A 115,343-nucleotide genomic window follows, 5' to 3' on the forward strand; every position below is an offset into this window, starting at 1 on the left:
CAGGATCTTCGTTTTGTAAAACAGTATTAAATTCTAAAGGTGAATCTGAATTAAGATATGTATCTATGAGGTACTTAAAATCGGTATCCACAATACTATAACTGTTAGATGCCGAATACCACAATACTCAAAACCTACCAATCAATTTCTGATAAGTCGGTGATAAGCTATTGTTCAAAATAAAATATGAATATTAATCGAAAGGGTTTCCTCCTGGATCTGCTGGTAAAGATGCTACTTGTGCTTTAAGAGGATTTAATATCACAAAAGTTCCGACTGCAGTTAATGCAGCATACTTTCCCATTTTTGAAATGGCTTCCTTACGTGTAATTTTATCTGTGTCGTTGTTTTTCTTCATGGCTTTTGCCCTAAATTTGAGTTCAAAAATAGTAAATTATTTTATTTATTAAAGTAAAATACGAAAAGGTTTACAAATATTTCTTTTATTCCTTTTAAAATCAAACAATAGTCATTAATTATTTAATAATACCTCGTTTTTTTTTTCATATTATAAATAAAACATTCTAAGCTATTTACGAAATTTTGACGTGTTTGGTTTTTTGAGCGTATTTTTTTTAGTTAACACCGCTTTTCTACCCAATTTTTTTAGGATAAAAAAGCGCATTGTTAACCTCATTTTTAATGCTGAATAAGCACTTTTTGATTAATATTTTGTGCACGATTTCTTAGCGAAATTACATAGATGCCATTTGTCAATGAGCTCACATCAATGTGTTGGCTACGATCTTGTATTTCTAATAGTGCTGTGTGGACTAAACGGCCTTGAATATCATAGATATGTACAGTGGTTTGTTCTAATAACGTACCCTGAATACCTAAAGTTTTATCCGCTTTATTATTGTAAATAGTTACTGTGTTTTGTTGCTCGTTGTCTATAACAGATAAGGCACTGTCCGTGGTGCGTAAATAAAAACGACCAACGCCATTTAAGTTGTCTGTAGGTGTTATTATATAATCGCTTGTATTTAATAAGGTACTTGTACTGGCTTCGGTATCATCTAAATAGACCTCTACAGTGTTAGGTAAGGTGTTGGCTGAAATAGAAAAAGTGATTTGCTCGCCTTGTACAGCGTTTACACCCAAAGGAATGGTAACGTTGGCATAATCGGTTTCGCCTAAGGCTTGTATAGACATAGAAATATTGGTATTATCCATTAATAATTCTGAATAAATTGAAAAGTCTGGTGCGCTTCCACCAAATAAACTACTGTCAAATCCTGGATCTAAACCTTGTGTTGAGTATTCTGTAAAATAGAAATCGGTCACAAAAGAAGACGTTGCATTGCTTAAAGTTAACTCTAAATTGGTAACGGCATTGGTGCTTCGTCCAGAAATAAAATCGTCTGAGTTACCGGTAGTTCTATAAGAAGGATCAAAGGTAACGATTCCACCACCAGATTTTGAAGCCACAAAGAAGCCTTGTCCTGGTGCAATGACAGCACCTGCATTGACAGGGTCTAGGGCATAGGCCAAATTCCAAGTGATCCAACCATCATGTGCAGCACCATCATAGCCATAAACCCCTGAACTCCCAGAGTCAAATTGTCCATTGTTTGCTAATAAAAATTCTTTTAGTTTAAGATAAGATGGATAAGGATTACCAATTAAATTCCAAATGCTTGCAGAAGCACCTGTTGGTGTAACAATATTTTTAGAAATGCTATTAGTTTCAACATTTCCTGTAAAAGTATAGGTGCCTCCACCATCAGATCCTGTACGGTAACCGTTACCAGCGACTAATATTTCAGCATCATCGGCAGCACTATATAGGTCATAGGTATTTGTAGACGGATTAAACGGACCAAATAAATAAAAAGTGGTGGTGGTGCCAACGGTTCCTGATAATATGTTAGTATCCACATCGTTTCGTAATACACCAAACGAACTACCAGATAAAGGCGCGCTAACTAAATCATTAGATCCTGTTGTAGCACTTGTACCTGCAGCCGCATTGACATACCGCTTGTATTTTACAGTGCCAACAATGGTGCCGTCAGAGATTAAACTTGCATATAAATTAGAAATCGATTGTAACATTAACGTATCCGTAACGGTTAATGTGGCGCCGGAATTGACTTGAATATAGCCACCAGCTTCAACGGTAATAGATTTCACAGTTGAGGTGCCATCTAATTCTAGTGTTGCACCAGATTTAACGGTAACATCAGAATTGGATAAGTCGCCACTTAAAATAACTACACCTTCATTTATAGTAGTTGTACCAGAATAGGTGTTACTTCCGGTGATAATTAAGGTGTTTGTACCAACTTTAGTGAGGTTACCAGTACCTACCATAACACCACTTACGGTAATACTACCAGAACCCATGTTCCCAAATTCAACCGTATTGTTATTAATATAAATTGTTTCCGTAAATGTTAATCCACCTGAAGCGTTAGTGTGTAGTTGAACAGTTGTTCCGTCAATTCCAATTGGTGTATTAAAAACATGGGTTGCGGACGTAGCGTTATAAATGCCGCCAGAGGCAGATAAACCGCCACCAGAATTATTAATGGTTCTTGGTGAAGTTGCACTTGCTTGAAAATCTAAACTTGCAACCATATAATATCTTCCATTGGTGTACATTGTTGTATTGTTATTATGGCCAATTTTTACATAGTTTCTTGTACTATTACCACTATCCGGATCGCCTTGACTATTGTTGTCCGTTGCATAATACCATGGCAGTTGACCATCACCAAAATTTCCAGTAGAAACATCACTTCTGCTAAAAACGTCTTGTTGCGAAAATGCAGAAGGCATAAAAAAGAGGCACAAAAGCATTAACGTAAATAAAGCGTACTTTTTTGTCATTTTATAAAATTTAAATTAGTCTGATTATTAGTTGTTTGTGAATATAATTAGATTGATTTAAACTTTATTTACGCAAACGTTATAGTGTTAATAAAAAGTTTGAAGCACAAAAAAAACGCACTAAAAGATTTAGTGCGTTTTTATATAATTTAAGTGCGGGTAATCCTTACTGTAAAATCACCTTTTGTGTTTTGTTTTGTAGACCATTTTGTAATTCTACGATATAAACACCAGTGCTTAAGTTGCTCACATCAATAGTCTGTGATCTGCTTGAGCTTTGCAATAACGTACTGCTTACTTTACGACCTTGTATGTCATAGAGGTTGGCCGTAGTTGTTTCTGTTAATTGACCAGCAATTACAATTGTTTTATCGCTTTGGTTGTTATAAATACTAATTTGATCTAAAGTCGTTTCGGCAGTAGATAACGCGGTAGTTGTAAATCTTAAATAGAAACGACCTGTACCATTTAAATTAGCATTTGGTGTTATAGTATAATCACCGTCGGTTAATAAAGTAAAGGTATTAGTAACATTATCTTCTAAGTACACTTCAACTGAGCTTGGTAATGTAGATTGCGCTATACTAAAGGTAATTTGCTCTAATTGATTCGCATGAACACCTAAAGGAATAATCACATCTGTAAGATCTGTTTCACTTAAGGACTGTATTGTCATTTTAGTGCCAATATTGTTTTCAACTAAATGCGAATACATGTTTAAACTCGGTAACTGGCTGTTAAACATAGCAGCGTCATAACCAGGATCTAAAGATCTTGTTGAGTTAGCGTTAAAGTAAAAATCGGTTGTAAATTGAGCATCGCTATTCGCTACCTGTAAGCTTAAGTAAGCATTAGTTTCTGTTGTTCTACCTGCAATAAAATCATCACCACCTGAAACAGTACGCATGGAAGGCGTGAAATTTAAAGTGGCACTTGCAGCTTCTGCAGCCACCATAAATCCTTGTCCAGGTGTTAGGTTGGTGTTCGTGTTTAAGTTGTTGTAGTTAACGACTGTCCATCCATTAGCCGCATCACCATCGTATCCATAAATACCCACGGCATTTTGATCCAAGTTAGCTGCATTTAACGTTAAGAAATCGCCACTGTTAATATAAGATGGGTACGGGTTACCAATTAAATTCCATTCGGTTTCACTACCTGTTGTAATTGTAACAGGGACGTTGCCTGTTAAGACCTCTCCAGTAAAGGTAAATGTAGAGGTGTCTGTAGAGGCTGTTCTATATCCTATACCAGCAGCAATTGGCATAGCATCATCGGCATCTGAATATAAAATATACGGATTCGTTGCGGCATTATTATCAAATGGGCCAAATAGATAGAACGTTGTAGTACCACCACCCACTGTACCAGACGGTATGTTGGTGTTGGTTGCTCTAAATGCCCCAAAGTTCTGACTAGCATCTGTAACAGGCGCAGAAATTAAATCGTTTTGGCCATTTGTACTGCCTGTAGTACTGTTAAAGGTGTTAACGTGTCTCTTATAAATTACAGTACCCGAAATGGTACCATCAGAGATTAAACTGGCATAACTTGTAGAGTTAGATTCTAATGTTAAGTCTGTAGTAACTGTTAAAGTAACACCAGTATCTATCGTTAAACCAGCACCAGGATTTATAGTGACAGTATTAATGTCTGTGTCTGTAGTCAATGAAGTACTTCCAGACTCAATAACAATAGCTTCTGTCGCTAGAGATACACCATCTGGATCACTTGGTGACCAAGTTGTACCATCGTAAGTGTATGTTGTAGCATCAGGTAAGCCTGTTAAAGAAAAATCTTCTATTGCTATTTCCTCATCACCTGAATTTAAGGCGAAGGTTATTCTTATGTCTAATGTAGTTCCTGTTCCTGCTATTGCTTTAGTAAATTGTGAAAAACTATCGCTTAACGCTGTACCATCACCATCTTCATCAAAATCAGTATCTTCTAAAAAATCGGTATTAAATGTTGATCCATTATTTTCAAAAGCTAATAAGTTTGTCCAACTTCCATTGTCAATACTATATTCTATTAATACGTAGTCTGAATCATCAATTCCTCCACCTACTGATGCAAAAGACCCACTAAAGTTTAACGTATTATAATCCGAAATATCAATATTTGACCATGTTAATTGACTAGGTGAAGCACTATTTGTCCAGCCTCCATCATCAATATCTTGACCAGCAAAGAAATTGCCATTATTACCTGTATAAGTTTTGTTAATGTTTGAGCCGTCAGTAATTTGTAAGTAGTCTGCTATACCATCATTACCTTCACCTCCTAATGTAACAGTATATAAGGAGTTGTCAGTAAATGGTTCTACCCATAATGTTACAGGCCCAACAGGAATACTCTCTACATCAAACAAATCTGAATCATAAGTACCTGTAATGAGTGGTGAATCATCCGTCGCAGATAATTTAATACCTGTAGCTAAGGTGTCAAAAACTAGGTTGTCAAAAACAGCAATACCATCAGTTGCCTCTGCAGTTAGTGTCGCTATACCACTAAAATTACCATCTGTGGTTACAGAAATGTCGTGCCCTAAACCAGAATAATCAATATCTATATTACCATTGGCATCGGTAGCTGCAATTTCTACGTTTGGCGACATAACCGTGTTTATAATAGTAGTACTAGGCTGCACTACGTAAGCTAATTCTGTTGAAACAACATCTATAGTAAAATCATTTCCAATAACATCACCAAATAAGTATGGGTCCACAAAATCAGAACCTGAAGTATCAGCATCAAAACTACCTGATTCGTCTATCTGAAGTTGTATTATACTACCATCAACGATATTAGTTGTATTAAGGTAGATCCCTAATGAAAATTCTAGAGCTGTATTGTCTGTGACAGAAATAGGCGTCCCAAATGCCAACTCAATTTCAGTATCTGTTACCGTTACTGTTGGTGTATGCGTTACTGAATTTCCATCTACTAAGGTGGCACCTTGTATAGCATCTGTCCAATCTGCAGTGTTGTTAGTACCAGGTACAAAACGCATAGTGGTTATGTTGGTCGCTAAGCCATCCGCTGTACCTTGATCGAGTACTTCAAAACCTAAAACTTCAAAAGCCGTACCTACTGTAGTGACATCTGCCGCTATTACCGTTGCACCAGCTATTTGAGGTGAAATTTCGTAAACTTCTGTGTCTGTATCATTGGTGGATGCGGTCCCAGATGCCGTTAATTCTAAGTCTTGCATTCTTACTCCTCTCCCAGAAGTTCCGTTGTTTGATATTCTTAAAACAACTTGATTGGAAACGGAATTTAAGGTAATAGTGCCTATACTCGTATAAGAAGTTGTAGTTGTAATGGTGGTTTCTGTTTGTGTATATGTTGTACCACCATCATAGGATATCTCAATTTTTGCTTGTAGATGAGTTCCACCACCGAATGAGCGGATATTCATAGTAAATTCAGCATCAGTGTAAGCTGATAAATCATAAGTGGCAGTGGTAATAACATCACTCGGATTACCGGCATCAACCAACCAATAGCTAGTGCGATCAATTTCGTTAGTGGTTATATTATTCTCAAAAGTCCAACCTGCTGGAGCTGAGCCTCCACCATTTTCAAAAAAAATAGTAGTTTGAGAAAACCCAAAATGTCCAATTAAAAAAAGTAATAAAAACGCGTAAAAATGTCTCATTGTAATAGTTAGTTATAAATAAAACGCGAGCTTTAAGTTGTCATGAGTATAACCAAAAAAATTATACTACACGGCTTGGCTTAAAACCGTTGCTTGTGATTGTTCATCGTTATTTGGTCCAAAACAGGGTTAAGTCTGCCGGCTTTAGGATCACAAATATAGTAAAACTGAAGTTTTATTGTATGTTTAGATATTAACAAACCGTTAATAACACTATATAAGACACTTAGTGTAGAATATGGTCACATGGCTTATACGTAGTATTAGTGTCTTTAAAGTAAACGAAATTGAGGATTGTGAAATTTTAGAGGTGTCTTATCGTTAATATCACAATATATTCATCGCACGCTATGGTTAATAAGATTAAATAAAAAAAAGCGCATCTGTTAAGATGCGCTTTCGTTTTTAAGGTGTTTTATGTTCCTTATTTTATAATTACTTTTTGCGTTCTGCTTCCTAAGTTGCTTTGTAATTGCACAACATAGATCCCAGCAGAAAGACTAGAAACATCAATTGTGTGTTCTGTGTTTCTTTGGTTTAATTCACTAGCGCTTACCTTACGTCCTTGGATATCGAATAAGTTAAACGTTGTATCCTCGTCTAATTGCCCTTTAATGGTAATCGTTTTAGATACAGCGTAAATTTCTAATCCACTTAAAAGATTATCTGTAGTCCCTAAGGTTGTTGTTCTAGAGAAATGAATATAAAAACGACCTGTTTCTGTTAGTGTAGAGCCAGGTATAAAAGTATAGTCACCAGCTAATAAATCTGTAAATGTATTCGTTACGTTATCTTCTAAAGTAACTTCAACATCTTCAGGGATAACGCTTTCACTAATGCTAACTGTTGCTTGCTCACCTTGTGCAATGTTAATACCTAAAGGTATGGTTACATTATCTAAATCGGTATAGCTAACAGATTGTACAGCAAAATCTTGTCCTACATTGTCTTGCACTAAGTGCGAGTAGATCGAAAATTCTGGTGAAGTCGCTTCAAATACTTCAGAATCGTATCCAGGATCCATGCTTAATGAAGCATTATTATTAAAATATAAATCCGTGCTATAGATGGCATCTTGTTTTTCAACTTGCAATCTTAAATTCGCTAAATTTTGCGTTTCAGAACGTCCTACGATAAAATCATCAGATGTACCAATGGTTCTCATAGCAGGTGTAAAGTTAATCGTTGCACCTCCAGATTTAGAAGCCACAAAGAATCCTTGTCCTGGAGCGATTTTAGCTGTTGGGTTAGCATCAGAATACGCTTGGTTCCATACAATAAATCCGTCTGTTACATCACCTTTATAACCGTAAACACCGTAATTGGTTGGGTGCATCGCTGTACCGTTTTCAGATAAAAAGGTAGATAATAAGATGTAAGATGGGTAAGGGTTACCAATTAAGTTTTGGATACTCCCAGAACCGATGTTAATAGCTACACTTTTGCTTCCTGTTTCAACATCACCTACAAATTCAAAAGTAGAACCTGTTGCTGCTGTAGACGCTGTTCTATAGCCAATTCCAGACGCTATTAATGAAGGTTCATCAGATGCTGTATAGTTAACATAGGCATTCGCATTATTATCAAAAGGACCAAATAAATACGATGGTACACCACCTATAGTTCCTGATGGGATTTGTGGGTTAGCTGTTCTTAATGCTAAAAATGTTTGACTACTGTTGGTAACAGGAGCAGACACTAAATCGTTTTTACCCGTTGTAGAGCCGGTGTCTGCAAACTGGTTCACGTGACGGTAATATGTAACTTCACCTTCAATATTATCCGTAATTAAACTAGAATAAGATGTTGATACAGATAGTAATTCTAAAGTACCATCATTAATAATGGCAGAATTTGTAGTAATGGATTGCCCTGAAGCTACACTTGTCGTTGCTGCATCATTAATATAAAGGTTATTAATTTGAATATGAGATCCGACTGTATAAGTACCGTCTAAAACGTATGCGTTGTCACTTCCAGTAGAAGGCGATGGCGCATTTGGAGTCCAGCCGTTGTCTGTATATAATAAACCATCAAATACGCTAGATAATTTGAAATTATCAAAACCAGAGTAACCGTCTAAACCGTTATTTCTTACTCGGACTTGTAATCCTATAGTTCCTACTGTATTTGGGATGGCAACAGATACAGTACCTTGATCCGTATCAATAAGGTTGCCATCTAAAATGTATTCGTATGCTTGGTTAACACCATCAAGGATTAAACGGTATTGTGCATCATCTGCGTTAGCATCATAGCCGTGAATATCCCAATCAAAACTTAGGGTAACATTGTCATAGGCGCTAATATCAATGGTATCAAATGTAATTGTCGCAAAACCAGTAGTTCCACCAGAAGTATTATTTAAGTCATTTTCTCCAAATATATTATTTGAAAAATAATCGTAATCTAAAGGTGACGCTATGGCGCTATCGATAACACCAAAATAACCATTGCCCCAACCATTATCAAAAGTAGGAATACTTGTTGAGTACGTCCATTCTGGTGTGCTGCCATCAAAATCTTGATAAGCGATTGTAATTAATGGGCCATTAACATCAAATGCGTTACTTGTTGCAAAACCAACACCACCTATTAACGCTGCAATAGTGGTTACTGTTTCTTTTTCAGTAAAGGTTATTGTGTTTAATGTTGCTATTCCGTTAGTTACAGGGTAGTTAATAGAAGAAGGGCTCATAGAACCTGCAGCTAAAATCGTTACGGTACCATTATAGTCTTCATCTAAATTACCATTACTATCAACAGTTAATACTGTTGGGTATGGTGTCATTATTACAAATTGATTGGTGTCTGTAGGTTGTTGATCAAATACAACAAAGTTAGCCGTAACTTCAATTCTGTTATCGTCACCAGCAATTGGTGTCTGTGCACCACCTGCATTAAAATCGGCAAATGAAGAACCTGTAGCAACATTAGCTGAAGCCGAATTTATAGTCAGCTGAAATTGCGTGTTATCTTCAACAACAGTCTTAAAAGTTGCATACACATCAAAAGTTTTTGAGCTATTGTCTAAAGCAGAAATACTCGCTAATCCAGAAAAATTAACCACATCAGAGCTTACAGACGTTTCCGCAACATTTAAAGTGCCATCAAAAATGGCCAATGTCTCTATAATTTGACTGTTTGTTAAACCAAATTCTAAGTCGGATAATACCGTAGGTAAAAGATCGGCATCCGCTAAAGTAGCACCACCATCACGAATTGAAAATTCTCCAACTTTAATAGCGTTAGAAATGGTTAATCCTGACGACGCGGTGTAAGAGTTATAGTCTATATTATCTGTTGGGTTATAACCTGTTGTTACAATATCAGAATCGGTACTGTTTATAGTTGTACTATTTATAGATCCAATAAGTCTTACGCCAGGGTTAGCAATACCAAAGGCAGACCACGAGTTTCTATTAGCGATTCTAAACCAGCCACCACCAGTTAATGAATTCCATGCGTATAATCTAAAAGTGACTTTTCCTGCAGCGCCAGAGCTTATAGAAAACCCACTAAAAAAGTAATCTGTGGCCGTCGATGCAGAAGTTTGTACTGTTGTTAAAGCAATACCTGCCGTTGCAAAGTCATCTAAGCTATAAAATATTTGCCAATTAGATGGGCCGTTTGCGTTTTTACGATTTCTAATATCTAAACCTGTGATGATAACTTCGTTATCTGCACTTGCGTTAACAGACCATTCAATATATTCGTTGTCAATTTCTGCTTGCGCCTGTGTTGGTGCGTTCCATTGGCTTGCCGTGAAGTTTTGACCGGTGCTCGCTAAGATTACGCCAGCCCCTCTTGCTAATCCCGTTGAGGAAATTGAAGGGTCATTACCTGTTGCAGTTGGTCCAACGATATTTGGACGATCAACAGTTACGATTGTTTGGCTAAATCCAAGTGAAAAGATAGAGAATGCCAACAAAAAAAAGTAAGTTTTTTTCATAATTTATTTAATTAAATCTAGAAAAACACATAGCTATCCTCTTGATAGGTAAATGTTTTTGGTCGATTTTGGTTGCCGCAAAGATAGTAAAAATTGTTAATTAAAAAATTTAGACCATATGAATCTTAGACGAACGGTATGTTTTATGTGATAAAATACTTACAGTCGAAGCGACTTGATTTAGAAATTTAAAGTTCACATAATTGTATATGAATAATGTTTGTGTATTTTTAAAGAATTAATAATGTAACATTGTTATAATTTCATATTAGATATTAATTACAATAAATGTACAGAACTATGGTAATGTCAATGACATATTATTTATATTTGCGCTCAATTTTATTATCCTACAAGATAAGTAGACTAATTAAGTGATAGATCTGTAGAGGTATATTTAATAAATTCGAAACTTTAAAAATAATGGTTCTCTAAGTCGTCTAATGGACATAAATTATAAATATATAACTACCATGTTTTGTCAGCTTTTGTTATTAAATACAGAAAGAAATTGAAATTCAGCAAGAGACATTTAGCAAAAACAATTACGTGGCGTTTAATAGGTACTTTAGATACCCTACTTTTGTCGTGGTTTATTTCGAGTGACTTAAATGTAGGTATGTTAATGGGCGTTTGTGAGCTCTTTACAAAAATGATCTTATACTATATACATGAAAGGGTTTGGTTTAAATCTACTATTAGGTCTTCAAATAAACGTCATATCTTAAAGACGTTTTCGTGGCGCGGCGTTGGTACAATAGATACGATACTTTTAGGATGGATAATTACAGGTAATCCAATGACAGGTGTAAAAATCGGAGGCGCAGAAGTGATTACTAAAATGTTATTGTATTTTGGGCATGAAAAATTATGGTACCGTATAAATTTTGGGTTAGATAAAAGGCATAAGCGAAAGCAATTAGAAAAATTAAATCAACAGAATTAATAAATGAGTAGTAATACGGTAAAGCATAGTTACAATGTTGTAAAAGCAGATCGCGAAAAACGAAACGGCCATCGCGCCATGTTATTGTGGTTTACGGGCTTGTCTGGTTCTGGGAAATCAACTTTAGCAAATTTAGTAGAACAACAATTGCATAAAATTGGGATGTCTACCTTTAGTTTAGATGGTGATAATATTAGACAAGGTATAAATAAAGATCTTAGTTTTGCACCAGAAGATAGAACAGAAAACATACGACGCATTGCAGAAATAGGAAATCTTATGGTAGAAGCAGGTGTCGTAACCTTAGCGGCTTTTGTATCACCATATATTAAAGACAGAGAAAATATTAAAACCATTGTAGGTGCCGAAAATTTTATAGAAATTTACATCAATACATCATTAGAAGAATGTGAGCGAAGAGATGTTAAAGGATTATATAAGAAGGCAAGAGCTGGAGAAATAAAAAACATGACAGGTATTTCTGCGCCTTATGAAGCGCCAGAAAATCCGGATATTGAAATTATCACAGATAACCAATCTATTGAAACATCTGTACAATATATAGTAGACTTTATTATTCAAAAATTAAAATAAGTAACATGAGTAATTATGTAATTAATCATTTAAAAGAATTAGAATCAGAAGCCATTTTTGTGATACGAGAAATTGCGGCGCAGTTTGAAAACCCTGTTTTATTGTTTTCTGGAGGGAAAGATTCAATTCTACTTACCCATTTAGCAAAGAAAGCATTTTATCCTGCGAAAATTCCGTTTCCATTAATTCATATCGATACAGGACATAATTTTCCGGAAACCATTGCTTTTAGAGATGCATTAGTTGAGAAATTAGGAGTGAAACTTATTGTTGGATCTGTACAAGAGGCCATAGATACCGGAAGAGCAAAGGAAGAAACAGGTGCAGATGCTTCTCGTAATTCGTTGCAAATTGTATCTCTTTTAGATACGTTAGAAGCCCATAAGGTCGATGCAGCCATGGGAGGTGCTAGACGTGATGAAGAAAAGGCAAGAGCAAAAGAGCGCTTTTTTTCACATAGAGATGAGTTTGGACAATGGGATCCTAAAAATCAAAGACCAGAATTATGGAACCTTTTTAATGGGCGTAAAAATTATGGTGAGCATTTTAGAGTATTTCCTATTTCTAACTGGACAGAAATGGATGTTTGGGAATATATAAAGCAAGAAAATATAGATTTACCATCACTTTATTTTTCACATCAGCGTGACTGCGTGGTACGCGATGGTGTGATTTTGGCTAATTCAGAATTTATAAAATTAAAAGAAGGCGAAACGGTTGAAAATATGACGATTCGCTATAGAACCTGTGGCGATATGCCAATAACAGGAGCCGTAGAATCTGAAGCGGATACATTAGAAAAGATCATTGAAGAGATTGCGACCACACGTACAACAGAGCGTGGTGGGCGAGCAGATGATAAACGTGCTGAGACCGCAATGGAAGATCGTAAAAAACAAGGTTATTTTTAAAATTTAAAACGTATAGGAAGTGGAGTCTTTAGCGAAGTGATGTGAACTAAAGCTGTGCAACTAACAACAAACAACAATAAAAAATGGATTATCAAGATATAGAATTATTGCGTTTTACTACAGCAGGAAGTGTAGATGATGGAAAAAGTACGTTAATAGGACGCTTATTATATGATAGTAAATCAATTTTTCAAGATCAATTAGAGGCTGTTGAAGAATCGAGTAAGTCAAAAGGATTTGACTATGTTGATTTATCACTACTGACTGATGGTTTAAAATCGGAGCGTGAACAAGGGATTACCATTGATGTGGCGTACAGGTATTTTGCAACGCCTAAGCGTAAATTTATAATTGCAGATACACCTGGTCATATTCAGTATACCCGTAACATGGTGACTGGAGCGTCTACTGCTAATTTAGCTATTATACTTATAGATGCTAGAAAAGGAATGCTAGAGCAAACACATCGTCATGCGTTTATTGCGTCGCTTTTAAGAATACCTCATGCTATTGTTTGTGTTAATAAAATGGACTTGGTAGATTATAGTGAAGATGTTTATAACGGCATTGTTTCAGATTTTAAAGCATTTTCATCAAAATTAGGTATCAAGGATATTCAGTTTATTCCTATTTCAGCATTAAATGGTGACAATGTGGTAAACCGTTCTGAAAACATGGATTGGTATCAAGGCAGTACATTAATGTATCATCTAGAAACCGTACATATTTCTAGCGACCATAATTTAGTAGACTGTCGTTTTCCTATTCAATCTGTAATTCGCCCACATACATTAGATAATCAAGATTTTAGAGGCTTTGCTGGTCGTATAGATGGTGGTGTTTTCAAACCTGGTGATAAAGTGAAATCGTTACCTTCAGGATTTGTATCTACCATTAAAACTATAGAACTTAATGGTGAGCAAATTGAGGAAGCATTTGCACCAATGTCTGTAACCATGACCTTAGAAGACGAGATAGATAACAGTCGAGGTGACATGATTGTTAGAGAAAATAATGTACCAGAAATTGGCCAAGATATAGAAGTATTGGTAACATGGATGAGTACTAAGCCAATCCAAGCCCGAACAAAAGTTGTGGTTAAACATACCACAAATGAGTCTATTGGTATGGTGAAAGAATTGAAATATAAAATAGATATCAATACCCTACATCGTATGGAGGATGTAACTAGTATTGAAATGAATGATATAGCACGTATCTCTATTAGAACGGCAAAACCTATGTTTTATGATGCCTACAAAAAAAATAGACAGACCGGAAGTATTATTTTAATAGATGAGCAAACCAATGAAACCATTGGAGCTGGAATGATTATTTAATTTTTTGGGATACATGGATCAGAATTTAAAGTTAGCCATTGAGGCAGCAATAGAGGCAGGTAAAGAAATTCTAAATATTTATCACACAGAGGATTTTGCTGTAGAATTTAAAGGTGACAATTCGCCTTTGACCAAGGCCGATTTAGCGTCGCATAATGTTATTATGTCGCACTTAAAAGCATCTCAAATTCCTGTACTTTCTGAAGAAGGGAAGTCTATGTCGTATGAAGAAAGACAACAATGGCATCAATTATGGATCGTAGATCCTATTGATGGGACCAAAGAGTTTATAAAACGCAATGGTGAGTTTACTGTAAACATAGCTTTAATTGAAAATCAAAAAACGGTTATTGGTGTGATTTATGTACCTGTATTGGGAGAGCTTTATTTCTCCACTTCAGACATTGGAGCTTATAAAGTAGCGGTAAATCTAGAGGACTATAGTATCGATAGTTTAGTTAAAGCCGGTGTAAAATTACCATTAGAACGTGCAGATAAAACTTATACTATTGTTGCCAGTCGATCTCATATGTCTCCAGAAACCGAAGCCTATGTTAGTGATATGCGTGCGACACATGGTGCGGTGAATTTAATATCAAAAGGGAGTTCGTTAAAGTTATGTATGGTTGCCGAAGGTACTGCAGATTGTTACCCAAGATTTGCACCAACCATGGAGTGGGATACGGCTGCAGGCCAAGCTATATGTGAGCATGCAGGATTCTCGGTAATGGATTGGAATACAAAGCAACCGATGTTGTATAACCGAAAAGAATTATTAAACGCTTGGTTTTTAGTAAAGTAAATCTTACAAATAAAAAACGTTTCTCTATCCATAATTTGATTTGACTGATTTTAAAATCAAAATGATTTATATAGTCTTACTATTTTAGTAAATTTGTGCTAAACGAATTGGTTTTATCAAATCACTTAAATTGAAATAAATATTGATGAGTAAAGTTGCATTTATTACAGGCGTAACAGGACAAGATGGTGCTTATTTAAGCGAATTTTTGTTAAAAAAAGGATATGAAGTACATGGATTAAAACGACGTTCTTCGTTGTTTAATACAGATAGGATTGATCACTTATATCAAGATCCACATGTAGATCATCAAAATTTTTACTTACATTATGGTGATATGACGGATAGTACTAATCTTATTCGTTTAATCAAAGAAATTCAGCCAGATGAGATTTACAATTTGGCAGCAATGAGCCATGTTGCAGTCTCTTTTGAAATCCCAGAATATACAGGTAACGCAGATGGTTTAGGTACATTGCGCATTTTAGATGCGGTTCGTTTATTAGGTTTAGAAAGTAAAACGAGAATATATCAGGCATCGACTTCAGAATTGTACGGTAAAGTACAAGAGGTACCACAATCTGAAACAACACCATTTTACCCAAGATCTCCATATGCTGTAGCAAAAATGTATGCTTACTGGATTACGGTAAATTATAGAGAAGCCTATAATATGTATGCTTGTAATGGTATTTTGTTTAATCACGAATCTCCGATAAGAGGGGAAACTTTTGTAACACGTAAAATTACCAGAGCAGTATCTCGTATTGCATTAGGATTACAAGATAAATTTCATTTAGGAAATTTAGATGCGCAACGTGATTGGGGACATGCAAAAGACTATGTTCGTATGATGTGGATGATTCTACAGGCTGAAGAACCAGAAGATTGGGTGATTGCCACAGGAAAAACAACAAGAATTAGGGATTTTGTACATATGAGTTTTGCTGAGGTTGGTATAGAACTTGAGTTTAAAGGTACAGGAGAGGATGAAAAAGCCTATGTAACCAAGTGTAACGATCCAAAATATCAAGTTGAAATAGGTAAGGAAGTCTTAGCGGTAGATCCACGTTACTTTAGACCAACAGAAGTGGAGTTGTTAATAGGCGATGCGTCAAAGGCGAAAGAAAAACTAGGCTGGGAATGTCAGTATGATTTAGCTGATTTGGTAAAGGATATGATGGAAGGTGATATTAAGGTAATGCAAGAGCAACAGTACTTAGAAGCAGGCGGTTTTAAAACGATGAATTATTTTGAGTAATACAGCTAAAGATTCAAAAATATATATAGCAGGTCATCGCGGAATGGTAGGTTCTGCCGTGTGGCGTGCGCTAGAGGCTAATGGCTATACAAATATCATTGGTGAAACGAGTAAAAATTTAGATCTACGTAACCAACAAGCGGTAATTGATTTTATTAATGCGGAACGTCCGGATATCATTATCGATGCTGCGGCAAAGGTTGGTGGTATTTTAGCAAATAATGAGCATCCTTATCCGTTTTTAATGGAGAATTTGCAGATTCAGAATAATTTAATTGATGCGGCTCATAAAGCAAATATTTCAAAGTTTGTGTTTTTAGGGAGCTCATGTATTTATCCAAAGTTTGCACCGCAACCATTAAAAGAAGAGTATTTACTAACGGATAGTTTAGAGCCAACGAACGAGTGGTATGCCATAGCGAAAATTGCAGGTGTAAAAGCTTGTGAAGCTATTAGAAAACAATACGGTAAAGACTTTGTGAGTTTAATGCCAACCAACTTATATGGTCCACATGATAATTTTGATTTAAAAAGCTCACATGTGTTGCCTGCGATGATGCGAAAGTTCCATGAGGCAAAACCAACTAATGCTCCTGTAGAACTCTGGGGAAGTGGGACGCCAATGCGCGAATTTTTACATGTAGATGATATGGCAAAAGCTGTAGTTTTTGCGGTAGAAAACACATTGCCAGAACACCTTTATAATGTGGGTACAGGTACAGATGTTACTATCAAAACATTGGCAGAAACCATACAAGAAATCGTTGGTCATAAAGGCGATATAGTTTGGGATAGTTCAAAACCAGATGGTACACCACGTAAATTAATGGATAGTTCTAAATTAGAGGCTCTAGGTTGGCAACCAAAGTATACTTTAAGTAAAGGAATTGTTGATACGTATGATTGGTTTAAGGCCAATCAAATCGATTATAAAAAAATTAAAATGTAGGCGTCTATAGTTTTTATAAGGATATCAATACTTACATAATCAAAAAACAATTGCCATGAAGAATATTTTAGTAACTGGAGGTGCTGGTTTTATCGGTTGCCATGTTGTTAAGTTATTTGTAGAAAAGTATTCAGACTACAATATTATAAATTTAGATGCGCTTACCTACGCAGGAAATCTGGAGAACTTAAGTGCTATTGAGCATAAAGCAAATTACAAATTTATTAAGGGTGATATTTGTGATCAAGGCTTAGTGAAGGATATTTTTGAAAAATATGCTATAGATTCAGTACTGCATTTGGCGGCAGAATCGCATGTAGATCGATCTATTTCTAATCCATTTGAGTTTGCGAATACCAATATAATGGGCACCTTAACATTGTTGAATCAGGCGAAAGAAAGTTGGAAGAATGATTATACAGATAAATTGTTTTACCATATTTCAACCGATGAAGTTTTTGGCTCGTTAGGGTCGGAAGGCTTTTTTTTAGAGGACACACCTTATGATCCTAAATCGCCATATTCAGCTTCAAAAGCGAGTTCAGATCATTTTGTAAGAGCCTACCAAAATACGTATGGTTTACCTATAGTTGTGACAAATTGTTCTAATAATTATGGGCCAAATCAATTTCCAGAAAAATTAATTCCATTATTTATAAATAATATTAGAAATCAAAAACCACTTCCGGTTTACGGTGAAGGTCTTAATGTGAGAGATTGGCTGTATGTAAAGGACCATGCTAGAGCTATTGATGTGGTTTTTCATAAGGGGCAAATTGGTGGAACCTATAATATTGGAGGATTTAATGAGTGGAAAAATATAGACCTTATAAAGGTAATTTGTAAGGTAATGGATAGAAAATTAGGGAGAGCAGAACATACATCTGAAAAATTAATTGCCTATGTAAAAGATAGAGCGGGACATGATATGCGTTACGCTATTGATTCTTCTAAATTAAAAGAAGAGCTTGGTTGGGAGCCATCACTTCAATTTGAAGAAGGTATTGAGAAAACTATTGATTGGTATTTAGATAATGAAGCTTGGTTGAATAATATAGTTTCAGGAGATTATAAGGATTATTATAAAAAGCAGTATTCAACAGATTAAAATTTTAGTATTTTTTGTTGGAAGTAAAAGAGAAATCTTAAGTGACAATTAAGGTGTATTATAAATTAAGATAAATGAAAGGAATTGTATTAGCAGGTGGGTCAGGTACAAGGTTACATCCATTAACCATTAGTGTAAGTAAACAATTATTACCTATTTATGATAAACCAATGATATATTATCCAATATCAGTGTTAATGCTAGCTGGTATAAAGGATATTTTAATTATTTCTACACCTGTAGATCTGCCTAATTTTAAAAAACTATTAGGGTCAGGAGAAAAATTTGGTGTTAATTTTGAATATGCAGAGCAACCATCTCCAGATGGTTTGGCCCAAGCCTTTATTATCGGAGAAGAATTTATTGGTAATGATGATGTCTGTTTAGTGCTAGGCGATAATATTTTTTATGGCGCTGGACTTCAAAGTATATTAAAAGAGTCTGTGAGGACTGTAGAAGAGCAAGGAAAAGCGATTGTATTTGGGAACTACGTAAGTGATCCAGAACGTTATGGTGTTGCGGAATTTGATACAGATAAAAACGTAATTAGTATTGAAGAAAAACCCGAAGTGCCAAAATCAAATTATGCTGTTGTAGGTTTATATTTTTATCCTAATTCTGTAATTGAAGTTGCTAAAAATGTAACGCCTTCGAGCCGTGGAGAATTAGAAATTACGTCAGTAAATCAAAGCTATTTAGAGAGTGAGAATTTAAAACTTCAAATACTTAGTCGTGGTTTTGCTTGGTTAGATACTGGTACACATGAAGCTTTAACAGAGGCTACAGAATTTGTGAAAGCAGTAGAAAAACGGACAGGACTTAAAATTGCATGTTTAGAAGAGATTGCTATGAATTATAACTGGGTAACTAAAGCGTCAATTATAGCATCGACCGCAAGTCTAAAAGGTGATTATTATGAGTATTTGAAAAAGATTACGGCAAGACGATAGTAATATAAAGTTTATTATTTTATAAAAGCACTCGAGAGTTTAACATTGAAGAATTGTTTTAAGCTAGTTTACTTGAAATAGTGGTGTTGATTTAAAAATTGTAACAAAGAAAAATAAAGTTGTTATTGAACTTTAATTAAAATCAAGTGGCAGACAATCTTAAAAACAAAGTAGTAAGTGGTATCTCATGGAGTTTATTAGGGCAAGTAACCAATCAATTACTAACCTTTGTAATTTCGATAGTTTTAGCTAGACTTTTAGGGCCTGAAGCGTTTGGTCTTATTGGTCTTGTAATGGGAATAACAACAGTACTTAACGTTATTCAGGATTTTGGATTAGGTAGCGCAATAATTCAAAAAAGTGGTGTTACAAAAAAAGATTTTTCTAGTATATTTTTTTTCAACCTTGGTATAGGCATCATTCTTTTTATTTTTCTGTATTTTACTTCTGGGTTATTTGCCGATTTTTTTAAAGATAATCAACTTGAGTTTTTATTTCAATTATCTGCAATAGGGCTAATCTTTGGCTCAATGAGCAGTAGCCTAGGAAGCTTAATAAAAAAAGACTTAGATTTTAAGAAGTTAACAGTGATTGGCGTCTTTGTCAATGTTGTTTCTGGAGGCTTAGGTTTGTATTTAGCATACGATGGTTTTGGTGTTCTTAGTTTGGTGATAAGGAATTTAGTCAGTGCAGGATTGACGACTATAATTTATTGGGTTGTCTCTCCATTAAGACCTAGTATGTATTTCAGTTTAAGTAAGGTAAAGGGTTACCTAAAGTTTGGAGCGAATATATTAGGTATTAATTTTGTAGCGCGTATTTTTGAGCAAATTGATGTGTTAATAATCGGTAGATTTTACAATCCTGCCAGCGTTGGGTTTTATAATAGAGCGAAATCAATGAAAGTGTTGCCTTTGCTTACAATCACATCAGTGCTCAATAAAGTACTTTTTCCTGTTTATTCAAAAATTAAACATGACGAGATGAGACTCAAAAAGTACTTCTCATTTTCAATAGGCTTGTTAAGTATTGTGTATGTGCCAATAATGCTATTAATAGCTTTTTATTCTAAAGAAATAATATTGTTGCTATTAACAGAAAAATGGGCGGAAACAATTCCTTATCTTCAAATACTTTGTGTTACTGGCTTTTTTATGCCAATTAGTAGTGTGAGTAATAATATTTTAATTTCCAGAGGGAAATCTCAATTTAGTTTAAGGTATATATTGATTAAGCGTACTATTTATACTATAACACTTTTAATAGCTGCTCCGTTTGGGATATTTAGTTTTGTATTGGTAAGTGGTGCTTATGCAGGTATTACTGGTGTTACTGATTTGTTTTTTGCATCAAAAGAAATTAACTTAAAAATGAGTATCCCACTAAAGAAAATATTCTTACAATTAGCATATACTGTCGTAGCATTAGGTTTGGTTTATGTTCTCGTTTATTTTCTAAAAGATTATTATTTATTAAATCTAATATGCGGAAGTTTCGTATTTGGAGTATTATTTATATTTTTTAATTATAAATCTAAAAATGAGGATTGGATTGAAACTATGGTTTTTTTGAATCCGTATATTCGTAGCGTAAAGAAAAAAATTAAAGTTATTTTTGTAAGATAATGAAAAGACCAATTATTATACTTTGTTATGCACGTTCAGGTGGTACAATACTTAATAAGTGTTTGTCTAGTTTAACTGATACCATCGTGATGTCTGAGGTAAATTCATCAGGTGGTGGATCAGGCGTAGATGTGTTAAATCCCTTATATGATATTAAGAGTCAGGCGCATACTTGGTATGATATAGATCTAAAATCTGATTCTTTTTCTGATTTAGCTACAGAATTAAATGCACATTGTATTAATAACAATAAGCAATTAATTATTAGAGATTGGTCTATTGTGGATTTTGAACCGCTCAAAGAGAATAATGATAATCCAACGAATACATTCAGTATACTTGAAGATTTAAAACATCTTAACCCAATAGTAATTGGATTCGTTAGAAACGCTATAGATGTGTGGATTTCTCGAGGTCAACCAGATCATGTCCGTTTTTTTAAATATTATGAAAATTATATTACTGCTTTAAAGCAACTAAATATTCCTATCTTTAAATATGAAGATTTTACAAAATCTCCAGAATTAGTATTTAATAAGATGTGTGACGAAATGGGTATTGAATATGAGAACGTCATAAGTAGTGCTACATCATATAATAAAGTTAATGGAGATATTCAAAAAGGACAGAATAGTAGAGGTCAAAAGATTAGTAAGATCCGTCCAATGAATCGTCAGATTATTCCTTATAAAAGAATTAAGAACTTAAACGCTAATCCGTTAATGAAAAAAGTGAATAGCGAAATGGGATATGGTGTCAATTATTTTGATAATGTTCCGTATTTGACATATATAGGTAAAAGAATCGGACAATTTTATTTTAGACAAAAAAGAAAATTGAAATAAATGGTAGTCATTAATTTAAAAGGTGGTTTAGGAAATCAATTATTTGAATATGCTGCTAGTTTAGCAATCGCAAAACAAAGGAATCAAGAATTAAAAATTGATATAAAGTCTTTTGAGAACGATCCATATGGTAGGACATTTGGGTTAAATTCATTTAACATTGAGAATAAAACTTGTTCTAAAAGAGAAGTAAATAGGTTTTTAAAACTTTCTGTTTTTGAAAGACTAACTAATGCCTTAAAATCTAGAAATTCAAAACGTTATTACAGTTTAGGAGATTTAGAGGTTGATGTATCTATTTTAGAAGCAAATCCAAAGGATCAGTATCTTAATGGTTATTTTGCTAACCCTACTTATTTTAATGAAATTAGGGATGTATTATTGGAGAAAATAGCATTAAAAGACGAATTCAAAACGGACTTATTTAAGAAAAAGATTGAATGGATTCGTCAAAATAATTTTGTTTCGGTACATATAAGACGTGCAGATTATATATCTGATAAAGGAGCAAGTCAATTATTTGAAACTTTAGACCGTAACTATTATAACCGATGTATAGAGCATTTTAAATCTAAAAATGAGACGCCTACTAAATTTCTTTTTTTTTCTGATGATATTCCATGGGTTAGGAATGAATTTAAAGATTTAGAAAATATTTATTTTATTGAAGAAAGGGAATTATATAAGGATTATTATGATCTCATGTTTATGGCAGCATGCGACCATAATATTATTGCTAATTCAACATTCAGTTGGTGGTCCGCATGGTTAAATAAAAACCCAAATAAAACCGTATTAGCACCTAGAGCATGGTATCGAAATCAAGATTATCAGGCTTTCTTTGAAAAAACAAAATTTATACCTGAAACCTGGATATTAATATGATACCTGTAACCAAACCGTTTTTACCTCCAAAGGCTGAATTGTATGCTTTATTAGATGAAGTCTATGATAGAAATTGGCTGACTAATAGTGGACCATTAGTTAATTTGCTGGAATCTGAAATTCCTAAGTTTTTAAATTACAACGGACATTTTAGCTATGTCAACAATGGTACCATTGCTATACAGATTGCGATTAAAGCTTTAGAGCTCACAGGAGATATCATAACAACACCTTTTTCTTATGTTGCGACCACAAGTAGTATAGTGTGGGAAGGTTGTAAACCTGTTTTTGTAGATATAGAAGAAGGCTCTTGTAATATTGACCCTAGAAAAATTGAAGCGGCCATTACACCAACTACTACTGGCATATTAGCGACGCATGTTTATGGTAATCCTTGTGATGTAGAAGCCATTGCAGCCATTGCGAAAAAACACAATTTAAAAGTGATTTACGATGCAGCCCATTGTTTTGGAACCACCTATAAAGGAAAATCTATTTTTGAATACGGCGATATCAGTACAACGAGTTTTCATGCGACCAAATTATTTCATACCGTAGAAGGTGGTGCGTTATTTACGAATACTAAAGCTGTAGCGCACAAAATAAACTATATGCGCAATTTTGGACATAATGGACAAGAAGATTTTTGGGGTATTGGAATAAATGGAAAAAACTCAGAATTTCATGCCGCAATGGGTATCGCTAACTTAAAGCATATGGGCCAAGTGTTAGAAAAACGAAAAGCTCAGTGGTTGTTGTACAGAGCGCAGTTAGGAAAACACTACGACACTTTAGACTTAATTGATGAAACAGGCTTTAATTATTCATATTTTCCAATATTTTTTAAATCTGAGAAAGACCTATTGGCGAAGAAAAAATTACTAGACGATAACCATATTTATTGTAGACGCTATTTTTATCCAAGTTTAAACACATTAAATTATACAAAGACAGATACTATTTTAGAAGTGTCAGAGCAAAGGTCAAAAACAGTATTGACATTACCATTATATGATAAATTGAGTGAAGAGAATCAATTTCTAATTGTTAAAAATATTTTAAGTTGAAAGTAACAAACATTGTAGTATTCTGTGCAGGTCCGCAAACGCGAGTAATTATTGATATTTTACAAGATCAGCCAGAATATCAAATTGTAGGGATTATTGACTCTGTCATAGACATTGGCAATCAATTCTATGGCTACACGGTTATTGGTAGACAAAACGAGGTGAATGCCTTAGCAAAAACCTATAATTTCGAGGCTGGTATAGTAGGCTTAGGAGATAATTATTTGCGAGAAAAAGTAGTTCTTGAAATTTTAGAACAGAACAAGGATTTTACCTTTATTAACGCGCTGTCTAAATTTGCCTATATAAGTCCAACTGCTAAAATAGGTGTTGGTAACGTCATAATGCCAGGCGTAATTATTAATTCTGAAGCAAACATGTTAAATCATTGCGTTATCAATACAAATAGTTCTTTAGAGCATAACTGTAAAATGGAAGACTTTTCTTCTTTATCCGCAGGTGTTACCACAGGAGGCTATTTTAATTTGGGTAAATATTCTGCAATCGCTTTAGGTGTAACCATATTAGATAGAACCACAATAGGAGAAAACGTGGTAGTAGGAAGTGGTTCTTTAGTCGTTAAGGATTTAGAAAGTCATGGCCTTTACTATGGCTCACCAGCAAAACGTATTAGAGACCGAAAACCATTTGAACGATTTTTAAAATAATGGACATCTCAGGGCAAAATATAAAGGTTTCTATTTGTGTACTCACATATAATCAAGAAAATTATATAGAACAAAGCTTAGAAAGTTTACTAGGTCAGAAAACTAATTTTAAATTCGATGTTGTAATTGGTGAAGATTGTTCCACGGATAAAACAGCCACACGTATTAATGCCTTAGCTCAAAAACATAATAATATTACCTTATTAGACAATTCTAAAAATCTAGGTGTTTTACCAAACTTTATAAGAACCTTAAAAGCGTGTAAAGGAAAATATATTGCATTTTGTGAAGGAGATGATTATTGGATCGATGAACATAAACTTCAAAAACAAGTAGATTTTTTAGAGGCTAACCCAGAGTATGGAGGTGTATCTACCAACAACCGATGGTTCTACGAAAAAGAAAACACCTACGAGGATAGTATTTTAGAAGCTGAAACCATTACGTTTGAAAGCTTAGGGCAATCTAATAAAATAAATTCTCAAACGATTCTTTTTAAAAAAGAACTTATATCTAATTTAGATTGGATGACGCCTCTAAAAATTGGAGATTGGCCTTTAAATTTATTAATAACGAGTCAACAACCTTACTATAGACTTTCAGATGTAACAACAGTCTATCGCGTTCATGAAGGTGGTGTTCATTCATTATTAAAACAGGAAGCCAAATTAAGAAATGTATTAGACGTTTTAATGACCGTATTAGAACATGTAGACTTATCTCATGAACGACAAGGATTGATAAAAGAATCTATTGTTAATACGCTAGTAAAGCTTATAGCGTATAGGCCAAATGATATTAAATACTTGAGAAAAAAATACTTCGAATATGGAGGTTCTTTTTTCAATAAAACACTAGTAAAAAGTTATATTAAATGACATATTCTGAAATTTTTATAGGGCAAACAGCAGAAGTCGTACATACAATTACCGCAAAAGATATAGATAAATTTGCAGAATTAACAGGTGATGATAATCGTCTACATGTTGATGCTACCTATGCAAAAAAAACAGCCTTTAAAAAACAAGTAGCTCATGGTATGCTTGGTGCATCATTTATTTCTACCGTAATAGGAACAAAATTACCTGGCGATGGCGCACTTTGGTTTTCTCAAAGTTTAGAGTTTTTATTGCCAGTTAGAATAGGTGATACAATAACAGTTATAGCAGAAGTGCTTAAAAAAAATGATAGAGAAGAGAGTATAGAATTATCTACTGTAATTTTTAATCAAAATAAGCAAAAAGTAACCACAGGTAACGCTAAAGTAAAAATAATTCCATTTGAGAAAGAATTAGAAGACCACAGTGATCTATTAGAAGATGTACAAAAAACAGCCTTAGTAGTTGGTGCATCAGGAGGAATAGGTTTAGAAGTCACAAAACAGTTATTACAAGAAGGGTTTAATGTAATTGGCCATTATAATAGAAATAAAACGGGTCTAAATCATTTAAAGAACTCTTTAAAAAACCCAGAAAATTTAATGCTAATTCAGAGTGACTTAACTTCAGATTCAGGTGTGGATCAGGTTTTAGAATCTGTAAATCGTTATACAGATACATTAGATGCTTTGGTTTATACTTCTAGTCCTTCGATTCCAAATATTGATTTTCAATCATTAGATTGGCAAGATTTTGCCATACAAATAAAATTGCATGTAGAGATTCCATTTTTATTAACGCAACGATTAGAAGATCATTTATCTCATAAACAAGCTGGCGTTGTATTTATAACAACACAATCTATAGAACAGCCTTTTGCTAAACTAGCGCATTATACCACTGCAAAAGGAGCCTTATTAGGTTTAACTAAATCTTTAGCTACGGATTTAGCTAGTAAAAAGATAAGAGTAAATGCCGTGTCGCCAAGTATTGCAGACACCGATTTAAATGCAGATTTACCTAAAAAAATTAAATTATTGACCGCTGCAAAAACACCACTTAAACGCTTAGCAGCTCCAGAGGATATTGCACAAGCCATAGTGTTTTTAGCAGATTCAACAAAGAGCGGATTTATCACAGGAGAGACTATTAGAATTAATGGTGGTCAAGTGATGTGGTAACACATCAAAAAGTACATCTTATAAATATCTATACAATGAACAGTTATTTAGAACTTTTAAAAGCTAAAGCTCATTTAGTACCTAGTAATAACGCCCACACTATTGAACTTTTAGTCCTCAATAATATTACTACAAATCCTCTTAAAGATTATATAGAATACAATTGTGCGCTTAACCAAATCAAAGCAAATATTACATTCGGTGATTACGATAATATTTCTCAAAATGCTTTAGAGTTTGATTTAAACAATAAGGTGATACTCATTTTTTGGGAGCTTGCCAACTGTTTACATGGTTTAGAGTATAAAATAGATGGATTTAGTGTTGAGCATATTACTGCTTTAGAACAAAAAATTCAGTCAGAATTACGACTTACATTTGGCGCTATATCAAAAGCTTCTTTAGTGATAATGAATCGTTTTACGGCATTGCCATTTAGCTATCAACAAACCCAAACAGGAGCTTTAGAACAACTTGCGATGCGTCTTAATGCGTTTTGTGATCAATATGCGCCAAAATCCATAAAATGGATAAATACGGATAAATGTTTAGTGCAATCTGGTATTGAAAATTCTATAGATTTTAAAGGCTATTTAAAAAATAAATTGCTTTATAAGCATGGGTTTTATGTCAGCTATATGCGATTGATTCAGCCGTATTTTAATGCGGTAACTGGGCAAGTAAAAAAACTATTAGCTCTAGATTGTGATAATACTCTTTGGAAAGGAATTTTAGGCGAAGATGGTTTTGACCATATAGCAATGGATGAAAACACGTATAAAGGCCAATCTTTTGCGGCTGCTCAGTATAGAGCATTGGCATTGGGTAAAAAAGGAGTTCTTGTTGCATTAGCGAGTAAAAATAATCCTGAAGATGTCGATAAGGTGTTAGAAACCCACAGCGAATTAACACTTAATAATGACGCCTTAGTGGCAAAAAAAGTAAACTGGGAGCCTAAAAGTGAAAATTTAAAACGTTTAGCTGGTGAGCTTAATATTGGTGTGGATTCATTTGTTTTTGTAGATGATAGTGATTTTGAAGTGCAATTAATGCGAGACCAAGTGCCTTCAGTTCATACGATTCAGGTGCCAAAAAATGCAGTACAATATTATGTACAACAGCAACAATGGGTCAATTATTTTGTGCAACTCAACGAGACCCAAGAAGATGCTAAAAAACTAGATCAATATAAACAGAATGTACAGCGTGCTAATGCAGAAGGACAATCACAAAGTTTTGAAGCATTTTTAGAGTCCTTAGAGTTACAATTAACGATTCATAAAAATGACAAGACCCTTATTGCTCGAATGGCACAAATGAGTCAAAAAACTAACCAATTTAACTTAACAACGCCGCGATATACAGAGTCACAGATAGCAGCATTTGTAGACAGTGATGCATATGATTGTTTTGCGTTTAGTGTAAAAGATAAGTTTGGAGATAGCGGCATAACGGGTTTGTGTATTGTGCACTATATAAATAAGCAAACGGCACATATTGATGCACTTTTAATGAGCTGCAGAATTTTAGGAAGAACCGTAGAATATAGATTCTTAGACGAGGTGTTAACAGATGTTTTTTCTAAAACAGCGCAGTTAAATGCGACTTATAAAGTGACTAATAAAAATGCGCAAGTTGCAGATTTTTATTCAAAAATAGGGTTTGAACAAAGCGAACAAACTGAAACAATGTCATTATATTCAATGAAAAAGGCTACTTTTACAGCGGCTAACGCCTATAATTATATAACATTACATTATGCCTAATATTGAAGAGAAACTAAAAGAAATTATGGCTTTGGTATTTGAAGTACCAAAGGACATCATAAATGAAGATACAAGTCCAGATGATTTAGATAGCTGGGACTCTATTGGTTCTATTAATTTAGTTACAGCCTTAGAAGATGAGTTTGAGATTGAATTTGAAGAGGAAGATATTATTGAAATGCTGAATTTTCAATTGATTAAAATTAAAATTGAAGAAATAATAGAAGGGTAGTTAATCATTGTGATTAAATTACGGAATATCAACCTATCAGTACGGTTAGCTACATAGGTGCCTCACAAAATAATGATTTATAAGCATGACTGTTCGAGAAGCTACTCAGTTAGATTTTGAAGGAATTTATGGGCTTTTAGCACGTCTAAACAGCACGAGTTTTAGTAAATCCGATTGGCAAAAAATTGTGTCGGTAAATTTTAATGCTGAGCATACCCATTACGGGTATGTTTTAGAGGTTGAAAATAAGATTTTAGGATTTATTGGCACCATTTTTACTGAGCGAATCATAAATGGAGAAATGCATCGCTTTTGTAACTTTCACAGTTGGATTGTTGATCCTAGTGTAAAAACTGGTGGTATGGCATTGTTGTTAAAGGTATTGAAGCTTAAAGATCATGTTGTAACAAATTTTACAGCTTCTGAAGTGCCCTATAAAATTTTTAAGAGTTTAAAGTTTAGAGAAATAGAATATAAAAATTATAAGCTATTACCCTTGCAAAGTCATAAGAGTAGATCAAAAATTAAGATCTATAACATCAATGATCAAAATGCAGGACAACTACTTGGACAAGAAGAATTGAAATTATACAACGATCATAAAATATTTGAAAATACCCAGTTTTTATATTTAAAGCAAGATGACTTGTATTCTTTTGTTATTTGTAAAAAAAGAAGCTATGTGCCAAATGTTTTTAATAAAATCTCAATTTTAAAGTCCGCTCTTAAAGACATATTGGCTTTGTCTGAAATTCATTATATAAGTCATCCGGAAGTGTTTTTTAACGGGTTTTCTAATACAGGAAATGCTGTTAATATTTGTAGAAAATTAGGTTGGTCTATGGGTGTTTTAGTAGCAGATAGATATATCCCTAAGAATTGTGTGGTGAAAAAAAAATATTACCCGAGTAAAAGACCGTATGTATATAGATATGCAGATAATGATGAATTAATAGATACATTATATTCGGAATTTTTTATCTTAAATTTTTAAAATGAATACTACAAAAGGAAAGATTTTTATTAAAAATGCACTTTCTCCCTTTTTTCGTGGATTATATCAAGGGTTAGGTCAAATTGTTGTACTCCATCGTGTTATACCTAAATCAAAAGAGAAGCGACTTCGTAACACTGGTATAGAAATCACAGAAGCACACTTAGAGGACTTAATTGTTTATTTTAAAAAAAGAAATTATGATTTTATTTCTTTAGATGAATTGCCAGACTATTTGCAGGGAAACATAAAGAAAAAGTTTGTGATATTCACTCTCGATGATGGTTATGTAGATAATTTAACCCATGCGTATCCTATCTTTAAACGGCATAACGTGCCTTTTACAATTTATGTAACAACAAATTTCCCAGATAAAAAAGCGGTCTTGTGGTGGTACTTATTAGAAGATTTATTACTGAAGGAACAAAAGATCTCTTTTAATTTAAAAGAAGAAACGTATAATTTTAATCTTCAGAGTTATGCTGAGCAAGAAGAAACTTTTAATTTTTTGCGTCACCTCATTAAAAGTTATGAAGGTGAGGAACAATTAAATCTTATAAAGACATTATTTTCAAAATATAACATGCCTCTTTATGAAAAAGTAGAGCATTTGGCATTAAATTGGAATCAAATTATTGAACTAAATTCAGATCCATTAGTTACCATAGCAGCGCATACTGTAAATCACCCTTCATTTAAAGCTATAAGCGATAGTCAACTGTTGTATGAAGTTAATCAATCAGTAAGCATTTTAGAATCAAGATTAAATTCGCCAGTAGAGCACTTTGCATATCCATTTGGTTCGCCTGTAGAGGTTGGTATTAGAGAAGTGGAATTGATGTCTCAAACCAAAATTAAAACTTCTACGACAGGGAGAAAAGGTAATATTATGGCAGAACATCAAAACCATATGCATGCTTTACCGCGCTTATATGTGGGGCCGCAAACGACGGAACGTTATTTAAATGACTTTGTCAATGGTAAAATATCTTTTGTGTCAGGTTCAAAGCAACGCATTGTTACGGTATGAAAACAGGAGAAACTTTAGTGCTTTTTACATTACATTATCCTTATGGTAAGAAGTCTGAAACCTTTATTGAAAATGAAATTCAGCATTTAGCAGATGCCTTTAAACGCGTTATCATAATACCTAGGGAAAAGACACATACAGGTCAGCGTCCGTTACCTCAAAATGTAGAAGTCAATGATCTTTTAGTAGATAATGGTAAAGTGAAAAACCATTTTAAATACATATTAGGTTCATTTAATCGTATTAAGGCCGTTTTTAAAATTTATTTATATACGGTACTGAAGGATAAAAAAAGAGCCTACTATCTTAAAGGTGGATATTTTATCTATTATCTGGCCAATGCTTTAAATGAAGCAAAACTCATTGAATCATATTTAGAAAAATCAAAGTTGAATAATCCTATTTTTTATGATTATTGGTTTGTGAATTCAACATTGAGTTTAGCATATCTTAAATCGCAAAATAGAATTTCTAATCTGTATTGTAGAGCGCATGGGTTTGACGTGTTCAACGAACGCTGGGATTGTGGGTCTGTCCCTTTTAGGCAATATATTCTTAAAAATATTAATTCGGTATTTGCAATAAGTAATTACAACAAACAGTATTTTAATACTCAGCTAACTGAGGATAGTGAAAAAGTGCATGTAGCTTATTTGGGCGTGAGAGCGTATATATCAAATATAAAAATAAAACCAAAAACTGAAGATTCGGCGTCTTTTTTAATGGTAAGTTGCGCCAATCTATTTCCTTTTAAACAAATAGAAAGAATTCCAGAGTTGTTAAGTTTAGTACAATCTGAAGGGCATAAAATTAGATGGATACATTTTGGGGATGGGCCTCAGGAAAATGAAGTTTTGGAAGCCGCTAAAAAATTACCATCAAATGTTAGCTTTGAATATAAAGGTCATGTTGCAAATCGTGAGGTTCTGGAATTTTATGCGCACAATGATGTTGATTTATTTTTATCTTTAAGTCTAAAAGAAGGTTTGCCTGTTTCAATGATGGAAGCTCAAAGTTTTGGTGTACCAATTATGGCATATCGAATTTTTGGAATACCTGAGATTGTAAATGAAAGAACAGGGGTGTTATTAGATTTGGATGCGAGTAATGAAGAAATTTCATTAAAAATTACGGAGATATTAGATCAGAAAATACGTTTTAATATTACAGACATTAAGCAGTTTTTTAAAGACAACTTTAGTGCTGAGAGTAACTATAAAATGTTTACCCAATACCTTTTAGATAAAAATGATTAATAAACTTAAAAATAAACTATTTAATAAGGTTTATCTCTTATTGCGATTTGGTAATTTCGTACCCTTATCTAGTAAAGTAAAAATTCATCAAAAAACAAAGGTTTATGGCTCACGTCTAGATGGTAATATAGTAATAGATGAGGGGTGTTTGGTGGCAAGATGTGAATTGTATGGAGATATTGAAATTGGAAGATTTACAAGTTTAAATGGCCCCAATACAGATATTGTGGCACATGGTGGTAAAGTAACAATTGGTCAATTTTGTTCAATAGCCAGAAATGTTTCAATGCAAGTCAGTAATCATGCAATGTCTAGAGCGACAACTTATCCTATATTTAAGAATATTTTTAATGAGGAAGTAAATAATGACTTTATTTCAAAAGGAGATATTACAATTGGGAATGACGTTTGGGTTGGTGCACATTCTTTAATTTTATCAGGCGTAAAAATAAATGATGGCGCTATAATTGCGGCGAATTCTGTTGTAACCAAAGAGGTTCCTGCCTACGCTATCGTTGCTGGTTCACCAGCTAAGGTAATTAAGTATCGTTTTTCTCCAGAAGTAAGAGCGCAATTATATGCAAAAAAATGGTGGGATTGGCCCATAGAAAAAATAAAAAAAGAAAGCGATTTTTTTAAAAAAAACCTAGAATAGTCGTAGTTTTATAGCTATTAATTTTCTTCTTCTTGTTATTTAATTAGTTATGAGTTTAGTACGGGTTTGTGCCAACAATAACTAGTGTGTTTTTTGTGGTTTACACTAAATATGAGACTTATTAAATGTTGTTTTTAAAAAATATTAGTAACAAGTAGTATGAAAATTAGAAGGTATGATGTAGATGATATATTTGAGACTTTAGACCGCAGCCAAATAATACGTAAAACAGGTTCATCACGAGCTAAGTTTATCTGTATTCCTAGATACAATGTCTGTATCCATTTAAAAGGTTCTTCAATTCGATTTTTCTTTAAATATGTTTATAAGGTAAGAACATATAAGACTTATTTGATTTGGTTTTTTCTAAAAATGATTGCAATTCTACCAAGTGTACATTTTTTATTGAATATTTTGGGTATGCGACATAAAATAAAATCTATGAATGTAGCCAGTCCAATAGATTGGAATAAAATTGACGTCATTTATGTTGAATGGCATTTTTTCGGGGTCTTTTCTCATAGTCATAAAACGGTAACACATGTTTTAGCAAAAGAAGCTTATGCTGAGCGATTTCAAAATGAGCTTATTGCGCGTCAAATGGGCAATCAATTTAAAAACCTGTCTAAAGTATTTCCAAAACTTTTAAAAATATCTGATGATCCAAAATATTATGTTGAAGAGTTGGCGGTTGGCGCAGGTAAACAATTCATAGATGAATCTCAATTGGTCAGAGCTCAAAAAAAAATTAAAAAACTTAATCGTAAAACTTTAAAGAAGACAGTGTTAGATGCATATTACCTAGGTTTAATTAATAAGTTAGGTACGCTTAACAACGCGTCTATATTGAATGCTTTAGAGACCTTAAAGGCTTCAATTGAAAGGGACTATTTAAATAAAAATATTAAAATAGACTTAGCACTGGTTCACGGAGATTTTAATGCAGGGCAAATCTTATCTCAAGATGGAAACATCAAAATAATAGATTGGGGTGATGGAGGCTTATTCAATCGGTTTTTTGATTATATTTCTATTGCAATATACAAATCACCAAATCACACTTTTAGTTCTAAATATTTTCCTAATGAACTTTCTGTATTAAAACCTTTTTTCTCAAATAAATTGATGAAAGAAAAACATATGGAATTATATGTACGACTGACATTGTTAGAGATTTTAGTTATTTCAAAAGGAGAATTTGAAGCCAACGAAGGTGCTTATGAAAGGTGGCTTACTGCGGTAAACTATAATACTTAGTTTATTCATGCCTGGTAAAACAATAGGTCAATAGAGTCGATTTACCACTATATTTTATTGCGATGTAACATAAGCTATTGTTAAAGGTGAAGTGTTTTTTTTTTTAGAAGTTAAAATTTCTTTTTACAAAGTCAAATAAATGTTTTTATCTTACGTGTTCAATGTAATTTATTAAAGGTAAAATTAAAGCAGTTGTTTAATTTTTTGAGATTTAGAAAATAATATTAATATTTAGATTATTAACTATAACAATGTCATTAGTTTCAGTTATAATACCAAATTATAATGGTTTAAAGTATATAAAAGATACTTTAAACTCTATTTACGATCAAACTTATGACTACATTGAAGTTATCATTGTGGACGATGGATCTACCGATGGATCTTTGGAATATTTAATGTCAATTGATAAAGTTAATGTAAAAGTAGTGCGTAACCCTTCTCAAGGTGCGTGTGCGGCTCGAAATTATGGTTTACGTTTGTCAAAAGGAGACTATATTCAATTTTTAGATAATGATGATTTATTAAGCAGAGATAAAATTGCATCTCAAATGCATGCAATATCTAATGATGATAGGGCTATCGCAGTGTGTAATACAAGTCATTTTTATGAAACTATTGATACTGGTGTTATCACGGATTGGGACTTTCTATATACCACGGATAATCCGAAAGAATTTTTATTAAACCTTTATGGTGCAAATGGTGTTCAAAATATGGTTCAAACGAGTGCTTGGTTAGCTCCTAGGAAATTAATAGAGAGTACTGAGCCTTGGGATGAAACCTTAAGTAAAGATCAAGATGGGGAATATTTTTGTAGAGTCGTTTCTCGTGCATCGCAAGTGATTTATGTGCCTGAAATTATCAATCATTACAGAAAGCACGTTAATGGTAAAAATATTGCGAACCAAAAGCAACAAAAACATATTGACAGTCAATTAAGGGCTTTGGCTTCAAAAACGAAACAATTTAAAGGACTAGAGGGATCAATAGCCTTTAAAAACGCTATGGCCTTGCAATATAAAATTATAGCAATTGATGCATATCCAAGGTTTAAAGTACTTTCAAATAAGGCTATGGAGCTTTCAAAACAATTTGGAGGGTCTCAATATTTACCCGTTCTTGGAGGGAGAATTATAGAGATGATAAAAATTATCTTTGGATGGAAAGCAGCAAAATCATTTACGACTTTTGTTCATAAAAATCATTAGAAAAGGTGTCAATAAAAATGTACAAGGCATTTAAGATAAAACAAAATTAAACTAATTTGGTAAATGAAAAACATTCTTATCGTAGTTGGTACAAGACCAAATTATATCAAAGTCACACAGTTTAAAAAAGTAGCAGCGCAACAGTTTGCAAATCAATTTAATATAAAAATTGTACATACTGGCCAGCATTTTGATAAGTCCATGGCAGATGTGTTTTTTCAGCAGTTAGATATTTGGCCAGATTATTTTTTGAATATTTCTCAAGCCACACCTAATACTCAAATGGCCGAAATTATGTTGCGTTTAGAAAAAGTAATTACAGAACAGTTTCAACCTGATATTATTTTGGTGCCTGGCGATGTTAATTCTACGCTAGCTGCGGCATTAACCGCCTATAAGTTGGGTATAACATTAGGTCATATAGAAAGTGGGTTAAGAAGCTTTGATCGGTCAATGCCTGAGGAAATAAATAGAATTTTAGTGGACGAAATTTCAGATTTGTATTTTGTTACAGAACAAAGTGGTATCGATAATTTAATAAAAGAAGGTAAGCCAGAATCTAAAATACACCTTGTTGGTAATACCATGATTGATACGCTTGTGGCCTTTGAAGCTAATATTGTGTCTGCTGAGGTTTTAAAATCGTATAACTTAATCAAGGATGAATTTATATTAATAACCATTCATAGGCCCGCAACGGTTGATAATAAAAAGGGCTTAGAAGCATTATGTGCACTTTTAGAAGACATGCCAAAAGATATTACTATTGTATTCCCAATGCATCCTAGAACTCTTAATAATATTAAAAAATTTAATTTAGAAAACGAGTTCAAAAGTATTGAGAATTTAAAAGTTTTAGCACCACTAGATTATTTTAGTTTTCAAAATCTAATACACAGTTGTAAAATGGTACTTACGGATAGTGGTGGGATACAAGAAGAAACAACATTTAAGCAAAAGCCGTGTTTAACCTTGCGACCAAATACGGAACGACCAAGTACTCTAGAGATCGGTTCTAATACTTTGCTAGATTTTAATAACGTAGATATTCTAAGTCAGATAAAATTAATCATGACCAATACGTATAAAAATGGACAAATACCTAAGTATTGGGATGGATGTACCACTGAACGAATTTTAAAAGTTATTTTAGAGGCCTAGTAATTGCTTTTAGATATTTTATAAAATAATTTATATGACGTTACCCAATTTATTGATTATAGGAGGAATGAAATGCGGTTCTACTAGTCTTCATGCTTATTTAGATAAGCATCCAGAAATACAAATGTCAGATCCCAAAGAGCTAGATTTCTTTAGTTACGATAAGAATTATGAAAAAGGTTTAGATTGGTATAGTACCTTTTTTAAGCCTGGTTATAAATACAATGGAGAGTCTTCCGTGAGTTATTCTAAAAAACATACGCATCCATTTGTACCAAGAAGAATTAATGCAAACTTGGGTGATGATGTGAAAATAATATACATTGTAAGAGATCCTATTGATAGATTTCAATCTAATTATACAGACTCTAAAACTTATGGCGATATTCCTTCATCATATTCTATAAATACATTTGTTGCGTCTAATTTAGAGGAAAACCCTTTTGTTAAAACGAGCATGTATTATTACCAAATTCAAGAATATTTGAAATATTTCGATTTGAAAAACATGTATTTTTTAAAAGCAGAAGATTTAAAATCAGAACCACAAACAGCTATGACTGGGTTATTTGAGTTTTTAGGATTAGAGCCTGTTTCGGTTGAAGAAATAGTTCTAAATAATTCTTCTTCAAAGACCTACTATGCTACAAATTATGTAAAAGTCACACAATCTGGTTTTGTTCAAGGCTTAAAAAAACTCATTCCTAGCACTATGGTTGAAGCCATAAAAGGAAGCAAGGCAATTAAAAACGTGTCAAGAAAGAAAATACACGCTACAAAAGATGTGCTCACTGATGAAAATAGAGAAAGACTAAAGGACTTTTTTTCGGAAGACATTAAGCAATTTGAGGCATTAACAAATTTAAAATTGAACTCTTAATTGGTAAATCTAAAGCGATAAAACCCTTTTTGATGTTTTTTTTTCAGAATTGTTTGTAACGTGATAGTCGTTTTTAATATTCTGATAACATGGAGTTTTCGTGATAACTGGCAATTCCATGTGTTTATATTACTTCAAAAAGGATAAAACTATTGCAATTTGGTTTGTTGAGGTTTAGCATTTAAAATAAGAATATTACAGAAAACAACATATACATAGATATTGCAAAATTATTTCGGTTATTTTTGTGCCAAACGAAAGATATTAAAAGTTGATAAATCAATTGTAATACGTCTTTTTGGGAGTGTATAAAAAATAGCGTTATAGCATAATCAGTCATTTTGAACCCATCGAATTTATTATTTATTACAACATCTAGTTTAGCCGCAAATCCGCGTCTTGTGAAAGAATTTGAGGCACTAAAAAATGACTTTAAGTGTTGTGTGATTAGTTTTAAACACCACGATTGGACTTTGGAACTCTCTGAAGCAATAAAAGCAAGGAATCCAGAAGTCCAATTTATAGAATTAGATAGATCGAATAAGGTATTACAAACCATTGGTTGTAAAATTCTTCATAAATCTGCCATTTTATTGAATGGCCTATTTTCTAAAAGCTTTAAAATAGCAGCATTTGCTAGCAACGATAAGGCACCACAATTATGGTTAGTGTCTAAAAGAAAATTAAAAACCACTACGTTTACGAGAGTCATTGCTCATAATTTAGGTGCTTTTTATGCGGCCGTAAAGACCTCAGATAAAACAGGTATTGCTTTACAACTAGATATTGAAGATTATTATCCTGGTGAAGCCCTCTATTTTAATAAAGCCTATGAGGAACAAAACCGAATGCGAATTATGGCGCATAGCTTTCAAAAAGCAGATAGTATTACATATGCTTCTGAAGGTATAAAAATGGAATGCCAGAAGCATTTTAAAGTAGATGATGAAGCGAATGAAATGACAATTGTAAATGCATTTAATGCCGTTGACTTTAAAAAGCCTCAGCCCAAAGTAGGATCTAAAATTAAATGCGTTTGGTTTTCACAACATATAGGTCCAAATCGAGGACTAGAAAAAGTCTTTGAAGCAGCAAAAACAATGGACACTGTAGAGTTTCACTTCGTTGGAAATCGTAATGAAGCTTATTTAAATGCAATAGAATTAAGCAATAATGTTATACTTCATGATATCATGAATCAAGAAGAATTACACGATTTTTTGAGTCAAATGGATATTGGTTTAGCACTAGAAAATGGAAATGCAGATTATAATAGAGATATTTGCCTAACCAATAAGTTTTTAGCTTACTTGCAATCTGGTTTATATATTTTGGCGACAAATACCTTTGGGCAGTCTCACTTTTTAGAGTCTTTAACCTATAACGCAGGTGTCATAATGAAATCGTCGTTAGCAGATAGTCTTTTAGAAATAAATCTAGATGTTTTATCTATAGATAATAAGCTACAACGTTGGCAGAGTGCTAAACTATTTTCGTGGGAAAATGAACAACTTAAATTAAAAAAATTAATACAATGAAAACGGTTTTAATCATATATCCGCATTGGGTACCTGCAAATTTAGCAGGTGTTCAACGTCCGCGTTTAATTGGAAACTACTTAAAGCAATTTGGTTGGAAACCGCTATTGTTAACCGTAGATTCTCAATATTATGAAGAAACACCAGATCCGCATATCGCTAAAACAGCTTCAGAAGATATTGAAGTGATTTATACAAAAGCTTACAACGTAGGAAAGCCTAGACTAATAGGTGATATAGGTTTGCGTGCATTTCCGTTTCTTAAAAAAGAAGCCTTGCGTCTATGTAAAGAACGCAAAATTGATTGTATTTGGGTGCCAATTCCTTCCTTTTACACCGCAGTGTTAGGTAGAGTTGTTCATAATAAAACAGGCATTCCTTATGGTATTGATTATATAGATCCATGGGTAAGAGATATTACGAATCAAAATGATACAAGAGCAAAACTAAGCCAATCTGTAGCGAGAACATTAGAGCCTTATGCTGTAAAAAAAGCAGCGTTTATTACTGGTGTTTCTACACCGTATTATTGGCCAGTCATAGAACGAAATTTTGATACACCACCTGTACATGCAGGCATGCCATATGGTTTTGATCCTAATGATCATAAAATTAAATTAGAGGGTTTAAAAATGCCATGGGACGGTATAGAAAATTGTAAACCTTGGATTTATGCAGGTGCTTTTTTGCCTAACTCTCATTTATTTATGGATAGTTTTTTCAATGCCATCAAGGTATTAAAAGATGCAGGTAACTGGGATCCCAATATTAAATTGTTTTTTATTGGCACTGGCCCTTATCCGGCTAAACGCATTACAGCTTATGCGGCAGATTATGGCTTAGAGGATATGGTCATTGAGCAAAGAGAACGTCAACCATTTTTAAATATATTAAATTACTTGTCGCATGCAGATCGCGTCATGTTGTTTGGTAGTACAGAAAAGCATTATACGGCATCTAAAACATTTCAATGTTTGTTAAGTGAACGCCCATTGTTTACAGTCTTACATGCAGATAGCTCGGCTGTTCAGGTTATTAAAGACGTAAAAGCCGACGCTTATTTAGTGGCTTATGAAGAAGGTGATACTAAATCAACAATTGTTAAAGCCATAAGTAATGTTCTAGAACCCTTTCAAAAGAATGAAGATTGGACTCCAGAACTACAGTCATTAGACCAATACTCGTCTAAGCAATCTGCAAAAGTATTAGCGGAGGCCATGGATAAAGTTGTTAGTAATTAATTCCTATTGATTTGAAAAAATTAGCTATCGTTACCACACATCCTATACAGTATTATGCACCTTGGTTTAAATTGATTGCTGAACGAGGCCATTTGGATGTTAAAGTATTTTATACGTGGTCTCAAGCCTCTGAAGCGGTAAAAGATAAAACCTTTGGCAAAACTATAAAATGGGATATACCATTATTAGAAGGCTATAATTTTGAGTTTGTAGAGAATGTTTCAACAGATCCAGGTACACATCACAAGAACGGAATAGATTGTCCTACACTGAATGAGCGCATTAGACTATGGCAACCCGATACGGTGTTAATATTTGGTTGGTATTTAAAAAGTCATTTAAAGGCCATGAAATTTTTTAAAGGAAAAATTCCGGTGTGGTTTAGAGGCGATTCTACTTTATTAGATGATGTTCCAGGTATAAAGCAAGTATTGAGAAAGTATTACTTAACTTATATTTATAGGTACATTGATAAAGCCTTTTATGTTGGGATGCAAAATAAAGCGTATTTTAAATCGGTAGGACTCAAAGACGAACAACTTATTTTGGCACCACATGCTATAGACAATGAACGATTTTTTGATGCCGTAGATAAAGACTACGAATCCCAAGCTCTAAATTGGCGTAAAGAGTTAGGGTATAATAATGATGATATAGTCGTTTTATTTGCAGGTAAATTTGAAAGTAAAAAGCAACCCGATTTTTTATTAAAAGCCATTCAAAAGGTCAATGAAGAAAGAACTCAACCTTTAAAATTGTTGTTGGTTGGTCATGGGCCATTAGAAGAAGATTTACAACTGTTGTCTAAAGCCGATGTCAATATAAAAATGATTCCCTTTCAAAATCAAAGTAAAATGCCAATTTTATATCGCTTAGGTAATGTGTTTTGTTTACCTTCTAAAGGACCAGGAGAAACTTGGGGACTTGCTGTTAACGAAGCTATGGCATCGTCTAGAGCTATTATCGTCGCAGATAAGGTAGGAGGTGCATCGGATATGTTAATAGAAGGCTATAATGGGTATTGCTTTCGCCACGATAGTCAAAAAGAATTAATAAATATCTTAAGAGCGTTAACGATAACATCGTTACAACAAATGGGAGTGCATTCTAAGGCGCACGTCAATAAATTTACAATGCTTAACATCGTTGAAGCCATAGAAAATGAAATCTAGTTAAAAATAAAGATTCGCTAAACATGGAGACTTGGTCTTATATAGGAGTTGCTACTGTAATCTACGTTGCTTATAAATTTATAATGCGCTTAGGGAAAGGGTTGCCTATATTAGAGTTAATGCTGCTTATTGCAGGACTCCAATGGATTATTGGTCCGATTATAGAATATGCGTCTCCATCAACACATTGGAAGTACTATATGTACGTTAACGAGGAGTCCTATATGTCTTTTGTGGTTCCTGCTTATATGTTATTTTGTTTGGTCCTTTTTCTTACTGTATTAAAAAAGGGTTCATTAAATTTGAATTTAGAAATGTTAAAAAACTATTCTAAATATGGATTAATCATTTTTTTAATGGGAATAATTTTTGAGTTATTTGGTCGAGCACTTCCTAGATCTCTTGGTTTTTTAGTGTTTATAATATCTAATTTTAAGTTTGTTGGCGCCATAATTCTATTCTATTCAGAAAATAAGAAACTCAAAAGAGTGTTTTATTTAGCTATTATTTATCTGCTCTTGGTAGCTATATCTAAAGCCTTATTCCATGATTTTATATTATGGTCTATGTTTTTTTATATGTTTTGGTCATTGAAACACAAGCCTTCGGTAAGAACCATATTGGTAACTTTTGTGGTGGGTATATTTTTTGCATTAGCATTGCAAACGATAAAAGCAGCGTTTCGATTGCAGGTTTGGAATAATTATTCAGGTAATAAATTAGAACTTTTTGTGAGTCTATTAGTTTCATCTTTAACCACTGAGGACACTAGTGCTATAGAGTCCGATGATGAAATTGGTGTAAATGTAAGATTGAATCAAGGATGGATTATTAGTGCTATAATTGATAATATCCCTATGAATCAAGATTATTTAAATGGTGCTACAATAAAAGATGCTGTATTCGCCTCTATTTTGCCAAGGTTTTTAAATCCAAATAAAGCAAAAGCTGGTGGTCAAGAAAATTTTATGTTATTTACAGGGCTTTCTATTAATGAAGGGGTTTCTATGGGGATTAGTATTGTTGGTGAGGCTTTTGGGAATTTTGGGAGAACTGGTGGAGTCGTCTTTATGGGAATATGGGGATTTTTTATTGGTAGAGTTTGGCTATTTTTGAAAAGAATGACCAAAACCAATATTGTATTTGTCGCTTTTTTACCGCTTATATTTTTACAAGTTATTAAAGCGGAAACGGAATTAGTGGTAGTGCTAAACCATTTAATTAAATCAATTGTTGTGGTTATTCTGTTTTTTTGGTTTGCAAAAAAACAATTAAGATGGCGTATTGATTAATGAAATACACAGTAACGTACATATTTAGAAAACCAGATCCAAGATACAAGAGTATTGAGGGTATTTTTTATCATATTAAAACCCGTGTACAACAGATCGGTATTAACACGTCATTGTTTAATGTAAAACAGTCTGGAGGAGGTCTTAAAACGCTATGGTCTAATATAGCGAAGTTTAAAAAAGATAAGTCGCTTATCTATCATATTACAGGAGATATACATTACATGGCATTAGCGACTGGTAAAAATACGGTGCTTACCATTCATGATGTAAAATCTATTTTAAAAGGGGCATTCATAAAACAATTGTATTTTAAACTATTTTGGTTTTGGATACCAGCACTATGTGTGAAGCGCATAACCGTTATTTCAGATTTTACTAAAAAAGAACTTGAAGCAGTAATACCGTTTGCTAAGCAGAAAATTAGGGTAGTTCATAATCCAGTAAATAGTTTATTTAGATTTAGTGACTATAAATTTAACACGATACAGCCTAAAGTGCTTCTTTTAGGAACAAAGTCTAATAAAAACTTGGAAAATGTATTAACGGCCTTATCTTCAATATCTTGTGAAATAGTGTTAATAGGGAAGCTCACTCAAGATCAAAAAGCTTTTGTAAGCCAACTAGATCTCAATATAGAATACCGCTTTGATTTAAAATTAGAAGAAATAGTTGAAGCGTATAAGGCCTGTGATCTGCTTTGTTTTGCTTCTACCTATGAAGGATTTGGTATGCCAATAATAGAAGCCCAAGCGACAGGTAGACCTGTGATTACGTCCAATTTGGGAGCAATGAAAGAGATTGCTGCTAATACCGCATATTTGGTCAATCCTTATGATGTTGAAGATATTCGATCAGGACTAGTTGAAGTTATTGGAAATGCGCAGTTAAGACACGATTTAATACAAAAAGGCTTGGAGAATGTAGAACGTTTTAAATCTAATCAAATAGCAGAAAAATATAAGGCTATTTACAAAGAAATAAGCGTAAATAAGTAACCTCAATTTCATATTAATAAGCATGAAAATAAAATTATGGATATTCATTGATTGGTATTTGCCAGCCTATAAAGCAGGTGGTCCTATTCAATCCATTGCTAATTTGGTTAGCCGTTTAAAGACCGAGTTTGATATTAGTGTTATTACTTCAAATACCGACTTGGGTGAAATCATAAACATACCTTCAGAACAGTTGAACGTTTGGGTAGAAAAAGAGGGATATAAAGTAATGTATTTAGATGCTAAACATCAAAACAGGCAATTTTATACTGAGCTATTTAAAACGCATTCTTTTGATGTTGTTTACTTTAATTCATTATTTTCTGTTAAATATACGTTGTTGCCATTTTGGCTTTTAAGAAATAAACCCATACGGAGAGTTTTAGCAACAAGAGGTATGTTAGGCGCTGGAGCGTTAGCTATTAAGCCACTAAAGAAAAAAGTGTTTTTATCTTTATTTAAGTGTTTCAGTCTTCATAAAAAAGTATTCTGGCATGCTACAGCACAAAGTGAGATCGATGAAATTAAATTACACTTTGGAGAAGCGCGTAACATATTATTAGCACCCAATCTGTCTGCGATTTCCAAAGACGTCTATTCAAAAAAAATAAAAGAAGACCATAAAATAAATGTCTTTTTTCTATCGCGTATTTCATTTAAAAAGAATTTAATTGGCGCTCTAGAGGCTTTATCAAAAGTATCATCAAAATATACGGTAAGGTTTAATATTATAGGGCCTATAGATGATGAAAATTATTGGAAAAAATGTGAAGCCCAAATAAACGCACTTCCAAAACATATACTCGTAAATTATTTGGGTGCGATACCTAATGATCAATTGTCATTAACCTTAAAAGAAGAACATGTTTTGCTGTTACCTACATTTCATGAAAATTTTGGTCATGTTATAATGGAATCATGGCAAAATGGTTGCCCAGTTATAATATCGGATCAAACACCTTGGCGAAATTTAGAGAATGAAAAATTGGGTTATGATATGTCAAATTCCAACGCAATAGGATTTACTACCGCAATAGAGCATTTTTGTAAAATGGAAGACGATGAATATAATCAATGGTCAAAATCTGCATTCGAATTTGCTAAAGGATTTATTGAGAATCCTAAGGTGTTAGAACAAAATAAAAGCTTATTTTTGAACGCATAAAGATTATAAAATGAAACGAATTTTAGTTACTGGTGGCGCTGGTTTTGTTGGTTCACATCTCTGTGAAAGATTACTCAATGAAGGAAATGAAGTAATTTGTTTAGATAATTACTTCACAGGCTCAAAACGAAATATAGAACATTTAATGGATCACCATTATTTTGAGTTAGTTAGGCATGATATAATAAATCCATTTATGATTGAAGTTGATGAGATTTATAATATGGCGTGTCCTGCCTCACCAGTTCATTATCAATATAACCCTATAAAGACGATTAAAACTTCCGTAATGGGAGCGATTAATATGTTAGGATTAGCAAAGCGTGTTGGAGCCAAAATATTACAAGCATCTACAAGTGAGGTGTATGGAGATCCAGCAGTGCATCCACAACCAGAAAGTTATTGGGGAAATGTTAACCCTATTGGTTTACGATCGTGTTATGATGAAGGAAAACGATGTGCAGAGACGCTATTTATGGATTATCACACGCAAAACGCAGTGGATATAAAAATTATTAGAATATTTAACACGTATGGCCCAAGAATGCATCCACAAGATGGGAGGGTTGTTTCAAATTTTATAATGCAAGCATTAAAAGGGGATGACATTACTGTATTTGGAGAAGGAACACAAACGAGGAGTTTTCAATATGTTGATGATTTGGTAGAGGGTACAATACGTATGATGGGAAGTAGAGATGGATTTGTAGGACCAGTAAATATTGGTAATCCCGTAGAGTTTACAATGTTAGAGTTGGCTGAATTGGTAATAGAATTAACTAACTCTAGTTCTAAAATTATTCATTTACCGTTACCTCAAGATGATCCAATGCAACGTCAACCGGTCATTGATTTAGCCAAAAAGGAATTGAATGGATGGGAGCCTAAAGTCCATCTTAAAGAAGGATTAGGAAAAACTATAAACTATTTTGATGGGCTAATTAAAGCGAATAAAGCTTAATGTAAGTAATACTTTATACTTTGAAAACAGACCTATCTAAATATGATAATAGTTGGTATCAGCCAGGATCAAAACTAAAACGCTTGTTATGGTATTTTGTAAATTGGTTCTTTTTTGAATCTGGTTGGAATATTTCGTCTGGTCTTAAAGTGTTTTTGCTAAGACGATTTGGAGCCAAAATTGGCAAAGGTGTTCTTATTAAACCCAAAGTAACCATAAAGTATCCATGGAAATTGCAAATTGGAGACCATTGTTGGATTGGCGAAAGTGTTTGGATTGATAACCTTGATCAAGTAACACTTGAAAATAATGTTTGTATATCACAAGGTGCGCTTTTAATTTGTGGAAATCATAATTATAAAATATCAACCTTTGATTTGTTTATTGCGCCAATTGTTCTAAAAGAAGGGAGTTGGGTAGGTGCTAAATCGATAGTGTCACCAGGTGTGTCTTTAGAAAGTCATTCTGTTCTTAGCTTAGGATCTGTAGCAACTAAAGATTTAGAAGCATATAGTATATACAGTGGTAATCCGGCCCAAAAAGTGAAAACTCGAAAAATAGAGAGTACTAAATGAAAATTTCTATAATTACTGCTACGTACAATAGTGCTTCAACGATACAGACGTGTATGGAATCGGTACTTAACCAATCTTATGATAATATAGAATATATTATTGTCGATGGTGGTTCTACGGATCAAACACTAAATTTTATCAAAGAGAAAGTCAAAATAAATACTCAAATTAAGTGGAGTTCAGAGCCCGATAAAGGCATCTATGATGCGCTTAATAAAGGCATAGCAAAATCTACTGGAGATGTAGTTGGGTTTGTGCATTCTGATGATTTTTTGGCAGATAATGCCATTATAGAAAATATTGTCAAAGCATTTAAACAAGAAAATGTAGATGGCGTATATGGCAATTTACATTATGTTGCTTTAGATAACACAAATAAAGTAATTAGGAATTGGGTTAGTGAAAAATTTGAACTTAGATTATTAAAAAAAGGGTGGATGCCAGCACATCCAACATTATATCTAAAAAAGAAAATTTATCAAGATAATGGAGCCTTTAACTTAGGTTATAAAATTGCTGCAGATTATGATTTTATTTTGCGTATCTTTAAACAACCACAACTAAAGTTTTTTTATCTTCCCAAAACTATTGTAAAAATGAGAGTTGGAGGTGCAAGTAACAGAAGTCTTAAAAATATAATTCAAAAAACAAAAGAAGACTATAAGGCTGTTAAGGTTAATGAAATAGGGTCATGGATAACCATTTTTTTTAAAAATGCTTCAAAAATGAAACAATTTATATCTTAAATATTAATCTAACTTTAAGGATGCTTCTTTATAGAAGCATTTCATAAATTTTTATGCATCTTTGCATTGCATAACTTTTAAATGTAGCAAGAAAAGTCATGATAAAAGAATTACTCGAAAATTTTAATCCAATAGATTACGTTGGTTGGCTGGTTCTTATAGCGTCTGGCATTTCTTTTGTAGTTGCATTTGCAAGTTATCCGGCAATTATATTAGTAGCTTTAAAGAAAAATTTAATGGATAGGTCCGGTGACCGTAGTAGTCACAAAGGTACCGTTCCAAATTTAGGAGGTATAGGCTTATATTTGAGTATAGTTGTTTCAATCACAATTACAGGAGCAACCTTAGAAACTAAAAGCTTGTTTTTAATCTTAGGGAGTATTACGCTTTTGTTTTTTTTAGGATTAAAAGATGATATTTTAATTTTGTCTCCACGTAAAAAATTTATGGGACAATTGTTAGCGGCTTTGTTGCTGATTATATTTACGGATACACGGATTTATGGGTTTTCAGGTGTATTAGGGATTACCATTATGCCATATTGGATATCTGTTGCTTTCACGCTGTTTGTTTACTTATTAGTTATTAACGCTTTTAATTTAATTGATGGTGTAGATGGATTAGCAGGAAGCTTAGCCTTAATGGCCTGTTGTGCTTTTGGTGTACTGTTTTATTTATATAATGACATTAGTATGGTGGTGTTAGCCGCATCGGTCATTGGAGCACTTATTTCATTTTTATATTTTAATTTTTCTAAACGTAGAAAAATGTTCATGGGTGACTCTGGTTCAATGATATTAGGGTTTATTATTTCCGTTTTTGCGGTACGTTTTATTGATGCTTCAGAAAGTTCTTCATCAAGTCTGTTTCGTTGGTCGTCTCCAGTGTTAACGTTGTCAATCTTATTTTTTCCATTATTAGATACCTTAAGAATTTTTTTTATTAGGATAGTGATCCATAAAAAAAGTCCGTTTTCGGCAGATAATAATCACTTACATCACCGTTTTTTAAGTTGTGGTTTTTCTCATGTTCAAACCACGATAACAATTGTTTTTATTAATATCATTTTAATAATAATTGCTTATTTGAGTAAAGATTTAGATATAAATTGGCAACTAATAATATTACTCGTTTCAGGTACATTTTTATACTCTTTATATTTTGTTTTTGATTGGGTTAAAGGTAAATAGTTTTAATTATAGACAATATTAACTATTCGTTTTTTAAACTTTAATTCCGTTATATTTGTCCCTCATAAATATTTAAAATAATGTTAAAGTACTTTTTTTGTTTGCTAGGCGTTATGCTCTTATTTTCTTGTACGAGTAAAAAAGAGATTCTTTATCTACAAGATGTGGATCAATATTCTAATAAAGAAATTACTTATGTTAGTTCAAAAATACAGCCTAACGATGTGTTAAGAATTAATGTAGGTGCGTTAATACCAGAATCTGCTATACCATATAATAAGTCAACTAATGGTAACGGAAGTGTTGGTAGTCTTGATATCATGCAATTAGATGGGTATTTAGTGTCAGAAAACGCAACGATTAAGTTTCCTGTTTTAGGTTTAATTTCAGTTGAGAATATGACAACTCAGCAATTGTCAGAATATCTAAAACAAGAATTAGAGGAAGGCGATCATTTAATAAACCCTTCAGTTGATGTACGTTTAATAAATGCTAAAGTCACTATTTTAGGCCAAGTTAATCAACCTGGAACGTTTAGCTTTACGGAACAGAATATCACCTTACTGCAAGCATTAGGTTATGCTGGTGATTTAACGATTAATGGAAAGCGAGAAGATATAAAAATTATTAGATACGAAAACGGTATACAACAGATAGCACATATAGATTTAACGTCTGCAGACTGGTTAAACGGCCCATATAGTTTTATAAAACCCAATGATACAATAATTGTAGATCCAAATAACCCAAAGGTAAAAAGTGCCGGGTTTATTGGTAATGTTGGTACTGTTATTTCTGTAGTGTCTATATTATTATCAACAGTAGTTTTAATTTCAAAATAAGATGAGTCAGGTTACAGAAAGTAGTTATAAATCCGATTCAGATAGAGGCGAATTTATTAAGAAAGAAATACAAAAGTATTTGCAGTATTGGCCTTGGTTTATACTGTGTGTTGTTTTAGCCCTTGTAACTGGTTATATGTATTTGAGATATACACCAAAAGTATACACGGCAAATGCTAAAATTAAAATATTAAATAAAACAAAAGGTTTAGAATTACCATCTTCTGCATTTGTATTTAATCGCTCTAATATCAATCTTGAAAATGAAATAGAGATACTTAAGTCATATCGTATTATTGAAAACGTGGTAGATCGTTTAGATTTAACCATGCGATTTTATGAAGAAGGGAATGTTTTAACTACTGAAGTTAATCAATTACCATTTAGCATTACCAAAACAATTAGTAATGATAGTATTTATGTAAGTTCATCTTATGTAATAGAGGTTAAACCAAATGAATTTGAAGTAACACCATCAAGTACAGGACGGACTTTAGTATTTCCGGATTTTAATTCAACTAAAACAACGCACAATCTACCTTTTGAACTAAGTTTATATGACGAGATCAAAGTAGATCAGCTTGTGGGCAAATCTTATATTGTTAAGTTTTCTTCAATTTCATCTGTAACTAAAGGATTAAAAGGAAGTGTTGGCGTAGGCGTTTTAGGAAAAAATAGTGATTTACTTCAATTGAATTTTAGTAGTCAAAGTAAATTAAAAAATGAACGTGTATTAAATACGCTTATAGATGTATTTAATGAAGATGGAATTAGTGATCGACAAGATATCTCAAGACGTACCATTGATTTTATTGATAAAAGATTTAAGTTATTAGCTAGAGAGTTAGACTCTATTGAATTAGGTATTCAAGATTATAAACAAGATAATAATTTAATCACTATTGAATCAGATGCTCAATTGGGAATTACTCAAAGGACAATATCTGAAGAAGAATTGTTTGCATTAGAAAATCAAATGATGCTCACCAAAATGTTACAGGAGTCTATAGAGCATCCAAACTCTAATACGGACTTATTGGCGGCAAATATTGGTCTAAATAATGCTAGTGTAAATGGCTTAGTGGATAACTATAATACGCTGGTATTAGAGCGTGATAAGTTCGTTACAAGCGCCGGAAAGAATAATCCTAATGTCATTATATTAGAATCAAAATTAAAGGAAGTTAAATCTAATATTTACGCTTCCATTGATTCTTATTCTAAACAATTAGAAGCGAGTAAGGCGCAGTTATTGAGAAAAAACCGAAAGTTTTCATCTCAAGTATATAGTTTACCTGCAAAAGAAAAAGCAATTGTAGATATTGAGAGGCAACGTGAAATTAAGCAAAGTTTATATCTCTTTTTACTTCAGAAAAGAGAGGAAGCGGCAATTAATCTCGCTATAACGGAACCATCAATTAAAGTTGTAGAATATGCAATTTCTGCAGGGCCAGCAATTTCTCCAATTCCTAGAAGTGTATATTTATTGGCATTATTGTGTGGGTTGTTAATTCCAATTGCCGTTATTTATGTAAAACACTTATTAGACACAAAAGTAAAAGGAAGAGATGATGTCATAGAAAGAAATGCGAAAACGCCAATTGTAGGTGAGTTACCAAGAGTAAAAGATCAACAGTTAATATTTAGTAACCCTGAAGATAATTCAGTACAAGCTGAGGCTTTTAGAATTTTAAGTTCTAATGTTGATTATATTTTACCTCCTAAAATTAAAGATAAGGGAAGGATTATCTTTAGTACATCAACAATTAAAGGAGAAGGTAAAACTTATGTTAGCATAAATTTATCCCTGTCTTTATCTAGTATTAACCGAAAAGTGTTATTGATAGGTGCAGATTTAAGAAACCCGCAGATACATACACATATCTCAGTAGAGAAACATAAGCCAGGATTATCTAATTATTTACATGACTCAGATTACGATTGGAGAGAAGCATTAATAAAGGGATTTGAGAAACATCCTAATCATGATATTATTTTATCTGGAAGCATTCCTCCAAACCCAGCACATTTATTAACTAACGGTCGTTTTAAAAAATTGTTAGAGGAAGCACAGTTAGAGTATGACTACATCGTTGTAGATACGGCTCCAACGATTTTGGTTACAGACACCATGCTTATTTCTCAATTAGCAGATGCGACCATCTATTTGGTACGTGCAAATTATACAGAGAAAAATCTTTTAAACTACTCTAAAGATTTGTTTGAGTCTGGTAAATTAAAGAATATGGCGTACGTATTAAATAGTGTAGATACCAACAAATCTTACGGATACGGTTATAACTATGGTTATAACTACGGTTATGGAAGCAAAGAATAAAATTTAGGAGCTGTATAGGTATGCCATGAGCTGATAAATGTCATTTTTTTTAAAGCCTATGTGATTTACTTTTATTAGTGAATTATAAAACGTAGAAAACATGACTTATGCTATCCCAATTTCCAAAATAATGACTAAAGATATCATCGCTTTAAACAGAGATGATGATTTAGAAAAAGCAGAATTACTTTTTAAAAGACATAAAATAAGACATATTCCTATTGTAAAAGAAGAGGTTGTTTTAGGTATGTTAAGTTATACTGATTTGCTACGCATTAGTTTTGCGGATGCCGTAGATGAAGGAGAAACAGAAGTAGATTCCTTGGTTTATAATATGTTTACTATAGATCAAGTAATGGTGAAAAATGTGGTAACAGTATCCTCAAATACTTCAATAAAAGCAGTTTCTCAAATTTTAGCAGAAAAGGAATTTCACGCCTTGCCAGTAGTAGATAATGGTATTCTTGTTGGTATCGTCACTTCGACAGACTTAATTAAATATTTAATTAAACAACTATAAGAATCACCTTCATATCGCCTTATTGATTGGCTAGGTCTTTTAGATTTTTTATCGTAGCAGTTGGATTGTCACTTTTAAAAACATGGCTACCAGCAACAAAAGTATCTGCGCCAGCCTCAACTAATTGTTGTATGTTTTTATCGGTAACACCACCATCAATTTCTATGCGTGTTTCCAAGCCTTGGGCATTAATCATCTTTCGAAGATTTTTTACACGCTTATAAGTAATATCTTCAAATTTTTGACCGCCAAACCCAGGATTAATAGACATTAGCAAGATCATATAGCATTCTGGCAAAATGTCTTCTAGTACATTAAGTGGTGTCGTAATATTAAGTACAATTCCTGCTTTACAACCAGCATCTTTTATTTGTCTTAAGGTACGATGCAGATGTACAGTAGATTCATAATGTACGGTAATAATATCGGCACCTACTTTTGCGAATTCTTCAATATAACGTTCAGGCTTTTCAATCATTAGATGCACGTCTAATGGCTTAGTCGCATGTTTTTTTATAGCCGAAATCACAGGCATTCCGTATGATATATTAGGAACAAAATGGCCGTCCATTACATCAATATGAAACCAATCGGCATCACTATTGTTAACCATTTCAGTATCACGTTGAAGATTGCCAAAATCTGCAGCTAGCATGGATGGTGCAATTAATTTAGAAGCCATTATATGAATTTTAAGTTGCGGTAAAGGTAATTAATTTAACACGAAATTTATGAATAATCTGGCTGTAACAACCAATGTTTTTTCGTCTATATTTAAAAAAGAAAAAAGGTTATAAAAAAATGAACCCACGGTAATCAGCCGTGGGTTCTTTCATCAATCAAAAAACGAACAGTTATGTTTGTAACTGTTGTTACCTTCATTAGATTAGTCGTAATAATTTACTCAACCTAACCTAAATATGTTTTTAATATTTTACTTCTAGAGGTATGCTTTAAACGTCTAATAGCTTTTTCTTTTATTTGTCTTACACGCTCTCGTGTTAAGTCAAAAGTCTCTCCAATTTCTTCTAAAGTCATTGGGTGTTGACTTGCTAAGCCAAAATATAAGCGAATGACATCGGCTTCTCGTGGTGTCAATGTTTCTAACGCTCGTTCAATCTCAGTACGTAAGGATTCATGTAATAATTCCCTATCAGGATTTGGCGACTCTCCACTACGTAATACATCATATAAATTGGAGTCTTCTCCTTCAACTAATGGCGCATCCATACTGACGTGACGACCAGAGTTCTTTAAAGACTCCTTAACGTCATTTATGGTCATATCCAATTCTTTTGCAATTTCTTCTGCAGAAGGTGGACGCTCATGACTTTGCTCTAAAAATGCAAATGTCTTATTTATTTTATTAATAGATCCAATTTTATTTAACGGTAAACGAACAATTCGCGACTGTTCTGCCAATGCTTGTAAGATAGATTGTCTTATCCACCAAACCGCATAAGAAATAAATTTAAATCCACGGGTTTCATCAAAACGTTGGGCTGCTTTTATTAGACCTAAATTACCTTCATTAATTAAATCTGGTAATGTTAATCCTTGATTTTGGTATTGCTTAGCTACAGATACTACGAAACGAAGGTTAGCCTTAGTTAACTTTTCTAAAGCAATTTGGTCACCAGCTTTAATACGCTGAGCTAATTCTACTTCTTCATCTGCAGTAATAAGATCTACTTTACCAATTTCTTGTAAATATTTATCTAACGATGCAGTTTCTCTATTGGTTACCTGCTTGGTAATTTTAAGCTGTCTCATTCAATTTTAGATTTGTGCAATTTAAGGCAACGCTGTGTTGCACTAATTATACGTAAAAATGCATAAAAATGTTACAGAATTATAAAAAAATATTAAATTTTTAAAAGTAAACCATCAATACTTACAATTTAATTCCATTTTATGTGTCGTTATTCTCGGCAACATTCTCTATTCATTAGAGTTTCTAACTAGTTTGCTTGGAGCATTGAGCTCTACTATATTGGGTTGTAATCGTCCTGTTTTTAATGGCATACCTGACAATTCAAAATACATTTAATCCGTTAATTCACGTGTTAACCAACCACGCTTATTTGCAGTCGCAATAGCGTAAGGTGTAATCCAAAATAAAGCAAAGGTGTACATTATACTATACGAATAGGCCCAAATCCCTTGTGTGGTTTTATATTGACTTGTGAAAAACAAAACGGAAAACGTTGATGCAATTAAGATACTAACTAGCGTAGAACCTAAGAACAATAACGGATGAACTACTACAAAAAACAGCATTGAAATTAGTAAAGGATAACTCATTAATATTTTTAAAAACTGACTAATAAAAAGGAAACGCGTCCCAGATTTACCGTCATTTCTAAAATTAGTGAAGACATATTTAGCCATTTCTAAATTCTCGCGCACATTACTTCTTCCCCAACGAATAAACATTTTATACAAGCCTAAGTATTGGTCCGGCACATTGGTATAGGCCACAGCATTTTTTTGAAATAATACATGTTTTCCTTGTTTTAAAATCATGTTTGTCATAGCTCTATCCTCACCTATATCAGAAGGTTGTCCCATAAAGGTTTGATTGATCCATTGCGGCAAGCATTTGTGAACAGCCTTACTTCTATATGCAGCTAATGCACCAGGAGTACATAATACAGAGTTGAGGTTACTTTCTGCAGAGCGTACAAATTCAAAACTCATTACAAAACTAACGTCGAGCATTTTTGGGAGGATATCTTTTTTATTATTTAATACCCTAATATTGCCAGCGACAGCTCCACATTGTGGATCAATACTAAATGGACTTACTAAATTTCTTAATGTTTCTTTGGTAACTATAGAGTCGCTATCTATGGTCACATAAATATCTCCAGTGCCTAAATTAAATCCGCGATAAAGTGCATGACGCTTCCCTTGATTATGAGGTTGTTGGTAAATTTCTAATCGGTTTCCTAATTTGTTTTTTGCATCGAGCATCCATTCCCAAGTGTCATCTTTACTCCCATCATCTATGGAAATAATCTGTAACTTATGCTCTGGATAATCACTATTAGTAATACTCATTAATGTGTCCCAAACTTGCTTACCTTCATTATATGCAGGTACAATAACGGTAACTGTAGGTAATTCATCATCTGAGACGGTTTCAATGGGCTTATATTTGAAATAATTATATGCTTTAAAAATAAAAAACGCCACTTTAAAAATAAATAAGCTTGTTGCTAAAGTAATAAAGCTGTACCCCAAAGTCGTACTAGTCTTTTTGGCCCTAAATAATTCAAAGTCGTTATGGAATACATATAAAAAGTAAATACCAATCACAAAAAGTAAAAACGAACTAATAAGTACAATCTTATTGTATGGATTTTCTGTTTTGGATGTACTGTTTAGAAATGAATTGAAATTATGAACTAAGGTTTGTGTTCTGTTTTTTGTGTTGGTAGAAGATTTTTTTTGATTAGATTTTTTTAGTGATGACATAAATCTTAATTGTTGGATTGATTAATTAAAATATATGTACGTTGACAATTACGGTTTAGACTGAATTTGAGATTTATTTAACATATCTTAATTTAGTTGTCCCTTTTCTGCAGTATATAAAAAGACAAAACCCTAAATAGATTAACTCTATTTAGGGTTTTGTGGGTGTAAAAAGAGGATTGATTAATCTTCTTTCTTATCATGTCTAGGTTTACGATCATCACGACGGTTATCGCGTCCACGATTATCTCTACCTCTGTTATCTCGTCCACCACGATTATCTCTAGAGTTGTCTCTTGGTGGTCTTTCAACATAACCTTCTGGTTTTGGTAAAATAGCCTTTCTAGACACTTTCTCTTTACGAGTACGTTTGTCTATACCAAAGTATTTTACATCAAAAACATCGCCCATGTTTACTACATCAGATACATTTTCAGTTCTTTCCCATGCTAATTCAGAAACATGTAATAAAACTTCGTTTCCTGGAGCTTCAACATACTCTACTACAGCACCAAAGTCTAGCATTTTAATAACTTTAACTTCGTAAACGCTACCAACTTCTGGCTTAAATAATAAAGAATCTATTTTTGCCATAACAGCATCAATACCTTTTCTTCCAACCCCTAAAATTTCAACGATACCTTCTTCTGTAACAGGATCTTCATTAATAACAATAGTAGTCTCTGTTTCTTTTTGCATTTCCTGAATCACTTTTCCACCAGGTCCAATTAAGGCACCAATGAATTCATTAGGAATACGTCTAGATACCATTGTAGGTGCATGATCTTTAACATCTGCATTAGGTGTTTCAATAGTTTCGGTAATTTTACCTAAAATATGTAAACGACCATCACGCGCTTGTTTTAAAGCATTTACAAGAATTTCGTATGATAATCCTTTAACTTTAATATCCATTTGACAAGCTGTAATACCATCTGCAGTACCAGTAACTTTAAAATCCATATCGCCTAAGTGATCTTCATCACCTAAGATATCAGAAAGAACAGCGTACTTACCAGAGTCTGCATCAGAAATTAATCCCATGGCAATACCAGAAACAGGTTTCTTTAACTGTACACCAGCATCCATCATCGCCATTGTACCAGCACAAACAGTTGCCATAGAAGAGGAACCGTTAGATTCTAAAATTTCAGAAACTACACGAACTGTATATGGACAATCATCAGGAACCATACCTTTTAATGCACGTTGCGCTAAGTTACCATGTCCTACCTCACGACGTGATGTTCCACGAATTGGTCTTGCTTCACCCGTTGAAAAAGGAGGGAAGTTGTAGTGTAAATAAAAACGCTCTTCACCTTCATAAGAAGGCATGTCAATTTGGTTGGCTTCTCTACTTGTACCTAAAGTAACTGTAGCTAATGCTTGAGTTTCTCCACGAGTAAATATTGAAGAACCGTGTGTTGATGGTAAATAATCTACCTCACACCAAATTGGTCTAATTTCATCAGTTTTACGTCCATCTAAACGTAAACCTTCGTTTAAAGTTAAATCTCTAACAGCTGCTTTTTCGGCTTTGCTGTAATATTTAGAAATTAATCCACCGTAATCGGCTTGCTCTTCCTCAGAGAAAGAAGCAATAATCTCTTCTTTAATTTCGCCAAATGCAGCACTACGCTCATGCTTAGCAGAACCTGCTTGAGCAACAGCATATACTTTATCATAAGCCATGTCGTGAATTTTAGCAGCTAAATCTGCATCTTCACGTTCTGGTTCATATTCTCTAGTTTCTTTTTTACCGAATGCTTCAGCTAATTTTACTTGCGCAGCACATTGTACTTTAATGGCTTCGTGAGCAAATTTAATAGCTTCTGTCATTTCTTCTTCAGAAATTTCATCCATTTCACCTTCAACCATCATCACAGAATCAGCTGAAGCTCCAATCATCATATCAATGTCAGACTCCTCTAATTGTGCACGTGTTGGGTTAATGATAAATTCTCCGTTTACACGACCAACTCTAGCTTCTGAGATTGGGCATTCAAATGGGAAATCTGATAGTTGAATAGCAGCAGAAGCCGCTAAACCTGCCATAGCATCTGGCATAACGTCATCATCATGAGACATTAACTGGATCATTACCTGAGTTTCAGAGTGGTAATCCTTTGGGAATAATGGACGTAAAACACGGTCTACTAAACGCATTGTTAATACTTCGCCATCACTTGGTCTTGCTTCTCTTTTAAAGAAACCACCAGGATAACGACCTGCAGCAGCAAATTTTTCTCTGTAATCTACTGTTAACGGTAAAAAGTCAACATCTGCTTGTTTGTAGTTGGAAACAACAGTACACAAAAGCATACATTTTCCAGATTGAACAACCACAGAACCATGTGCCTGTTTTGCTAATTTTCCGGTTTCGATAGAGATTTCTCTACCATCACCAAGGTCTATGACCTCTTTAAATACCTTTGGAATCATAAATTTTTTAATTCTAATTCTAACCTAAACACCTTGTTGTACGTTAGAAAATTGTTAAACAATGGTCGTTGTGTTGTTGTGTAGTAGTTGTTGTTTGACCAATGAAAAACTGTTAGTCCTGAATTTGTTTCAGTATCTAGCTTCTTCAATTTTGGTTTTTATACTCGTCCAAAACCGAGTTGTTTTATACCAAAAAACCACGCTGTTAGGCGTGGTCTTTTTATTGAGATTATTTTCTTAATCCTAATTCTTTCACTATTGCACGATATCTTAAGATATCCTTCTTAGTTAAATAGTCTAGTAAAGCACGACGCTTACCTACTAATTTTACTAATGAACGCTCTGTATTAAAATCTTTACGATTGTTTTTTAAGTGTTCCGTTAAGTGATTAATTCTTGCTGTAAATAAAGCAATTTGTCCTTCAGCAGATCCAGTATCGTTTTTTCCTTTACCGTGTTTTGCGAAGATTTCTTCTTTTGCGTCTTTTGTTAAATACATTCTAATATTATTGTAAATGATTGTTATGTACACGAAAGATTTTCTTTCGAGCGGCAAATATACTATTTTTTTGTGATTTGGCTTTTTTTTTGTAACTTTTAATAATAATATAATGCAGTTTATGATTTTTCCCAGTTAACCCTTATTAACTAATAACTTTCAATAAAGATTAATCCATTTAAACTTAATAAATGAAAGTCTCAAGTCATCTAAGAAATTTCTCTAATGCCTACGAGGTATTAGAACGCACTTTTAATAATACCTACAATGGTATTGCTATCGTAAACCTTGATGGAAATTGGTTAAAAGTAAACGAAAGTGTCTGCGATATTTTTGGTTATACACGATGGGAATTATTTAACATGGACATCAATAATATTGTGTACGCTCAAGATCTTGGTGTTCATGAAGAAAAATTTGAAGAACTGATAAAAGGAAATATTGATAAATATCGTGTAAAACAACGTTATTTTCATAGAAATGGTTCTATTATTTGGATTTTAATTTATGTGTCTTTAGTCTATTTTAAAGAAGGACGTCCGCACATGATTTGGCAGTTCACTGATATTACTAAAAGACAAAGAAATCAGGATAAATTGAAATTGATGCTCAGTGTTGCCGAAGAGCAAAATGATAGATTAAGGTCTTTTGCCAATATTGTGACGCATAACTTAAGATCGCACTCTGGGAATTTGTCACTGCTCACTGAGTTTTTAGAGGATGATAATGCAAAATTAACGACTAATGAAAATTTTCAATTATTGAAGATGGCCATTTCTAATTTGCAAGAAACTGTAGATCATTTAACACAAGTGGCTAAAATTAGAGAGATTGAAGAGTCTAAAATGGCATCACTTAATCTTTATGATTATGCCGAAAAAGCGACTTATAATATTATTGCATTAGCGCAAAATGCAGAAGCTACTATATATAATGAAATCGATGAAGACATTTGTATAAAAGGTAAGCCAGCCTATGTTGATAGTATAATTCTTAACTTTTTAACTAACGCTATTAAGTATAAGTCAGATAAAAGGTTGCCCATCATTGAGTTGAGTTCTACGATTGAAAATGATTATGTGGTGCTTAAAATAAAAGATAATGGTCTTGGGATTGATTTAGAAAAATATGGTGATACACTTTTTCAAATGTATAAAACCTTCCACAACAATGAAGATGCTATTGGTATTGGACTTTTTATTACCAAAAATCATATAGAATCTTTAGGTGGTCGCGTGGACGTTAGTAGCGAAGTAGACGTAGGAACAGAATTCTCAATATTTTTTAAAAAGGGTAATTAAGAATTAAATAAAATAAAAAAAGAGGTCTTTGGACCTCTTTTTTATTTATGCTCTTATGGGCTGATTTGTAATCAAATCTATATATAAGTTGATTTTATTTTTAAGATCTTTTCTATGCGAAATAAAATCTAAAAACCCATGTTCTAATAAAAATTCTGAAGTTTGAAACCCTTCAGGTAACTCTTTACCTGTGGTATCTCTAACAATTCTTGGTCCAGCAAACCCAATTAAAGCACCAGGTTCTGCAATATTAATATCTCCAAGCATGGCAAACGAAGCTGTTGTGCCTCCCGTTGTTGGGTCTGTACATAGTGAAATGTAAGGAATACCAGCATCTGCTAACTGTGCTAGTTTTACAGAGGTTTTTGCTAATTGCATTAAAGATAACGCAGCTTCCATCATACGTGCTCCACCAGATTTACTGATAATCATAAAAGGCGTTTTCTTTTTTAAAGCGTATTCTGCTGCTCTTGCAATTTTTTCACCAACAACACTACCCATTGAGCCTCCAATAAAACTAAAATCCATACATGCAATTACTAAATCTTTCCCGTTAGATTTACCAACAGCAGTACGTACAGCATCCTTTAGTTTTGTTTTTGCTTGAGCCGCTTTTAGACGGTCTGGATATTTTTTTGTGTCCTCAAATTTAAGAGGATCTTTAGATGTTAAATTTGGGTCTAGTTCTTTAAATTTATTATCATCAAAAAGGATTTGAAAATACTCATTACTTCCAATTCTTACGTGATATCCATCTTCTGGGCTTACGTAAAAATTTTGTTCAAGTTCTTTAGTATCAATAATTTTACCTGTAGGTGATTTGTACCAAAGTCCTTTAGGTGTGTCTTTTTTTTCTTCAGTTGAGGTATGTATACCTTTATCTTTTCTTTTAAACCAAGCCATATTTAGGTTACGATTTTAATCCTTTGCCAATGCTTAGGATAGGTTTATGATAATAAGTTGGTTACTTAAAATCTAGTTGAATTAGTTAGTTGTAATTTGTTATTAAATAGCGTACAAAATTACTATTTTAATAAATATAACTCAAAAAATGGACAAATTATATCGAATTTAGAGAATTATATATAAATAAAGACCCATTAAAACTCTGATTTTAAGTTCTAATGGGTTTATTTTTTATTTTCTAAAATAAGATTATAACGTATTGACGTTATTTAAATCTTCAAATGCTTTTTTAAGTCGTTCTACAAAAGCATCTTCTCCTTTTCGTAACCATACTCTAGGATCATAGTACTTTTTGTTTGGTACGTCATTACCATCTGGATTTCCTATTTGAGATTGTAAATAATCTTTTTTGTCTTGTACATAGTCTCTAACACCACTTAAAAAGGCGTATTGCATATCTGTATCAATGTTCATCTTAATAACGCCGTAGCTTATACCTTCTCTAATTTCTTCGACCGTAGAACCAGATCCACCATGAAAAACAAAATCTATATGATTATGTTCAACACCATATTTCTCTGTGATATAATCTTGTGAGTTTTTTAATATTTTTGGCGTTAATTTTACGTTTCCTGGTCGGTAAACACCATGTACGTTTCCAAATGCAGCTGCAATGGTAAATTGATCACCTACCTTACTTAACTCTTCATACGCATATGCCACTTCTTCTGGTTGTGTGTATAGTTTTGAAGCATCCACATCACTGTTATCTACACCATCTTCTTCACCACCTGTAATACCTAATTCAATTTCTAAGGTCATACCCATTTTGCTCATACGCTCAAGGTATTTTTTACAGATTTCTATGTTTTCTTCTAGTGGTTCTTCAGATAAATCAATCATATGAGAACTATAAAGTGGTTTACCTGTTTCTTCAAAATGCTTTTCACTAGCATCTAGTAAACCGTCAATCCATGGTAACAACTTTTTGGCACAATGATCTGTATGTAAAATTACAGGAACACCATAAGTTTCTGCCATTTGGTGAACGTGCTTAGCACCTGCAATTGCACCAGAAATAGCACCTATTTGATTCTCGTTTCCTAATCCTTTTCCTGCATTAAATTGTGCACCTCCATTAGAAAATTGAATAATCACTGGTGCGTTTAAAGCTTTTGCTGTTTCTAAAACACCATTAATAGAGTTAGAACCTATTACATTGACAGCAGGTAAGGCAAAGCCTTTCTTTTTTGCGTAATTGAAAATATTTTGAACTTCTTTACCTGTAGCAACACCAGGTTTAATATTGTGACTCATAATTATTGAATTGAAAATTTAGTACTCAAAAATACGTAAATTTTAAGAGTTTTTATACTTAGAAGTCGTTTAAAATACCGAAATCGTTGTAGTAATGATTTCAAAAGATCGTAGTGTGTGCTTCAGTATTTTTAACCCAATTGAGCATATTGTTACCGTGCTTTCAAAAAATAAATACCACTTAAAAAGGGTAGTTAATCCCTATGTTGTATACGGCATTTGTGAAATTGTAGTTTCTAAACCAACGCTTGCTATCAGTTTGTGAAGGGTCATAGGTTTTAAATCCTGTGTCAAAACGAAGGACAAAGAAATCAAAATCGTATCGAATTCCGAAGCCAGAACCTACAGCAATATCTTTGAGATCTTTAAGGCTTGTAAAGGTTGCTGCGTCATCTTCAACATTATCTAAAACATTCCAAATATTACCTGCATCGATAAAAACAGCGCCTTGAAATGCACCAAATAAACTAAATCGTTGCTCTGCACTTAGGTGAATTTTAAAATTGGCTTCATTAAATTCGTTGGTAGATTGCGAGCTGCCAGGACCTAAATTGTATGCCGACCAAGCTCTATTATCATTAGGACCACCTGCAAAGAAACTTTCGGCAAAAGGTATACTGTTAGAATTTCCGTAAGGAATGGCTATACCTGCATAACTACGAAAGGCGAGTACATTTTGTCTTCCTAAGTCTAAATATTTTACATAATCCACTTCGGTTTTTATGTATTGCGAAAACGCGACACCAAAAACTTCATAGTTGTTATCTTGATTTTTATTGAGGCCTGAAAGGTCTGAAATAGTAGATAGTAAATTACCTGCTAATTCTACGCGCCATTTAAACACCGAAAAATCATTGTCGAATATATTTTTTCTTTTGTCTTTTTTGTAATCAAAACTCGTTGAAAAAATAAGGTTATCTTCTGTAAGTCGCTCTTTTCGTTCCTCGATATTTTGAACCGTTGAATAATCACTATCGCCTGGCTCTAAACTCGTATTGTTGCTCAATACATTTGCGATAAAAACGTCTGCAGGTTCGTATGGTGCAGATAAAGAACTGTCATATAAATCCTCGTCTTCTGTGATGTAACCAATATCTTCTGCTATAGATGTTAAGCTATTATACGAATTGGTATAAACCCCAAAATAATTACTGGTATTTAGATTTTTTACAAAATTAACATTAAATAAGTCGAGTTTGTTGGTTACGGTTTTAGACGGAAACCAGTTATAACTAAAAATACCAGATAGTGATTGTTTGTCTAAGCCTATATTTTGCTGACTGGTTGCGGACAGATTAATACTTGTACTTGGCGACATGTATTTCGGAATAATTTTATTGGTATTAAACGGACTAAAAATTCTAGGAATTGTTAATCTAATATTACCACCAAACTCATTAATATCAAAAAAAGCGGCTTCAGGATCGTTTCTGCTTTTAGAGGCTCCAATTGCTGCAATACCAGATATATCTAGAGTTTCTGCGCCTCTAAATACATTTCTGATTTTTAATCCTGTGCTAAATGAAAACCCAATGGTTTGGATATTACTCGTATTAATTTCAGGGTCAAAACTTAAGCTGTATTTCTTTTTAGGTTCTAGCCTTATATTGGCTGTAAGCGTAGAGTCGTCTTCATTTTCAATAAATTCTATATCAGGATATCTAAACATTTGTAGGTCGTTTAAGTACCGCTGTGTTCTGCTTCTGGCTAAATCACTATAAATTTCGCCTTTATTGATAAAAATAGCATCTGTTAATGCCTTTGCTCTATACCTTAGTTTTTCTTTACTATATAGATTGTATTTTTTATAATTAACTGTATCTGTTATAGCTTTAAATCTGTTATTAAAATTACTGTCCGTAAAAACATTGACTTCTCTTATTTTATATACTTTAAATGGTGTCACTGTTACAGAATCATTTCCTCTTATTATTCGATTAGCAATTTTAAGATCGGTTTGTACTTTGTGGTTGGTGTCAATGGTGTCTATTTCAAATCGTATATAATCTTGCCCAAAATGATAAAAACCAGAATTTCTAAGTAATGTGTTTATGCGTTCGCGTTCATTTTCATAATTCTGAGAATCGTATTGTTCTCCTGTTTTTAATAAACTGTTTCTAGCTATTCTAGCATAGATAGCTTCAATAGCAGGACTACTAATTATAGCGTTTACAGAGTCTAATATATAAGGTTTGTGTTTAACAACATTATAAGTGACTTGGGCTAACTTATTGCTGTCTTTTACGGTTTCAAACGTTACTTTATTATTAAACCAACCCTTGCTATAGTAATATTTTCTAAGATTATTCGCCGTTTTTAATGTTTTGTCTTCATCATATATTACAGGCGCTTCACCAGTTCGTTTTAACCAAGCATTAAAATTTTTGCGCGAACTCATTAGTTTGTCAAATTGTTTTTTAGACAATAGTCCAATTTTACGCTTTACTTTTAAAGAATCACTTAATACATTAGCTTCTAATATAGAATCAATATTTGGTCTTGCGAGGTTGTAAATATGAAGTTTTAAAGGAAACCCGAAGAATTTACGCATTCCGGAGTTGGTTTTCTGTATAACGATATTATTAATACGTTCAGACATTACAGTGCTACCATCTTCTACTATAGTATTATCAGTAATGAGGTGTTCGCCATCCTGTACACGTTTTACAACATTACACGAAAATAGAATTGACATACATATTATGCCTACAACATAATATGACTTAGTTATTCTATTTAAAATGGTATTCTGTTGACGCAAGTTAAATGGCTTTGAGTTTAATAATAAAGGTATTAACAAAACAAAAATAATACCATTTCTTTTTTAGAAATAGTTTAGTCCCTTTTAATTTGAATAAAATAAAACCAAAAAAAAGGTTTACTTTGTAAATTAGGTGTTTCGTTAAACAAATGTAAAGACATTTTAATGTTATCAAGGAATCAGATTAAGTTAATTAAAAGTTTAAGTTTAAAAAAAAATAGACAACAACACGGTTGGTTTACGGTTGAAGGGATTAAAGGGATTTCAGAATTTTTAAATTCGAATTATAACTTAAAAACGCTATACACTACAAAATCTATGTTTGAAGCCCCCGAGCATTTAGTTCACGACATTACGGCGACTGAATTAAAAAAAGTATCTGCTTTAAAAAATCCTAATGTAGCCTTAGCTGTTTTTGAAATTCCGGAAAAGAAACCCGTTCAAGATACTGGATTAATTGTTGCTTTAGATGATGTACGTGATCCCGGAAATTTAGGCACCATAATTAGACTTTGTGATTGGTATGGTGTGGTAGATTTGGTTTGTAGTGTTAATACCGTTGATTGTTATAACGCTAAAGTGGTACAAGCTACAATGGGTTCGTTAACACGTGTTAATGTGCATTATTTAGACTTAGAGCATTATTTAAATACGTCAGGATTAACCGTTATGGGAACCTTACTAGAAGGCGAAAATATTTATACGGCAAATATAAAACAAGAAGGGATTGTAGTTCTTGGCAATGAGGCCAATGGTATTTCTGAAGCAATAAAAAATTGTATAGATAGACAATTAACTATTCCTAAGTTTGGTACGACTAAGGCTACAGAAAGTTTAAATGTAGCTAACGCAACGGCAATAGTATTAAGCGAATTTAAACGCCGTTCTATTGAAATGTGAGGTTAATAAAAAGGCCTCTAGTTTGCATTTTAGAGATATTACCTGTCCATGGACTATTAGGATCTGCATCTCTAATGTTTTCATCATTAATAGCAAAAATACCACGAATTGATGGTGTAAATTTAAAATATAACAGGTACAAATCAATTCCGAAACCAATTTCATAGAAGTACGAGTTTTTAGTCATTCTAAACTCTCCAGAACTGTTATCATTAGGATTGTCTTGATTGCTCGAAAGGTTTAATGCCGTAGAAATACCTCCTATTACAAAAGGTTTAAAATTGTTAATGCGCTTTGTAGAGATTTTTAACAATAAAGGAATATGGACATAGGTAGACTTTACTTCTCTCAATAAATCGGAGTCATTAAATGCCATGCCATTAAAGTAACTCTCGTCATACTGAAGATTTCTCGTGGTAAAGAAAACACCTGGTTCTAATCGTAAGTTTAGGTAATCATTGATTCTCATATCTCCAATTAGACCTAAATGAAAACCTCCAGTGGTTTCAACCTGTATGTCTTCTAAATTCTGGTTGTAATCAAAATTAAAGTCATATTGATTATAGCCAATAAAATAGCCCCAAGTTAAAAACTTTTTATCAATATTATCTACCGTATTGGTAACACGCTCTTTGGTAAACATTTGTGCCGACAAGTCTTGAAAGACAAACAAAATTATTAAGATGAATACTATACGTTTCATATTATGCTTTAGATGCTGAGTAAATTGTTGCAACGCCCATGGTTTGAGGTTGATGTTTCACATTAGTAAACCCAATTTTTGATAAAATATTGTTCAAAGCTTTACCATAAGGAAATACAGAAGCCGATTCACATAGGTATTTATAGGCTACACGGTCTTTAGAAAACAATTTTCCAATAGTTGGTAAAATTAAGGTTGTGTAGGCTTTGTAACCTGCTTTATAAATAGGGTTTGTAGGAATTGAAGTTTCAAGAATTACAAAAATGCCATTTGGTTTTAGAACTCTTAAAATTTCGGCTAGTCCTTTTTCTAAGTTTTCAAAATTGCGCACTCCAAAAGAAACGGTAATGGCATCAAAGGTGTTGTCTTCAAAAGGTAAATCCTCAGAATCTCCAATAATCATTGAGATAATTTGATCTAATTTTTTGTCTTTAATTTTTTGTCTACCAACCTCTAACATGCCATCACTAATGTCTAAACCAATAATGTCTTTAGCATTTGTAGAGGCTAAACTTATCGCTAAATCTCCTGTGCCAGTGGCAATATCTAAGATGTTGTTAGGTTTGTTTTTGGAAACTAATTTTACAACTTTATTTCTCCACTTAATGTCTATTCCAAACGAAATTACACGGTTTAAACCATCATATTCTTTAGAAATTGTATCGAACATTTTAGTGACCTGAACCTTCTTGGATTGGTCACTATCCTTATATGGATTAATTTTTTCGGCCATAAAAATTTTTGGCAAATATACTAAGAAGTTATAAGTCGCTATAATTGTTAGTATTTAAAGTTAAATAAAAAGTGAATTTAGCCCAGTTTTATAATAATTGAACTCAAAATGGTTTTGGTTAAAAAACTTTAAGTCCTTAATGCACTCATTAACTTATAAGTTATAAGTATATTTGTATGTTTATTTCAACAAGAAACAATGAAAATAATAATCGCAGGTGCAGGTGAAGTAGGATTTCATTTGGCGAAACTTCTTTCTTACGAGTCACAAGAAATCACCTTAATAGACACTAAAAAGGATAGTTTAGGTTATGCTGGTGAGCATTTAGATATTAGAACTATTAAAGGAGATGCAACTTCTATTGAAGTTTTAAGGGATGCACGTATAGAAACAGCAGCTTTATTTATTGCAGTAACATCTTCTGAAACTACCAATATAACAGCATGTGTATTAGCCAAACAACTAGGCGCAAAACGAACTATTGCAAGAATTTCTAATACAGAGTTTATAGAGCACAAAGATACTGTTGGGTTTTCAAATATAGGTATTGATGAATTAATTTCTCCGGAATCATTAGCAGCTTCAGAGATAGAGTTGTTGTTAAATCAATATGGATTTAACGATACCTATGAGTTTGAGGAAGGTGCATTAACGATGCTAGGTTTACGAATATCAAGAACGGCAACATTTGTAGATAAAACCGTAAAGCAAGCGGCAGAACTCTATTCTGAATTGAATTTTATTCCTATAGCAATTCAACGTTTAGGAACACAATATACTATTATACCACGAGGAGATACAATTTTTAAAGAAGGTGATAAAGTCGTTTTTATGACCTGTAAGGGTGGAGACGAAGAATTGTTTGAATTATCAGGTAAGGTAAAGGTTGAGATAAAGGATATTATGATTCTTGGCGGAAGTCAGATTGGTTATAAAACAGCCAAAGATTTATGTGCTAGTAAGTTTAATGTCAAAATTGTTGAGAGTAAAAGAGGTGTGGCAGAGGAGCTTGCTGAAGATTTACCAAACGCTCTTGTGATTTGTGGTGATGGAAGAAATGTTGAAATATTAGATGAAGAAAATGTTTCGGATATGGATGCGTTTATTGCTGTAACAGGTAATTCTGAAACTAATATTATGTCTTGTCTTTTGGCAAAATCTAAAGGTGTTAAAAAGACCATTGCCTTAGTAGAAAATATGGATTACTATCAATTGTCACAATCTATTGGTATTGATACATTAATTAATAAGAAGCTATTAGCAGCAAACAATATTTTTAGATATATAAGAAAAGGTGAGGTTGTGGCAATGACCAAACTTACCAATATGAATGCAGAGCTGTTAGAGTTTGTGGTAAAGCCAAATTCTAAAATCACGAATAAACTAATAAAGGATTTAAAATTTCCGCGATCAGCTATTTTTGGAGGTGTTATAAGAGAAGGGAAAGGATTAATACCTTTAGGGAATTTTAAAATAGAAGCTGGCGATAGAGTTGTGGTTTGTTGTCTTCCGCGTTCAATTTCTGAAGTAGAAACATTTTTCACATAATTGAATATTTGATGTCTCGTATAAAACTCAATTATAAAATAATTTTTCATTTTTTTGGACTACTGCTATTATTCAATGGTGGGTTTATGCTTATTTCAACATTAATAAGTCTTATATATAAGGATGGCGTTACTCTAGAATTGTTTTTGGCAGGTATTGTAACCTTGTTAATAGGCGCTTTAGTGATGTATAGAACTAAAGATCACCGCAAAGAAATGAACAAACGTGAAGGCTATATTGTAGTGGCTTTTGGTTGGATTGTGATGTCTTTGTCTGGCACATTGCCATATCTTGTTACTGAGGCAATTCCGTCCTTTACTGATGCTTTTTTTGAAACCATGTCTGGTTATTCTACAACTGGAGCAAGTATCTTAAATGATATTGAGATTGTGCCCAAAGGTGTGTTATTTTGGAGAAGTATTACACATTGGATTGGTGGTATGGGTATTATTGTCCTCGCTATTGCTATTTTGCCATTGTTAGGTGTTGGTGGTATGCAGTTGTTTGCGGCAGAAGCGCCAGGACCAGGTGGTGATAAACTGCATCCTAGAATTACAGATACAGCGAAGCGATTGTGGTTAATTTATTTTGGCTATACAGCGGCAGAAACTATTCTTTTACAAATTGCAGGCATGTCATTTTTTGATGCCATTAACCATGCTTTGAGCACGTTGTCTACAGGTGGGTTTTCAACAAAAAATGCCAGTGTGGCTTATTGGAATGATAATCCAATTATACAATACATCATTATTTTCTTTATGTTTTTAGCAGGTACCAATTTTGTATTGAGTTATTACTTGTTTAAAGGCAAGGTTGGTAAAATCCTAGAAGATGAAGAGTTTAAACTTTATTTCAAATTTATTGCAGTATTTACCCTTGTTGCTGCAGTATTAATTTACTTTAGAGCTGATGTGTCTTTATCATCAATTGATCATCCTATGGTGTTAGGCGAGGGAGAAAGTGCGTTTAGGCACGCATTGTTTCAGGTTTTAAGTGTCATTACAACCACAGGATTTGTTACTGCCGATTATACCTTATGGACACCGTTTTTAACGGTTTTCTTTTTTGGGTTAATGTTTTTAGGAGGTTCTGCAGGAAGTACTTCTGGTGGTGTAAAGGTAATGCGTCAGTTAATTTTAATAAAAAATAGTTTTTTAGAATTTAAACGAGCTTTACATCCTAATGCTATTGTGCCTGTACGATATAATGGTAAATCTGTGTCAAAAGATATTGTATTCAATGTATTAGGATTCTTTATTTTATATATGTTATCTTTTATTGTAGGTGCTTTGGTGTTTTCGATGTTTCAAATGGATTTTGAATCCGCCATAGGACTGTCTGCATCAAGTTTGGGAAATGTTGGGCCAGCTTTGGGTGATTTTGGACCTGTAAATAATTATGCAGCATTACCGCCTTTAGGAAAATGGTGGGCTTCGTTTCTAATGCTTATTGGTAGATTAGAATTGTTTACTGTTTTAATCTTATTGACGCCATTCTTTTGGAGAAATAGATAAAATTTTCAACTTTTTTTTAATTATTCCTAGCCTATATTATTCCTAATAGTTTCACGTTTTTAGATACTATTATTTGGTTTGGTGTTGGTATACATGTTGTAACATTTTTATGAAATGTACGTCATATTTGTATAATCAATTAAAATCATCAATCATGGAATTAGTATTAAACACATCATTAGAATCAGTACCAGAACCCATTGCGGTATCTAAGGTTACAACAAAAGGCTTATTAAATTCGCGTTACAAATCTATTGTAAAAGAGAATTATAGAAGCTCTACAAAAAAATCAATATTCGGAATAAGACAACGCATTAAGTCGTCTCAATTTAGAATGGTAAACCATACTGGAGCAATTTTAAAATTAACAGTCTTTGCCATGGTATTAATTGCAATCTTTTAGTAGGCATTAGTACACTATATGAACTCTCAACTGGCACATTAATTTGTGCCTTTTAGGTCTTTTGCAACGTGTGTTATACATGTTGTTGCTATAATAATTCTTTTTTAAAACTATTTAAATCCAATACATTATGTCTACAGGAGCAATGCAAGTTAGTATTAAAAATAATCTAAACCTACTGTCTAAACGTGATAAGTTAAGAAATAGACTTGGTGGTTATTCCCCAAATAGTAAAACAGAATATAACTTACCTAAAGCATCGACGAAGCAATTGCAAGATTTAAGGAAACGTTTGCAAGTAGAACATAAAATTAGAATGCTAAAAGTAGTTATGCTTACGACTATTTTATTTATTATGCTACTATGTGTTTTTTTATATGCTATTGACGGCATTGTAGAATTGATTTCCCTTAATCTTTAAAAACATAATTTTTATGAGTTTTGGTGTTGTACAGACCATGATAATTACACTTAAGAACAATGATAATCTGCGTTCTAAGAGCGTAAGGTTTAAGAATGAATACAGACGGAAGGTTAATCCAGAAAAACCAGAATATGATTTTCCTAAAGCGACTCCAGAGTTATTAATAGCTATTGAAAAAAAGTTAAAAAAGGATAACCGAATTTTGCGATTAAAGGTAGTAATAATAACGGTGCTTATTCTAAGTCTTCTGGTAGGAATTATTATAAAATAAAAAGGGCTTTCTAACATTAGAAAGCCCTTTTTATTTTTATGCCTATTGACGTTTAGCTTAATGCTGCTTTAATACGCTTTATAGCTTCAGTAATTTGTTCTTGAGATGCTGCGTAAGATATTCTAATGCAATCCGGATTTCCAAATGCTTCACCAGTAACAGTTGCTACTAAGGCTTCTTCTAACAAAAATAAAGAAAAATCAGAGGCATTATTGATGGTTTTTCCTTTAATCGTCTTTCCAAAATAAGCTGAAATATTAGGGAATACATAAAACGCACCTTCTGGCTCATTAGATTTAAAGCCTTCAATTTCACTTAAAAGATCTAAAATTAATTTTCGTCTTACTTTAAATTCGTCAACCATATATTTTACACAAGATGCAGGTGCTTCTAAAGCGGTAATTACGGCACGTTGTGCAATACAGTTGGCACCACTAGTAACTTGCCCTTGAATTTTGTTACAAGCTCTAGCAATCCAATCTGGTGCGCCAATGTAACCAATTCTCCAACCCGTCATAGCAAAAGCTTTAGAAACGCCATTTATAGTTACGGTTCTATCATACATATCTTCAAATTCAGCCATGCTAAAATGACCACCTTTAAAATTAATATGTTCATAGATTTCATCTGATACGACATAAATATTAGGATGTTTTTGTAATACATCTGCTAATGCTCTAAGTTCCTCTTTACTGTAAACAGAACCACTTGGGTTACAAGGAGAACTGTACCAAATCATTTTTGTTTTTGGCGTAATAGCAGCTTCAAGTTGAGCCGCTGTCATTTTAAAATCGTTTTCTATAGACGTTTTAACTTCAACGGGTACACCATCATTAAGTTTAATGATGTCGCTGTAACTTACCCAGTACGGACAAGGTAAAATCACTTCGTCTCCTTCATTTAACATTACAGAAGCTATATTGTATAAAGCTTGTTTTGCACCTGTAGAAACTACAATTTGTGGTAAGGTATAACTAAGGTTGTTATCACGTTTAAATTTAGTGATAATAGCTTCCTTCAATTCTACATAGCCATCTACTGGTGTATAACTGTTGTAGTTTTGGTTTACGGCTTCAATAGCAGCGTCTTTAATAAAATCTGGTGTATCAAAGTCTGGTTCGCCTAAGCTTAATCCTATTATATCTTTTCCTTCTGCTCTTAATTCTCTGGCTTTTGCCGCCATAGCAAGTGTAGCTGATGTGGCTAGGTTGTTAATTCTATCCGAAAGTTGGTTCATGTGGTTGTATTAATTTTATTCTAAGAAATGAATGTATTAAGCCAAGGTTGGCTTTTTACCTAATTGTTTTAATTGTTGATAGTGTTCTGAAATTGCTTTCCAAATCGTATTATACTCATTGTATGGTAAACTAAACTCATGTGCAGTTTCTCTTACTATTTTTGCAATGTGCTTATAATGTACATGGCTAATGTTTGAAAACAAATGATGCTCAACCTGTCTATTTAATCCGCCTGTATAGAATTCTACAATCCAACTTTTTGGTGAAAAATTAGACGTCGTAAATAGCTGATGAATAGCCCAAGTATTTTTCATTGTTCCATTTTCATCTGGTAGAGGCATTTCAGTATTTGGCATAACGTGTGCTAATTGAAAAATGACACTTAAAATCATTCCGGCTGTGTAATGCATAATTAAAAAGCCTATTAAAACTTCCCACCAGGCATATCCTAGCGCTAATGGTAAAACAACCCAAATGGTATAGTAAAGTATTTTACCAATAATTAACTTAGTCCATTGTGTTGCTGGATTCGGAAAATCCCCATAAGATAATTTTCTCTTTAAATACTGATAGGTTTGTTTAAAATCGGTAGTTATGGCCCAATTTACAGTGAGTAGTCCATACAAAACAAAGGCATAATATTTTTGATACTTATGTATTTTCAACCATTTAGCATGCTTGGAGAATCTAATTATTCTACCTGCATCAATATCTTCATCATGGCCTTGGATATTAGTATATGTATGGTGAAGTACATTGTGTTGTACTTTCCAGTTGTAGTCGTTTCCAGCTAATATATGAATACTACTTCCCATTAATTTATTAACCCATTTTTTACTAGAAAAAGAGCCATGATTGGCATCGTGCATCACGTTCATACCTACTCCAGCCATACCAATACCAATTGTAATCATGAGTGTAATTTGTAACCACACTGGTAAGTCATTAATAGATAATAAAATTACTAAAGGACCTAGTAAAAGCGTAAACATAATTATGGCTTTAGTATAAAGCTTCCAATTACCTGTTTTTTTTATATTATTTTCTTTGAAGTAATTATTAACGCGTTTGTTTAGGGTTCTAAAGAATTTAGCAGAGTCTGTTCTAGAGAATTTTACAGTTTGTTGTGCCATTAGTTTATCTTTTTATGTTATAACGTAAGGGATTTAAAATCATTATAACGCAACAAAGATAGTTAATAAATAAAAAGCAACCTTATCCATTTAACATAAATTATACAGATTAAAATTAAGTATTTTTGTCTAAAATTTTAGCCATGGAATTGATCCTAAAATACTTCCCAAATTTAACGGAAAACCAAATTCAACAATTTTCAGCTCTTAAAGCGTTGTACATGGATTGGAACAGTAAAATCAATGTCATTTCTCGTAAGGATATTGAAGAGCTTTATCTTAGACATGTATTGCATTCTCTTGGTATTGCCAAGGTTATGCAATTTTCCAATGGCTCATCTATCTTAGATGTTGGTACTGGAGGTGGATTTCCTGGTGTTCCTTTAGCTATATTATTTCCAGAATGTCAATTTCATCTGGTAGATAGCATTAATAAAAAACTAAAGGTTATTAATGCTGTTGCAGAAGCGATAGAGCTTACAAACATCAAAACAACACATAGTAGAGTAGAAGCCATTGACGAAAAATTTGATTTTATTGTGAGTAGAGCCGTTACTTCTATGCCTGAGTTTACCACTTGGGTAAAAGGAAAAATTGCTAAAACCCAGCGAAACGAATTAAAAAACGGCATTCTTTACTTAAAAGGAGGCGATTTAACCGAAGAGTTAAAACAGTATAAATCCGTAAAAGCATATTTATTATCGGATTATTTTGAAGAGTCATTTTTTGAAACAAAAAAAGTGATTCACTTACCACTAAAGTTTAAGTCTTAAATATGCTATAAAATGGGTGTTGGTCGTTTTCAGTACTATAAATACCCTGAAAACAGGGTAATTTGTTATTAAGAATTTATAGAATTTTACATCGTAATAAACCGACACAAATATGTCTAATCCATTTAAAAAAATCACAAATAACGCAGCCAAGAGTAAAAATTCAATGTATAATACAGAAGCTCATAGCGAAACTACTGTTAATACGAGAGACTGCGACACTTGTGGTGCACCTAGACCAAAAAAAACGGATTTATCAATATGTAGTTATTGTAAAACCTCTTTTATGGATATAGGAACGGTTATAAAATCTGATAATTAAAATGGACAAAAAGCAAGAGTTAATTAATAAATGGGATGCCTTTCTGTTAAAGATTGAGAATAGGTTTACCGATTCTTTAAACCATGCCAAGGAAGCAAGCGTTGCTCAATTGGAAGAATCAGATTACGACTTTGAAACTACAATGCGTGGCTGGCAAGGTATGAAAGCACAAATTAGGAAGTTAACCGATAAGATAGATGAGGTTTGGGATGAAAAGGTAGAGCCTCAAATGGAATCGGTAGGCGATTTTGCCTCGGATGAATATACAAAAGGGTCTAATTTAAATGATAAACTTGAAGAGGATTTACAACGCTTTGAACGCCAGTTAGAAGGCGAACTGTCACAAATATTTTACGATCATGCTATTAAAGTTGCAGATAAAAAACACAATTGTACACAGTGTGATGCAGAGATACAAATTAGAAACGACCTTTTTAGAGCACAATATATAACCTGTAGTTTTTGTAATACAGTAAATACGATTGCACCAGAAGCTAAGTTTTTAAAAGTAGGTTGGGGAATTGTAGACAATATTGCAAAAGTAAAAACACAGACAGAATTTGATGCTATGGAAGCGGCAGTAGAAGCGATTAGGCTTCATCGTGGGCAAGCTCCAGAATCGTATTGGGAAACCTATAAAAAAGCACATTCAGAATATTGGGATCGTTTTTTTAAAGCCCGAATAACGCTAAATTCAGAACTACAGAATCGTTACGAAGACGATATTAAGCGAAAACAGAAAGAATTTGATAATTATAAAAAAATACAAACAACTTAAAATCATGGAAAAAATAAATGGAGTTTCTTTTGAAGATTGGGGAGCAGCTTGTGGAAATATAGCTCAAGGTATGCAAGAAGATGAGGTGTGTAAAATATTAGGCTTAGAATTACCAGTATGGCAACAAACTAACGAAGCTTGGGGCGCGAAATTAGGCGATATTATGGCCGAAGATATGACCGTAGCGACAACATATGCTGGTTTTTTTACAAACCCTAAAGTTGGTAAGTTTTCGGGAGTATCTGGTGGAAATAGCTTAGATACATTGTTAGAACAAGTACCGGATTACGATGCATTTCAAAAAATATTTTGGCACCAATCAGTGGCTTCAGAACAAGGAATGGATGCTGCAGCAATTTTAGAACAATATAATTTTAATTTACATGATTGGAGCAGTATAAGTATGCATTACAGTACTTGGTTTCATAATTATGTTAATCATGAAAGTGCAGAATACGAAGCCAACTATAGAGAAACATCTGCAATTTCAGATAAGTGGCAGAACTACTGGAAAGAGAATTTTAAGTCGGATGGTGTAGATTTAGCTGAAGATATAGATTTCTAAAAAATAAAAGTTATGGGTATTTTAAATCAAATGCGTTCAGTAATTCAGTGGGAAAGCCCTCAGCAATACCAGCTGTTTTACAAATTTACAGATAGAGGTGATGAGCTAAAAAATGCTTCAAAACTTATCTTACAAGAAGGGCAAGGTTGTGTCTTTACTTACGAAGGTAAAATAGAAGGTGTTTTTGATGAAGCAGGAATTTATGATCTAAAAACAGACAATAAACCTTTTATTACAACTATTAAAAAATTAATGAATGCTTTTGAGAGTGAGCACAAAACAGGTATTTGGTTCTATAGAAAGGTAGATATGCTCAATATTCGTTGGGGAACTCGTATTCCTATTACTTACAATGATCCTGTTTATGCATTTCCTGTTCACTTACGAGGCTATGGAAATTATTCATTAAAGATTACAGAGCCTAAAAACTTTTTTATCAATGTTTTGGCTGGTCAGTCCAACTATTATGTTGATGAATTACAAGAGATTTTCTTAAGTCGTATCACGCAACCCATTTCTAATTATTTGGCGAATGCAAAATTCTCTTATGCAGAAATTGATAGTAACATTGAAAATATAGCTAGAGAAACCCAAGAGCGAACTGTACAAATTTTTGAAGAATTAGGCTTTCAATTATTAGATTTTAGAATAGAAGGTACATCTTTTGATAAAGACACTAACAAGAGGATAGATGAGATAAGTAACATGCAAGCAGAGGTTAAGGCCGCAAATATTGCAGGTGTAGACTATGCAGAACTTCAGAAATTAAAAGCTATGCGAGATATGGCTAAAAATGAAGGAATGGCAGGTACAAGCATGGGTATGTTTGCAGGTATGAACATGGGAAATACTATGCAAGCAAATACTTCAAACGAAAAAAAGGAATCTGCAGCCATTGATATTAGATCTAAGCTAAAGGATTTAAAAGCCTTATTTGAAGATGAATTAATTTCTGAAGAAGAGTTTTTAGCAAAGAAAAAAGATTTATTAGATAGCATGTAATTTGCTATACCACCACAAACCAAATTAAAATGAAGAATACAATAATATTACTATGTATAATTTTGGGTGCAGTGCTAAATATTAGCGCTCAGCAAGACACTATTTATTTCAGTATAGACTGGAAGGAAACCGTAAAGGACAGTGCCGCATTTTTTCGTCCTCCTATAAAAAAAGAAGGTGATTTATATCGCATTGAAGACTTTTATGCCTCTGGTCAGCCTCAAATGAGTGCTTTATCTAAAAGTGAAAATAATACCTTGTTTCATGGTAAAGTAACCTGGTATAATGAGGATGGTACTGTATCTCAAAGTGGTAATTATGTAAACAATAGATTGAATGGAGAATTTATATCTTTTCTCAACAATAAGAAATTGACGGCTATTTATAAAGATGGCTATTTTGTTGAAGGTGAAAGTAATAGAGGTAATGCAGCAAGTCGAAATAGCTTTTATACTGAAATAAAAAATGATACTATATTAGAGATTGTTTATGATGGAGATATAAAGGGTATTCGTTATGAAACGTATAGTTTAAAAAAAGGGGGACGTTTTCTCTCTAAGTATTACGACGATAAAGGTAAGCTTATTTCAGAATTACGAAGTACACGAAACGGTTATCAAAAGGGTAAAGCAGTGTATTACTATTACTACCCTATGCGTGTAAAACAAATAGCGCATTATCCTTTTGGTCAATTTCTCACTGAATCATTTTACTATAGAAATGGACAAGTAAGAACTGAATTTGAGCAAAAACCAGAATTTAAGAAAAGTTTTTATACACCAAATGGAGACCTTTTAGGTCGTATAACATATATTTTAGATAACAATTACTTAAAGCCAAATAACGGAACTGAATTCAAGTTTTTTTATAGTAGTAATAAAGATGCTGAAGGAGTAATAGTATCTAAAAAAGTATACAAAGACACTAAACTACAAAGCGAAGAGTTTTACTATGAAAATGGTCAATTAAAAACGATCAGTACCTATAACGATGGCAAAAAGGAGCAACAAGTTAGTTATAGTGAAAACGGAGAAGAAATTGCGCGTATGAGCTATAAAGACTATTATCCAATTACAGGTACTGAGATCATTGGTGATAAAAAATCAATATATAAAGATGGTGAATTAATAAAAGAAATTAATGTTTATCATAATACCGACATTGTTTTTAGTGAAAAAACGCAAGACAAGGAAACCTACTTTGATAAGGAAGGACGAGTTTTAGGGATCTTAAATATTGAATATCAAAATAAATTTGGAAAACCTTTAAACGGAAAACGATTTTATCCTGGCTATGATATAGATATTTCTAGTATTGAAACTTTTGAAGATGGCCACATTAAAGAAAAAACATCGTTTAAGCCTAAAGTGTTAGAAGATAAAAAAATAGAAATATATAAGCGTACGGAAGTTTATAAAAGTGGTAGTTATGAAAAGGAGAGGGAAATTGTTTACTATAGCAATGGGTCTAAACAAAGTGAAATAACCTATAAGTCATACAATAAAATTATCGGAAATTTTTATAACGATAAAGAAGAGCTTATCGGTACCTATGACTATGCTAAAAAGGATGGTGTTTTATACGAGTTTTTTTACGATTCTGATGAAGTACAGCTCATGAAAGAACAGGACAATGGCAAATTAATTAAGTTAAAGAAATACGACTATGAAAACTATAGAAGTTACGAAAAAGTAAATCCGGTATTAATAGAAGATATCGATGTATCGTGTTGTGCAGCGACTTATTTAAAAAATGGAGACGTATTTTCTAAAGCAACTTTTAAAGATGGAACACCATGGAATGGAACTATATATGATTTTGGTTTGCGTGAAATGATGACTATAAAAAATGGTTTAAGAGAAGGTGCGTATAAAAAGTATAGCTATGGTCAAACTCAAATAATAGAGGAAGGGCAATACGCTAATAATAAAAAAGAGGGTGTTTTTAAATCGTACAATTATCTAGGGAATGTACAAAGTACAGAAACTTATGTAAACGATCAATTAAATGGAAAAGCCGTTTATTTTAATGATAAAGGAGAAGAGGTTTCATCCTTAATTTATAAGGATAATAAGCCATTTGAAGGTAAAAAAACAACAGATGCAGGTAATTATTCAAAGCCAACTGAAGAAACCTATAGTAATGGATTTTTAGTTGAAAGAGTGTCATATGATGATAACGGTAAACGTATTACCAAGTTTGAAAATGGACAGGAAATAGAAACTGTAGCTTATCATGTTGATTCTAACAAAATGCGATTGAAATACACTGTAGAAAATATGTATATCAACGGAGACGTCGTTAGATACGATGAAAGCGGAAAAGTACAAAACAAAGCAGTTTTTAAAAATAATAAATTAGAATCAGGTGTTGTTTTCATTTCTGGATCGATCACCTATGATAATAATGTAAAATACATGGTTTTAAGTAAGCAGTCAGATCAATTAACGATAAAACTAATAGGTCATAATGATGAAACGATATTTTACGCAAAGGAGAATATAAATGCAGGTAGTAGGGCAAACTATATTAATAAACTAGGCATTTATCTAGATAATATATCACCCAAATCATTGTATTAATAGGGGAAATAAAAAAACCGTTTGAAATTAGTCAAACGGTTTTTTTATTCAAGCTAAAGAAATATTTATTCCTTAATTATTTTTTTTGTTATTGTTTGCCCTGCTTCATTAGTAAATCTAATAATGTAAGGTTGAGCAGATAAATTTGCTACATTGATCGAATCTCTGCCAGAAGTAACATTGGTCTTTTTAACACTGCGTCCAAGTAAATCAAATATTTCAACTGATAAATCTTCGTTAGAAGAAACCGTTAATTCGTCTTTAGTACTTGTAGGATAAACTTCTAAATTTGAAAATTCAGATTCTTCAATATTTAAGCTAGAGTCGTAATTATATGTAACACTTAATGGTGTACCTATGGTATTTCCACTAGCATCAAATGCTTGAAATCTAAAGGTCCAACTCATTGCAATTCCAGAAGTGCTTTGGTTCCAAAAGTCATTCCCAGCACTATTTGTAGAACCAGCAGCAATTAATGCAGGTGTGCTTGGGTAACCACTATTTAATGAAATGCTATTTAAACAGATACCATTAAAACATAATTGAAAATCTGACCCGTCTGAGTTAATCATTTCATCTACAAAAATTCGCATGTAAATATCAGATCCAGAAGTGTTTGTTACTTTGAATTTCCAATTGTAATCAGCAGTAGTATCTGTACCTGATTCTGAAAAGGAAAGAACTTGTCCGTCGGTGACAATACTATCATCACTTTTATCTCTCACTTCAAATTGCGCAGACGACAATAATGAAGTTAGGACTAAACTCATAAATAGTAATTTTTTTTTCATAGTATTTTGTTTTAGATGATTGAAAATCAAATATAAGATTTTATTAAATTAATTAAAAAAGGGAAGGCTTAAAAAATGAGCTTCCCTTTTCTGTTATTAGTAATATGTTATGTTATTTAGAAACTATAAATTTTGAACTATAAGAGTTAATACCATTATTAATCGTTAACATATAGTGACCTGCGTTTAATTGTGATACAGGTAATTCAATATTTTGGTTGCCAAAAACACCTTCAAAAGCGGTGTTAATTACACGACGTCCTAGCATATCAGTAACTGTTATGTTATAATTACCGTTGCCTGCTTCAATTCCTATGTTTAGTTTGTCAGTTGCAGGATTAGGATATAGTTTAATAGAATCAATTCCTGAAACTTCTTGTACACTTAACGCTTGTGCAACAGTACTTTGATATGCACCCAATACCGTTCCATCAGTTTGATTGATAAGTACAACGTTAATATGTAAATTATCTTGGTTGCTTGAAGCAGGTATCGTGTAATTAAATGTATAAGAAGCACTGTCTCCATCATTAATAACTGCAGGAACAGAACCTGCTTCACCACTAAAACCACCTAATAATGCAATTCCTACGTGGTCATATACCATTTGTGATGCTGGTACAGGATCAGGTAAGTTTCCGTAATTTCCAGGAGCAGATGGGTCACCAGAATAATAATTAACTTGAGCATAACCAGAAGCTGTACCCGTCACGCCATCTTCAGAAATTATAACCCCAAATCTATATTCAGTATTACTAAAATTTGTATAGAATGATGCATTCGCTGTAATAACTAAATCATTTCCAGTTTGTGTTGCACTTGTACTAACATCAACAGGAGTTATTTCATTAATTCTTGTATTATAATCATTTTGCAAACTTGCCTGACTTGGGTAAACTTCTAGCTTACGGTCTGTTACTCCACTAGGATAACCGCCTATATAAGGGTTTATACCTGCATCATAAGCTGGCAGTGCCATTGGATCCGAATTATGTACAGCAATACCAATTACAGTATTAGGGTAGGTTGAAGTCATGTAGTCCATGCCTACTGCTCCATTAGGACAAAATCCACACCATGTACCTGTAGCTTCTTCAATTAAAATCCTTTTTGTTCCAGGTTGAGATACTGTATTGAATTTAGCATCTGCAACATTATCTGTAGGATTTTCATCGTTAGAGCCATTGACCATACTTATTGTTATGTCTATGTCTTTTTCTTCTACGGTAGCATAATTTACCATCATTGGATGGTTGATTGTAACTGTTTCTCCTGGTGCAATGTTTGTTGAAATTGTAGAAATATGATCTGTTGTGCCATCATTCCAGTTAATATCTAATGAAGAAATGGCAATTGATCCATTATTTTTTATATCAAGAGATAATTGATTGTCGGTAGATAAAACACTAAATCTATTAAGATTAACAGCTTCTATTTTTGCATCTCTATCTACAGGAATACTGATTTTAATATCATCAATCATCATAGAATTCATGTCAAAAGTATCATGATGACGGAATGTTAAATAAACGATTTGTCCAGCAAATGAAGAAATGTCTATTGCATTCGTTTGTCTAGATGACGGCATTGTTAATGTTTCATTGTGAATAGGTGTTGCTGCTTGAATGGTAGCTAAGTCGTTAGCAGTAGTAATATAAATAGAATATTGTTCTGCGTGATATGGTGCACCTTCAATGGTACCATAAGCATATGCTAATTGTAAGCCTGTCGCTGCTGCATTTGTTAAATCAATGGCACTTGAAACGATGTAATTATTAGGAGATAAACCTCCTGTTGCACTAGTCCATGAACGAGAAACTAATGTGGCATCAAAATCTGCGATATATGCAGACCAATCCATTACAGACCATACATAGGTGTCGCCATCCGAATCATAATTTGTCCAATCTGAAATATCATAATCAGAAAAATCATCGGCAAAAAAAGTTTGTGCTGTGGCTAACTGCGTCACAGTAAAACATAGCAAAAATAAGTGTGTAATTTTTTTAATCATAGTTGGAAGGATTAATTAAAGTTTTGTTAAAATTGATGTTTCAAGATAACCAAATGCTTAGTTCAGACAAAGTTATGAGATAAAAAAAACGATATTTGAAAACAAATATCGTTTAAGTGTACTGTTTTATAGATATAATTAAAAAGCAACGGTAAGGTTTGCACTTAGACCTGTGTTTTCTGGTACAAATCTACAAACACCTCCAATACAGATAAGTCCTCCACGTTGTCTTCCGTAATTTAATCCTAATCTTGTATTGCCTTTACTGTAACTGCCACCTACACTATAGTAATGAATTTTATTGAGGCCTCCATAGTTCCAGTTGTCAGCTGCGTATAATGCAAAACGGGTAGAAAAATTGTATTCTACAACGCTAGCAGCCCAGTTTTTACGATCATCTTCGCTCCATAAATGTTGTGCAACTAAACGTAACGCTTTCCCATTATCAAAACGTCGTGTAGTTTCTAGGACGCCAATATTGGCTAAAATAGAACTATTGCCTAAAGGACCGCCTTCTACAACACCTTTGTCTACGATTACATTTTGATAGGTTAATACAGAGCTCCATTTTTTAGACCATTTCTTCTTAATTTCTAAATTAAAATCCCTAAATAATTGATGACCTTTTCCTATAAATTTTGCTTTGTACCAACGGTTTTCAATATTGTACTCTGCATCTAAACCGCCCCAATAAGAGAAATTGGCGGCTAGTTTTGTGCCATATTTTCCACCTAAACTTGTGCCTTTTTTAAAGGAGTAATAGAGGTCAAATTGAGTCCCTACCTCACCAGAACGTTGGTCAAAAGATTCTATAATTAATCGAGGTTGTGCATTGTACACGTATATGTTGGTTAATAGATAGTCTTGTTGTTTTGTAAGACCAGGTACATAATTAAGGACTTGTTGATTGTAAACATTACCTTCTGCCAATCGATCGGAATAAAAACTAAAATTTTCTAATCGTCTAAAAGTGGCATTAATACCTAAACCTTTTTTAGCATAACCAGCGTTTACCTGTAAGGCTGTTCCGTCATAAAGTTTATTAGATGAGAGTACACCTTCGTTGGCAATAGCATCTGGATCTTTAATTATGGCTTCTACACCAGCGTAAAAATTATCAATAATGAAATCTAAGCGTCCGCCATAGGCACCAACTGTAGAAGGTAACGCTTCATTTCCACTGGTATCTTGGTTTCTGGCCACATAACTTGCACCAAACTGAATATCTATGGCTTCAATATTTAAAGCACTACTTAGATTTAAATCTGCATCTAAACCTTGAATTGTACCTGCAGACTCTTCAAATCCATGACGTTGTTTTCCAAAAACACCTTTCAACCTTAAGTCTTTTGTGATATCTAGTTTAATATTAAGCCCCTTTAAGGCATTATTTAAACCAAGTTGTCGGTCTTCCCATGATCTTAAAATTAAGCCACTTCCAAATTGTTCGTAAAAATAGCCACCAGTAATATCAAGACTTTCATCTTTATAATTGAAGTAGTAGGTAGCAACCTCATTTTGGTTATCAAAAATTGGGTCGTAACCTAATAAAGCAGACGGCAAATACGATTCGTATTGTACACCTGCCGTAAAATTGCCTAGGTTATAATTTAGTAGCACATAATTATTTGCTCTAAACTGGTCGTCTGGAGCTAAAAAATTAATGCCTTCGTCTGTTTGTAACCATTGAGAATTAGACTCTAATCCACCATAAAAATTACCAGTTTCTTGAGCATTAATAAAATAAATATTTGAAAATAGCGTAGCTAGAATGCATAATTTTTTCATCATAACTTAGTTGTTAGCAGTAAAAGGTAATAGGATTTAGTTATTTAGAGAGCTCCTTAATTTTTTCATATAATTCTGATTCCGCACCAGGACTATAACCAGAGTGTTCATAAACAATTTTACCGTCTTTTACTAAAATAGTCAACGGAATACTTGATGCATTTAAGGCGCGTTTTAAATCGCTATTGGTATCTAATAAAACTGTATAATCCCAATCTTTACCGTTTACTAAAGATTTTACACGTTTTATAGTTCTGCTATCATCAACAGAAACAGCTAAAAGTTCTACGTTAGTTTCGTCTTGCCATTCTTCGTATACATCATTTATGGCATCTAATTCTTTTAAGCAAGGAACACACCAAGTAGCCCAAAGGGATACAATAGTAATGCCATCAGCGTTTGTAGCATCTTTTAAGTTAATAGCTTTACCTTCTAAAGTCGTTAAGTCTGCATCAGGAAGATCATTTTGTGCTATAGCTGTAAAGCTAAACAATGCAAAGCAAAAAAGTACAAGTAGTTTTTTCATAATTAATTATTCGGAAGTTGATTCACAATATTAGTTAAATTTTTGTCAATTGTATAGTTGTTCTAAAAATTAATTAAATTAGCGAAAAACAATACACAATTACATATGATGTCAAAAAAAGTGCCAAAGCTATTTTTATGCTTGTTTACAATCTTATCCCTTTCTTGTAGCAAAACAGAAGAAAACGTGCCATTAACAACACCAACGGCTCAGATTGATGTAGACAAATTGGTAAGAAAGGCATCTTTAATTAATCAAGACATACCATTTCGTATTATAAATGAGGTAGGAGTTGATGTCACAGATTTAGCCACCTTTTACGTAAATGACGAACCCATTGTAGGATCTTCATTTTCATCGGCTAGTATTGGTGTGTTTGAAGTTTACGGTGTCTACATGGAAGATGGTGTTGAGGTTACAACAAATACAGAAAGCTTTAATGTTATAATTCCGAAAAGGAAAATCGTTGTAGAAGACTATACAGGTACATGGTGTGGCTTTTGTCCTAGAGTTTCTGCAGCATTGACATCATTACATGCAGAAACTGATGATATCACAGTAATTGCTATCCATGAAACCGCAAATAGTTTTGAGGATCCTATGCATTTTGGACCAATACAAATCTTAAAAGATGCATTTGATATTGAAGGTTTTCCGGCAGCTAAAATTAATAGAACTGTAAATTGGCAGAATCCTCATGTTAATTCTGATGTAACAAGTATGGCAGGCTTAGATACAAATTTAGCTCTAGCAATTAATTCTGAATTGGTAGATAACGAATTAACGGTACAAGTTAATGTGGTTTTTGAAGAAGGGTCTGCAGCAGGTGATAAATTAGTTGTTTATTTATTGGAAGATGGAATAATAAACGATCAGGTTAATTATTACAACGAAGATAGTACAAGCCCTTTTTATAATATGGGAGATGTTATTCCTGATTTTGAACATAATGAAGTTTTAAGAAATTCTTTATCTAGTGTATTAGGTGATGCCATTCCGGCTACGGCAGCATTAACAGAATATATAACGTCGTTTACGTTTACAGTGCCAGATGATTATGTTGTGGAGAATTTGAGTATAGCAGCAATGGTTGTGGGTGAAGATAATTCTGCAAAGAACTCTCAGTTTGCGCATATAGATGAAGACAAAGCTTACGAGTAGAAAAGAAGTAATTAGACGTAAAGAGCGTTATGTCGTTTAGAGATAAAAAAAATCCTTAGAATTACTTTCTAAGGATTTTTTTGTTATAGTCATTTATATTTATTCACCTAAAAAAGGATATCTATAATCAACTGGAGAAACAAACGTTTCTTTAATTAACCTTGGCGATACCCAACGTAATAAGTTTTGAGCGCTTCCAGCTTTATCATTTGTCCCTGAGGCTCTTGCGCCACCAAATGGTTGCTGACCTACAACAGCACCTGTTGGTTTGTCATTAATATAGAAGTTACCTGCACAATTTTGTAACGCTTTAGTCGCTTCTTCAATCGCATAACGACATGTAGATAATATAGCACCTGTTAAAGCGTATTCACTAGTTTCATCAACTAATTTTAACGTTTCAGAATATTGGTCTTCATCATAGACGTAAATGGTCATAACAGGACCAAATAATTCTGTAGACATCGTTTCGTACTTTGGGTTAGTAGTCACAATCACTGTAGGCTCAATAAAATAACCTTTAGATTTATCGTATCCTCCACCAACGATAATTTCTGCGTCGTTAGATGCTTTTGCTGCGTCTATGTATTTAGCAAGTTTGTCAAAAGAACCTTCGTGTATAACCGCAGTTATAAAATTACTCATGTCTTCTGGAGACCCTTGTTTAAATGAGTTTACATCTTCAATAACAAAGTTTTTAACTTCTTCCCAAATGTTGCTAGGAATATATGCTCTAGAAGCTGCACTACATTTCTGTCCTTGAAATTCAAAAGCACCACGAGAAATAGCTGTTGCTACTTGTTTAGGTACAGCAGATTTATGAGCAACGATAAAATCTTTTCCTCCTGTTTCTCCAACAATTTTAGGGTATGTTTTATAAGTATGGATATTGTTTCCGATTTGTTTCCATAATTCTTTAAAGATAAAAGTAGAACCAGTGAAGTGTAAACCAGAAAAATCTGGACTAGATAAAACCGTTTCAGTAATCATAACTGGATCTCCAAATACAACATTAATCACACCATCTGGTACACCTGCTTCTTTAAAAATATCCATGATGATTTTAGCAGAATAAACTTGGCTGTCACTTGGTTTCCAAACGACAACATTACCCATTAATGCCATGCAAGCTGGTAAGTTTCCTGCAATTGCTGTAAAGTTAAACGGCGTTACTGCATATGTGAATCCTTCAAGAGGTCTATATTCTACGCGATTCCATGCATCGCTTGTACTTTCTGGTTGTTCCATGTAAATGTCCGTCATAAACTGAACATTAAAACGTAAGAAATCTATAAATTCACAAGCCGCATCAATTTCTGCTTGGTGTATGGTTTTAGATTGTGCAATCATAGTTGCAGCATTAATTTTGGCTCTGTAAGGACCAGCAATTAATTCAGCAGCTTTTAAGAAAATACCTGCACGTTGTTCCCATGGCATTTGAGCCCAAGATTTTCGAGCTTCTAAAGCTGTGGATATAGCATCTTCGACATGATTCTTTTCTGCTACATGGTATTCTCCAACAATATGTTTGTGATCGTGTGGCGGAGACATAGTTCTAGTGTTACCCGTTTTTACGTCTTTACCGTTGATGTACATTGGGACTTCAACTTTACTGTTAAACATGGTTTTATATGTTTCTTTTACAGCTTCACGTTCTGGAGAACCAGGTGCGTAAGACTTCACAGGCTCATTGACTGCTACAGGTACATTAAAGAATCCTTTTCCCATAATATATTTGTTTTTTAAGTTTAAAATTTGAAAGTGCAAAGGTACAATTTTTAAAAGAGAATTGATTCTTGAAATGTTATAGTTGTGTGAATGTTCACACGCTAATCAATTCTAAAATATAGTAATGAAAATGCTGTTGTTGGGAACGACGCTAATAATTTAGTGTATAACCAATAGTTATCACTGTTTAGTGCTGTGACTTATGCTTGTGAATTTTAGTAAAAAATAACGTCGTGTAACACAACATTATAACGCGTAACGATAAAAACCTTATAGGCTTTAGGTTGGTTTTAATTTAATGCAAATGGTGCACTTAATTTAAAAGACGGGATATAAACTTTAAATTTATTAGTCTTAGAAAGATTTATCATGTTGTAATGGCCTTGCATAGCACCAAAAGGTGATGTTAAAAGGCAACCAGAATTATAAGTGTGAGAATCTCCTGGTTTCAATACAGGTTTTTTTCCAATAACACCTTCGCCTTCAATGATTTCTTCGTTGTTAAGGGCATCTAAAATTTTCCAATGTCTGGTGTTTAATTGTACAGAATCCTTACTTTGGTTTTCAATAGTTACTTTATAGCCAAACGCAAAATGCACCTTATAATTTTTATAAAATGTACCTTCAAAATTGGTTTCTACTGAGATTTTAATCCCGCTTGTAACTTGTTGTACCATATGCTCTATAGATTATGCTATGCTAAAATAGTATAATTTTTCAATGAACCACTATAAATCGCTGAAGTGCTTATAATTTTAACAAAAACGAGATTTGGAACGTATTTTATTTTCAAAACAAGATAAAATAACGTGTTTTATTATCAAAACAGGACCTATTATTAATTGGTAATGTTTGTAGATGATGCTTCACCGTAACCCACTAAACGATCAAAGCGCGCTCCAAGATCTCTATAGTAGACTAAGACTTTGTAGTTGTTTTCTGTTTGCCAAAAATTTCCACTAATCGCGCCTTCATCAATAGCGCCAGATTCTTTATCCACTAAAACATATTTGTAATTATAGAATCCTTGTTTTAATAGCATAATGTTTTCATAGCGCTGATATACTCCATTTTAGTTAAAGGATCAATAGCGTATGCATTAAAATTACCATAAATATGAACGTCTTTTGTCTTTATTTCATCGTGCGAAAGTGAAAAATGAATCATAGTATAGTCGGCTTCAACATCCACGTTGTCTGTATCTATCGCAGTAATCAGAAAATTTCCATTGATATCAGGATTGTAAGTGTATGGTAAGTTTTTTCTAGAGATATTAGTGTATAGATAGTTATTGTAGAGATCTTTTAACTGAATAAACTGTACACCAACATTAGCAGATCTCACGTCTTTATTTTCAAAAAACCAATATTCATTTCCGGCCCAGAATGATGATTCCGTATCATAGCGATATATAAGTTCATTTCCTAAGGTATATTGCGGTTTTAATCCAGAAATAGACGTGTTAAGGTTGTTATTTTGAATTATTAATGTTTTAATGTTGTCTAGTGGGTTATTTAGATTAGTGCCATTTGTAGAGATAACGATATCCACAGATTGTTTTTCTGCTATAACTTGTACATCTCTAGAGCGTTTTACGCTAACACCTACGTTTAGGAAATCTTCGTACACCATAAATTTTCTGCTGAACATCAATTCGTCATAGTCATCATAGATAGAAATCATATAATTGCCACTTTTTAATAATGCTAATGTTTGTGTATTAGGGATTTGTAAATTGTAATGCGAATAAATTTGATAGGTGTTAAAGGAGTTTTCGTAAGTTAATATACGTTGATTGTCTAGTCCTTTAAGGTATTCAGACTTTACCAACGCAGAAGGTGTCCAGTCGTAATTAAAATGTTCAATGATGTAATAAAAGTCTTCTTCATTAGCAGTAAGGGCATCAAATTCTAATTCTAAAGTTTCTCCAAGATTTAATATAGGAAGTTGTCCTTCAGTGGTATTGCTTTTAAAAGTGATGGTTTTAATAAAATCAGGCGGATTTACTTCTTCTGTTGCTTGAGCTTGTATTAAAGTTGGGCTAAATATGAATAATAGAAAGTATAAAATGTTTTTTTTCATCATTTAAGGTGTGTGATGCGTAAAGATAATCAAAATTCATACCTTTAAAACACTTGGCTTATTTATAATGATTACAAATAAAAAAAGATGCAATTGTTTCAACTGTTTTTTTAAGCATTAATTCGTAAATTTGCACGGATTTTTAGATAACTAATCTTTAGTATATGTCAAAAGACATCAAAATTAAAAAGGGCTTAGATATAAAGCTAGTCGGTGAAGCCGAGAAAGCAACGGAAAATGCTATTATTAGTAATTTCTATTCTATAAGACCTGAGGACTTCCACAGTATTATTCCAAAATTAGTAGCAAAAGAAGGCACACGCGTAAAAGCAGGTGAAACATTATTTTACAATAAAGATAATGAGGCTATGAAATTTGTTTCACCGGTATCTGGTGAGATTACAGAAGTACAGCGTGGACCAAGACGTCGTATAGACGCAATAAAAATAACTGCAGATAAGGAGCAATCTTATGTAGACTTTGGTAAGTTTGATTTAGCTTCGGATGCTGAGAAAACAAAAGCACACTTATTAGCTTCTGGTTGTTGGTCATTTATTAAACAACGTCCATATGATGTTGTTGCAAAGGCAGATGTAACACCAAAGGATATTTTTATATCTGGTTATGCAAGTGCACCTTTGGCTGCGGACTTAGATTTTACCTTAGCTGGTAAAGAGGCTGAATTACAAGCTGCAGTAACCGCTTTGTCTAAATTGACAACGGGAAGTGTTCATATTTCAGTAGGAAAGAATTCTAATTCGCCATTAGCCAATTTGCAGAATGCAATGACTTATAAGGTTTCTGGGCCGCATCCATCAGGTAATGTTGGGACTTTAATCAATAAAGTAAATCCTGTAAATAAAGGCGAAGTGGTTTGGACAGTCAATGCACAAGATCTTGTGATTATTGGAGAGTTGTTGTTAACAGGGAAGTTTAATGCAGAACGCATCGTGGCTTTAACAGGATCTTCAGTGAAGAAACCAAGATATTTTAGAACAAAATTAGGTTCGGAAATTGCGACCATGGTATATGATAATGGTGTAGAAAGAGATGGAAATCATCGTTTTATATCTGGTAATGTATTAACAGGGAAACAAGTGGCACCTGATGGGTATTTAGATTATTACAGTAATGTGATTTCAGTAATTCCTGAAGGAGATGATTACGAGTTTTTTGGTTGGAATAAGCCGATATTTAATAAAATTTCTACATCGAGAGCGTTAACCTTTTCTTGGTTAAGTCCTAAAAAGAAATACGATTTAAATACAAATACAAACGGTGAGCATCGTGCATTTGTAACGACAGGTACATATGAAGAAGTATTCCCTTTAGATATTTATCCGATGCAAATTTTAAAAGCATGTATGTATCAGGATTTAGATGAAATGGAAGCATTAGGTATGTATGAAGTGGCACCAGAAGATTTTGCATTGACAGAATTTGTTTGTGTGTCTAAACAACCGCATCAAAAAATTATAAGAGAAGGATTAGACTTAATGCTTAAAGAGATAGGATAATGGGTTTAAAACAGAATTTACACAATTTTAGACAAAAGAATAAGGATAAGAAATGGTTGCCTGCGTTTTCAGCAATACATACATTTTTATTCTTACCAAATGAGACCACACATAACGGAACTCATATAAAGGCAGCCGACGATTTAAAAAGAACAATGAACACTGTTATTATGGCAATGGTTCCTTGTTTAATCTTTGGAATGTTTAACGCAGGTTATCAACATCATTTAGCATTTGGTGAAATCACACAAGCAACAGGAGGCTTTTTTAGTGCAGAATTTTGGACACTAGATAATTTTTCTGTTGGATTTTGGAAAGTTATTCCTTTAGTGATAGTATCTTATGTTGTTGGTTTAGCAATAGAAATTTTATTCGCTATTAAGAATAGCCATGAAGTAGAAGAAGGCTATTTGGTAACGGGTATGTTAGTCCCACTAATTATACCAATCGATACACCATTATGGATGTTGGCAGTAGCTGTAGCGTTTGGTGTAGTGATCGGTAAAGAGGTCTTTGGAGGTACAGGAATGAATATTCTTAACCCAGCATTAACAATACGTGCATTCTTGTTTTTTGCTTATCCAACATGGATGTCTGGTGATAAAGTATGGGTACATGGTGCAGTAGAACAAGATCAATTAATTGCAGCTGGTAAAAACGTAGATGCTATTTCTGGAGAAACCATATTAGGTAGCTTAGCTCAGAATAAAGGGGCTAATTATGATATCATGGATATGTTTTTTGGCTTAATACCTGGTTCAGTAGGTGAGACGTCTACACTGTTAATCTTATTAGGCGGTTTATTTTTAATTTTCGCTAAAATAGGAAGTTGGAGAATAATGCTGTCTTCAGTCATTGGTGCATTAGTCATGGGATTAATTTTTAATGGTGTAGTTGCTCAAGAATGGATTACGGAATCAAGCAAATTCTATGGTTTAATGAGTACAACGTTTTGGCAACACTTATTAATTGGTGGATTTGCATTTGGTACTGTGTTTATGGCTACAGATCCTGTAACAGCTGCTCAAACAAATAAAGGAAAATGGATATATGGTTTCTTGGTAGGATTTATTTCTATAATGATACGTGTATTTAACCCAGCATATCCAGAAGGTGTAATGTTAGCTATTCTGTTAATGAATGTGTTTGCACCAACAATAGACCACTATGTGGTTCAAGGAAATGTAAAGAAAAGAATGAAACGTGTAAAAGCTAAAGTTGCGTAATCATGGAACAAAGAACAGATAAAAACTCATATACTATAATTTTTGCCGTAGGTATGGTATTAATTGTAGGCGTAATATTAGCGGGTATTTTTTCATTGACTAAGCCAATAATTACGGTAAATGAAGAGATAGAAAAGCAACAAAATATTTTGTATGCTATGGGAGTTAATGAAAATGAAGGTACAAGTGCTAATTTTGTATCAACGGAAGATGCTCCAAAACTATTTAAGCAATATATTAAGAAGCAATTAGAAGTACAAGGAGGTACTGCTGTTGAGAATGATGATGCTTATTTAATTGACGTTAAAAAACAACAAGCGAATGCAAAGAATGGAGGCGTGAGAAAGCTACCTTTATTTGTAGGCGAGAAAGATGGTAAGACATTTTATATTGCACCAATACGAGGTAAAGGACTTTGGGATGCTATTTGGGGTTATGTAGCCTTAGATAAAGATATGGTTGTTCAAGGCGCTTATTTTGATCATAAAGGAGAAACGCCAGGACTTGGTGCAAACATTAAGCAACGTTTTTTTATGGACGATTTTAATGGAGAACATTTATTATCAGACGCTGGTGTTTTTAAAGGAATCACTGTAGCAAAAGGTAATGCAGATCCTAAAAATAACGACAAAACAGATAATGAAGTAGATGCCATTGCAGGTGCTACAATTACTGGTGATGGTGTTACAGCAATGATCAAAAAAGATTTAAAGTTGTATTTACCTTATTTTGAAACTTTAAAAGGAAACTAAAACATGGGAAAAGACAGTAGATTAATATTAGACCCATTAGCAGATAACAACCCAATTACAATACAAGTCCTTGGAATCTGTTCTGCTCTAGCAATTACAGCCGAATTAGAAGCATCTATTGTGATGTCTATTTCAGTGCTATTTGTATTAGGTATTGGTAACGTCGTTATTTCTTTAATGCGTAACATCATTCCTTCAAAAATTAGAATTATTGTGCAGCTTATCGTTGTTGCAACCTTAGTAATTATTGTAGATTTAGTACTAAAAGCTTTTGCTTATGAGTTAAGTAAAACACTTTCTGTATTCGTAGGTTTAATTATTACTAACTGTATCATTATGGGACGTTTTGAGGCCTTTGCTTTAGGAAACGGTCCTTGGAGATCCTTTTTAGATGGTATTGGTAACGCTTTAGGATATGGTGTAATACTTATAATTGTAGGATTCTTTAGAGAATTATTAGGATCTGGAACCTTATTAGGTTTTCCTGTATTAGGAGATCCAATTGAAAAAACAGGGTTATATGCTATAGGCTATGAAAATAACGGATTTATGTTATTATCACCAATGGCCCTTATTGTTGTTGGAATTATTATTTGGATTCAACGTACAAGAAATAAAGCATTAATAGAAGACTAAATTTGGTTGCTAGTTGCTAGTTGTTAGAGAAGAAATTAACAACAAACAACAAACAACAAACAAAGAAAATATATGGAACATTTAGAATTATTTTTCAAATCGATATTTATAGATAATATGGTATTTGCTACATTCTTAGGGATGTGTTCTTACCTTGCAGTATCTAAAAAAGTGTCTACAGCCGTTGGTCTTGGCGCTGCAGTAATATTTGTATTAGCTATTACAGTACCGCTAAACTGGTTATTAGATCAATATATTTTACAACCAGGCGCATTATCGTGGTTAGGTGAAGAGTACGCAGCATATGATTTAAGCTTTTTATCTTTTATTATGTTTATTGCGACTATTGCAACCATGGTACAATTGGTAGAAATAGTGGTAGAGAAGTTCTCGCCTTCATTATATAATTCATTAGGTATATTTTTACCTTTAATTGCAGTTAATTGTGCTATACTAGGTGGTTCTTTATTTATGCAATCTAGAGAAATTGAATCTTTAGGCTTAGCCTTAAATTATGGTGTAGGATCTGGTATTGGATGGTTTTTAGCCATTTTAGCAATTGCGGCTATTAGAGAAAAAATTAGATATAGTAATGTACCTCCTGCATTAAGAGGTTTGGGAATTACATTTATTATTACTGGATTAATGGCCATTGGTTTTATGAGTTTTGGAGGAATGCTTACAGGTGGAGATGAGGAAGCTAAGCCTAGTTCTGAACCAACAACTACGACCATAGAAGTCATAAAAGAAGAGATTAAAAAAGAAGAAGCTATTCTTAAGTCTGATTTAGAAATAGCTGAAAATACAAACAAGTAATTGATTAGTATGATGATATTAGCTGCAAGCACAGTCGGAACCATAATTGCAACAGTAACAGCCTTTCTTGTTGTTACATTAATCTTGGTTGCCTTATTATTATTTGTAAAACAAAAATTGTCGCCTTCTGGTCCTGTAACCATTAAAATTAATGGTGAGCGTGAAATAGAAGTGGGTTCTGGTGGTACGTTATTAAGTACACTAGGTAGCCAAAAGATATTTTTACCATCTGCATGTGGTGGTGGAGGAACGTGTATACAATGTGAGTGTCACGTATTATCGGGTGGAGGAGAAGCGCTACCAACAGAGATCCCGCATTTTACAAGAAAAGAATTAGCGCATGGAGCGCGTTTATCTTGTCAGGTTAAAGTAAAGCAAGATATGGAAATTACGATTCCAGAAGAGGTTTTTGGAATTAAGAAATGGGAAGCTACAGTAGTTTCAAATTATAATGTGGCTACATTTATTAAGGAATTTGTAGTAGAAATTCCTGAAGATATGGATTACAAAGCTGGAGGATATATTCAGATTGAAATTCCAAATTGTGAGATCAAATATGCTGATATGGATATTTCAGCACATCCAGAAGACCATCCAGGTGAGCCAGATAAGTTTGAAGCAGATTGGGATAAGTTTGGCTTACGTCCATTAGTAATGAAAAATGAAGAGCTTGTAGAAAGAGCATATTCAATGGCTTCGTATCCTGCAGAAGGAAGAAAAATTATGCTTAATGTACGTGTGGCGACACCGCCTTTCGATAGAGAAAAAGGAGGTTGGATGAATGTTAATCCAGGTGTTGCTTCATCATATATATTTAATCAAAAGATTGGAGATAAAGTAACGATTTCTGGACCTTATGGTGAGTTCTTCATTAACGAATCAGATTCAGAAATGTTATACGTTGGTGGTGGTGCTGGTATGGCTCCAATGCGTTCACATTTATACCAATTATTTAGAACGATTAAAACAGGTCGTAAAGTAACATATTGGTACGGTGGACGTTCTAAAGCAGAATTATTTTACATCCATTATTTTAGAGCATTAGAAAAAGATTTTCCAAACTTTAAATTCTTTATTGCGTTATCTGATCCTACGGAAGCTGATAATTGGCAACTTAAAAAGGATATAAATGATGAGTCTGGGGATGGATTTACAGGATTTATTCACCAAGTTGTTATCGATCAATATTTATCTAAGCATGAAGCTCCAGAAGATATCGAATTGTATTTTTGTGGACCGCCTTTAATGAACCAAGCGGTTCAGAAAATGGGTGAAGATTTCGGAATTCCGGATGAGCATATTAGATTTGATGACTTTGGTGGTTAGAATTATATAGCGATATAATTTTATAATCAAAAATCAAGACTTATAAAAAGCCAGTACAATGTAGTAGTACTGGTTTTTTTATTTTTATTCTGTAATTAAAAACACTGCAGTGGTATTACCAATATTAAGTACCTCATGGGTTGTTACACTGTCTTTACTAAATGTATAACCTGTTGGCACATTAATTTCTCTTGTACCAGAATTATCAGTAATTCTAAATTTTCCGCCAACTAAAGTATAGCCAAAATGAGGATTGTGGTAATGTTTTTCATGTCCAACGCCTGGTTCAAACGTACATTTTAATACTCTTAATTCTTCATTCTCTTCGAGGACTTGGCAAACGGCTTGACCATTCCAGCCTGCTTCAAGAGGATCTGGTAGACTCTTTTTTTCTTCACAACTTAAAACGAATAACATAAGTGAACAGAAAATTGAAATGGTAGTATTGGATTTCATAGTGGCTAAAGTTACATAAATTCAAAATGTATATAACAAATGCTATCACTATTCCGTTGTATAAATTATGAAGAAAGGTTTACTCATTTTAGTAGCATTGATAACTATAGCTGCAGTAGCGTTGCAATTAAAACCAGCAAAAAAAGCTGTTGATATGGTTGCTGCAGTGGTAGAAACGCCAGGTTTAGTTAATAAGGATAGTTTAACCATTGCTACACGCGTCAATGCGCCTAAGGACTATAAACGCGTCAATTATCCTAAAGGAAGCTTTGAAGATTACCTAAGAAATTACACATTAAAACCTTTTGAAAGTAAAATAATCAATTATGACAATACCGAATACTTTTGACAAGGAGGACATATTGGGATATTAGAAGTCCCAGTGCCAAAAAACGGATTACAACAATGCGCGGATGCCTTAATGAGAATGAGAAGTGAATACCTCAATGCTTCACTGTAAAATGTCCAGTTTTAATTTCCCCGTTATTATATTCAACTTTGAACCAATAATCATTAGTTGGTAATTTAATACCTTTTACATTTCCATCCCATCTAAAGCCATTTTGTTCATTTAACGATGCTAGTAATTTTCCATATCTATCGAAAATTTCTGCTGTTTTAATGTTATAATTTTGAATCCCCTTTATATACCAAAAATCGTTAATTCCATCATTGTTGGGAGTAATAAATTTAGGGTAGCCAATAAGGAATATATTTTGATCAATTGGTTCTTCACAACCATAAATATCTCTTACATATATAGTGTGTTCACCCGATGGGACGTGATAAAAGGTATGTTCATTATTATTAATGAAATAATTAATATTGTCAATAGAATATTCATATTGTTCATCGCTGTTGGCATCTAGTTGTACCGTTACAGTGTTATTATCGTAATTCAATATTGTAGTAATGTCTATAATATTAGGTGGTACTATTTGGTTCAAAGTAAAAGTTTTTGTTGTTGAGCACTCAATACCATTTACCATTTGATAGGCAATATGTGTGTATATTCCTTCTGAATTAGGCGTGAATTGTTGTAAAGTAGACAACAGTTGTCCATTACTATTTCTCCATTCAAATCTAGTATTTGAATCTAAACCTGAAAGCGTAATTGGATTATGTGGACAGAAAGCGTATTCGTCAGACAAAGATACTTGTGGAATAGGGTTAACAATAACGTTAATAGGGGCAATTCCCATGCAAGTATTATCACTGTCATATGCTCTCATCCAAATGGTTGTAGTAGTAGAATTTAATGTTGCTCTAATTACATTCTGTGTAGTTTGAGCATCTAATAAGCTAGGATACATTTCTAAAATTATAGAATTAGAATACCCTAAAAATTCTCTGATTTCACTTCTTATATGAAGCATATCAAACATGCCAATATTATTATCAATTATGCTATCCGAATCTTCACATGTATAAAAATCTGGTAAATCAATTAAATCTACATAAGGAGCTCTAATAATAAATGAAGTAATTGAGTAGCAACTATTATTGTTTAAACTCTTGACATAAATAGTTTGGTCTGGTGTTAAATTAGTATAGTTATCTGGATTTGAGATTGCATTTTGATCATTTTCTGCATCTTGGTATGATTCAAAAAAAATGAGTTCTTCTTCCAATTCAGGGTCAGTGATTTTTTCTCGAATGTTAAAAAGATTAAAAACAGATATCCCATCAGTATTATTATCACATTGCACTAATTCTTGATTACTTGTTAAATTTGGTCTAGGATGTACAGTGATCTTTTTCGAAGTTGTTATTTCTCTGTCATTTACAGTTATTGTTGCAGTAATTGTATAGCTTCCAGGGTTAGTATATATATGATTAGGAGAGATTTCTGTAGACGTATTTCCATCTCCAAAATTCCAAACTGCACTCAAAATATTCGAATAAGTATCTACTTCATAATTTACTGAAAAATCTTCACATATATTTTTTTCAATAATTCTAGTTCTAAAATAGGATTGAATAAAATTAGGTAATCCCAATCGAGATTTATTCACGGAGAGATCAACACCATTATTATTATAAGACGCTTCAGCACCTAATTTATTTGGGTTTTCTATTACACCAATGTTATTCATTCCAATACTTTCTTCCTCAAGCAATGCCCTGTAAATTTTACCATTTTTAGCCAGCTGTAAACTGCCAGGAATTTTAGTGCCACTTTCATAATCTAAAATAAATACGCCGTCTAATGCTGAATAATCAGTAAGATTGTATTGTCCAAGTAAATTAGTTTTCAATGGTACTGTTGGATCACTTCCAACCCCGTTTTGATGTCTTAAAGTAACGTATAACTTTTCTGAGTCATTTGAAAATTCTATTCCATATGCTGATACTATTGCAAATAAAGCTTGGGTTGTGAAAATATTTATAGGGATACTAACAACACCAGTTTCATTATTAAAGTTTGATAAAAAGAGATGGTTGACAACACTATCTTCAATAAAATTGGTAATTCCAACTTTTTTACCGTCAGGAGAAAATTTCATAATTCCTTCTACCTGTCCATTAAAATTAAAGTTATTGGAAATAATTGGATTGCTAATGGAGCCATCAATATTGACTTTATATGCGTAAAATGAAGTGTAGACGTCATCATCATTTTTTTTAGTGGTTAAAATCCAAATAGATTGACCATCACTATGATGAACTCCAGTTATTTTTCCTACGCCTAAGCCGGTTAACAAAGGAATATTCATTAGTGTTACTTCCCCTAATCCATTATTTAGTGACATATCGACAATTGAATAATGTAAGCCATCAACACCGATTGTAAATACGTAATATTGATCAGGAATATTATTAATTGGGACTATTATGGAATTTTGATCTGCATTTTTATTACCTAATAGACCAGTTCCATTGTTCATTAAAACATTATTTCTGTTCCAAATATTTTCACTATCCGTATAAAAGAGTAGGTCTCCGTTCTTATTTGAAATACTAGCACAACCTGCTGGTGATAACATTGCGCTATAATTTAATGTTTGCGGTAAAAGTGGCTGCGAGAAATTTACATCAGAATATTCCCCAAATAGCCAATTGTTAGTTTCATTATTTTGAGCATAAATTGATATGCTACAAATAATTGCAATACAGTAGAGTAGGTTTTGTTTTAGAAATTTTGAATTCAAAACACTATTAAAAATTAATGTTGGCATATGAGGTTATATTTGAGGAAAGATTTTAGTAAACCTTAAATATAATTAATATAAATATAAGAAAATGTTAATTGTTTATATACACGATGAAGTGATGAAAACTTTAGTCATATCCTATTTATACTCCATAATCAGATATACAGAAGTGGTTTCTCCTATATTTAAGACTTCGTGAGAGGAAATAGAATCTTTACTAAATGTATAACCTGTTGGGACATTAACTTCTCTAGTACCAGAATTATCAGTAATTCTAAATTTTCCGCCAACTAAGGTATAGCCAAAATGAGGATTGTGGTAATGTTTTTCATGTCCAACGCCTGGCTCAAACGTACATTTTAATACTCTTAATTCGGCATTCTCTTCGAGGACTTGGCAAACGGCTTGACCATTCCAGCCGGCTTCAAGAGGATCTGGTAGACTCTTTTTTTCTTCACAACTTAAAACGAATAACATAAGTGAACAGAAAATTGAAATGGTAGTATTGGATTTCATAGTGGCTAAAGTTACATAAATTCAAAATGTATATAACAAATGCTATCACTATTCCGTTGTATAAATTATGAAGAAAGGTTTACTCATTTTAGTAGCATTGATAACTATAGCAGCAGTAGCGTTGCAATTAAAACCAGTAAAAAAAGCTGTTGATATGGTTGCTGCAGTGGTAGAAACGCCAGGTTTAATTAATAAGGATAGTTTAACCATTGCTACACGCGTTAATGCGCCTAAGGACTATAAACGCGTCAATTATCCTAAAGGAAGCTTTGAAGACTATCTAAGAAATTACACATTAAAACCTTTTGAAAGTAAAATAATCAATTATGACAATACCGAATACTTTTGGCAAGGAGGACATATTGGGATATTAGAAGTCCCAGTGCCAAAAAACGGATTACAACAATGCGCAGATGCCTTAATGAGAATGAGAAGTGAATACCTTTGGGATAGCAATAGAAAGGATGAAATCGGATTTAATTTTACATCTGGTCATTATTGTTCTTGGCAAAAATATGCAGAAGGTTATCGTCCAAAAATTAACGGCAATAAAGTAACGTTTCAAAAAAAAGCGAACGCTGATTTTAGTAAAAGCAATTTTTATAAGTACTTAAACTTAATTTATATGTATTCTGGCACGTTATCGCTTTTTAATGAATTAGAGTCCGTAAAAGCCAAAGATTTAAAGATCGGTGATATGTTAATTAAAGGTGGTTCTCCTGGTCATATAGTGATTTTAGCTGATGAGGTGGTTAATGAAGAAGGAAAAAAGCTGTTTCTCTTAGTACAAGGAAATACACCAGCTCAGAGTGTTCATCTTGTAAAAAATCTAGAGGATAATGTTATATCACCTTGGTATCAATTGGAAGATGATGTTGTGGTTTCTGTTTCTAATTATACATTTAGTAGTTCAAAATTTGTGAGGTTTAAATAGCAACTTTGTATCTTTGTTATATGAGTAAACCGTTAACACCTCAAGAAGTACATAATCTTGCTATGAATCATGTTGGCAAGGACCTAGAAGCACGTGGTTTTGAATTTGTAGCGATAAACAGTACATTAAAAAGGCATCCACAATTTGTATGTATTGATAAGAATAGTCAATATTACTTTGTTATAGTAAGGGCTGTTATCTTACCCGAAAATCCAAATAATTACGATGTCGTTTGGATGGAAACGTTTAAAAAACACGCCTATGAAAAAGACGCAAAAGTGCTTTATGCAGGTGTAGGACTAGGAAATCCGGCTGGTGAGGATTTGCCAATTCATTTAAATGAAGAGTATTTAATTGAATATAACGGTATACAAGTCATTGAAATGAATTTGAATTAACATGAGAAACTTCATATTTCTATTTGTACTATTGTTATGTAGTTCTTGCTCTGATGATATACCTCAAAACATAAAACTTTCGGGACCAATTTTCGGTACCAATTTTAATATCCAGTACTACTCGGAAGACAATATAAACTATACCAAACAGATTGATAGTTTATTTAATGTGGTTAACCGTTCGCTGTCTACCTATATCAATGATTCAGATATCTCTAAGTTAAATAGAAATGAAATCACCAAGGTAGATCGGCATTTTCAAACCGTATTTAAAGCATCTAAAGTCATTTACAGAGCAACTGAAGGTGTTTTTGATCCTACAATTGGAAATGTGGTTAATGCATGGAATTTTGGTGCAGAAAAGAACAAATTCTTAACAGATAGTACAACCATAGACCGTTTAATGCGCTTTGTAGGATTTAATAGGGTTGGAATAGTAGAAGGTCATTTAAAAAAGCACAAGGATAGTTATTTAGAGTTTAATGCCATTGCCAAAGGATATGGTATAGATGTTATTGCTAATTTTTTAGCCGCTAAAGGTGTTGAAAATTATTTAGTAGATATAGGAGGTGATTTAAGAACGGCTGGTATAAATTTTGAAAGTAAAAAACCTTGGACAATAGGTATAGATGATCCCAATTTTGAAGGCGAACAAACGTACTCTAAGGTGATCACATTACAAGGTGAAAGTCTTGCAACATCTGGCACCTACAGGAAATTTAAAATTGATGATAAAGGCAATCGTTACGCTCATATTATTAATACAAAAACAGGTTATCCTACAAAAACGAATATACTTAGCGTTTCAGTTATTGCACCAGATTGTATGACAGCAGATGGCTATGCTACGGCATTTCAAGCTATGGGAATCGATAAGGTTAAATGGTTTTTAAACGCACATCCAGAATTAAGAGTATACTTCATTTTTGAAGATGAAAACAAAGACTTGCAGACCATGAGTTTAAATGGTTTTCCTTAATTCTCTCAGAGTTTTTTTAACATAATTTACATAACAGCCCTAATATTGGGTATGGTATCGAAAAAATTAATAAACCACTCATAGTTTTAGTAGTTTGTTGACCTTTAGTAATATACCATCGTTTTAATAAAAATTATGAAAACAAAAATTACAATTTTACTTCTTGCTTTTACCTTGCCTATTACAATGTTTTCACAATCAAATAGTGAAATAGCTAATGTTTATGTAAAACGAGCAGAAGCCTTGTTTATTAATTCTGATTTAGATAGATCTTTAGAGATTTTTAACAAAGCTCTAAAGTATATGGATAGTGTACCCAACAGTCGTGTAGCTAAACTAGGGACATTATTACATTTTGAACATAAGCAATTTTTTGAAGCCCGTTCTTATGCCAAATGGTATTTTGATTTAGAAGAAGATAAGACCACTGAGGATTATAATTTTATGTTAGAAACATATGTTAACATTCAAGAAGAAATAGATAATTATATTATTGAGCAAAAAGCATTAGAAGCTAAAAGACTAAAGGAAGATAGAGAAGCAAGACGACTCGATTCATTAAATAAATTATGGCATTCTAAGTCAAAAGCATTTAATATAGCGATTGACAGTATTTATACATTTAACAAGCACAACTTAGCTGTTTTTTCTAAGGATGGGCAACTTGGAATTATAAATGACGTTGGTGAAGTTATAGAAAAACCACAAGATTTTAGTCAGTATATAGCCTATGATGGCTATTATCTATTACTAGATAAATTAGTTAATCCTACTAAGATTTATGCTTTTCATTGTAATAGTAAAGACGGTTTTTTATTGCCAAGTATCTCTAAGTTTAATTCTAGCTCTAAACACTATGGTAAAGTGATGTTACCAAGAGCTAACGGAATGTTGGTAACGTATCCTAATAACGTAAACAAAGCTTTTGTTTATGATTTAAAAAGTAGAGCTGTAAAGGCTGATATTGATTTAAAAGAATTTTTAAAGACTCTAAAGAAAAACGATATCATTGAAAAATTTAAGGATGAACAAATTCGTGTAAATAAATTGTGGCTAACCTTAGGTGCTGAGATAGGTGCTGGTTTTTATGAGTTATATGAAAATAATGAGCGTTATGGCTATATAAACACATCAGATGGTAAAGTGTATGATGTGAGCTATTATAATTTCCTTGGCGGTTTTAACAACGGTTATTTTGAATTAATTGAAGATGGAAAGCGATTTTGGTTAGATACAGAAGGCGTTAAGCGCGATAACATGAAAGATGAAGCTGGTAATTATCAAGGGGATTCTAAATTTATTAAAAAGCCAGATGGCAACTATAATATTATTCAAAGTAGAGATGGGAAAGATTATTTAATATTAGGCGAAAAAGCGCTAGTAAATCAAGATGATTTTATAAACGAATAGTCTAAATGGTTGAGGACGATATTTATATTACAATTTTTATTTAAAAAAATTAAATTTTAATGTGACCTATTAAATAAATCTGTTTCTAAAGAATAAGTACTATAGATACTTAATTATAAAAAAAGTTGTACCAGGTTAGGGTGGTGCAGCTTTTTTTGATTTTGTATAAACATGCGTATGAATAACATATCTGTTAAAGATAACTAATTGAAAAAATAATTTTTATTTTTTAATTATTCATTTGTTTTCTTAGTTATAAAATGAATTTTAAATAAATGCATACATCTGACATTTAGAAGTTAAAATGTGTTTTTTAGAAGTTTAAGTAAAAATGCTAAGTGCGTTTAGTTTATATTAGTCGTCTGTTAAATAGACTAACCATGAGCCCTAAATTACTTAGATGCCTAATTTTACTTTTCCCTATATTATGTACGTCTCAAGAATTAGTTAAAGATAGTTTATTGCTTCATTTTAATTCTATTACAAACGATAGTTTACGTAATTTAGAATATAGAAAAGCGGCTATTACTTATAAAAATTCCAATCCAACATTACATTTGTTTGTTGTAGAGCAGGCTATAAAATCTGCAAAGAGTAAAAAACACGTAGCACAATTTACAGCCCAAAAAGGGATGTATTTCGAAAAAAAAGGGGAGCTAGATTCTGCAATTACCTATTACAAAACAGCCATAAATAAATTTAGAGTAATAAAAGATACTTTAGATGAGTACAAGGCCAAAAGCCTTTTGGCAAATGCCTTTATTGCTAAAGGCGATTATGAATTAGCCATTCAAACTATAAAAAAAAATATAGCTTTTTTTGAAAGTAAAAAAGGGCATTCTAGAGATGTTCTTTTCAATAAAAATAATTTAGGCGCTTTATATGTAAGTATAAAAGATTGGGAAAACGCAAAAACTTATGTAGAAGAAATTTATAAGCACCCCATTACAAAAAAAAATAAAAGAATGTTAAGCAGTACGCTTATTAACCTAGTAGCCATACATACCGAGGTTAATGAGCTAGATAAAGCTTTAAATTATGCGCACGAAGCCGAAACTTTAGAAAAACGACCACGTAGTTTGGCTAATTTATACCATAATTTGGGTAATCTGTATATGCAAAAAGCCAATTATAAAACTGCAGAAAGCTATTTCTTAAAAAGTTTAAAATTAAACGAAACCTTAAAAAGTGAAGATGCCATACAAACAAATTACAACAACCTAGGGCAAAATGCATTGCGTTGGGGTAAATATAAAATGGCAGAACAGTATTTGTTACAATCTAATGCGTCGTTAAAAACATCAAATAATATAGTTTCGCTTGCCAAAAATTATGAGTTGCTGTCTTCTTTAAATACCAAAACCAAAAATTATAAAAAAGCATTAGAATACAGTTTAAAAGAAAAACAAATTAGCGATTCTATTCTGGGTATTGAAAAACAAAAAGCCATTGCCGATTTTGAAGTAGCTTACCAAACCGAAAAAAAAGAACGCGAAAAAAACATAGCGCAACAACAACTTAAAATATCACAACTAGAAAGCACAAAAAACAAAAACTTGTTTTACAGCGCTATAATTATAGCGGGGTTATTATTGTTAGCAGGTTTGTTTTATTACAGTAGGTTTAAAACTAAAAAGAAAGCAGAATTAGTAACTTTAGAGTTAAAAGAAACTCAAAAACGACTGGCTTTAGAAAAACAATATAAAGACAGCGAACTTAAGGCGTTAAAGGCGCAAATGAATCCGCATTTTATATTTAACGCACTAAATTCTATTCAAGATTATATTGTTTTAAATCAAAAGAATTTAGCAAGCGATTATTTGGGCAAGTTTGCCGATTTAATTCGTAATTACCTTCATTTTAGCGATACTGGTTTTATTTCGGTACCAGAAGAAGTTCATAATTTAAAACTCTATTTAGAATTAGAAAAACTGCGTTTTGAAGACGCTCTAGATTTTAAATTTAATATTGAAGCCAATGCAAATTCTGAAGCCATTAAAATACCAACAATGCTTATTCAACCCTATGTAGAAAATGCATTAAAACACGGTTTACTTCATAAAAAAGATAATAGAACGTTGCGAATTACAATAGCTAAACCTTCAGAAAAAATAATAGAATGTATTGTTGAAGATAATGGTGTTGGTAGAGAAAAATCTAAAGCGATTAACCAAAAACGTAAGCATCAACATAAATCGTTTGCATTAAAAGCTACAACACAGCGCTTAGATTTGCTCAACTTTGGAAAAGAACGAAAAATAGGCGTAGAAATTATCGATTTAAAAAACAACCAAGAACCGCTAGGTACCAAAGTTGTTTTACAAATACCAATATTAACTACATAGTTTAATTATGAAAGCATTAATTATAGACGACGAGAAAAAAGCAAGACAAGTATTGCAAATATTGGTAGAAGAAAATTGCCCAAAAATAACCACTATTTTACAAGCCGATAATTTGCTAACAGGTGTAGAGTTAATAAAACAAGAAGCACCAAATATTGTGTTTCTAGATATTGAAATGCCAGAACATTCAGGGCTAGAAATTTTAAATTTCATAGAAAAAGAAGTCCATAATTTCGAAATTATATTTACCACAGCGTATAGCGAATATGCCATACAAGCATTTCAGCTTTCGGCTATAGATTATTTATTAAAACCAGTACGACCAAGTCAAGTAAAAGAAGCGGTAGATAAAGCTGTGAAGTTTTTAGGGAATACGCAAATAAATAAGCGTCTTACCGAATTAAAGGAAAGTTTACAAGACTCAAACTTTAAAAAAATAGGATTACCAAATGCAGATGGTATTAAGTTTGTAGACTTTAACGATATTATAATGCTTGAAGCAGATGGTATGTATACCAACGTATCAACTACTAACGATGGAACCATTTTAGTAAGTAAACCCTTAAAGTTCTTTGTAGAAACACTAAATAAAATAAAAACATTTTATCGTCCGCACCGTTCACACCTTATCAATCTTTCATACATAAAAGCCTATGTTAAAAAAGACGGAGGTTACATTGTTATGGAAAACGACCAAACAGTTTCAATTTCTAACGATAAAAAAGAGGAGTTTTTAACCATTGTACAGAATATTTAGGCTTTAAAAGTTGAAAAGCCCATTTCAGAAATTTGCCATTAAATGCAGTAAGATTTAGTGGCATTTTTGTTTTCATAATTATAAAACCAAATTTATTATGAAAACACGATTACTTTTAATGAGTTTATTTTTGAGTATAACCATAGCTCATTCTCAAGTCTATGTAGATGCAAGTGCTACAGGAAACAATGATGGTACAAGTTGGGCAGATGCTTATGATGATTTACAAAGTGCTTTAGGTAATAACCCAGCTGGTACATTTTGGGTAAAAGCTGGTACTTATATACCTGGAACTAATAGAACAGATGTCTTTAGTTTAACTAATAATCAGGAAATTTATGGTGGTTTTGATGGAACAGAAGTTAGTTTATCTCAAAGAGATGCATCGGTAAACCTTACGATTTTATCTGGTGATATTAATGGTAATGATAACACGTTGTTTTCTGCTACTGATGCAAATAGAGCTGAAAACAGTTATAGAATCATTGATGTAAATGGAGATAATGTAATCATTGATGGATTTAGTATCATAAATGGAAATGCCAATGGATCTGCGACTTCAGATCAAGAGGGTGCAGCTGTTAATTTTAATATATCAAGTGATTCAGAAATAAATAACTGTAAATTTATGCGTCATACTTTAACCAGAGGAGGTATTATTCGTTCTGTTGATGTTGCGCCACAAATGAATCTTGAAATTACTAACTCTATTTTTAAAGAAAATGAAGCGTCATTTGCAACCGTTTATTATGGTCGAGCAAATGGTAATCTAGACATTAAATTTGAAGGGTGTTTATTTACAAATAATATTTCATTGTCAGCTACTGGCTCTATAATTTGGCTTAGACAAGATGTTTCAGGTAGTCAAAGTGTCGAGATTATAAATTCTACATTTTCAGATAATGAGTTAGATTCTAGCAGAGCAATAATTGATAAACTAAATGTTAATGGAGGTGTAGTTATGGCTCAAGTCTATAATTCTATATTTTGGAATAATGGTGATGGTACAGGTAGTTTTTCAGATGCAGTAGAATCTGGAACAAGTGGAGACGTAGAAAATAGTATTTCTAATAATAATTTCGCAAATCATTCTAGCACTACAAATGTTTCAAACACAAATCCTTTGTTTACAGATTCTGTAAATGGAGATTATACGTTACAATCTTCATCACCAGCAATAGACAGTGGAGAAAATACTAGAGTGTCCACTTCTACAATTTCAGATTTAGCCGGTAATCAACGTATATTTAATGCCACAGTAGATATGGGGCCATATGAGTTTGGGGCTAATCCTGCAAGTACAACAGTTATTTATGTAGACGCAGCTGCTACAGGAAACAATGATGGTACAAGTTGGGCAGATGCTTATGATAACTTGCAAATTGCTTTAAATAATAACCCAGCTGGTACAATTTGGGTAAAAGCTGGTACTTATATACCTGGAACTAATAGAACAGATGTCTTTAGTTTAACTAATAATCAGAAAATATATGGTGGTTTTGATGGAACAGAAGTTAGTTTATCTCAGAGAGATGCAGCGGTAAACCTTACGATTTTATCTGGTGATATTAATGGTAATGATAACACGTTGTTTTCTGCTACTGACCCAAATAGAGCAGAAAACAGTTATAGAATCATTGATGTAAATGGAGATAATGTAATCATCGATGGATTTAGTATCATAAATGGAAATGCCAATGGATCTGCGACTTCAGATCAAGAGGGTGCAGCTGTTAATTTTAACATATCAAGTGATTCAGAAATAAACAACTGTAAATTTATGCGTCATACTTTAATCAGAGGAGGTATTATTCGTTCTATTGATGTTGCGCCACAAGTGAATATTGAAATTACTAACTCTATTTTTAAAGAAAATGAAGCGTCATTTGCAACCGTTTATTATGGTCGAGCAAATGGTAATCTAGACATTAAATTTGAAGGGTGTTTATTTACAAATAATATTTCATTGTCAGCTACTGGCTCTATAATTTGGCTTAGACAAGATGTTTCAGGTAGTCAAAGTGTCGAGATTATAAATTCTACATTTTCAGATAATGAGTTAGATTCTAGCAGAGCAATAATTGATAAACTAAATGTTAATGGAGGTGTAGTTATGGCTCAAGTCTATAATTCTATATTTTGGAATAATGGTGATGGTACAGGTAGTTTTTCAGATGCAGTAGAATCTGGAACAAGTGGAGACGTAGAAAATAGTATTTCTAATAATAATTTCGCAAATCATTCTAGCACTACAAATGTTTCAAACACAAATCCTTTGTTTACAGATTCTGTAAATGGAGATTATACGTTACAATCTTCATCACCAGCAATAGATGGAGGGGATAATCAATATGTTACGCTTAACGAAGATTTATTAGGCAATGCTAGAATTTATGGAAGTGCCGTAGATATGGGAGCTTATGAGTTTGGTTCTTCATTATCAATAGCTGATGCAGAAGGTAATATAACAGAAGTTAAACTGTATCCAAATCCTGCCTCTAACATCATAAACATTATATCAAACCAAGTTAATATTAAATCGGTAGGTATTTATGATGTTTTAGGTAAACAAGTTTTAGCTACCACCAATAAGAAAGATATAAATGTATCTGATTTAAAAAGTGGAATGTATATAGTTAAAATTGAGTTCGAAAATAATACACGAGCTTCAAAACGCTTTATAAAATTATAGACCAAATAGAAGAGGATCTTTAATATTCCGCTTATTTGCTTAAGCCATTAAAAACAAAATAAAGAATCATCTAACGACTTGTAATAGAGAAATTCAGTGGTGATTTGGTTCTAAAAACAAATAAAATGAAAAAAAATATAACATTAGCGCTAGCACTTTTTTTTACCTTAGTAAGTTTTTCGCAACAATCATTTTTTAAAGCTTTAGAAGCTCATGGAGAAGAGGCTATATACCAACGTTACTATTCTGTTTATAAAGACGATGGTGGCAAACAAGTAATTAAAGGCAAACAATACCAGTTTAAAGTAGAAATACTTAAAACACAAGGGGTTTATTCTGGTGTAAAATTAGTTGGCGCTACAAAAGACGATAAATCTAGTTATACAATAGATGCTACAAAATCTAAATCTAGTAAAATAATAGGCTACCCAAACGTATCGCATTTAGTAGATAAAATTTCTAGAAAAGGGCTTGTGGTAGTAGGCGATTATATTTTTAAAGTAGGCAATGTTTGGAAAGAAAGCGATGGATATGGCTTTAATAATATAGATGAAATATATATAAGAGTTGGTGCTGATGTCACAGATGAGTCAGAGGCTGATGGTAAAAAGAAAAAAAAGAAAAAGAAGTTTGGTGCTTTTATGGGTAAATTAAAAGATGCAGCTATCAATAAAGCACCTGCCGAATGTGCAAGTCCTGCTTGTAAAAAAGCCGAAAGCATGGATTTAAACAAGTATGTGTTAGATTATCTAGAAACAATGAAAGCAAAGCAAGATGCATACACACTTACAGCAAAAGATAAGGCAGACATTGCACTAATAGAAAATGCAGTAAACGGGTATTACGATCATGTAAATAAAACAAATGATGCGTATTGGAAAAGTGCAGAAGGGCAAGCAATTTTAGAAAACCGTAGGCGTGCCGAAGGTTATGCAGCTAAAAATGAAGTTACTTTAAAAAATAATACAGGTAGAACAATTTATATAGCAACGAAAGGCAGTAGAAACCAAGGTACAGAATTAAGCTCAGGAGCATCTACAAGCTGGAATTGCGAAACTGATGCTTATTTTCAAACCAAGAATACTAAAAATACGAGTACTAATTATTACGAAACAACAAGTAGAAAAGCATATACAGCTAACTCTAATTGTGGAGGTACTAAATTAATTAATTAATTAATTAAGTTTTAGTTAATAGTTTTTTGTGAAAAGAGAAGCCCAAATAATGGCTTCTCTTTTTTAATAGAGATATGCTATGAAATATTTAAAAGCCTATAAGTTAGAATTATTTCTTGTGTTTTTTTATGCAGTATTGGGGTTTGTTTTTACCCAATTATTTTAACATTGGTTATAAGGCACTAAGTAAAAGTAATGCCCAACCAATTACAAAAAGCAAACCACCAATTGGCGTAATTGGTCCTAAAAACCGAAGCTTTTTCCCTTTAACATCAGAAAGAACCAAACCATAAATACTAAAAGAGAAAAGTATAATACCAATTGTAAAACACCAAAACATAGCAGAAAGAAACGTATTAGCGTTGAACCCAATAACCAATAAAACTATTGCATGATACATTTGATATTTTACACCAACTTCAAAACTATGTAATTGTTCATTAGATAATGTCTTCTTTAAGGCATGTGCTCCAAAAGCACCAAAAATTACTGATAACATTCCAAAAAATGCTCCGGTTGCAATTATAATATTTTGTGTCATTAGATTCTATTTATTTAAAAATAACAGGAATTATTTCCCCTTTAGCTAGTCTAAATTTATCTACATCATCAGTAGTTAATTGGGAAGTGTAATCTACTTCTTCAACTTTAAAACCTATTGAGCGTAGTTTGTCAAAATAGTCTAGTCCATAAACCCTAACGTGGTCGTATTGACCAAAAATTTTGGCGCGTTCTGCTTTGTCAGTTATAGAATTATCTTCAAAAGTTTCGGCTCGATTTAAATCTTGCGGAATTTGAAATATGCCATAACCTCCAGGTTTCATTACACGATATAATTCTTGCATAGCTTTTGTATCATCAGGAATATGCTCTAAAACATGGTTGCAAAGGATTATGTCATAAGTATTATCTTCAAAAGGCAAATCGCAAATATCAGCCTTCACATCTGCAATTGGAGATAATAAATCTGTAGTGGTATAATCTAAATTTGTAAGTTTTCTAAATCGTTTTAAAAAGCATTGTTCTGGTGCGAAATGAAGTAGTTTTTTTTCGGCAGTAAAGAAGTCGGTTTCGTTTTTAAGATATAACCATAATAATCTATGGCGTTCTAAGGAAAGCGTAGAAGGTGAGAGAATGTTTTCGCGCTGCTTTACATAACCATATGATAAGAAAGATCTAAAACTTTTACCATCTATGGGATCTGTATATTTGTTTCCTCTTAAAAAGAATGCAAGAATAGGACGTATGAGATAACTAAGCCTAATTAATAAAGGTCTTGGTATTATATTTAGAATTAGTTTGAAAAGTTTTTTCAAGTTGTTTCACAGAGTTACACAGAGAATTCACAAAGATTCACTGAGGTGCATTAATAAATCTTTTAATTCCGTTTTTTAAAAGCTTAGTATTAAAGTTTAATAGTAAACCTAATGGATAATTACCTAGTTTCATATAAGTCAAAATTTGAGCAGTATGGACGTCAGTAAAACGCTCAACAGTTTTTAATTCAAGCACTATTTTGTTTTCGACAAGCAGATCTATTCTATAACCATGATCTAATTTTATATCTTTATATACAATAGGCATTGAAACTTCTCTTTTAACACAATAGCCTATAGATTTTAGCTCATAAAGTAAACATTCTTGATATGCAGATTCTAGCAAGCCAGGACCAAGTGCTTTGTGCACTTCAATAGCAGATCCAATAATATTTTCTGTAATCTTATCGTAAATCATTTTTTAAATTGAAACTAAAAACGCTCTGTGGATCTCTGTGAAAACTTTGAGAGTCTCAGCGTAATAACTTAAAGCACTAAAGCTTCCTTACGAAAAGCATCCTCCTCATCAGATACAATCCCTAAAGCTTCATGTACATAAGCAAAAGTGGAAAGAATCTCTGGTTTACCGTCTACTATGGCAATATCGTGCTCAAAATGCACACTTGGTTTTCCATCTTGGGTCACTATCGTCCAGCCGTCTTTTAATTGTTTTACTTTATGCGTTCCCATGTTTATCATAGGCTCAATGGCCACAACCATACCTTCAATAAACTTTTTACCTCTACCGCGTCTTCCATAGTTTGGCATTTCTGGATCTTCGTGCATTTTTTTTCCTAATCCATGCCCAACCAATTCTCTAACTACACCATAGCCTTGAGCTTCGCAATAGTTTTGTATAGCATAGCCAACATCACCAACTCGGTTGCCAATTTTTAATTGTTCTATACCAACATATAAGGATTCTTTGGTAATCTTAATTAATTTTTTCGTGGCTTCATCAACGTTCCCGATTTCAAAAGTGTAAGCATGGTCACCATAGAACTCATTCATTAAGGCACCACAATCTACAGAAACAATATCGCCATCTTTTAAGGGGATATCTGTTGGTAACCCATGTACAACAGCTTCGTTAACACTACAAAGAAGGGTAGAAGGACAGTCGTAAAGACCTTTAAAACCTGGCAATGCACCATGGTCTCTTATAAATTCTTCAGCAATTTTATCTAAATGATTGGTCGTTACACCTTCTTTTATTTCTTTAGCTAACATACCTAATGTTTTAGATACGATGAGAGCGCTATTACGCATCAACTCAATTTCTTCTGCTGTTTTTACTATAATCATTATTGGTAATTTTGATTTGCAAAAATACTTTATTTAGTATACTTGCGGTGTTCCTTTGTGTTTTAATAATGTAAGTACGAGAATCTATAGTAAGATTAAAATTTCCACCATTTTTTTGAAGGCACTTTTATATCGGGTTTTTCATTTGTAATGATTTGGTACACTTCTCCCCAACCTAAAATTCCACCAATATTTCTATCATCTATAAATAAGTCTGCATGTATTTTTCGGCTTCTGCTGTAATCGTATTTTTCTTCAGGAAAACTAGCATTTACAGCATAAAATTCAATCCCGTTTTGTTTACAAAATTCAACAGCTTCCTCTAACTTAGTACCACATCGATAGGTCCATAAGATCAGTCTATGACCATCGTCTTGTAATCGTTTTAAAGTTTCAAAAGCAAAAATTCGAGTTTTTCCAATTTTAGGGTAGGCATCTTCTACAATGGTACCATCAAAATCTACTGCTATTATTAATCTGTTTTGAAAATTCATGTTAATCATTAATTGTAGGTTGGGGCAAAGTTACAACATTAAGGTTTTTAAACAAGGCTTTCTTGTGTCATTGCTTTGGGTTGAGGTATTCCTATTAAATGAAGTATTGTTGGCGCGACGTCTCCTAGTATGCCATCTTTAATAGTTTTGAGATCTTTGTCTATTAAAATAATTGGGACGGGATTTGTTGTATGTGCAGTATTTGGAGAGCCATCCGGATTTATCATCGTTTCACAGTTTCCATGATCTGCTATTAAAATTGTGGTATAGTCATTTTCTAATGCTGTAGTTACTACATTTTTAACACATTCGTCAACCGCTTCACACGCTTTTATTGCAGCTTCCATAACACCTGTGTGACCTACCATATCGCCATTTGCAAAATTTAAACACACAAAATCTACCTCTCCTTTTTTAAGTTCTGGGACTAAAGCATCTGTAAGTTCGTATGCGCTCATCTCTGGTTTTAAATCATAGGTCGCTACTTTTGGAGAATTTCTTAAAATTCTTGTTTCTCCTTCAAATGGCTTTTCTTGTCCGCCAGAAAAGAAAAATGTTACATGAGGGTATTTCTCAGTTTCCGCAATTCTTATTTGTTTTTTATGGTGCTTTTCTAAGACTTCTCCTAAGGTATCTGATAGGTTGTCTTTATTGAAAACAACATTAATGCCCTTATAATTGTCATCGTAATTAGTTAACGTTACATAATGAAGATTTAGCTTATGCATGTTTTGTTCATGAAAATCACTTTGCGAGAGCACTTCTGTTAACTGACGACCACGATCGGTTCTAAAATTAAAGAAAATCACAACGTCGTCTTCTTTTATAGTTGCAATTGGTTGATTGTTGCTATCGGTTGCTATTAAGGGTTTTATAAATTCATCCGTGACATTAGTGTCATAATTATTTTGAATAGACTGTAATATATTTTGGGTTTTTTCACCATCTCCATTCACCATGCCGTCGTATGCTAATTTTACGCGTTCCCAACGTTTATCTCTGTCCATCGCATAATAACGACCTGTTACTGTCGCTATTTTTCCTGTTGATTTAGACATGTGATCTTCTAGGTCAGCGATAAAACCCTTACCAGATTTTGGATCGACATCTCTTCCGTCTGTGAAAGCATGAACAAATACGTTATTTAATCCATAATCGTGTGTTGCATTAAGTAATCCGTAAAGATGGTTAACATGAGAATGAACACCACCATTGCTAACTAAACCTAATAAATGCACATTTTTATTATTAGTTTTAGCATATTCAAAGGCATTTTTTAAAACTGGTTCTTCTCGTAAAGTTTTATTTTCTACAGCCAGGTTAATTTTAACTAAATCTTGGTATACAATGCGTCCTGCACCTAAATTCATATGACCCACTTCACTGTTACCCATTTGTCCTTCTGGTAGACCAACGTGCAATCCATCTGTTCTTAGGCTTGCGCTCGGATATTTAGTATATAGGGCATCTATAAATGGCGTTTGCGCATTATCTATTGCAGAAACTTTAGGATCTGGCGATTTTCCCCATCCATCTAAAATCATTAAAATAACCTTTTTATTCATGTGTAAATATTTTATGTATCAAAGATAATACATACAACACTATAACAATTCTGTATCTTAAAAAAAATTAATAGGTTAACTCATTTTTATATTTATGTAACCTGTTGGTGTTCTTAATATTACATTTTATGATTGTGTTAACATATTTGTTTTCAAAGCGTTAAAGAAATGTTATAAAATAATATTTACTGTAACAGTTTGAATGTAATGTCGTCTATTTAGTATAATCAAAAAACAAATCAGTAATATTAAAAATCTTTCATCATGAAAAAATCAGTAGTAGTTTTAGCCTTATCATTAGGCTTTACAATGAGTAATTTAAATGCATCAAACGTTGTTTTGTCTTCACATGTTAATGACGTTATTGTTCAAACTGTAGAAATTAGTCCATTATGCAAAGCTGTTGCCAC

General features: G+C 32.9%; 100 protein-coding genes and 1 pseudogene (1 of these 101 running past the window's edge). 69 read left to right on the top strand and 32 right to left on the bottom strand.

Translation table 11 applies throughout. From position 1 onward, the window contains the following. Window positions 1-193: 193 nt before the first annotated feature. From HNV08_RS12115 to HNV08_RS12130, 4 genes are all read right to left on the bottom strand, one after another. Window positions 194-358 carry a hypothetical protein gene (locus HNV08_RS12115; protein ID WP_173281595.1) on the bottom strand — a complete coding sequence of 55 codons (165 nt, stop codon included), beginning with the start codon at window positions 356-358 and terminating at the stop codon, window positions 194-196. Window positions 359-639: 281 nt separating this feature from the next. Further along, window positions 640-2,835 carry a T9SS type A sorting domain-containing protein gene (locus HNV08_RS12120; RefSeq protein ID WP_173281596.1) on the bottom strand — a complete coding sequence of 732 codons (2,196 nt, stop codon included), beginning with the start codon at window positions 2,833-2,835 and terminating at the stop codon, window positions 640-642. Window positions 2,836-3,001: 166 nt separating this feature from the next. Next, complete coding sequence (locus tag HNV08_RS12125; protein ID WP_173281597.1) at window positions 3,002-6,496, bottom strand: T9SS type A sorting domain-containing protein; 3,495 nt, start codon at window positions 6,494-6,496, stop codon at window positions 3,002-3,004. A gap of 424 nt (window positions 6,497-6,920) precedes the next feature. After that, window positions 6,921-10,448: a T9SS type A sorting domain-containing protein gene (locus HNV08_RS12130; RefSeq protein WP_173281598.1), complete on the bottom strand. Its 3,528-nt coding sequence runs from the start codon at window positions 10,446-10,448 to the stop codon at window positions 6,921-6,923. 511 nt (window positions 10,449-10,959) lie between these two features. On the opposite strand from HNV08_RS12130, the gene HNV08_RS12135 reads away from it, so the two are divergent. The 39 genes from HNV08_RS12135 to HNV08_RS12325 all read left to right on the top strand — a co-directional run bounded on the left by HNV08_RS12135 (window position 10,960) and on the right by HNV08_RS12325 (window position 51,478). Then, window positions 10,960-11,394 (top strand): DUF2061 domain-containing protein, encoded by a 435-nt coding sequence (locus HNV08_RS12135; RefSeq protein WP_173281599.1) that lies wholly within the window; start codon window positions 10,960-10,962, stop codon window positions 11,392-11,394. A 3-nt stretch (window positions 11,395-11,397) separates the two neighbouring features. Then, a complete protein-coding gene (cysC, locus tag HNV08_RS12140) occupies window positions 11,398-11,988 on the top strand; it encodes an adenylyl-sulfate kinase (RefSeq protein WP_173281600.1) in 591 nt (196 codons plus the stop codon). Between the two features lie 5 nt (window positions 11,989-11,993). After that, window positions 11,994-12,899: a sulfate adenylyltransferase subunit CysD gene (cysD, locus tag HNV08_RS12145; RefSeq protein WP_173281601.1), complete on the top strand. Its 906-nt coding sequence runs from the start codon at window positions 11,994-11,996 to the stop codon at window positions 12,897-12,899. A gap of 83 nt (window positions 12,900-12,982) precedes the next feature. After that, a complete protein-coding gene (locus HNV08_RS12150; RefSeq protein WP_173281602.1) occupies window positions 12,983-14,239 on the top strand; it encodes a sulfate adenylyltransferase subunit 1 in 1,257 nt (418 codons plus the stop codon). Window positions 14,240-14,252: 13 nt separating this feature from the next. After that, on the top strand, window positions 14,253-15,041 hold the full coding sequence (gene cysQ, locus HNV08_RS12155; RefSeq protein WP_173281603.1) for a 3'(2'),5'-bisphosphate nucleotidase CysQ: 789 nt from the start codon (window positions 14,253-14,255) through the stop codon (window positions 15,039-15,041). 145 nt (window positions 15,042-15,186) lie between these two features. After that, a complete protein-coding gene (gmd, locus tag HNV08_RS12160) occupies window positions 15,187-16,302 on the top strand; it encodes a GDP-mannose 4,6-dehydratase (RefSeq protein ID WP_173281604.1) in 1,116 nt (371 codons plus the stop codon). After that, the gene (locus HNV08_RS12165) at window positions 16,295-17,251 is read left to right on the top strand and encodes a GDP-L-fucose synthase family protein (protein WP_206677692.1); all 957 of its coding nucleotides are present in this window, start codon (window positions 16,295-16,297) and stop codon (window positions 17,249-17,251) included. The genes gmd and HNV08_RS12165 overlap by 8 nt, the downstream gene beginning before the upstream one ends. A gap of 55 nt (window positions 17,252-17,306) precedes the next feature. Then, window positions 17,307-18,359: a dTDP-glucose 4,6-dehydratase gene (gene rfbB / locus HNV08_RS12170; RefSeq protein ID WP_173281605.1), complete on the top strand. Its 1,053-nt coding sequence runs from the start codon at window positions 17,307-17,309 to the stop codon at window positions 18,357-18,359. Window positions 18,360-18,433: 74 nt separating this feature from the next. Further along, window positions 18,434-19,309: a glucose-1-phosphate thymidylyltransferase RfbA gene (gene rfbA / locus HNV08_RS12175; RefSeq protein WP_173281606.1), complete on the top strand. Its 876-nt coding sequence runs from the start codon at window positions 18,434-18,436 to the stop codon at window positions 19,307-19,309. Window positions 19,310-19,455: 146 nt separating this feature from the next. Next, window positions 19,456-20,934, top strand: coding sequence for a lipopolysaccharide biosynthesis protein (locus HNV08_RS16400; protein ID WP_173281607.1), 1,479 nt, complete (start codon window positions 19,456-19,458; stop codon window positions 20,932-20,934). Next, window positions 20,934-21,779, top strand: coding sequence for a hypothetical protein (locus tag HNV08_RS12185; protein ID WP_173281608.1), 846 nt, complete (start codon window positions 20,934-20,936; stop codon window positions 21,777-21,779). The genes HNV08_RS16400 and HNV08_RS12185 overlap by 1 nt, the downstream gene beginning before the upstream one ends. Next, a complete protein-coding gene (locus tag HNV08_RS12190; RefSeq protein WP_173281609.1) occupies window positions 21,780-22,664 on the top strand; it encodes an alpha-1,2-fucosyltransferase in 885 nt (294 codons plus the stop codon). Further along, window positions 22,661-23,731 (top strand): DegT/DnrJ/EryC1/StrS family aminotransferase, encoded by a 1,071-nt coding sequence (locus tag HNV08_RS12195; protein WP_173281610.1) that lies wholly within the window; start codon window positions 22,661-22,663, stop codon window positions 23,729-23,731. Before HNV08_RS12190 ends, HNV08_RS12195 begins: the two co-directional genes overlap by 4 nt. Further along, a complete protein-coding gene (locus HNV08_RS12200; protein ID WP_173281611.1) occupies window positions 23,728-24,399 on the top strand; it encodes a NeuD/PglB/VioB family sugar acetyltransferase in 672 nt (223 codons plus the stop codon). The genes HNV08_RS12195 and HNV08_RS12200 overlap by 4 nt, the downstream gene beginning before the upstream one ends. After that, window positions 24,399-25,277 (top strand): glycosyltransferase family 2 protein, encoded by an 879-nt coding sequence (locus tag HNV08_RS12205; protein ID WP_173281612.1) that lies wholly within the window; start codon window positions 24,399-24,401, stop codon window positions 25,275-25,277. Before HNV08_RS12200 ends, HNV08_RS12205 begins: the two co-directional genes overlap by 1 nt. Then, window positions 25,274-26,458: an SDR family oxidoreductase gene (locus HNV08_RS12210; RefSeq protein WP_173281613.1), complete on the top strand. Its 1,185-nt coding sequence runs from the start codon at window positions 25,274-25,276 to the stop codon at window positions 26,456-26,458. Before HNV08_RS12205 ends, HNV08_RS12210 begins: the two co-directional genes overlap by 4 nt. A 35-nt stretch (window positions 26,459-26,493) precedes the next feature. Further along, window positions 26,494-28,224, top strand: coding sequence for an HAD-IIIC family phosphatase (locus tag HNV08_RS12215; RefSeq protein ID WP_173281614.1), 1,731 nt, complete (start codon window positions 26,494-26,496; stop codon window positions 28,222-28,224). After that, window positions 28,217-28,456: an acyl carrier protein gene (locus HNV08_RS12220; protein WP_194242011.1), complete on the top strand. Its 240-nt coding sequence runs from the start codon at window positions 28,217-28,219 to the stop codon at window positions 28,454-28,456. Before HNV08_RS12215 ends, HNV08_RS12220 begins: the two co-directional genes overlap by 8 nt. An 85-nt stretch (window positions 28,457-28,541) precedes the next feature. Next, window positions 28,542-29,450 carry a hypothetical protein gene (locus tag HNV08_RS12225; RefSeq protein WP_173281615.1) on the top strand — a complete coding sequence of 303 codons (909 nt, stop codon included), beginning with the start codon at window positions 28,542-28,544 and terminating at the stop codon, window positions 29,448-29,450. A gap of 1 nt (window position 29,451) precedes the next feature. Beyond that, window positions 29,452-30,480, top strand: a complete 1,029-nt coding sequence (locus HNV08_RS12230) for a polysaccharide deacetylase family protein (RefSeq protein WP_173281616.1) — start codon at window positions 29,452-29,454, stop codon at window positions 30,478-30,480. Beyond that, complete coding sequence (locus HNV08_RS12235; RefSeq protein WP_173281617.1) at window positions 30,477-31,736, top strand: glycosyltransferase; 1,260 nt, start codon at window positions 30,477-30,479, stop codon at window positions 31,734-31,736. Before HNV08_RS12230 ends, HNV08_RS12235 begins: the two co-directional genes overlap by 4 nt. Beyond that, the gene (locus tag HNV08_RS16365) at window positions 31,729-32,391 is read left to right on the top strand and encodes a CatB-related O-acetyltransferase (RefSeq protein ID WP_194242012.1); all 663 of its coding nucleotides are present in this window, start codon (window positions 31,729-31,731) and stop codon (window positions 32,389-32,391) included. The genes HNV08_RS12235 and HNV08_RS16365 overlap by 8 nt, the downstream gene beginning before the upstream one ends. A gap of 159 nt (window positions 32,392-32,550) precedes the next feature. After that, complete coding sequence (locus HNV08_RS12245; protein WP_173281618.1) at window positions 32,551-33,648, top strand: phosphotransferase family protein; 1,098 nt, start codon at window positions 32,551-32,553, stop codon at window positions 33,646-33,648. 251 nt (window positions 33,649-33,899) lie between these two features. Then, entirely contained in the window at window positions 33,900-34,859 is a 960-nt protein-coding gene (locus HNV08_RS12250) for a glycosyltransferase family 2 protein (protein ID WP_173281619.1), read from the top strand. Between the two features lie 63 nt (window positions 34,860-34,922). After that, entirely contained in the window at window positions 34,923-36,020 is a 1,098-nt protein-coding gene (gene wecB, locus HNV08_RS12255; protein WP_173281620.1) for a non-hydrolyzing UDP-N-acetylglucosamine 2-epimerase, read from the top strand. Between the two features lie 34 nt (window positions 36,021-36,054). After that, window positions 36,055-36,900 (top strand): sulfotransferase domain-containing protein, encoded by an 846-nt coding sequence (locus HNV08_RS12260; protein WP_173281621.1) that lies wholly within the window; start codon window positions 36,055-36,057, stop codon window positions 36,898-36,900. 341 nt (window positions 36,901-37,241) lie between these two features. Further along, complete coding sequence (locus tag HNV08_RS12265; RefSeq protein ID WP_173281622.1) at window positions 37,242-38,438, top strand: glycosyltransferase family protein; 1,197 nt, start codon at window positions 37,242-37,244, stop codon at window positions 38,436-38,438. Next, a complete protein-coding gene (locus tag HNV08_RS12270) occupies window positions 38,435-39,679 on the top strand; it encodes a glycosyltransferase family protein (RefSeq protein WP_173281623.1) in 1,245 nt (414 codons plus the stop codon). Before HNV08_RS12265 ends, HNV08_RS12270 begins: the two co-directional genes overlap by 4 nt. A gap of 11 nt (window positions 39,680-39,690) precedes the next feature. Continuing rightward, a complete protein-coding gene (locus HNV08_RS12275) occupies window positions 39,691-40,851 on the top strand; it encodes a glycosyltransferase family 4 protein (protein ID WP_206677693.1) in 1,161 nt (386 codons plus the stop codon). Between the two features lie 23 nt (window positions 40,852-40,874). Further along, window positions 40,875-42,143 (top strand): hypothetical protein, encoded by a 1,269-nt coding sequence (locus HNV08_RS12280; RefSeq protein ID WP_173281624.1) that lies wholly within the window; start codon window positions 40,875-40,877, stop codon window positions 42,141-42,143. Next, window positions 42,143-43,141 carry a glycosyltransferase family 4 protein gene (locus tag HNV08_RS12285; RefSeq protein WP_173281625.1) on the top strand — a complete coding sequence of 333 codons (999 nt, stop codon included), beginning with the start codon at window positions 42,143-42,145 and terminating at the stop codon, window positions 43,139-43,141. The genes HNV08_RS12280 and HNV08_RS12285 overlap by 1 nt, the downstream gene beginning before the upstream one ends. 22 nt (window positions 43,142-43,163) lie before the next feature. Next, complete coding sequence (locus HNV08_RS12290; RefSeq protein WP_173281626.1) at window positions 43,164-44,306, top strand: glycosyltransferase; 1,143 nt, start codon at window positions 43,164-43,166, stop codon at window positions 44,304-44,306. A gap of 10 nt (window positions 44,307-44,316) precedes the next feature. Beyond that, on the top strand, window positions 44,317-45,267 hold the full coding sequence (locus HNV08_RS12295; protein WP_173281627.1) for a UDP-glucuronic acid decarboxylase family protein: 951 nt from the start codon (window positions 44,317-44,319) through the stop codon (window positions 45,265-45,267). 20 nt (window positions 45,268-45,287) lie between these two features. Continuing rightward, the gene (locus tag HNV08_RS12300; RefSeq protein WP_173281628.1) at window positions 45,288-45,842 is read left to right on the top strand and encodes a WcaF family extracellular polysaccharide biosynthesis acetyltransferase; all 555 of its coding nucleotides are present in this window, start codon (window positions 45,288-45,290) and stop codon (window positions 45,840-45,842) included. Continuing rightward, entirely contained in the window at window positions 45,839-46,588 is a 750-nt protein-coding gene (locus HNV08_RS12305) for a glycosyltransferase family 2 protein (RefSeq protein WP_173281629.1), read from the top strand. Before HNV08_RS12300 ends, HNV08_RS12305 begins: the two co-directional genes overlap by 4 nt. 98 nt (window positions 46,589-46,686) lie before the next feature. Beyond that, window positions 46,687-47,778, top strand: a complete 1,092-nt coding sequence (locus HNV08_RS12310) for a glycosyltransferase family 4 protein (protein ID WP_173281630.1) — start codon at window positions 46,687-46,689, stop codon at window positions 47,776-47,778. 80 nt (window positions 47,779-47,858) lie between these two features. Next, complete coding sequence (locus HNV08_RS12315; RefSeq protein WP_173281631.1) at window positions 47,859-48,620, top strand: polysaccharide biosynthesis/export family protein; 762 nt, start codon at window positions 47,859-47,861, stop codon at window positions 48,618-48,620. A 1-nt stretch (window position 48,621) separates the two neighbouring features. Continuing rightward, entirely contained in the window at window positions 48,622-50,958 is a 2,337-nt protein-coding gene (locus tag HNV08_RS12320; RefSeq protein WP_173281632.1) for a GumC family protein, read from the top strand. 100 nt (window positions 50,959-51,058) lie between these two features. Further along, window positions 51,059-51,478, top strand: coding sequence for a CBS domain-containing protein (locus tag HNV08_RS12325; RefSeq protein WP_173281633.1), 420 nt, complete (start codon window positions 51,059-51,061; stop codon window positions 51,476-51,478). Window positions 51,479-51,497: 19 nt separating this feature from the next. On the opposite strand, the gene rpe is transcribed toward HNV08_RS12325, so the two are convergent. The 5 genes from rpe to rpsO form a co-directional block, all read right to left on the bottom strand. After that, the gene (rpe, locus tag HNV08_RS12330) at window positions 51,498-52,160 is read right to left on the bottom strand and encodes a ribulose-phosphate 3-epimerase (protein WP_173281634.1); all 663 of its coding nucleotides are present in this window, start codon (window positions 52,158-52,160) and stop codon (window positions 51,498-51,500) included. A 227-nt stretch (window positions 52,161-52,387) separates the two neighbouring features. Continuing rightward, window positions 52,388-53,251, bottom strand: coding sequence for a sigma-70 family RNA polymerase sigma factor (locus HNV08_RS12335; RefSeq protein ID WP_173281635.1), 864 nt, complete (start codon window positions 53,249-53,251; stop codon window positions 52,388-52,390). Window positions 53,252-53,524: 273 nt separating this feature from the next. Beyond that, a complete protein-coding gene (locus HNV08_RS12340) occupies window positions 53,525-54,958 on the bottom strand; it encodes a glycosyltransferase (protein WP_173281636.1) in 1,434 nt (477 codons plus the stop codon). Window positions 54,959-55,141: 183 nt separating this feature from the next. Next, window positions 55,142-57,400 carry a polyribonucleotide nucleotidyltransferase gene (locus tag HNV08_RS12345; RefSeq protein ID WP_173281637.1) on the bottom strand — a complete coding sequence of 753 codons (2,259 nt, stop codon included), beginning with the start codon at window positions 57,398-57,400 and terminating at the stop codon, window positions 55,142-55,144. Window positions 57,401-57,629: 229 nt separating this feature from the next. Next, entirely contained in the window at window positions 57,630-57,899 is a 270-nt protein-coding gene (gene rpsO, locus HNV08_RS12350) for a 30S ribosomal protein S15 (protein ID WP_173281638.1), read from the bottom strand. Between the two features lie 191 nt (window positions 57,900-58,090). On the opposite strand from rpsO, the gene HNV08_RS12355 reads away from it, so the two are divergent. Beyond that, window positions 58,091-59,200 (top strand): sensor histidine kinase, encoded by a 1,110-nt coding sequence (locus HNV08_RS12355; RefSeq protein WP_173281639.1) that lies wholly within the window; start codon window positions 58,091-58,093, stop codon window positions 59,198-59,200. Window positions 59,201-59,245: 45 nt separating this feature from the next. Here the strand turns inward: HNV08_RS12355 and accD are convergent, their stop codons facing one another. The 3 genes from accD to tamL all read right to left on the bottom strand — a co-directional run bounded on the left by accD (window position 59,246) and on the right by tamL (window position 64,118). Then, window positions 59,246-60,103, bottom strand: coding sequence for an acetyl-CoA carboxylase, carboxyltransferase subunit beta (gene accD, locus HNV08_RS12360; RefSeq protein WP_173281640.1), 858 nt, complete (start codon window positions 60,101-60,103; stop codon window positions 59,246-59,248). Between the two features lie 252 nt (window positions 60,104-60,355). After that, window positions 60,356-61,423, bottom strand: coding sequence for a class II fructose-bisphosphate aldolase (gene fbaA, locus HNV08_RS12365; RefSeq protein ID WP_173281641.1), 1,068 nt, complete (start codon window positions 61,421-61,423; stop codon window positions 60,356-60,358). A gap of 181 nt (window positions 61,424-61,604) precedes the next feature. Beyond that, window positions 61,605-64,118 carry a translocation and assembly module lipoprotein TamL gene (tamL, locus tag HNV08_RS12370; RefSeq protein WP_173281642.1) on the bottom strand — a complete coding sequence of 838 codons (2,514 nt, stop codon included), beginning with the start codon at window positions 64,116-64,118 and terminating at the stop codon, window positions 61,605-61,607. A 231-nt stretch (window positions 64,119-64,349) separates the two neighbouring features. Here tamL and HNV08_RS12375 point away from each other — a divergent pair, with 231 nt between their 5' ends. After that, on the top strand, window positions 64,350-65,084 hold the full coding sequence (locus HNV08_RS12375) for a TrmH family RNA methyltransferase (protein ID WP_173281643.1): 735 nt from the start codon (window positions 64,350-64,352) through the stop codon (window positions 65,082-65,084). Here the strand turns inward: HNV08_RS12375 and porT are convergent. Beyond that, window positions 65,071-65,787 (bottom strand): type IX secretion/gliding motility protein PorT/SprT, encoded by a 717-nt coding sequence (gene porT / locus HNV08_RS12380; protein WP_173281644.1) that lies wholly within the window; start codon window positions 65,785-65,787, stop codon window positions 65,071-65,073. The genes HNV08_RS12375 and porT overlap by 14 nt on opposite strands. A gap of 1 nt (window position 65,788) precedes the next feature. Next, a complete protein-coding gene (gene ubiE / locus HNV08_RS12385; RefSeq protein WP_173281754.1) occupies window positions 65,789-66,520 on the bottom strand; it encodes a bifunctional demethylmenaquinone methyltransferase/2-methoxy-6-polyprenyl-1,4-benzoquinol methylase UbiE in 732 nt (243 codons plus the stop codon). A 198-nt stretch (window positions 66,521-66,718) separates the two neighbouring features. Between ubiE and trkA the strand changes: the two genes are divergently transcribed. From trkA to HNV08_RS12410, 5 genes are all read left to right on the top strand, one after another. Continuing rightward, window positions 66,719-68,068: a Trk system potassium transporter TrkA gene (gene trkA / locus HNV08_RS12390; protein ID WP_173281645.1), complete on the top strand. Its 1,350-nt coding sequence runs from the start codon at window positions 66,719-66,721 to the stop codon at window positions 68,066-68,068. An 11-nt stretch (window positions 68,069-68,079) separates the two neighbouring features. Next, window positions 68,080-69,582: a TrkH family potassium uptake protein gene (locus HNV08_RS12395; RefSeq protein WP_173281646.1), complete on the top strand. Its 1,503-nt coding sequence runs from the start codon at window positions 68,080-68,082 to the stop codon at window positions 69,580-69,582. Between the two features lie 154 nt (window positions 69,583-69,736). Next, window positions 69,737-69,985, top strand: coding sequence for a hypothetical protein (locus tag HNV08_RS12400; protein WP_173281647.1), 249 nt, complete (start codon window positions 69,737-69,739; stop codon window positions 69,983-69,985). A 130-nt stretch (window positions 69,986-70,115) separates the two neighbouring features. Then, window positions 70,116-70,406: a hypothetical protein gene (locus tag HNV08_RS12405; protein WP_173281648.1), complete on the top strand. Its 291-nt coding sequence runs from the start codon at window positions 70,116-70,118 to the stop codon at window positions 70,404-70,406. Between the two features lie 13 nt (window positions 70,407-70,419). Beyond that, window positions 70,420-70,680 (top strand): hypothetical protein, encoded by a 261-nt coding sequence (locus tag HNV08_RS12410; protein ID WP_173281649.1) that lies wholly within the window; start codon window positions 70,420-70,422, stop codon window positions 70,678-70,680. 52 nt (window positions 70,681-70,732) lie between these two features. Here HNV08_RS12410 and HNV08_RS12415 read toward each other — a convergent pair whose 3' ends face one another. Together HNV08_RS12415 and HNV08_RS12420 are read right to left on the bottom strand one after the other, a co-directional pair. Further along, window positions 70,733-71,917: a pyridoxal phosphate-dependent aminotransferase gene (locus HNV08_RS12415; protein ID WP_173281650.1), complete on the bottom strand. Its 1,185-nt coding sequence runs from the start codon at window positions 71,915-71,917 to the stop codon at window positions 70,733-70,735. Between the two features lie 36 nt (window positions 71,918-71,953). Next, window positions 71,954-73,051 (bottom strand): fatty acid desaturase family protein, encoded by a 1,098-nt coding sequence (locus HNV08_RS12420; RefSeq protein WP_173281651.1) that lies wholly within the window; start codon window positions 73,049-73,051, stop codon window positions 71,954-71,956. A gap of 143 nt (window positions 73,052-73,194) precedes the next feature. Between HNV08_RS12420 and rsmG the strand changes: the two genes are divergently transcribed. The 6 genes from rsmG to HNV08_RS12450 all read left to right on the top strand — a co-directional run bounded on the left by rsmG (window position 73,195) and on the right by HNV08_RS12450 (window position 79,073). Then, a complete protein-coding gene (rsmG, locus tag HNV08_RS12425) occupies window positions 73,195-73,824 on the top strand; it encodes a 16S rRNA (guanine(527)-N(7))-methyltransferase RsmG (RefSeq protein WP_173281652.1) in 630 nt (209 codons plus the stop codon). Window positions 73,825-73,936: 112 nt separating this feature from the next. Beyond that, window positions 73,937-74,146: a hypothetical protein gene (locus tag HNV08_RS12430; protein ID WP_173281653.1), complete on the top strand. Its 210-nt coding sequence runs from the start codon at window positions 73,937-73,939 to the stop codon at window positions 74,144-74,146. 1 nt (window position 74,147) lies between these two features. Further along, window positions 74,148-74,924: a hypothetical protein gene (locus HNV08_RS12435; RefSeq protein WP_173281654.1), complete on the top strand. Its 777-nt coding sequence runs from the start codon at window positions 74,148-74,150 to the stop codon at window positions 74,922-74,924. A gap of 4 nt (window positions 74,925-74,928) precedes the next feature. Further along, window positions 74,929-75,489 (top strand): DUF6620 family protein, encoded by a 561-nt coding sequence (locus tag HNV08_RS12440; RefSeq protein WP_173281655.1) that lies wholly within the window; start codon window positions 74,929-74,931, stop codon window positions 75,487-75,489. A gap of 12 nt (window positions 75,490-75,501) precedes the next feature. After that, on the top strand, window positions 75,502-76,491 hold the full coding sequence (locus tag HNV08_RS12445; RefSeq protein ID WP_173281656.1) for an SPFH domain-containing protein: 990 nt from the start codon (window positions 75,502-75,504) through the stop codon (window positions 76,489-76,491). A 29-nt stretch (window positions 76,492-76,520) separates the two neighbouring features. Further along, complete coding sequence (locus tag HNV08_RS12450) at window positions 76,521-79,073, top strand: toxin-antitoxin system YwqK family antitoxin (protein ID WP_173281657.1); 2,553 nt, start codon at window positions 76,521-76,523, stop codon at window positions 79,071-79,073. Window positions 79,074-79,138: 65 nt separating this feature from the next. Here HNV08_RS12450 and HNV08_RS12455 read toward each other — a convergent pair whose 3' ends face one another. The 4 genes from HNV08_RS12455 to HNV08_RS12470 all read right to left on the bottom strand — a co-directional run bounded on the left by HNV08_RS12455 (window position 79,139) and on the right by HNV08_RS12470 (window position 84,192). After that, window positions 79,139-79,864 carry a T9SS type A sorting domain-containing protein gene (locus tag HNV08_RS12455; protein WP_173281658.1) on the bottom strand — a complete coding sequence of 242 codons (726 nt, stop codon included), beginning with the start codon at window positions 79,862-79,864 and terminating at the stop codon, window positions 79,139-79,141. A 112-nt stretch (window positions 79,865-79,976) separates the two neighbouring features. Further along, the gene (locus HNV08_RS12460; protein ID WP_173281659.1) at window positions 79,977-81,878 is read right to left on the bottom strand and encodes a T9SS type A sorting domain-containing protein; all 1,902 of its coding nucleotides are present in this window, start codon (window positions 81,876-81,878) and stop codon (window positions 79,977-79,979) included. Between the two features lie 138 nt (window positions 81,879-82,016). Continuing rightward, window positions 82,017-83,669, bottom strand: a complete 1,653-nt coding sequence (locus HNV08_RS12465; RefSeq protein ID WP_173281660.1) for a DUF6029 family protein — start codon at window positions 83,667-83,669, stop codon at window positions 82,017-82,019. A 37-nt stretch (window positions 83,670-83,706) separates the two neighbouring features. Then, window positions 83,707-84,192 carry a TlpA family protein disulfide reductase gene (locus HNV08_RS12470; RefSeq protein ID WP_173281661.1) on the bottom strand — a complete coding sequence of 162 codons (486 nt, stop codon included), beginning with the start codon at window positions 84,190-84,192 and terminating at the stop codon, window positions 83,707-83,709. A 105-nt stretch (window positions 84,193-84,297) separates the two neighbouring features. On the opposite strand from HNV08_RS12470, the gene HNV08_RS12475 reads away from it, so the two are divergent. Beyond that, window positions 84,298-85,353 (top strand): Omp28-related outer membrane protein, encoded by a 1,056-nt coding sequence (locus tag HNV08_RS12475; RefSeq protein ID WP_173281662.1) that lies wholly within the window; start codon window positions 84,298-84,300, stop codon window positions 85,351-85,353. 99 nt (window positions 85,354-85,452) lie between these two features. Here the strand turns inward: HNV08_RS12475 and pruA are convergent, their stop codons facing one another. The 3 genes and pseudogenes from pruA to HNV08_RS12490 form a co-directional block, all read right to left on the bottom strand. Then, window positions 85,453-87,081: an L-glutamate gamma-semialdehyde dehydrogenase gene (gene pruA / locus HNV08_RS12480; RefSeq protein ID WP_173281663.1), complete on the bottom strand. Its 1,629-nt coding sequence runs from the start codon at window positions 87,079-87,081 to the stop codon at window positions 85,453-85,455. Window positions 87,082-87,371: 290 nt separating this feature from the next. Further along, window positions 87,372-87,758 carry a Co2+/Mg2+ efflux protein ApaG gene (gene apaG / locus HNV08_RS12485; protein ID WP_173281664.1) on the bottom strand — a complete coding sequence of 129 codons (387 nt, stop codon included), beginning with the start codon at window positions 87,756-87,758 and terminating at the stop codon, window positions 87,372-87,374. 161 nt (window positions 87,759-87,919) lie between these two features. Further along, window positions 87,920-89,163 (bottom strand): annotated as a pseudogene (locus HNV08_RS12490) (type IX secretion system plug protein). 164 nt (window positions 89,164-89,327) lie between these two features. Here HNV08_RS12490 and HNV08_RS12495 point away from each other — a divergent pair. From HNV08_RS12495 to nqrF, 6 genes are all read left to right on the top strand, one after another. Continuing rightward, complete coding sequence (locus HNV08_RS12495) at window positions 89,328-90,680, top strand: Na(+)-translocating NADH-quinone reductase subunit A (protein ID WP_173281665.1); 1,353 nt, start codon at window positions 89,328-89,330, stop codon at window positions 90,678-90,680. Beyond that, window positions 90,680-91,906 (top strand): NADH:ubiquinone reductase (Na(+)-transporting) subunit B, encoded by a 1,227-nt coding sequence (locus tag HNV08_RS12500; protein WP_173281666.1) that lies wholly within the window; start codon window positions 90,680-90,682, stop codon window positions 91,904-91,906. The genes HNV08_RS12495 and HNV08_RS12500 overlap by 1 nt, the downstream gene beginning before the upstream one ends. 2 nt (window positions 91,907-91,908) lie before the next feature. Then, on the top strand, window positions 91,909-92,658 hold the full coding sequence (locus HNV08_RS12505; RefSeq protein ID WP_173281667.1) for a Na(+)-translocating NADH-quinone reductase subunit C: 750 nt from the start codon (window positions 91,909-91,911) through the stop codon (window positions 92,656-92,658). A gap of 3 nt (window positions 92,659-92,661) precedes the next feature. Beyond that, window positions 92,662-93,294 carry an NADH:ubiquinone reductase (Na(+)-transporting) subunit D gene (locus HNV08_RS12510; RefSeq protein ID WP_173281668.1) on the top strand — a complete coding sequence of 211 codons (633 nt, stop codon included), beginning with the start codon at window positions 92,662-92,664 and terminating at the stop codon, window positions 93,292-93,294. Window positions 93,295-93,366: 72 nt separating this feature from the next. After that, complete coding sequence (nqrE, locus tag HNV08_RS12515) at window positions 93,367-94,110, top strand: NADH:ubiquinone reductase (Na(+)-transporting) subunit E (RefSeq protein WP_173281669.1); 744 nt, start codon at window positions 93,367-93,369, stop codon at window positions 94,108-94,110. A gap of 12 nt (window positions 94,111-94,122) precedes the next feature. Further along, complete coding sequence (nqrF, locus tag HNV08_RS12520) at window positions 94,123-95,436, top strand: NADH:ubiquinone reductase (Na(+)-transporting) subunit F (RefSeq protein WP_173281755.1); 1,314 nt, start codon at window positions 94,123-94,125, stop codon at window positions 95,434-95,436. A gap of 84 nt (window positions 95,437-95,520) precedes the next feature. Here the strand turns inward: nqrF and HNV08_RS12525 are convergent, their stop codons facing one another. Continuing rightward, a complete protein-coding gene (locus HNV08_RS12525) occupies window positions 95,521-95,892 on the bottom strand; it encodes a cupin domain-containing protein (protein WP_194242013.1) in 372 nt (123 codons plus the stop codon). Window positions 95,893-95,959: 67 nt separating this feature from the next. Here HNV08_RS12525 and HNV08_RS12530 point away from each other — a divergent pair, with 67 nt between their 5' ends. Next, entirely contained in the window at window positions 95,960-96,241 is a 282-nt protein-coding gene (locus HNV08_RS12530; protein WP_173281670.1) for a DUF4846 domain-containing protein, read from the top strand. Window positions 96,242-96,335: 94 nt separating this feature from the next. On the opposite strand, the gene HNV08_RS12535 is transcribed toward HNV08_RS12530, so the two are convergent. Together HNV08_RS12535 and HNV08_RS12540 are read right to left on the bottom strand one after the other, a co-directional pair. Next, a complete protein-coding gene (locus HNV08_RS12535; protein WP_173281671.1) occupies window positions 96,336-98,879 on the bottom strand; it encodes a T9SS type B sorting domain-containing protein in 2,544 nt (847 codons plus the stop codon). 306 nt (window positions 98,880-99,185) lie between these two features. After that, window positions 99,186-99,563, bottom strand: coding sequence for a cupin domain-containing protein (locus HNV08_RS12540; protein ID WP_194242014.1), 378 nt, complete (start codon window positions 99,561-99,563; stop codon window positions 99,186-99,188). 67 nt (window positions 99,564-99,630) lie between these two features. On the opposite strand from HNV08_RS12540, the gene HNV08_RS12545 reads away from it, so the two are divergent. From HNV08_RS12545 to HNV08_RS12580, 8 genes are all read left to right on the top strand, one after another. Continuing rightward, window positions 99,631-100,497, top strand: a complete 867-nt coding sequence (locus tag HNV08_RS12545; RefSeq protein WP_173281672.1) for a DUF4846 domain-containing protein — start codon at window positions 99,631-99,633, stop codon at window positions 100,495-100,497. A gap of 20 nt (window positions 100,498-100,517) precedes the next feature. Beyond that, window positions 100,518-100,895, top strand: a complete 378-nt coding sequence (locus tag HNV08_RS12550; protein ID WP_173281673.1) for a Na(+)-translocating NADH-quinone reductase subunit F — start codon at window positions 100,518-100,520, stop codon at window positions 100,893-100,895. 1 nt (window position 100,896) lies between these two features. Beyond that, on the top strand, window positions 100,897-101,874 hold the full coding sequence (locus HNV08_RS12555) for an FAD:protein FMN transferase (protein ID WP_173281674.1): 978 nt from the start codon (window positions 100,897-100,899) through the stop codon (window positions 101,872-101,874). Window positions 101,875-102,009: 135 nt separating this feature from the next. After that, a complete protein-coding gene (locus tag HNV08_RS12560; RefSeq protein ID WP_173281675.1) occupies window positions 102,010-103,284 on the top strand; it encodes a hypothetical protein in 1,275 nt (424 codons plus the stop codon). Window positions 103,285-103,664: 380 nt separating this feature from the next. Next, a complete protein-coding gene (locus tag HNV08_RS12565) occupies window positions 103,665-105,629 on the top strand; it encodes a tetratricopeptide repeat-containing sensor histidine kinase (protein ID WP_173281676.1) in 1,965 nt (654 codons plus the stop codon). 7 nt (window positions 105,630-105,636) lie between these two features. After that, on the top strand, window positions 105,637-106,386 hold the full coding sequence (locus HNV08_RS12570; RefSeq protein ID WP_173281677.1) for a LytR/AlgR family response regulator transcription factor: 750 nt from the start codon (window positions 105,637-105,639) through the stop codon (window positions 106,384-106,386). Window positions 106,387-106,483: 97 nt separating this feature from the next. After that, window positions 106,484-109,078, top strand: a complete 2,595-nt coding sequence (locus tag HNV08_RS12575) for a T9SS type A sorting domain-containing protein (protein WP_173281678.1) — start codon at window positions 106,484-106,486, stop codon at window positions 109,076-109,078. A 125-nt stretch (window positions 109,079-109,203) separates the two neighbouring features. After that, window positions 109,204-110,253, top strand: a complete 1,050-nt coding sequence (locus HNV08_RS12580) for a hypothetical protein (RefSeq protein ID WP_173281679.1) — start codon at window positions 109,204-109,206, stop codon at window positions 110,251-110,253. A gap of 172 nt (window positions 110,254-110,425) precedes the next feature. Here the strand turns inward: HNV08_RS12580 and HNV08_RS12585 are convergent, their stop codons facing one another. The 6 genes from HNV08_RS12585 to gpmI form a co-directional block, all read right to left on the bottom strand. Beyond that, window positions 110,426-110,794 carry a DUF423 domain-containing protein gene (locus tag HNV08_RS12585; RefSeq protein ID WP_173281680.1) on the bottom strand — a complete coding sequence of 123 codons (369 nt, stop codon included), beginning with the start codon at window positions 110,792-110,794 and terminating at the stop codon, window positions 110,426-110,428. Window positions 110,795-110,804: 10 nt separating this feature from the next. Next, window positions 110,805-111,569, bottom strand: coding sequence for a class I SAM-dependent methyltransferase (locus HNV08_RS12590; protein WP_173281681.1), 765 nt, complete (start codon window positions 111,567-111,569; stop codon window positions 110,805-110,807). A 37-nt stretch (window positions 111,570-111,606) separates the two neighbouring features. Beyond that, on the bottom strand, window positions 111,607-111,987 hold the full coding sequence (locus HNV08_RS12595) for a GxxExxY protein (protein WP_173281682.1): 381 nt from the start codon (window positions 111,985-111,987) through the stop codon (window positions 111,607-111,609). 68 nt (window positions 111,988-112,055) lie between these two features. Beyond that, window positions 112,056-112,874, bottom strand: a complete 819-nt coding sequence (map, locus tag HNV08_RS12600; RefSeq protein ID WP_173281683.1) for a type I methionyl aminopeptidase — start codon at window positions 112,872-112,874, stop codon at window positions 112,056-112,058. A gap of 95 nt (window positions 112,875-112,969) precedes the next feature. Next, a complete protein-coding gene (locus HNV08_RS12605) occupies window positions 112,970-113,368 on the bottom strand; it encodes a BT0820 family HAD-type phosphatase (RefSeq protein WP_173281684.1) in 399 nt (132 codons plus the stop codon). A gap of 47 nt (window positions 113,369-113,415) precedes the next feature. Further along, window positions 113,416-114,933 (bottom strand): 2,3-bisphosphoglycerate-independent phosphoglycerate mutase, encoded by a 1,518-nt coding sequence (gpmI, locus tag HNV08_RS12610; protein ID WP_173281685.1) that lies wholly within the window; start codon window positions 114,931-114,933, stop codon window positions 113,416-113,418. Window positions 114,934-115,197: 264 nt separating this feature from the next. Here gpmI and HNV08_RS12615 point away from each other — a divergent pair, with 264 nt between their 5' ends. After that, window positions 115,198-115,343: the 5' portion of an ankyrin repeat domain-containing protein gene (locus tag HNV08_RS12615; protein ID WP_173281686.1), read on the top strand. 250 nt of this gene lie beyond the right edge of the window; 146 of the gene's 396 nt are visible here — the first part of the coding sequence; it begins with the start codon at window positions 115,198-115,200; its stop codon lies off the right edge, out of view.

Source organism: Winogradskyella eckloniae (assembly GCF_013249045.1).
In the GTDB taxonomy this organism is placed as follows: domain Bacteria; phylum Bacteroidota; class Bacteroidia; order Flavobacteriales; family Flavobacteriaceae; genus Winogradskyella; species Winogradskyella eckloniae.

Coding starts and splice junctions, on each gene's coding strand:
- HNV08_RS12115 (WP_173281595.1), bottom strand. CDS start 358: ATGAAGAAAAACAACGACACAGATAAAATTACACGTAAGGAAGCCATT.
- HNV08_RS12120 (WP_173281596.1), bottom strand. CDS start 2,835: ATGACAAAAAAGTACGCTTTATTTACGTTAATGCTTTTGTGCCTCTTT.
- HNV08_RS12125 (WP_173281597.1), bottom strand. CDS start 6,496: ATGAGACATTTTTACGCGTTTTTATTACTTTTTTTAATTGGACATTTT.
- HNV08_RS12130 (WP_173281598.1), bottom strand. CDS start 10,448: ATGAAAAAAACTTACTTTTTTTTGTTGGCATTCTCTATCTTTTCACTT.
- cysC (WP_173281600.1), top strand. CDS start 11,398: ATGAGTAGTAATACGGTAAAGCATAGTTACAATGTTGTAAAAGCAGAT.
- cysD (WP_173281601.1), top strand. CDS start 11,994: ATGAGTAATTATGTAATTAATCATTTAAAAGAATTAGAATCAGAAGCC.
- HNV08_RS12150 (WP_173281602.1), top strand. CDS start 12,983: ATGGATTATCAAGATATAGAATTATTGCGTTTTACTACAGCAGGAAGT.
- cysQ (WP_173281603.1), top strand. CDS start 14,253: ATGGATCAGAATTTAAAGTTAGCCATTGAGGCAGCAATAGAGGCAGGT.
- gmd (WP_173281604.1), top strand. CDS start 15,187: ATGAGTAAAGTTGCATTTATTACAGGCGTAACAGGACAAGATGGTGCT.
- rfbB (WP_173281605.1), top strand. CDS start 17,307: ATGAAGAATATTTTAGTAACTGGAGGTGCTGGTTTTATCGGTTGCCAT.
- rfbA (WP_173281606.1), top strand. CDS start 18,434: ATGAAAGGAATTGTATTAGCAGGTGGGTCAGGTACAAGGTTACATCCA.
- HNV08_RS12185 (WP_173281608.1), top strand. CDS start 20,934: ATGAAAAGACCAATTATTATACTTTGTTATGCACGTTCAGGTGGTACA.
- HNV08_RS12190 (WP_173281609.1), top strand. CDS start 21,780: ATGGTAGTCATTAATTTAAAAGGTGGTTTAGGAAATCAATTATTTGAA.
- HNV08_RS12195 (WP_173281610.1), top strand. CDS start 22,661: ATGATACCTGTAACCAAACCGTTTTTACCTCCAAAGGCTGAATTGTAT.
- HNV08_RS12205 (WP_173281612.1), top strand. CDS start 24,399: ATGGACATCTCAGGGCAAAATATAAAGGTTTCTATTTGTGTACTCACA.
- HNV08_RS12210 (WP_173281613.1), top strand. CDS start 25,274: ATGACATATTCTGAAATTTTTATAGGGCAAACAGCAGAAGTCGTACAT.
- HNV08_RS12215 (WP_173281614.1), top strand. CDS start 26,494: ATGAACAGTTATTTAGAACTTTTAAAAGCTAAAGCTCATTTAGTACCT.
- HNV08_RS12220 (WP_194242011.1), top strand. CDS start 28,217: ATGCCTAATATTGAAGAGAAACTAAAAGAAATTATGGCTTTGGTATTT.
- HNV08_RS12225 (WP_173281615.1), top strand. CDS start 28,542: ATGACTGTTCGAGAAGCTACTCAGTTAGATTTTGAAGGAATTTATGGG.
- HNV08_RS12230 (WP_173281616.1), top strand. CDS start 29,452: ATGAATACTACAAAAGGAAAGATTTTTATTAAAAATGCACTTTCTCCC.
- HNV08_RS12235 (WP_173281617.1), top strand. CDS start 30,477: ATGAAAACAGGAGAAACTTTAGTGCTTTTTACATTACATTATCCTTAT.
- HNV08_RS16365 (WP_194242012.1), top strand. CDS start 31,729: ATGATTAATAAACTTAAAAATAAACTATTTAATAAGGTTTATCTCTTA.
- HNV08_RS12245 (WP_173281618.1), top strand. CDS start 32,551: ATGAAAATTAGAAGGTATGATGTAGATGATATATTTGAGACTTTAGAC.
- HNV08_RS12250 (WP_173281619.1), top strand. CDS start 33,900: ATGTCATTAGTTTCAGTTATAATACCAAATTATAATGGTTTAAAGTAT.
- wecB (WP_173281620.1), top strand. CDS start 34,923: ATGAAAAACATTCTTATCGTAGTTGGTACAAGACCAAATTATATCAAA.
- HNV08_RS12260 (WP_173281621.1), top strand. CDS start 36,055: ATGACGTTACCCAATTTATTGATTATAGGAGGAATGAAATGCGGTTCT.
- HNV08_RS12270 (WP_173281623.1), top strand. CDS start 38,435: ATGAAAACGGTTTTAATCATATATCCGCATTGGGTACCTGCAAATTTA.
- HNV08_RS12280 (WP_173281624.1), top strand. CDS start 40,875: ATGGAGACTTGGTCTTATATAGGAGTTGCTACTGTAATCTACGTTGCT.
- HNV08_RS12285 (WP_173281625.1), top strand. CDS start 42,143: ATGAAATACACAGTAACGTACATATTTAGAAAACCAGATCCAAGATAC.
- HNV08_RS12290 (WP_173281626.1), top strand. CDS start 43,164: ATGAAAATAAAATTATGGATATTCATTGATTGGTATTTGCCAGCCTAT.
- HNV08_RS12295 (WP_173281627.1), top strand. CDS start 44,317: ATGAAACGAATTTTAGTTACTGGTGGCGCTGGTTTTGTTGGTTCACAT.
- HNV08_RS12305 (WP_173281629.1), top strand. CDS start 45,839: ATGAAAATTTCTATAATTACTGCTACGTACAATAGTGCTTCAACGATA.
- HNV08_RS12310 (WP_173281630.1), top strand. CDS start 46,687: ATGATAAAAGAATTACTCGAAAATTTTAATCCAATAGATTACGTTGGT.
- HNV08_RS12315 (WP_173281631.1), top strand. CDS start 47,859: ATGTTAAAGTACTTTTTTTGTTTGCTAGGCGTTATGCTCTTATTTTCT.
- HNV08_RS12320 (WP_173281632.1), top strand. CDS start 48,622: ATGAGTCAGGTTACAGAAAGTAGTTATAAATCCGATTCAGATAGAGGC.
- HNV08_RS12325 (WP_173281633.1), top strand. CDS start 51,059: ATGACTTATGCTATCCCAATTTCCAAAATAATGACTAAAGATATCATC.
- rpe (WP_173281634.1), bottom strand. CDS start 52,160: ATGGCTTCTAAATTAATTGCACCATCCATGCTAGCTGCAGATTTTGGC.
- HNV08_RS12335 (WP_173281635.1), bottom strand. CDS start 53,251: ATGAGACAGCTTAAAATTACCAAGCAGGTAACCAATAGAGAAACTGCA.
- HNV08_RS12340 (WP_173281636.1), bottom strand. CDS start 54,958: ATGTCATCACTAAAAAAATCTAATCAAAAAAAATCTTCTACCAACACA.
- HNV08_RS12345 (WP_173281637.1), bottom strand. CDS start 57,400: ATGATTCCAAAGGTATTTAAAGAGGTCATAGACCTTGGTGATGGTAGA.
- rpsO (WP_173281638.1), bottom strand. CDS start 57,899: ATGTATTTAACAAAAGACGCAAAAGAAGAAATCTTCGCAAAACACGGT.
- HNV08_RS12355 (WP_173281639.1), top strand. CDS start 58,091: ATGAAAGTCTCAAGTCATCTAAGAAATTTCTCTAATGCCTACGAGGTA.
- accD (WP_173281640.1), bottom strand. CDS start 60,103: ATGGCTTGGTTTAAAAGAAAAGATAAAGGTATACATACCTCAACTGAA.
- fbaA (WP_173281641.1), bottom strand. CDS start 61,423: ATGAGTCACAATATTAAACCTGGTGTTGCTACAGGTAAAGAAGTTCAA.
- tamL (WP_173281642.1), bottom strand. CDS start 64,118: ATGTCAATTCTATTTTCGTGTAATGTTGTAAAACGTGTACAGGATGGC.
- HNV08_RS12375 (WP_173281643.1), top strand. CDS start 64,350: ATGTTATCAAGGAATCAGATTAAGTTAATTAAAAGTTTAAGTTTAAAA.
- porT (WP_173281644.1), bottom strand. CDS start 65,787: ATGAAACGTATAGTATTCATCTTAATAATTTTGTTTGTCTTTCAAGAC.
- ubiE (WP_173281754.1), bottom strand. CDS start 66,520: ATGGCCGAAAAAATTAATCCATATAAGGATAGTGACCAATCCAAGAAG.
- trkA (WP_173281645.1), top strand. CDS start 66,719: ATGAAAATAATAATCGCAGGTGCAGGTGAAGTAGGATTTCATTTGGCG.
- HNV08_RS12395 (WP_173281646.1), top strand. CDS start 68,080: ATGTCTCGTATAAAACTCAATTATAAAATAATTTTTCATTTTTTTGGA.
- HNV08_RS12400 (WP_173281647.1), top strand. CDS start 69,737: ATGGAATTAGTATTAAACACATCATTAGAATCAGTACCAGAACCCATT.
- HNV08_RS12405 (WP_173281648.1), top strand. CDS start 70,116: ATGTCTACAGGAGCAATGCAAGTTAGTATTAAAAATAATCTAAACCTA.
- HNV08_RS12410 (WP_173281649.1), top strand. CDS start 70,420: ATGAGTTTTGGTGTTGTACAGACCATGATAATTACACTTAAGAACAAT.
- HNV08_RS12415 (WP_173281650.1), bottom strand. CDS start 71,917: ATGAACCAACTTTCGGATAGAATTAACAACCTAGCCACATCAGCTACA.
- HNV08_RS12420 (WP_173281651.1), bottom strand. CDS start 73,051: ATGGCACAACAAACTGTAAAATTCTCTAGAACAGACTCTGCTAAATTC.
- rsmG (WP_173281652.1), top strand. CDS start 73,195: ATGGAATTGATCCTAAAATACTTCCCAAATTTAACGGAAAACCAAATT.
- HNV08_RS12430 (WP_173281653.1), top strand. CDS start 73,937: ATGTCTAATCCATTTAAAAAAATCACAAATAACGCAGCCAAGAGTAAA.
- HNV08_RS12435 (WP_173281654.1), top strand. CDS start 74,148: ATGGACAAAAAGCAAGAGTTAATTAATAAATGGGATGCCTTTCTGTTA.
- HNV08_RS12440 (WP_173281655.1), top strand. CDS start 74,929: ATGGAAAAAATAAATGGAGTTTCTTTTGAAGATTGGGGAGCAGCTTGT.
- HNV08_RS12445 (WP_173281656.1), top strand. CDS start 75,502: ATGGGTATTTTAAATCAAATGCGTTCAGTAATTCAGTGGGAAAGCCCT.
- HNV08_RS12450 (WP_173281657.1), top strand. CDS start 76,521: ATGAAGAATACAATAATATTACTATGTATAATTTTGGGTGCAGTGCTA.
- HNV08_RS12455 (WP_173281658.1), bottom strand. CDS start 79,864: ATGAAAAAAAAATTACTATTTATGAGTTTAGTCCTAACTTCATTATTG.
- HNV08_RS12460 (WP_173281659.1), bottom strand. CDS start 81,878: ATGATTAAAAAAATTACACACTTATTTTTGCTATGTTTTACTGTGACG.
- HNV08_RS12465 (WP_173281660.1), bottom strand. CDS start 83,669: ATGATGAAAAAATTATGCATTCTAGCTACGCTATTTTCAAATATTTAT.
- HNV08_RS12470 (WP_173281661.1), bottom strand. CDS start 84,192: ATGAAAAAACTACTTGTACTTTTTTGCTTTGCATTGTTTAGCTTTACA.
- HNV08_RS12475 (WP_173281662.1), top strand. CDS start 84,298: ATGATGTCAAAAAAAGTGCCAAAGCTATTTTTATGCTTGTTTACAATC.
- pruA (WP_173281663.1), bottom strand. CDS start 87,081: ATGGGAAAAGGATTCTTTAATGTACCTGTAGCAGTCAATGAGCCTGTG.
- apaG (WP_173281664.1), bottom strand. CDS start 87,758: ATGGTACAACAAGTTACAAGCGGGATTAAAATCTCAGTAGAAACCAAT.
- HNV08_RS12495 (WP_173281665.1), top strand. CDS start 89,328: ATGTCAAAAGACATCAAAATTAAAAAGGGCTTAGATATAAAGCTAGTC.
- HNV08_RS12500 (WP_173281666.1), top strand. CDS start 90,680: ATGGGTTTAAAACAGAATTTACACAATTTTAGACAAAAGAATAAGGAT.
- HNV08_RS12505 (WP_173281667.1), top strand. CDS start 91,909: ATGGAACAAAGAACAGATAAAAACTCATATACTATAATTTTTGCCGTA.
- HNV08_RS12510 (WP_173281668.1), top strand. CDS start 92,662: ATGGGAAAAGACAGTAGATTAATATTAGACCCATTAGCAGATAACAAC.
- nqrE (WP_173281669.1), top strand. CDS start 93,367: ATGGAACATTTAGAATTATTTTTCAAATCGATATTTATAGATAATATG.
- nqrF (WP_173281755.1), top strand. CDS start 94,123: ATGATATTAGCTGCAAGCACAGTCGGAACCATAATTGCAACAGTAACA.
- HNV08_RS12525 (WP_194242013.1), bottom strand. CDS start 95,892: ATGAAATCCAATACTACCATTTCAATTTTCTGTTCACTTATGTTATTC.
- HNV08_RS12530 (WP_173281670.1), top strand. CDS start 95,960: ATGAAGAAAGGTTTACTCATTTTAGTAGCATTGATAACTATAGCTGCA.
- HNV08_RS12535 (WP_173281671.1), bottom strand. CDS start 98,879: ATGTTATCACCAGCAGGTTGTGCTAGTATTTCAAATAAGAACGGAGAC.
- HNV08_RS12540 (WP_194242014.1), bottom strand. CDS start 99,563: ATGAAATCCAATACTACCATTTCAATTTTCTGTTCACTTATGTTATTC.
- HNV08_RS12545 (WP_173281672.1), top strand. CDS start 99,631: ATGAAGAAAGGTTTACTCATTTTAGTAGCATTGATAACTATAGCAGCA.
- HNV08_RS12550 (WP_173281673.1), top strand. CDS start 100,518: ATGAGTAAACCGTTAACACCTCAAGAAGTACATAATCTTGCTATGAAT.
- HNV08_RS12555 (WP_173281674.1), top strand. CDS start 100,897: ATGAGAAACTTCATATTTCTATTTGTACTATTGTTATGTAGTTCTTGC.
- HNV08_RS12560 (WP_173281675.1), top strand. CDS start 102,010: ATGAAAACAAAAATTACAATTTTACTTCTTGCTTTTACCTTGCCTATT.
- HNV08_RS12565 (WP_173281676.1), top strand. CDS start 103,665: ATGAGCCCTAAATTACTTAGATGCCTAATTTTACTTTTCCCTATATTA.
- HNV08_RS12570 (WP_173281677.1), top strand. CDS start 105,637: ATGAAAGCATTAATTATAGACGACGAGAAAAAAGCAAGACAAGTATTG.
- HNV08_RS12575 (WP_173281678.1), top strand. CDS start 106,484: ATGAAAACACGATTACTTTTAATGAGTTTATTTTTGAGTATAACCATA.
- HNV08_RS12580 (WP_173281679.1), top strand. CDS start 109,204: ATGAAAAAAAATATAACATTAGCGCTAGCACTTTTTTTTACCTTAGTA.
- HNV08_RS12585 (WP_173281680.1), bottom strand. CDS start 110,794: ATGACACAAAATATTATAATTGCAACCGGAGCATTTTTTGGAATGTTA.
- HNV08_RS12595 (WP_173281682.1), bottom strand. CDS start 111,987: ATGATTTACGATAAGATTACAGAAAATATTATTGGATCTGCTATTGAA.
- map (WP_173281683.1), bottom strand. CDS start 112,874: ATGATTATAGTAAAAACAGCAGAAGAAATTGAGTTGATGCGTAATAGC.
- HNV08_RS12605 (WP_173281684.1), bottom strand. CDS start 113,368: ATGAATTTTCAAAACAGATTAATAATAGCAGTAGATTTTGATGGTACC.
- gpmI (WP_173281685.1), bottom strand. CDS start 114,933: ATGAATAAAAAGGTTATTTTAATGATTTTAGATGGATGGGGAAAATCG.